At 43.3% G+C, this 115,343-nt stretch carries 93 protein-coding genes (2 of these 93 running past the window's edge); 6 read left to right on the top strand and 87 right to left on the bottom strand.

Annotated elements, in window-relative coordinates; translation table 11 throughout:
• Positions 1–1,687 carry the 3' portion of a glycogen/starch/alpha-glucan phosphorylase gene (locus BQ7344_RS04440; protein WP_083585483.1) on the top strand. Its footprint begins 581 nt before the window's first position, so 1,687 of the gene's 2,268 nt are visible here — the last part of the coding sequence; its start codon lies beyond the left edge, outside the window; its stop codon occupies positions 1,685–1,687.
• Between the two features lie 22 nt (positions 1,688–1,709).
• Here BQ7344_RS04440 and BQ7344_RS04445 read toward each other — a convergent pair whose 3' ends face one another.
• From BQ7344_RS04445 to BQ7344_RS15835, 28 genes are all read right to left on the bottom strand, one after another.
• Positions 1,710–3,386 (bottom strand): extracellular solute-binding protein, encoded by a 1,677-nt coding sequence (locus BQ7344_RS04445; RefSeq protein WP_072521585.1) that lies wholly within the window; start codon positions 3,384–3,386, stop codon positions 1,710–1,712.
• Positions 3,376–5,148 (bottom strand): sensor histidine kinase, encoded by a 1,773-nt coding sequence (locus BQ7344_RS04450; protein ID WP_235816038.1) that lies wholly within the window; start codon positions 5,146–5,148, stop codon positions 3,376–3,378. The genes BQ7344_RS04445 and BQ7344_RS04450 overlap by 11 nt, the downstream gene beginning before the upstream one ends.
• Positions 5,081–6,616, bottom strand: coding sequence for a response regulator transcription factor (locus BQ7344_RS04455; RefSeq protein ID WP_235816039.1), 1,536 nt, complete (start codon positions 6,614–6,616; stop codon positions 5,081–5,083). Before BQ7344_RS04455 ends, BQ7344_RS04450 begins: the two co-directional genes overlap by 68 nt.
• Before the next feature lie 97 nt (positions 6,617–6,713).
• On the bottom strand, positions 6,714–7,550 hold the full coding sequence (locus tag BQ7344_RS04460) for a carbohydrate ABC transporter permease (protein ID WP_072521588.1): 837 nt from the start codon (positions 7,548–7,550) through the stop codon (positions 6,714–6,716).
• The gene (locus tag BQ7344_RS04465; protein WP_015542389.1) at positions 7,550–8,404 is read right to left on the bottom strand and encodes a carbohydrate ABC transporter permease; all 855 of its coding nucleotides are present in this window, start codon (positions 8,402–8,404) and stop codon (positions 7,550–7,552) included. The genes BQ7344_RS04460 and BQ7344_RS04465 overlap by 1 nt, the downstream gene beginning before the upstream one ends.
• 115 nt (positions 8,405–8,519) lie before the next feature.
• The gene (locus BQ7344_RS04470; RefSeq protein ID WP_015542388.1) at positions 8,520–9,794 is read right to left on the bottom strand and encodes an ABC transporter substrate-binding protein; all 1,275 of its coding nucleotides are present in this window, start codon (positions 9,792–9,794) and stop codon (positions 8,520–8,522) included.
• A 399-nt stretch (positions 9,795–10,193) separates the two neighbouring features.
• The gene (locus BQ7344_RS04475; RefSeq protein ID WP_072521589.1) at positions 10,194–11,207 is read right to left on the bottom strand and encodes an HdeD family acid-resistance protein; all 1,014 of its coding nucleotides are present in this window, start codon (positions 11,205–11,207) and stop codon (positions 10,194–10,196) included.
• Between the two features lie 122 nt (positions 11,208–11,329).
• Positions 11,330–12,658 carry a threonine/serine exporter family protein gene (locus BQ7344_RS04480; RefSeq protein WP_072521590.1) on the bottom strand — a complete coding sequence of 443 codons (1,329 nt, stop codon included), beginning with the start codon at positions 12,656–12,658 and terminating at the stop codon, positions 11,330–11,332.
• 37 nt (positions 12,659–12,695) lie between these two features.
• Positions 12,696–13,499 (bottom strand): DUF4866 family protein, encoded by an 804-nt coding sequence (locus BQ7344_RS04485; RefSeq protein WP_072521591.1) that lies wholly within the window; start codon positions 13,497–13,499, stop codon positions 12,696–12,698.
• Between the two features lie 179 nt (positions 13,500–13,678).
• The gene (locus BQ7344_RS04490; RefSeq protein WP_072521592.1) at positions 13,679–18,367 is read right to left on the bottom strand and encodes a carboxypeptidase regulatory-like domain-containing protein; all 4,689 of its coding nucleotides are present in this window, start codon (positions 18,365–18,367) and stop codon (positions 13,679–13,681) included.
• Positions 18,368–18,623: 256 nt separating this feature from the next.
• Positions 18,624–21,896, bottom strand: a complete 3,273-nt coding sequence (locus BQ7344_RS04495; protein WP_072521593.1) for an Ig-like domain-containing protein — start codon at positions 21,894–21,896, stop codon at positions 18,624–18,626.
• A gap of 270 nt (positions 21,897–22,166) precedes the next feature.
• Positions 22,167–23,033 (bottom strand): ECF transporter S component, encoded by an 867-nt coding sequence (locus BQ7344_RS04500; RefSeq protein ID WP_072521594.1) that lies wholly within the window; start codon positions 23,031–23,033, stop codon positions 22,167–22,169.
• On the bottom strand, positions 23,012–24,739 hold the full coding sequence (locus tag BQ7344_RS04505) for an ABC transporter ATP-binding protein (RefSeq protein ID WP_072521595.1): 1,728 nt from the start codon (positions 24,737–24,739) through the stop codon (positions 23,012–23,014). Before BQ7344_RS04505 ends, BQ7344_RS04500 begins: the two co-directional genes overlap by 22 nt.
• On the bottom strand, positions 24,736–25,734 hold the full coding sequence (locus BQ7344_RS04510) for an energy-coupling factor transporter transmembrane component T (RefSeq protein ID WP_072521596.1): 999 nt from the start codon (positions 25,732–25,734) through the stop codon (positions 24,736–24,738). The genes BQ7344_RS04505 and BQ7344_RS04510 overlap by 4 nt, the downstream gene beginning before the upstream one ends.
• Positions 25,731–30,839: a cadherin-like beta sandwich domain-containing protein gene (locus tag BQ7344_RS04515; protein WP_072521597.1), complete on the bottom strand. Its 5,109-nt coding sequence runs from the start codon at positions 30,837–30,839 to the stop codon at positions 25,731–25,733. Before BQ7344_RS04515 ends, BQ7344_RS04510 begins: the two co-directional genes overlap by 4 nt.
• Entirely contained in the window at positions 30,840–32,195 is a 1,356-nt protein-coding gene (locus BQ7344_RS04520; protein WP_072521598.1) for a DUF4430 domain-containing protein, read from the bottom strand. It lies immediately after the preceding gene.
• 36 nt (positions 32,196–32,231) lie between these two features.
• Positions 32,232–34,547 carry a transglutaminase TgpA family protein gene (locus tag BQ7344_RS04525; protein ID WP_072521599.1) on the bottom strand — a complete coding sequence of 772 codons (2,316 nt, stop codon included), beginning with the start codon at positions 34,545–34,547 and terminating at the stop codon, positions 32,232–32,234.
• Positions 34,507–35,649 carry a DUF58 domain-containing protein gene (locus BQ7344_RS04530; RefSeq protein WP_159431353.1) on the bottom strand — a complete coding sequence of 381 codons (1,143 nt, stop codon included), beginning with the start codon at positions 35,647–35,649 and terminating at the stop codon, positions 34,507–34,509. Before BQ7344_RS04530 ends, BQ7344_RS04525 begins: the two co-directional genes overlap by 41 nt.
• Positions 35,650–35,688: 39 nt before the next feature.
• Positions 35,689–36,624: an AAA family ATPase gene (locus tag BQ7344_RS04535; protein ID WP_072521601.1), complete on the bottom strand. Its 936-nt coding sequence runs from the start codon at positions 36,622–36,624 to the stop codon at positions 35,689–35,691.
• Between the two features lie 35 nt (positions 36,625–36,659).
• Complete coding sequence (locus BQ7344_RS04540) at positions 36,660–37,616, bottom strand: prenyltransferase/squalene oxidase repeat-containing protein (RefSeq protein ID WP_159431354.1); 957 nt, start codon at positions 37,614–37,616, stop codon at positions 36,660–36,662.
• A 32-nt stretch (positions 37,617–37,648) separates the two neighbouring features.
• Positions 37,649–38,188, bottom strand: coding sequence for a DUF4430 domain-containing protein (locus BQ7344_RS04545; protein ID WP_072521603.1), 540 nt, complete (start codon positions 38,186–38,188; stop codon positions 37,649–37,651).
• Entirely contained in the window at positions 38,185–39,066 is an 882-nt protein-coding gene (locus BQ7344_RS04550; protein WP_072521604.1) for a leucine-rich repeat domain-containing protein, read from the bottom strand. The genes BQ7344_RS04545 and BQ7344_RS04550 overlap by 4 nt, the downstream gene beginning before the upstream one ends.
• A gap of 219 nt (positions 39,067–39,285) precedes the next feature.
• Positions 39,286–40,026, bottom strand: a complete 741-nt coding sequence (locus tag BQ7344_RS04555) for a sugar phosphate isomerase/epimerase family protein (RefSeq protein ID WP_072521605.1) — start codon at positions 40,024–40,026, stop codon at positions 39,286–39,288.
• Between the two features lie 28 nt (positions 40,027–40,054).
• On the bottom strand, positions 40,055–40,249 hold the full coding sequence (locus tag BQ7344_RS04560; RefSeq protein ID WP_015542371.1) for a DUF951 domain-containing protein: 195 nt from the start codon (positions 40,247–40,249) through the stop codon (positions 40,055–40,057).
• A gap of 15 nt (positions 40,250–40,264) precedes the next feature.
• Positions 40,265–40,996: an NAD-dependent protein deacylase gene (locus BQ7344_RS04565; RefSeq protein ID WP_072521606.1), complete on the bottom strand. Its 732-nt coding sequence runs from the start codon at positions 40,994–40,996 to the stop codon at positions 40,265–40,267.
• Positions 40,997–41,009: 13 nt separating this feature from the next.
• Complete coding sequence (gene srtB / locus BQ7344_RS04570) at positions 41,010–41,918, bottom strand: class B sortase (protein ID WP_072521607.1); 909 nt, start codon at positions 41,916–41,918, stop codon at positions 41,010–41,012.
• The gene (locus BQ7344_RS04575; protein WP_083585485.1) at positions 41,881–42,627 is read right to left on the bottom strand and encodes a DMT family transporter; all 747 of its coding nucleotides are present in this window, start codon (positions 42,625–42,627) and stop codon (positions 41,881–41,883) included. Before BQ7344_RS04575 ends, srtB begins: the two co-directional genes overlap by 38 nt.
• Before the next feature lie 6 nt (positions 42,628–42,633).
• Positions 42,634–42,837: a hypothetical protein gene (locus BQ7344_RS15835; protein WP_083585486.1), complete on the bottom strand. Its 204-nt coding sequence runs from the start codon at positions 42,835–42,837 to the stop codon at positions 42,634–42,636.
• Positions 42,838–43,024: 187 nt separating this feature from the next.
• Between BQ7344_RS15835 and BQ7344_RS04580 the strand changes: the two genes are divergently transcribed.
• The gene (locus BQ7344_RS04580) at positions 43,025–44,257 is read left to right on the top strand and encodes a 6-phosphofructokinase (RefSeq protein ID WP_072521608.1); all 1,233 of its coding nucleotides are present in this window, start codon (positions 43,025–43,027) and stop codon (positions 44,255–44,257) included.
• A gap of 101 nt (positions 44,258–44,358) precedes the next feature.
• Here the strand turns inward: BQ7344_RS04580 and BQ7344_RS04585 are convergent, their stop codons facing one another.
• The 10 genes from BQ7344_RS04585 to BQ7344_RS16455 all read right to left on the bottom strand — a co-directional run bounded on the left by BQ7344_RS04585 (position 44,359) and on the right by BQ7344_RS16455 (position 57,862).
• Positions 44,359–45,756 (bottom strand): uracil-xanthine permease family protein, encoded by a 1,398-nt coding sequence (locus BQ7344_RS04585; RefSeq protein WP_072521609.1) that lies wholly within the window; start codon positions 45,754–45,756, stop codon positions 44,359–44,361.
• 202 nt (positions 45,757–45,958) lie between these two features.
• Positions 45,959–46,351 (bottom strand): ABC transporter permease, encoded by a 393-nt coding sequence (locus BQ7344_RS04590; RefSeq protein ID WP_072521610.1) that lies wholly within the window; start codon positions 46,349–46,351, stop codon positions 45,959–45,961.
• Between the two features lie 233 nt (positions 46,352–46,584).
• Positions 46,585–47,673: a class II aldolase/adducin family protein gene (locus BQ7344_RS04595; protein ID WP_072521611.1), complete on the bottom strand. Its 1,089-nt coding sequence runs from the start codon at positions 47,671–47,673 to the stop codon at positions 46,585–46,587.
• 133 nt (positions 47,674–47,806) lie between these two features.
• Positions 47,807–49,495 (bottom strand): S8 family peptidase, encoded by a 1,689-nt coding sequence (locus BQ7344_RS04600; RefSeq protein WP_072521612.1) that lies wholly within the window; start codon positions 49,493–49,495, stop codon positions 47,807–47,809.
• Positions 49,496–49,570: 75 nt separating this feature from the next.
• The gene (locus tag BQ7344_RS04605; RefSeq protein ID WP_072521613.1) at positions 49,571–50,329 is read right to left on the bottom strand and encodes a prolipoprotein diacylglyceryl transferase; all 759 of its coding nucleotides are present in this window, start codon (positions 50,327–50,329) and stop codon (positions 49,571–49,573) included.
• Positions 50,326–51,159: an arginase family protein gene (locus BQ7344_RS04610; RefSeq protein ID WP_235816040.1), complete on the bottom strand. Its 834-nt coding sequence runs from the start codon at positions 51,157–51,159 to the stop codon at positions 50,326–50,328. Before BQ7344_RS04610 ends, BQ7344_RS04605 begins: the two co-directional genes overlap by 4 nt.
• A gap of 130 nt (positions 51,160–51,289) precedes the next feature.
• Positions 51,290–52,153 carry a class II fructose-1,6-bisphosphate aldolase gene (fba, locus tag BQ7344_RS04615; RefSeq protein WP_072521614.1) on the bottom strand — a complete coding sequence of 288 codons (864 nt, stop codon included), beginning with the start codon at positions 52,151–52,153 and terminating at the stop codon, positions 51,290–51,292.
• A 125-nt stretch (positions 52,154–52,278) separates the two neighbouring features.
• The gene (locus BQ7344_RS04620) at positions 52,279–53,061 is read right to left on the bottom strand and encodes a tetratricopeptide repeat protein (protein ID WP_072521615.1); all 783 of its coding nucleotides are present in this window, start codon (positions 53,059–53,061) and stop codon (positions 52,279–52,281) included.
• Positions 53,058–54,320 carry a DUF5716 family protein gene (locus BQ7344_RS04625; RefSeq protein WP_072521616.1) on the bottom strand — a complete coding sequence of 421 codons (1,263 nt, stop codon included), beginning with the start codon at positions 54,318–54,320 and terminating at the stop codon, positions 53,058–53,060. The genes BQ7344_RS04620 and BQ7344_RS04625 overlap by 4 nt, the downstream gene beginning before the upstream one ends.
• Entirely contained in the window at positions 54,317–57,862 is a 3,546-nt protein-coding gene (locus tag BQ7344_RS16455) for a DUF5717 family protein (protein ID WP_235816041.1), read from the bottom strand. The genes BQ7344_RS04625 and BQ7344_RS16455 overlap by 4 nt, the downstream gene beginning before the upstream one ends.
• A 179-nt stretch (positions 57,863–58,041) precedes the next feature.
• Here BQ7344_RS16455 and sigK point away from each other — a divergent pair, with 179 nt between their 5' ends.
• A complete protein-coding gene (gene sigK / locus BQ7344_RS04635; RefSeq protein ID WP_072521617.1) occupies positions 58,042–58,662 on the top strand; it encodes an RNA polymerase sporulation sigma factor SigK in 621 nt (206 codons plus the stop codon).
• Positions 58,663–58,728: 66 nt separating this feature from the next.
• Entirely contained in the window at positions 58,729–60,891 is a 2,163-nt protein-coding gene (locus tag BQ7344_RS04640) for a DUF5722 domain-containing protein (protein WP_072521618.1), read from the top strand.
• A gap of 83 nt (positions 60,892–60,974) precedes the next feature.
• On the opposite strand, the gene BQ7344_RS04645 is transcribed toward BQ7344_RS04640, so the two are convergent.
• From BQ7344_RS04645 to mtaB, 8 genes are all read right to left on the bottom strand, one after another.
• The gene (locus BQ7344_RS04645) at positions 60,975–62,210 is read right to left on the bottom strand and encodes a peptidase U32 family protein (RefSeq protein WP_072521619.1); all 1,236 of its coding nucleotides are present in this window, start codon (positions 62,208–62,210) and stop codon (positions 60,975–60,977) included.
• Positions 62,207–62,854: an O-methyltransferase gene (locus BQ7344_RS04650; RefSeq protein WP_072521620.1), complete on the bottom strand. Its 648-nt coding sequence runs from the start codon at positions 62,852–62,854 to the stop codon at positions 62,207–62,209. The genes BQ7344_RS04645 and BQ7344_RS04650 overlap by 4 nt, the downstream gene beginning before the upstream one ends.
• Positions 62,851–63,252 (bottom strand): MltG/YceG/YrrL family protein, encoded by a 402-nt coding sequence (locus tag BQ7344_RS04655; protein WP_072521621.1) that lies wholly within the window; start codon positions 63,250–63,252, stop codon positions 62,851–62,853. Before BQ7344_RS04655 ends, BQ7344_RS04650 begins: the two co-directional genes overlap by 4 nt.
• Positions 63,253–63,286: 34 nt before the next feature.
• Positions 63,287–65,185: a ribonuclease J gene (locus BQ7344_RS04660; protein ID WP_235816042.1), complete on the bottom strand. Its 1,899-nt coding sequence runs from the start codon at positions 65,183–65,185 to the stop codon at positions 63,287–63,289.
• Between the two features lie 48 nt (positions 65,186–65,233).
• On the bottom strand, positions 65,234–65,491 hold the full coding sequence (locus BQ7344_RS04665; protein WP_072521622.1) for a DUF1292 domain-containing protein: 258 nt from the start codon (positions 65,489–65,491) through the stop codon (positions 65,234–65,236).
• 13 nt (positions 65,492–65,504) lie between these two features.
• Complete coding sequence (gene ruvX, locus BQ7344_RS04670) at positions 65,505–65,927, bottom strand: Holliday junction resolvase RuvX (protein WP_072521623.1); 423 nt, start codon at positions 65,925–65,927, stop codon at positions 65,505–65,507.
• Between the two features lie 4 nt (positions 65,928–65,931).
• Positions 65,932–66,204 (bottom strand): IreB family regulatory phosphoprotein, encoded by a 273-nt coding sequence (locus BQ7344_RS04675; RefSeq protein WP_015542353.1) that lies wholly within the window; start codon positions 66,202–66,204, stop codon positions 65,932–65,934.
• 114 nt (positions 66,205–66,318) lie between these two features.
• Complete coding sequence (mtaB, locus tag BQ7344_RS04680; RefSeq protein WP_072521624.1) at positions 66,319–67,635, bottom strand: tRNA (N(6)-L-threonylcarbamoyladenosine(37)-C(2))-methylthiotransferase MtaB; 1,317 nt, start codon at positions 67,633–67,635, stop codon at positions 66,319–66,321.
• Between the two features lie 221 nt (positions 67,636–67,856).
• On the opposite strand from mtaB, the gene BQ7344_RS04685 reads away from it, so the two are divergent.
• A complete protein-coding gene (locus tag BQ7344_RS04685) occupies positions 67,857–68,093 on the top strand; it encodes an HPr family phosphocarrier protein (RefSeq protein WP_072521625.1) in 237 nt (78 codons plus the stop codon).
• Between the two features lie 92 nt (positions 68,094–68,185).
• Here the strand turns inward: BQ7344_RS04685 and thiI are convergent, their stop codons facing one another.
• The 15 genes from thiI to BQ7344_RS04760 form a co-directional block, all read right to left on the bottom strand.
• Positions 68,186–69,367 (bottom strand): tRNA uracil 4-sulfurtransferase ThiI, encoded by a 1,182-nt coding sequence (gene thiI / locus BQ7344_RS04690; protein ID WP_072521626.1) that lies wholly within the window; start codon positions 69,365–69,367, stop codon positions 68,186–68,188.
• Between the two features lie 51 nt (positions 69,368–69,418).
• Positions 69,419–70,573, bottom strand: coding sequence for a cysteine desulfurase family protein (locus BQ7344_RS04695; RefSeq protein ID WP_072521627.1), 1,155 nt, complete (start codon positions 70,571–70,573; stop codon positions 69,419–69,421).
• A gap of 16 nt (positions 70,574–70,589) precedes the next feature.
• A complete protein-coding gene (locus BQ7344_RS04700) occupies positions 70,590–71,333 on the bottom strand; it encodes a 16S rRNA (uracil(1498)-N(3))-methyltransferase (RefSeq protein ID WP_072521628.1) in 744 nt (247 codons plus the stop codon).
• A 4-nt stretch (positions 71,334–71,337) separates the two neighbouring features.
• Entirely contained in the window at positions 71,338–72,291 is a 954-nt protein-coding gene (gene prmA / locus BQ7344_RS04705) for a 50S ribosomal protein L11 methyltransferase (protein WP_072521629.1), read from the bottom strand.
• Between the two features lie 154 nt (positions 72,292–72,445).
• On the bottom strand, positions 72,446–73,627 hold the full coding sequence (dnaJ, locus tag BQ7344_RS04710) for a molecular chaperone DnaJ (RefSeq protein ID WP_072521630.1): 1,182 nt from the start codon (positions 73,625–73,627) through the stop codon (positions 72,446–72,448).
• Between the two features lie 148 nt (positions 73,628–73,775).
• Entirely contained in the window at positions 73,776–75,653 is a 1,878-nt protein-coding gene (dnaK, locus tag BQ7344_RS04715) for a molecular chaperone DnaK (RefSeq protein WP_072521631.1), read from the bottom strand.
• Positions 75,654–75,691: 38 nt separating this feature from the next.
• Positions 75,692–76,324: a nucleotide exchange factor GrpE gene (gene grpE, locus BQ7344_RS04720; RefSeq protein WP_083585488.1), complete on the bottom strand. Its 633-nt coding sequence runs from the start codon at positions 76,322–76,324 to the stop codon at positions 75,692–75,694.
• A 30-nt stretch (positions 76,325–76,354) separates the two neighbouring features.
• A complete protein-coding gene (gene hrcA, locus BQ7344_RS04725) occupies positions 76,355–77,407 on the bottom strand; it encodes a heat-inducible transcriptional repressor HrcA (protein ID WP_072521633.1) in 1,053 nt (350 codons plus the stop codon).
• A gap of 264 nt (positions 77,408–77,671) precedes the next feature.
• Positions 77,672–78,829 (bottom strand): pyridoxal phosphate-dependent aminotransferase, encoded by a 1,158-nt coding sequence (locus tag BQ7344_RS04730; RefSeq protein ID WP_072521634.1) that lies wholly within the window; start codon positions 78,827–78,829, stop codon positions 77,672–77,674.
• A gap of 123 nt (positions 78,830–78,952) precedes the next feature.
• Positions 78,953–80,941, bottom strand: coding sequence for an excinuclease ABC subunit UvrB (gene uvrB, locus BQ7344_RS04735; protein WP_072521635.1), 1,989 nt, complete (start codon positions 80,939–80,941; stop codon positions 78,953–78,955).
• 47 nt (positions 80,942–80,988) lie between these two features.
• The gene (locus tag BQ7344_RS04740; protein ID WP_072521636.1) at positions 80,989–82,500 is read right to left on the bottom strand and encodes a CoA-transferase; all 1,512 of its coding nucleotides are present in this window, start codon (positions 82,498–82,500) and stop codon (positions 80,989–80,991) included.
• Between the two features lie 196 nt (positions 82,501–82,696).
• Positions 82,697–84,301: an amidohydrolase gene (locus BQ7344_RS04745; protein WP_072521637.1), complete on the bottom strand. Its 1,605-nt coding sequence runs from the start codon at positions 84,299–84,301 to the stop codon at positions 82,697–82,699.
• Between the two features lie 3 nt (positions 84,302–84,304).
• Positions 84,305–85,756, bottom strand: coding sequence for an alanine/glycine:cation symporter family protein (locus BQ7344_RS04750; protein ID WP_072521638.1), 1,452 nt, complete (start codon positions 85,754–85,756; stop codon positions 84,305–84,307).
• Positions 85,757–85,992: 236 nt separating this feature from the next.
• Positions 85,993–87,801 (bottom strand): Na/Pi cotransporter family protein, encoded by a 1,809-nt coding sequence (locus BQ7344_RS04755; RefSeq protein WP_072521639.1) that lies wholly within the window; start codon positions 87,799–87,801, stop codon positions 85,993–85,995.
• Between the two features lie 169 nt (positions 87,802–87,970).
• Positions 87,971–89,065 carry an acyltransferase family protein gene (locus BQ7344_RS04760; RefSeq protein WP_072521640.1) on the bottom strand — a complete coding sequence of 365 codons (1,095 nt, stop codon included), beginning with the start codon at positions 89,063–89,065 and terminating at the stop codon, positions 87,971–87,973.
• A 137-nt stretch (positions 89,066–89,202) separates the two neighbouring features.
• Here BQ7344_RS04760 and BQ7344_RS04765 point away from each other — a divergent pair, with 137 nt between their 5' ends.
• Entirely contained in the window at positions 89,203–91,353 is a 2,151-nt protein-coding gene (locus tag BQ7344_RS04765) for a SulP family inorganic anion transporter (RefSeq protein WP_072521641.1), read from the top strand.
• Between the two features lie 18 nt (positions 91,354–91,371).
• Here BQ7344_RS04765 and BQ7344_RS04770 read toward each other — a convergent pair whose 3' ends face one another.
• The 26 genes from BQ7344_RS04770 to BQ7344_RS04895 all read right to left on the bottom strand — a co-directional run.
• Complete coding sequence (locus BQ7344_RS04770) at positions 91,372–92,340, bottom strand: hypothetical protein (protein WP_072521642.1); 969 nt, start codon at positions 92,338–92,340, stop codon at positions 91,372–91,374.
• Positions 92,341–92,394: 54 nt separating this feature from the next.
• The gene (locus BQ7344_RS04775; RefSeq protein ID WP_072521643.1) at positions 92,395–93,690 is read right to left on the bottom strand and encodes a fibronectin type III domain-containing protein; all 1,296 of its coding nucleotides are present in this window, start codon (positions 93,688–93,690) and stop codon (positions 92,395–92,397) included.
• 96 nt (positions 93,691–93,786) lie between these two features.
• Positions 93,787–94,962, bottom strand: a complete 1,176-nt coding sequence (locus tag BQ7344_RS04780) for a S41 family peptidase (RefSeq protein ID WP_072521644.1) — start codon at positions 94,960–94,962, stop codon at positions 93,787–93,789.
• 91 nt (positions 94,963–95,053) lie between these two features.
• Positions 95,054–95,959 (bottom strand): permease-like cell division protein FtsX, encoded by a 906-nt coding sequence (ftsX, locus tag BQ7344_RS04785; RefSeq protein ID WP_072521645.1) that lies wholly within the window; start codon positions 95,957–95,959, stop codon positions 95,054–95,056.
• On the bottom strand, positions 95,949–96,632 hold the full coding sequence (ftsE, locus tag BQ7344_RS04790) for a cell division ATP-binding protein FtsE (protein ID WP_072523355.1): 684 nt from the start codon (positions 96,630–96,632) through the stop codon (positions 95,949–95,951). Before ftsE ends, ftsX begins: the two co-directional genes overlap by 11 nt.
• Before the next feature lie 418 nt (positions 96,633–97,050).
• The gene (locus tag BQ7344_RS04795) at positions 97,051–98,694 is read right to left on the bottom strand and encodes a GH25 family lysozyme (RefSeq protein ID WP_072521646.1); all 1,644 of its coding nucleotides are present in this window, start codon (positions 98,692–98,694) and stop codon (positions 97,051–97,053) included.
• 37 nt (positions 98,695–98,731) lie between these two features.
• Positions 98,732–99,202 (bottom strand): phage holin family protein, encoded by a 471-nt coding sequence (locus tag BQ7344_RS04800; RefSeq protein ID WP_072523356.1) that lies wholly within the window; start codon positions 99,200–99,202, stop codon positions 98,732–98,734.
• A 90-nt stretch (positions 99,203–99,292) separates the two neighbouring features.
• On the bottom strand, positions 99,293–99,418 hold the full coding sequence (locus tag BQ7344_RS04805; RefSeq protein ID WP_072521647.1) for an XkdX family protein: 126 nt from the start codon (positions 99,416–99,418) through the stop codon (positions 99,293–99,295).
• Between the two features lie 2 nt (positions 99,419–99,420).
• A complete protein-coding gene (locus tag BQ7344_RS04810) occupies positions 99,421–99,720 on the bottom strand; it encodes a hypothetical protein (RefSeq protein ID WP_143143536.1) in 300 nt (99 codons plus the stop codon).
• Between the two features lie 15 nt (positions 99,721–99,735).
• Positions 99,736–101,217: a hypothetical protein gene (locus BQ7344_RS04815; RefSeq protein WP_072521649.1), complete on the bottom strand. Its 1,482-nt coding sequence runs from the start codon at positions 101,215–101,217 to the stop codon at positions 99,736–99,738.
• An 11-nt stretch (positions 101,218–101,228) separates the two neighbouring features.
• Positions 101,229–102,110, bottom strand: a complete 882-nt coding sequence (locus tag BQ7344_RS04820) for a hypothetical protein (RefSeq protein ID WP_072521650.1) — start codon at positions 102,108–102,110, stop codon at positions 101,229–101,231.
• Position 102,111: 1 nt separating this feature from the next.
• Positions 102,112–104,565: a hypothetical protein gene (locus tag BQ7344_RS04825; protein ID WP_072521651.1), complete on the bottom strand. Its 2,454-nt coding sequence runs from the start codon at positions 104,563–104,565 to the stop codon at positions 102,112–102,114.
• Positions 104,562–104,942 carry a hypothetical protein gene (locus BQ7344_RS04830; protein WP_072521652.1) on the bottom strand — a complete coding sequence of 127 codons (381 nt, stop codon included), beginning with the start codon at positions 104,940–104,942 and terminating at the stop codon, positions 104,562–104,564. Before BQ7344_RS04830 ends, BQ7344_RS04825 begins: the two co-directional genes overlap by 4 nt.
• 10 nt (positions 104,943–104,952) lie before the next feature.
• Complete coding sequence (locus BQ7344_RS04835; RefSeq protein ID WP_072521653.1) at positions 104,953–109,032, bottom strand: hypothetical protein; 4,080 nt, start codon at positions 109,030–109,032, stop codon at positions 104,953–104,955.
• Positions 109,033–109,036: 4 nt separating this feature from the next.
• Positions 109,037–109,621 (bottom strand): Gp15 family bacteriophage protein, encoded by a 585-nt coding sequence (locus BQ7344_RS04840; protein ID WP_072521654.1) that lies wholly within the window; start codon positions 109,619–109,621, stop codon positions 109,037–109,039.
• Positions 109,611–110,072, bottom strand: coding sequence for a hypothetical protein (locus BQ7344_RS04845; protein ID WP_072521655.1), 462 nt, complete (start codon positions 110,070–110,072; stop codon positions 109,611–109,613). Before BQ7344_RS04845 ends, BQ7344_RS04840 begins: the two co-directional genes overlap by 11 nt.
• A 58-nt stretch (positions 110,073–110,130) precedes the next feature.
• Positions 110,131–110,637, bottom strand: coding sequence for a hypothetical protein (locus BQ7344_RS04850; protein ID WP_072521656.1), 507 nt, complete (start codon positions 110,635–110,637; stop codon positions 110,131–110,133).
• 2 nt (positions 110,638–110,639) lie between these two features.
• Positions 110,640–111,077, bottom strand: coding sequence for a hypothetical protein (locus tag BQ7344_RS04855; protein ID WP_072521657.1), 438 nt, complete (start codon positions 111,075–111,077; stop codon positions 110,640–110,642).
• Positions 111,078–111,080: 3 nt separating this feature from the next.
• Positions 111,081–111,512 carry a minor capsid protein gene (locus BQ7344_RS04860; protein WP_072521658.1) on the bottom strand — a complete coding sequence of 144 codons (432 nt, stop codon included), beginning with the start codon at positions 111,510–111,512 and terminating at the stop codon, positions 111,081–111,083.
• A 4-nt stretch (positions 111,513–111,516) separates the two neighbouring features.
• Positions 111,517–111,933, bottom strand: a complete 417-nt coding sequence (locus BQ7344_RS04865) for a DUF6751 family protein (protein WP_072521659.1) — start codon at positions 111,931–111,933, stop codon at positions 111,517–111,519.
• A gap of 2 nt (positions 111,934–111,935) precedes the next feature.
• Entirely contained in the window at positions 111,936–112,325 is a 390-nt protein-coding gene (locus BQ7344_RS04870) for a head-tail connector protein (RefSeq protein ID WP_072521660.1), read from the bottom strand.
• Between the two features lie 15 nt (positions 112,326–112,340).
• Positions 112,341–113,537: a phage major capsid protein gene (locus tag BQ7344_RS04875; protein ID WP_072521661.1), complete on the bottom strand. Its 1,197-nt coding sequence runs from the start codon at positions 113,535–113,537 to the stop codon at positions 112,341–112,343.
• A 3-nt stretch (positions 113,538–113,540) separates the two neighbouring features.
• Positions 113,541–114,077 carry a phage scaffolding protein gene (locus BQ7344_RS04880; RefSeq protein WP_072521662.1) on the bottom strand — a complete coding sequence of 179 codons (537 nt, stop codon included), beginning with the start codon at positions 114,075–114,077 and terminating at the stop codon, positions 113,541–113,543.
• 320 nt (positions 114,078–114,397) lie between these two features.
• Positions 114,398–114,526: a hypothetical protein gene (locus tag BQ7344_RS16645; protein WP_255367438.1), complete on the bottom strand. Its 129-nt coding sequence runs from the start codon at positions 114,524–114,526 to the stop codon at positions 114,398–114,400.
• 31 nt (positions 114,527–114,557) lie between these two features.
• Positions 114,558–114,944, bottom strand: a complete 387-nt coding sequence (locus BQ7344_RS04890) for a beta-sandwich lipoprotein (protein WP_072521663.1) — start codon at positions 114,942–114,944, stop codon at positions 114,558–114,560.
• 4 nt (positions 114,945–114,948) lie between these two features.
• Positions 114,949–115,343, bottom strand: partial view of a DUF2829 domain-containing protein gene (locus tag BQ7344_RS04895; protein WP_072521664.1) — the 3' portion only. 121 nt of this gene lie beyond the right edge of the window; the window shows 395 of its 516 coding nt (coding positions 122–516); the start codon falls outside the window, past its right edge — the gene reads right to left on this strand; it ends in the stop codon at positions 114,949–114,951.

Here is a 115,343-nt window from a genome sequence, read left to right on the forward strand (position 1 = left end):
TGATCTCGATACTGTCGATGAGTCTGTGATCGGTGACGGTATCTCTTTTGACAAAAAAGATATTGCCAAAAACCTGACTCTGTTTCTTTATCCGGATGATTCCGATGAAGATGGTCGTCTGCTCCGCATCTATCAGCAGTACTTTATGGTTTCTGCTGGTGCACAGCTGATTCTTGATGAATGCATGACCCGAGGCTGTAATCTGCACGATCTCGCAGATTATGCGGCAATCCAGATCAACGATACTCATCCGAGCATGGTAATTCCGGAACTCATCCGTCTTCTCGGACTGCATGGAATCGAATTTGAAGAAGCTGTTCAGATTGTTACTGACACCTGCGCGTATACAAACCACACAATTTTAGCAGAAGCACTTGAAAAATGGCCGCGTCATTATCTTGACACCGTTGTACCGCAGCTTATGCCTATTATCGAAAAGCTGGATGCAATTGCAAAAACACGTACTGATAATGCCACACTTGCTATCATTGACCAGAATCAGGTTGTACACATGGCACATATGGATATTCATTTTTCCCATTCCACAAATGGTGTTGCCACACTGCACACTCAGATTCTGAAAGAAAGTGAACTCGCCGGATTTTATCAGATGTATCCTGAAAAATTCAACAACAAAACAAACGGTATCACTTTCCGACGCTGGCTTTTGAAATGCAACCCTACATTAACCAGTGAAATTGAAAACCTGATCGGAGACGGATTCAAAAAAGATGCCTCTGAACTCAAAAAACTCCTTGCTTATACCAATGATACCGAGGTACTGTCCAAAATCCGCACAATCAAAAAAGATAATAAAAAACAGCTTGCAGCATGGCTCGCTGACAAACAGGGCATCCAGCTGAACACAGATGCAATGTTTTCTATCCAGTCAAAACGACTTCACGAATACAAACGCCAGCAGCTGAATCTTTTATTCCTGATTCACGAATATCTGGAGATCAAAGCCGGTCATGTGCCTGCCACCCCACTTGTCAGCATTTTCGGTGCCAAAGCAGCACCTGCTTATATCATTGCAAAAGATATCATCCACGGTCTTCTGACTCTGTCTCAGGTAATCAGCGAAGATCCGCAGGTCTCCAGATGGCTTCAGCTTGCATTTGTTGAGAACTATAATGTATCTGCCGCAGAAAAAATGATTCCGGCATGCGACCTTTCCGAGCAGATCAGTCTTGCTTCCAAGGAGGCATCCGGAACCGGAAATATGAAATTTATGCTGAATGGCGCACTGACACTCGGAACTATGGATGGCGCCAATGTCGAAATCGCAGAAGCAGTCGGAAATGACAACATCTACATCTTCGGTCAGAGCAGTAAACAGGTCATCCACCACTATGCTGCTGCCGATTACTGTGCCCGTGACTGGTATGAAGCTGATCCGAATCTGCGCCGTGCTATCGACTTCCTCACAAGTGAGGAAATGTTGAAATATGGCGACGAAGAACATCTGAAACGACTTCAGCATGAATTGACCAATAAAGACTGGTTCCAGACTCTTCCGGATTTCAACGCTTATGTGGTTCGCAAAGAACAGGCGATGAAAGACTATGCAGTCAACCCGGAAGACTGGAGCCGCAGAACACTGATCAATATTGCAGAAGCAGGATTCTTCTCATCAGACAGAACGATTGCCGAATACGATCAGGATATCTGGCATCTGGGAAAATAAGTGACCCGATACATTCAGAAAATCACTCACCGGGGTTGGAGCGACGGATCTGTTCCGTCAGCTCCTCACCACCCTGCTCATACCATTCTTTTACAAACGTATCAAAATAAGAAACCGGCTTCACACCCATAATGATCTGGATGAACGAATCTTTTTCAAGCTGCTGCAGAGATTTCGGCAACTCACCATCTGCATCGTCCAGATACTTCTGCGCCTGTGACTGATAGCCGCCATCTATAAGGAGTCCCACTGCGGAAATTCTTGATTTGTAGGCAGCCCAGTCTTCCGGAGTCGATGATTTGCCGTGAAGATAATTCTCACATGCGACATAGTAAGATTTTTCTAAGCCCCATAAACTTTCTTTTTTGTCTGTACCATTCTGAACCGCACGTATATCCTTTGTAATCTGAAATGTTGCTTCATTATAATCGACATTGATGACCAGTGGTCTTGCTGTCGGCTCTACATTCAACGCAGAATATTCATTGACGTCATCTGCATCTTCTGCTTCATATCTTGTATAATCAAACAATACACTGATGATTTTCATCACAATTTCCGGATGCTTATATCCCTTACGCACAACCACATATTTATTATCACGAAAAGAAGCATACGCATTATCATGTTCCGGCTGCTGCAGATAGTATGGTTCCCAGTCTGCATTTTTATCTTTTTCATATACATCCATCAACGGATTATTCGGTGTCCACCATAGTCCGAAAAAGGCTCCACATTTTCCACTTACCACAAGATCACGCAGATTGTTCTGGGCACGCAGTGCAAAATTTTGATCAATGACACCTCTTTCATATAACTCATGAAGATAGCTCAATGCATTTTGGGTCTGCTGTGTCACGGAACCATATACAATCTCACCATTTTGATTTACCCAGCGTTGCGGACTCGCATGATACCTGTCAAACACCGGCTCTACCGAATAACTGGAGCTGGTACTTCCGACAAGATCTGTGTCGCATACCAGCCCCACCGGATCTTCACCCTCTTCTGTTCCCATCCCGTTTTCCACAAATGCTTCGATAATTTCAAAGGCATCGTCCAGTGTCTTCGGTTCGTCAAGCCCAAGTTCATCCATCCAGTCTTTTCGAAGCCATAGAAGTCTCGGACCATGATCGATCACAGTTTCCGGGATTGCCATCAGCTTTCCGTTGAACTTCCCCGCATCCAGAAGGTCACTGCCATAACTCTCGAACATCTCCTTGATTCTTGTCGTTGTACAGCTTTCATAGACATCCGACAGGTCCTCTACAAGATCATTTTCTACCAGTTCTTTAAGTGTCTCTCTGTCAGAAACAACAAGTACATCTGGCAGTGTCTGGTCTTTTACCAGAATATTGATAAACTCATCATAACGGTCTTCCCGTTCCATATATACGTTGTCGTTCTGGATATTCAACATCTTCCGAAGATATCTCGTATAGACATTATCTTCGTAGGTGTTTCCATCCGGGAGGTTTGAATTGTTTACCCCACTCATCTGACCAAGTGTATAGGTCACCAGTTCAGGATATGCTGCATATGGACTCTCTTCTGCTTTTTGCCATGCTTCTGTGTCCTCGGCAGCATCTGCACTCTGCGTTTCCTGCGTCTGCCTTTTGTCCTGCCGACCTGCACCACCACATCCACTCAATGCAAAAGCGCAGGAAAGTATCAGTGCTGTTATTTTTTTATACTTCATCTTTCCTGCCCTCCTTCGGAAATCTCATCATAACTGTCGTCCCCTCATCCGGTGCACTGAAAATCCTTATTCCATAATTTTCTCCATATAAAATCCGGATGCGGTCATTGACGTTTTTAAGTCCATAGCCTTTTGCCTGATAAGTTACAAGCGTCTCTGCTTTTTCCTGCGGCATTCCCATTCCATTATCCCGGACTGTGATTACTACATCATCACCATTCCCCCGGAAAGACAGGAAGATTTTTTTGTCTCCGTCTTCTTTTTCATCAATGCCATGCTCAATCGCATTTTCAACAACCGGCTGCAGGAGCAGTTTCGGCATTTTTTCATTTTTGATTGTCGGATCAATATCCCAGTCCACTGTAAAATTGTTATCGTGCATAGTAAGCTGGATTTCAAGATATGCCTGCATATTCTGAATACAATTCTCAACCGTAACTACGTCCTCACCTTTGCTGAGTGCTGTACGGTAAAATGTCGACAAGGCAAGTGTCACCTTGCTGATTTCCATCTGATTGCTGCGGATTGCCATCCAGTTCATCATTGAAAGTGTATTATACAGGAAATGTGGATTAATCTGCGCCTGCAGTGCTTTCAACTCATATTCTTTGAGTGCAATCTTATTTACATACACTTCATCAATCAAACGGTTGATCTCATCCATCATATTGTGGAAACTATTAATCAGGATACCAACTTCATCTTCAGAATCGCTGCTTACCGTAACTTCACGGCTTCCATGATTGACCTGATCCATATTTTTTGTAAGTTCTTCAATCTTTCGTGTAAAAATTCTTGAAAAAGAAAGTCCCAGAAACAAAATAATAAAACCACAGGCAATAATCAGCGGAATCTCCTCAAGAAGAATTCTCCTTACAGACCCCGAGATCGCATCCTGACTTTTGTAAAAGTAAAATACCCAGTCATTTTCCTCACTTTCGGTTTGCGTCCAGGTACATGTCTGACTGATTTTACTAAGCAGTTTGTCCGCAGTCTGCGAAGTATCCTTTTTGTTATCGTCGGACAACTTAAGTTCTTTCAAGCCGGTTTTGTTATACAGCACATTGCCATCTTGATCCGCTATAATTCCACCATTTTCATCGGTCAGAATATTCGTCAGCGGCTGAAATATCTTATCATAATCCAACGAAATACAGAGAACCGCATTCAACTTCTGCTGGGCATAGATCATACGTACAGCTACAACTTCTCCCCTCGTCCGATCTACTTTCCACTGAATCCGTACATCATCTTTCAGCCCTTCACTCCACCACTCTTCCTGCATTTTGTCAAGTGGAACAAGTGTATATTCATGTTCGACCTGAATACTGTCGGCAAAAAGCTGAATCCGGTTGATCGCATCGTGATAAGATTTCGGTACGGACAAAAGCGGATCTGCAATCTCCGTATACTTCTCGTAAGCAGTATAATTATCGATATTTTTTTCTTTAATGATCTCTTCAATATCCGGCGAGTACGTCAGATAGTTCAGAAGACTCGCATATACTGCGGTCTGGCTGTCGATACTCTCTTTGGTCTGCTCCATAATTGACTGCATATCTTCCAGTTCACTACTTCGTACCATCGTACTCTGACGGCTGTGACTGTACAGTGCAAGCACCGTCATCGGCACCAGGCTCGTCACGACAAGAAGAATCGTCAGCTTGTGGCGGTATTTCATATTTTTGAATATCTTACGAAGTCTGTTCATCCTCTCCGGTTCCTTTCCTGTATGACTCCGGACTGCTTCCGTAATATTCACGAAAACTCCTGCAGAAATAAGAAACATTTGCAAATCCTACGCGTTCGCTGATCTGAGCCACCTTCATATTGGTACTGCATAGAAGCTCTTTTGCTTTTTCCATGCGGAACACACGAATGTATCGGTTCAGATTCATGCCTGTCTCTTTCTTAAAAATAAAGCTCAGGTATCCGGACGACAGATAAACTTTCTCAGCCAGCATTTCCAGATTCAGATCTTCTTCATAATGCTGATAGATATAGTTCTTGACTGTTGCCACTTCATTCCTTGATGTGCTCATAGAACGTTCCAGAAAAGCCTCGTACTCTTTGATGTTATCTTCGGTCACTGCAAGGATTTCCATAATATTTTTGCACTTGTACAGTCTTTCTACTTCCTGTTCCAGGCGGCGCTCCCCTGAAAACTGGTTTTCCTGAAAAAGTTCCTGAATGACATTGGAAAATACAAATTTGATATACATTGCAGAATACTGCGTGTTGTCGTGATATTTTTCTTTGAGGCATTCGAAATGTCTGCGCAACTGCTCTGTATCTTTACGTGTGATATCCTCTGAGATCATCTGCATGATCTGCGAATCCTGCACCTCGCCCACAGATAATTTCAATACATCATCCTCATTTGAAAAAACATGTTTTTCCGGATGATAGAATTTTTCTTCCATCTGCTGTTCCAGCTGTTCCAAAATCTCCGGCAGACATTCACAGCCCTCAAACTTCCTGCTGACTGCCAGATAAAAACTGTCCCTGTACTTTCGCTTCATATAGTTATAAAGATGATTTGCAACAAGCTGATAATCACAGTAAACATCCTGAAACAGAAGCAGTGACTGTCTCGCATTCAGATTCAGATAAAAGTAGACCCTCCGCAGTTCTTTCTGAATTTCATTCTCGAGGTTTTCTTCTGCCGTATCAAAAAAAGCCACATCAGACTCGATCAGGATTCCGCAATGCCAGCCGTTCCATTTGTCAAGGTCGATCATATCCTTTGCTTTTTCCAGTGTTTCTGTCTTTCCGGAATAAAGATAGTTCTGGAGAAAATACTGCTGCAGGAAATTTTTCCCCTTAATCTCCTGGCTTTCTTTTTTCTTCCGGCGGTCAATCTCTTTCTCGGCCTTCTGGATCACTTTGTGGAAATCTTCCGGATTAACCGGCTTCAGAATATATTCTGTCACTCCGTAACGGATTGCTTCCTGTGCAAAGCTGAAATCACTGTAACCGCTGAAGATCACGATCTGTAATGCCGGATTTTCTTCTTTGGCACGTCTCGATAACTCCAGTCCATCCATATGCGGCATCTTGATATCAGTCAGAATAAGTTGAATATCCTCTGTACGGATAATCTGCAGTGCCTGTTTGCCATTCGAAGCTTCAAATACTTTTCGTTCCCCTTCTTCTCTGGACAAAAGGTATTTGAGACCTTCTCTTTCAATTTTTTCATCGTCTACGATCAGAACATTTGTCATTTTCATACTCCTGTTTTGTTAGTTTAGATTCAGTATAGCATGAAGTCCCCGGAAAGAATATCTTCCCGGAGACTTTTTTTGTAAATGTATTTTGTAGCTCGCATCAGCCTTTTACGGCACCGGCTACAACACCTTCAATAATATATTTCTGGCATACAAGGTATACGATGATGATCGGAATGATATCGATCATGATACTTGCCATCATTGGTCCCATCTGTACATGTCCATAGCTTCCGCGGAAATACTGGACTGCCATCGGAATCGTACGATATTTCTTAATATCCAGAACCAGTGTCGGCAGAAGATAATCGTTCCATACCCACATCAGTTCAAGGATTGCCGTAGAAATAATCGTTGGTTTCAGAATTGGGACAAGCACTTTGAAATAAACCTGCAGCGGACTGCATCCATCGATCAGAGCTGCCTCTTCGATTTCAAGCGGAATACCTTTTACAAATCCGGTAAACATAAATACTGCCAGCCCTGCACCAAATCCAAGATAGATGATGCAGATGTTGTACGGATTGTTAAGATGTAAGGTATCTGCTGTTTTTGCCAGTGTAAACATAACCATCTGGAACGGTACTACCATACTGAATACACAGAGGTAATAGAAAACCTTGGATAATGCTCCGTTTACACGAACAATATACCAGGCCGCCATAGAGCAGCACAGCATGATCAGAACAACGGACATGACTGAGATCACAAGACTGTACCAGAAAGATTTGAGAAAATCCATCTGTGTAACACTTGCCACAAAGTTTGCAATGCCGTTCCAGGTTTCACTTGTTGGAAGACCGAATACACCTGCGGTTGTAATTGCCGTCTCTTTTTTCAGTGAGTTGATCAGAATCAGTACGATCGGATACATCCAGAGGATGCAGATAATTGTCAGTATAATTGTCGCAACAGGACTTTTCTTCTTATTTTCCATTACTGCTGAACCTCCTTAGATGATGTAGCCCGAAGCTGGATCAGCGCGATCACTACAACTAGAATAAAGAATACAACGGCTTTTGCCTGGCCGATACCCTTCCACTGTGGTCCGCTTCTTGCATAGAATGTATCGTAAATATTGAGTGCCAGTAACTGGGACTGTTTTCCCGGATCACCACCGGTCAGTGAGAGGTTCTGGTCGAACATCTTGAATCCATTTGTCAGTGTCAGGAATGTACAGATTGTAACAGACGGCATGATCATCGGAAGTTTGATCTTAAATAAGATCTGTCTGCTTGTCGCGCCGTCGATCTGAGCAGCTTCGACCAAATCCGGAGATACGTTGTTCAGACCGGCAATGTAAATGATCATCATATATCCGATCTGCTGCCACATCAGAAGAATCAGCATACCGATAAATCCATTTCTCGCGGAAAGTGAAAGCAGCGGCTGTCCCCATTTGGACAGAAGACCATTTAACAGAGTCTGCCAGATGTATCCAAGTACGATACCACCAATCAGGTTCGGCATAAAGAATACTGTACGGAAAGCATTTGTTCCTTTGTATCCTTTTGTCAGTGCCAGTGCAATAAAGAATGCCAGTACGTTGATCAGAATACTGGATACGAATGCAAATACAACCGTCAGCCAGAAGGAATGGCTGAAAGTATTATCCAGTAAAATCTTGGAATAGTTCGAAAATCCTACAAATGTCACATCCTGTACAGTGGTAAACTTACAGAATGAAAGATAAATGCCCCAGATGAAAGGCCAAAGAAAACCAATTACGAATGCCGCAAAGGTTGGCAGTACAAAAATCGGCCACCACTTTTTGATTGTTCTTCCTACCATGATGAATCTCCTCTTCCCTGTTCCGCAAAAATAATTATTACGGTTTTATGACTGACAGAAGGAGGCAAGAAATTCTGCCTCCTCCTGCTAATTACATGTTATTTTCAAAATCAAATTATTCAGAAAGAGCTTTTTCTGTAGCCCATCCATCAACGAATGCACTTACAACATCATCCCAGGAACCAGTGCCTGCTGCATATGCGGTAAGAGCTGTTCCAAGACCGTTTTTCCACTCTTCAGACGGCATTGTTGTGAAGTTCCATGATACAGGTGTAAGACCTGCTTCTGTGTACTCAGCATCCTCTTTTACAAATACGTTTGTAGACTCCTGTGCTGTTTTGAAAGGAAGTGTGAATCCCATATCATCTGCCATGGATTTTGTTCCTGTTTCAGAGGTTACACACCAGTTCATGAAATCCAGAGTTGCCTGAATGTCTTCTTCAGATGCATTCTTGTTTACGCACCAGTAGTTCTCTGTACCTGTTGCAAGTCCCTCGTTCTCATCATCTACACCAAAGTAGATCGGGATCATTGCCATTTCATCATCACCGTATGTTTTGGACAGTTCTGCATATTCCCATGTACCATTCTGATAGAATACTGCTTCGCCGTTTACAAATTCGTTTCTGGAGTCATCTGCTGTCTTTGCAGAAAGTTCAGCTCCGTCACAGGTAGAATCTGTGATGTACAGGTCAAACAGGTTCTTGTAGTTGTCAAGATATGTTCCTTTGATTGCCTCTGTATCATCGATTCCGTCTTCTTTGTATTCATAGTAAATCGGAAGGTTTGCAAGATGTGTTTTGAATCTCCAGTCAGAGGAGCCGTCCATACCTGCTGATGTGAAAGCACCTTTTACTCCGAGTTCGTCTTTTCTTGCCTGAATGTCATCAGCTACTTTCTTCAGATCATCATAGCTCTTGATGTCGTCCAGTGAATAGCCTGCTTTTTCAAGTAAAGTCTTGTTTGTAATAAGACCATAGGATTCGATTACGTATGCGATACCATCTACTGCATCTCCGTCTTTCAGTTCGTATGTATCAGATGTAAGACCTTTTGTGATTTCTGCATCTTTCAGATCATAGCAGTAATCTTTCCAGCTCTTAAGTCCAACCGGTCCGTTTACCTGGAACAGTGTCGGTGCATCGCTTTTAGCCATTTCAGACTGAAGTGTTGTCTCATACTGTCCTGATGCTGCAGTTACAACAGTTACTTCTGTTCCTGTTTCTTCTGTGTAAGCTTTTGCCAGGTTCTGCCATGCTTCATCTGCTTCCGGTTTGAAGTTCAGATAATAAACCTTTCCGCCACCGTCTGCCATAACCGGTACTGACGGAATCATTGTTGCTGCCATTAAAGCTGCCATACCCATTGCTGTAACTTTTTTCATTTTCATAGTGATTGTCCTCTCCTTTTCTTGTAAGGTTTGTTCTTTCTTAAGCTGGTTTTATTATAGTTTTTGTTGATTTTTTATACCATGATAAAAAATCAAGATTTATGTTCATTTTTCAATTTTGATATATAAAATTTTTCAATCAAGTCACCATTCTCGGGGTGTCGGTTGATGGAATTAGGATTTACTTTTCTCCAGGTCATCCATTTTCGACAAAATTGGTTTGCTCTTATTTCAGATAGTTCCTACTGAGTCATCCGATTGCAAAATTTTGGTTGTTCTATTTACAACATATAAAAAACCAAGTCACTCTTCAGGCAATTTTCTGATGACCTTAGTACGAGTACCGTAACACTAAGTCACCATGCTCCATCGGAATGACTTGATTCTATTTATTTTCTACTATTCATTTTCTTTCCTACTGTCTTTGCGTTTGCGGGAAATCACATCCAGAAGGCTCTCGTCTTTCATATCGGAAAGATCTTCGTCGGTGATCGTCGGCTGAGATACAGTATAAGCGCCTCTGCCGGCTGGCGGAATGTCACCTTCTGTCTCAGAGAAAGAATGCTCCGTTTCACCTGACGATACCTCTTCTTCACTTATCTGCACATCATCAAGTGATTCCTCCATTCGGGAAATGTCCACTTCTTCGACATGCTTTTCTTCTGCTGCTGCGTTCTCTGCAGTATCTGCGAAGTCATGCACTTCCTCCGGTGCGTCTTTCTTCTTACGGGAGCTCCACGGTGCGTACTCCGGTTCAGGCTGAATGTCTTTCTCTTCCTGTACAAAATCCTCCGCATTCATGCCATCCACATCACTGTCTGTTCCGTCAGACAGGATTTTTCCATCTGCGTCTACTGCTTCTACATCCTGTTTCAGCTCTTTGAGACCTTTTTTCAGAAGAACCAGATAGATCAGATCAATGATTCCGTTGCACAGGAAAATCCATCCTGCAAAAATTACTGTGTATTTTACCATCGTAAACGGATTGACCACAAGTGAAATACCAAGCGCAATAAAAATCAGGCTTCCAAACAAAAGGAATCTCCATGTATCGACTCCACGTTTCTTGAGTTTGAAGCTGCCCTTGAGTGTCCAGATGCTGTCAACCAGAATAAATGTACCGAGTAAAATCGGGAGAAGTTTAACCACGATCTGTGGATTCATAAAAAGGAAAATTCCGAGTACCATCAGGATACCGCCGGAAAACAGATCGAAGATCGTTGAATTTAATTTCTCGGCAACATAGATCAGGATGTGATACAATCCGACCAGAATCAAAAGGATTCCAAACACAAATTTACAGATGACATTGATCATATTAACCGGCATAAATACGAGACATATGCCAAGAACAATATAGATCAGAGAAGTCACGATCTGACCTTTTAAAAAGTTATTGATTTTTTCCCACATTGGTTTCCGCTCCTTTCGCCCAGTGGATATCTAAGGAACAGTATACCGTCTTTTGGGCTGTTCGTCTATAGGACATTCTGTGCCGGATGTCACTAATTCTACCCATACGGCTTCGACTTTTATCAGGTACAGTAACGGAAGGTTTTGTCGGTCAGTATCCTTGCAAAAATCAGTCCGAGCGGCAGTGCTGCGATGATCAGGATTGCTGCTGCAAACCACGATGCCGCAACAGAAAGTGACATCATACCCAGATTATAAATTCCACGGTACAGATAAAGTCCCGGAACCATAATTACAATAGAAGGAACCGTCAGGGAGATTCTCGGGTAACCTGCTTTGTTTTTTATCAGAGAAGCAAAAATCCCCGCAGTCAGTGCGCCGATAAACGCAGCCACTGCCGGTGGCATTCCTGCCAGATCCACAAGTTCGAGACGAAGTGTATTTGCAACTGCACCGATCAGGGCTGCCATCGTTGCAAGGCGCGCCGGACTGTTAAACATGATGGAGAATCCAAACACGCCACAAAAGCTTGCCATAAGGCGGAACAGAATCCACATTTCCACCGGCATGGACATCTTGATAAAGTCAACCGGTTTCAGGTGCAGGATCAGAGCCATGATCCACGCTGACATAGTTGCAACCAGAATGATGATCAGCGCGTACATCAGACGTTCCATCCCAGAGCGCATATCAAGCTTTGCAAGGTCAATTCCGCTGGTAATAAACGGAAAGCCCGGAATGATAAATAACATCGCGCAGATATACCCCGCCTCATGCTGAATGGAAATACCCCACAGCATTTCTCCGATTTTCAGAAATCCTGCATATACCAGACATGCCAGTGAAACGGATGACACAATGCAAAGGAAAAGTGTGAAGTGATGCTTTGTCAGTTTGCAGCGAAGAAAGTTTCCAAAGCCTGCACCGACAAAAGCACAGAACATTTCCACCGGTCCTCCGCCGAGGAGAAATGTAAATCCGCAGCATGCAAGCGCAGCGGCAAATCCAAGGGCAATCGGAGAGTACAGCCCATGAATCCTTTCGATATCATCCAGAAGAGAATGCAACTCTTCTCCTGACATGTCTTTTCCATCAATTTCAAATTCACGGATAAAATTTTCCAGACGATTCAGCTTTGAAGTGTTGACTCCTGTATTTGTCAGGCACAGAGACTGTGTAAATCCGTCCTGTCCGTCAAAGCAGGTATACTCAATGGACATCAGCCCAATATCTGCCGTACAGGTAATTCTCATCACTTCCGCAAGTGTATTCATAGAGCTTCTGACACGCCACGCTCCTGTACCACAGGACAAAAGCATGATTCCGACTCGCCCGATGATGGATGCCTTTTCTGTCAGGCTTGCCTGCGTAACAGGTATATTCCCTCCATTTTCGTCCGTATATTCATGCCACGCAATATCCATGTGGTTTTTTCTGATCATCTGCCGCATATTTTCCACATCCCTGCTGATTTTTCAGCTGTTAAAATCATTTATCCTGCGCCTTCATTTCCGCCAGAATTGCTTCACGGCATCCCAGTCCGATACCGTTTGCAAGCTCAATATTTTTTTCCATTTCACGTTCAAAATGACAGAAGGGAAGAAAGATTCCGAGTGTACTGGTGTGTTTTTCAACGCCATGTTCGTCTCTTTTTCCGTAGTACATAAGCGAACGAGGAAGTTCTTCCTGCAATTTCATCAATGCGTCCCATACTATGCTATATATTTTTTCTTCATTGATCTCAAACTCTACAGATTCCGGGAAATTAAACATCAGAAGGATTCCTCTGTGTTCGGAAATCTTTCTTGTCTCAATTTCTCCCTCCTCACTGTAGAAATGATTTTCTCTGAAACCGTCTGCCATATACATCTGGTAATCCGGAATTTCATCCTGCTGTTCAAATAATTTGCGGAACATTTTGTATTTTTTCTCCCAGAGGTGAAGTTCGGATTCATCGAAAAATTCCCCGTTTTCATCCGTCAATAAGATTGGATTTTCCACACCTTTGTCATTGAAACGGATCGGAATCAAAAAGGAATTCCGAAGCAGATCAAAGACGCTGTTATTGCATACTGCCATCATAAATGCTGATAAATCTTTGTTTTCGTATGCATTAAATAAAGCTGCTGCAAAAACTGTTCCCGGAATGTCGGTTCCGGCACCTTCGCTTTCTTCCGCAGATGGAATTGCAGCAAAAAAAGTATTTTTCAGGCGGTCGCATGCGCGGGGATTTTTGAGTATCTCATCGAAAATCTGCTCCGCCTTTTCTTCTCTTGGGAATATTGTGCCCATAATAAAGCCTCCTTTTGAGGCTTATTATAGGAGGATGGGTGGGGAATGTAAAATTCATATCTTCTATATTTAATATAATAGATTGATATATAAAAACAGGCCGGGAGTTGTGTCCCGACCTGCCGCGCATATAAGCTTCTGTGCTGACGGGCACAGAAGCTTATATGCATATTATATGATTATTTTACAGTTACTTTAATTACGAAAGTTTCTCTTCCTGATCTTACGGTAATCTTCGCAGTTCCTTTGTTGCGTGCTGTGATGACACCATTACGATTTACAACTGCTACATCTCTGTTGGAGAAAGTATAGGTGATTCCATCCTGGGAGGTGACAGGTCCAAGTACCGGTTTCAGTGCCAGTTTCTGACCAACCTTCAGGGTTTCGCTGGATCTCAGGCCGAAAATCTTTGTTGTTATAACTTTGGTAGGCTGTACTTTTACAACCAGGCTTGCCTTCTTGCCGCTCTTGAGTGTTACAGTAACCTTAGCTGTTCCACTTATTGTACCGGCTGTGATCACGCCTTTATTGTTAACGGTTACGATTCGTTTATTGCTGGAAGTCCAGGACTTCACGGAATCGCCGTTTGCCATTTTGACTTTGATCTTGTTGGTGCTGTGCTTATACTGCAGTCTGATACCGGTTGCATTCAGCTTAACTGTTGCTGCAAGCTTCTTTCCATAGTTTCTTGTAACTTTCTTACCACATACAGAGCATGTTCCCTGCTGTTTTGCCGGTGCAAATACAGTTGCTTTCGCAATTGTCTTCCATGTATATTTGTGGTCATTTGTCTTGGTAATGGACTCTGTCTTTGTTGTCTTGCAGACTGTACAGGTGTAAGTCTTTTCTCCTGCTTCTTTACAGGTTGCTTTTTTGGTTACTTTTCCTTCGTCGAAGGTGTGCTCTTTTGCTGTAAATTCAGCAAGTGGTTTAAAATAATACTTATGTGATGTCTTTGTAACTGTAAGCTGGTATTTTCCGGCTTTGTCAGCTTTTACATCAGCAATTCCTTCATCATTTGTTACAAATTCTGCTGTTTCATCAGTGTCAAGATTTTTCAGTTCAACGGTGCACTCCTTTTCATTCTCTACTGGTGTCATCATTGAAAGACCTTTTACTGTTACTTCAAATTCTTTGCCGGCACAGATTTCTTCCGGAACATTTTCAAAGTAAATATACTCGTCTGTGTATCCGGTTGTATCTGCAAGCACACAAAGGCTCAGTGTATCACCGCTCTTTAATACAGTTGTATTTGCAACAGTCCCCTTGCCATTTTCATCTGCTGGATATGTATTATTTACATAATATCCAAAATTTCCGGTAGTATTTTCAAACATAGTATTGATCCATCCATTTAATCCTACGTTAAGATATTTAGACGGATTTTCATCAAATGCATCTCCATACATCGATTTGTGCAGAACATAAAGTGCATCGGCTACTGTTACCTGATTCCTCATATTATCCGGTTTTACATATCCGTAAGCTGCTGCATCTTTAGATGTAACATTAAATGTTCTCAGCCTTGCCTCTTCACCTGCCATATTCACTCTGACTGTTACAGTTGCAACAGCTGCATTCTGTGCATCTTTGGCTGCATCAATAGCTGCCTGAAGTGCCAGTGCTGCATCACTTACTTCTTTTTCTGTAAGATTTTCTTTGTTCAGGACATCTTTTGCTGTATTAATTGCCGCCTGAAGTGTTGACTTTGTTCCTTCCGGATACTGTCCCGCCTCTGTTCCTTCTGTCATTCCATCCAGAAGTGTCTGTGCTTCATCGATCAGTTTCTGAAGTCCCTCTGTTACCGGTCTGGTTCCCTTGATGGTAACAGTTACGGAAACAGGCTGTTTGTAAAGTTTCTGAAGAACTGTATTTTCCGGATGCTTTGCAGCAGCATCTTTGTAAAGTTCACTGCTGAGTACAGAAGAGATTGTAATCTGAGTGTCTGTTTCTCTTCTGGTAACAACAAGGTTCTCATGGGCTACTACTGCATTATTGGAAGATTTGAATTTGTTGTATCCTGCACCTTCCATTTCCCATGAATCTGTAAACTGCTCATCTGGGATAATACCTGTACCAGTCTTATCTGCATTGTTGTAGATCCATTTTTTCTCTGCTGTCAGTTCCTGGAATGCATGCAGATTTCCGGTGATAGAATCTTTATCTGCATACAGGTTATCGTTGATTCCGTCAAAGTAATGTTCTTTTGCATAAGTCATCAGGTCAAGCTGATCCTGAACTTCTGCTTCTGTGATTGCTTTGACTGTAACCGGAATTTTCTTGCTTACGATTACATTATCACGGGTAAAGGTAACAATAAGATTTACAGCAAGATCTTCATTGCTTGCAAAACGGTCTACGGCTGCTCTGTAACCATTCACCTTAATCGCATCATTGTCTGTTGTTACTGTGATTTCTTTGTTAGCGAATACGTATTTGTTATTGTCATCCTTTATTCTGGTGTATCTTGGAAGCTGAAGATCATAGGTGCAGTTCTTAAGATCTGCTATCTGACTCTGATCATTGAAATTTTTAATCTGATCTGCTGTATAATATGTATCAAGAATTGCCTGAAGTTCTTCTTCTGTAGGTCCTGTCTGCCCGGTACCTTTAACAGTTACTTTGAATTCTTTTTTCAGAGTAGCAAAATCAGATATTTTCTCTACATAAGAATTCAACACAATATCATTTGCATTAAAGGTAGCTGTCAGAGTTACTTCTGTATCTTCCGGCTGTGGTTTGATCACGCCCTCTTTGGCATCGATCAGGGATCCCCATCCTGTATCTTTGAGACTGATTACGTCCTTATTTGAAGATGTCCATGTGATCTTTGACCATGCTGTCATGGCGCTGGCGCTCAGGCACTGTGGAAGTGTCAGATTTGAAGTTACTTCTGCTGCATCTGTATTGGAACCTTTGATCTTGTCCCAGGTAAGGTTATCCTTGTCTGCTTCTATTTTTGTATTGAAGTAATCACAGTCCCAGCAGATGGTTGCTGTGCTGGCTTCTGTCTCTGCCTTTGCGCCATTTTTTTCAAATACATAAACAACGCTTACATTTTTAAAATTAATTTTATTCTGATCCGGGGTCTGAGCCTTGTTGTAATGGATCGTTCCGTCTGTATCAACCCAGTCTGTATCTTCGCTGGATTTTACAGAAATGGTTACATCTGTTGTGTCAATGTCATAAGTACTGATCTTTGCTTTTACGACATCAATGATATTTTTGTCTTTTGCAAAATTCGGACGAAGTGATCCCAGCTCTGCATCAAATTTCGCTTTGATAGCATTTACGGTTGCTACATCTGCCGGATCAATGCTTGATACCATCTTGACATTGAAGGAAATATTCTCATCATCGCCTGACGGTGCGTAGGTATCTGTTACCTCTCTGTAATCCGGTGCTGTCACAGTGTAAGTGTAAGTAACACCTTTCTGCATGGTGTAGGTTCCATCTTCATTTGCCTTGAGTACTACAGTATCAGGTTCATCCTCATCCCATGGATCTTCCTCTTCGTAAGTCACCTTGATGGTCGCATTCTCAATTGCTTTGCTATCATTATCCACCGGCTTGATAGTTACGGTGTAATTGGTGATATTCTTCTCAAGCTGAATATCGATCGTACCATCTTTGTCCGGTGTGAACTCCTGATTTGAAACGGATTTATAATTTGGAGCTTCTACGCTATATTTATAAGTAGTTCCATCAATCAGATTATAACTTCCGTCTGCTTCTGGTTTTATGGTATCGTACCAGCCTTTTTTGACGGTTACTGTGGCACCGTTGACCGGGTTGCCGGATTTGTCTGTTACGTTGAATCTGACGTTTCTTGTAACAATCTTCTTCAGTGTAACAGTTTTTACGGTGTTGACTTCTGTCGGATTGAAGGTGAAATAGCTTTCTTTGTAATCGTTATATCCATCTTTCTTGACAGTCAGAGTGTAAGTTGCACCCTTTTCCATGTCATAAGAACCGTCTGCCTTCGAAGAAACAGTATTCCAGTCTTTCTCCAATGTTACGTTTGCATCCTTGATTGGAGTACCATTTTCATCCTGTACCTTAACAGTCATAGTATAAGCTGGTTCTGCTGCTTCGATTGTGATAGTAAATTCCTGCTCTGCAAGAGCTGCTGTAGCTGCCTGTGCCTCATCGTTGATTACAGAATCATCTGTATCTGCAGAAAACAGTCTCAGAGTTGCCTTAATACTCTTTGGACCTTCTTCTGCCGTCGGACGCTTAAGAATCGGAGTACTTCCTCGCTTCGCTGCTGTCTTGGTCGTAAGATTTAACCATTCGCCAGCTTCCTCGCTGTCAATATACCAGCCGTTCTTGTATGGACTGCTGAAGGTTCTGAAAAACACAGTAGTAAGATTACTTCCGGTTCCATTCGTTCTGAGACCTATGGTATAAGTTAATCCATCTGCACTCTTGGCAACACCGGTTCCACCATTGGTGATTAACTTATTATTCTTGTTAGTAAGATAGGTATCATTAAGCCATTGGGCTGCAGCTGCTTTTGCTTCATCTGTACCAGTTGATTCATCCGCAAATGCTGCGATATCTCCACTATCTGCTGAAAATGAGTCTGCCTCTCCTCCTGCTTCAAATACATCTGTATCAACGGATGCATCCTCAGAATCTTCTACAGTTAAATTCTCTCCCATCAGGTCTTCCGCATTGTCCGTATCCTCGTCCTGAATGGAAATCTCCGCATTGTCTTCCTCATCTGCCTGTACTTCTATTGCTTCCTGTCCGCCATCAGAAAACTCGATATCCGCTGCAAATGCATTGGAAGGAATCATCGTTACGGTCATCATTGCTGACATAGCAAGTGCTGACAAACGTTTCATCAATTCTTTTTTCTTCACTTTGCTCCTCCTTTTGTGAATTTCTTTCATGAATCGTTGTTTCAACAACAAAAAACAGAGCCTCATAATTCGATGAGTCTCTGTCCTTTATAACGTGTTGGCTTGCCGACTAAAAATGACTTCCGCGCTTGACATTAAATACAGCAAATAACAGTTCCGGATTCACACCGGATTTCCTCAAACTGACTACAAAATCAGACCACGTCTGGTTATCTTGTTGTCCGGTTATTATAGCATTTTTACATAACAACGTCAATTATTTTACGGTTACTCTGATTGTATAGTATTTCCTTCCGGATCTTACTGTGATCCTTGTGGCTCCTTTTGCCCGTGCTGTAATGACACCTTTGCGGTTTACAACTGCTACATTCCTGTTGGAAGAGGCATAGGTAATTCCTTCCTGGGAAGTGATCGGATTGATTACTGGTTTCAGGGTCAGTTTCTGTCCTCGCTTCAGAGTTTCTCTGGATCTCAGTCCACTGATGCTTGTTGTTATAACTTTTGTGGACTGAACTTTGACATTCAGACTTGCCTTTTTACCACTCTTAAGTGTTACTGTAATCTTTGCTGTTCCGTTCTGTCTTCCGGCCGTGATCACGCCTTTGTTGTTGACAGTTGCAATTCTTCTGTTGTTGGATGTCCAGGACTTCACAGAATCACCGTTTGCCATTGTGACTTTGATCTTGTTGGTACTGCGTCTCTGCTGAAGTCTGATGGAAGTTGCATTCAGTCTGATTGTTGCCGTAAGCTTCTTTCCATAGTTTTTTGTGACTGTCTTACCGCATACAGAGCATTTTCCCTGCTGTTTCGCCGGTGCAAATACAGTTGCTTTCGCAGTTGTCTTCCATGTATATTTATGGTCATTTGTCTTTGCAATGGTTTCTGTCTTTGTTTCTTTACAGACTGTACAGGTGTAAGTCTTCTCTCCTGTATTCTTGCAGGTTGCTTTTTTTGTTACTACACCTTCATCCCACATATGCTGCACATGATTTCTCTTTGTCAGTTTATCCGCATCTGCTCCCAGAGGATCATCTGTACGGTTATGATTTTTCTTCCAGGTGCACCATTGAACCTTCGGCAATCCGTCTGTTCCATTTGCTGTATTAAAGTAAGCTGCTCCACTCTCATTCTCGTGTGTCTCACAGCCTGTATCGACAAATTCAACACCACCGATACCTTTTGCAGTACCGCAATCATCGTTAAATGTATTGCCTGTAATATCATCAAACTTATTCAAACTCCTGTAATAGCCGATGATTCCACCAACGTTCGTTCCATTTGTCGCACTTACCTTACCGGTAAATGTATTGTTCTTAAAGGTATACGCATTCCATGCCTGTGCCACAGCAACATCTCCGCCAAAAATACCTCCGACATTGTCTGCTCCGATAATTGTACCGGATGATGTACAGTTATCTACACACATTCGGATTCCATTTGGTGCACCGCTGCCCATATATCCACCGCCGACAATACCACCGGCATTTTTTCCACTTGCCTCAACAACACCGTCAAATGTTGAATCAGAAACGCTCTTGTCTCCCATAGAATTATCATTAGTCGCAGCAATACCGCCTACATAATCAACTCCGTAAACCGTTGCATGGCTTACACAATTTCTGACGCTTCCCTGCAGACGTCCAACAATCGATCCTATGCCTGACTGATCTCTGTTATAACCTATTACAACTCCTTCTTCAATCGTACAGTTCTGTACCGTTGCAAGGAAACCTGCAGAGCATCCTCCATACGGGTTTGTTGTTATATTAGCACCGAGAAGACCTGATTTCAGAGTACTTGATCCGCTCTTTAATGTAATATTGTCAAGCAAAACTGCTTTACCGGAGAGTCCGACACCTTCCAGATTATTGATCAGTCCATATCCGGCAATCTTTGTACCATAGATATTCAGATTGCGAACTTCTGCACCCTTTACATAGCCCAGAAGCGGAAGTCCGCCTTCCGGAACAGTGATCGTATGATTCTGACCATCAAGGATTCCGCTGAATGCACGAAGATTTTTCCCTGATTTAATGTTATTTGTGCCGTCGATTGTTTCACCGATCGGAGTCCATCCTTCCGGCAGAGTAATGTCGTCTGTAAGAACAAAATATGTGTTTTCAGGAATTTTTCCTGCTTTTACAAGCTTTTTGAGTCTTATAAGATTTTTCGCTGTTGAAAGCTGATACGGACTTGCTTCTGTTCCCTGACCTTCAAAAGCAGAACCTGTTACGTTAAGATAGATACCACCTGGTGAAGAACATATTACATCCGTATGCTCGACTCCCGGCTGCCCCGGAATCCCTACAAAGTATTCTCCATTTGGAATATTGTCAAGATCAACCTTCAGTTCTCCATTTTCCGTTTCTCCGAGAAGTGTCCATGATGCCACATCACCATCCCACATATCATCAACCGGAATATAATAGAGCTGATACTTTCCAGTCATCTTATTCTGCGCTGTTTCTCCACCATTCATGCCCGCTTGCGCGCGCCAGGTCTGAAACGTAATACTGTCTTTTTCGCCACGATCTGCAACAACCCTAGTACGGCTTTCATTCTCATCCGTCAGATAATTAAATCCTGCTCCGGAATCTGAATAGAAATTCCAATCAGAATAATGTGCTAACGTTACAACATCACCATCATGTAATAAGATCTGATCAGCAGTACTTCCCCATCCAGTCGATGCAAGAGGATATTCATAATTTAAATAATAATTAAGGTTTTGATCCAAGCCCCAGAGATGCTCCATGTACAGAGATCCTGGACTTCCTGTAACATTAAGTGTTTTTCCATCATCCAAACACCCTTCATCTTTCAGAAATCCCTGTCCGGCTTCGTCATCTCCAAGTCCGAAATACAGAACTTCTGTCGCATAAATTATAAGATGTAATAATGTGACATGATTACGTGCTGTCTCGGCCGTTCCCACCATTCCAGTTGTTCCTTTATCGCTTGAAGAATACTTTTCTGATTTAAAATAAAATTTCTCTAATCCATACTTGGCAAGGTCAAAATACGGAACTGTCAACTGTTTCAACGCAACCGGTCTATCAATTGCTCCATCTTCAAATTCGTTATCCGCAAATCTGTCATCCTGTGAAAACGAAAAATTGACTGTTACTGTTGCTGTTTCCCCGTCTGATTCGGAATCACCATCACTGAATGCTTCAACGGCATTCTGATCGTCTGCATCACTGAAAACCTCTACCTCATCTGCATCTGTTTCCTCGGTATCTGTATCGTCCTGTACCTGTGCGTCCTCAATTGTGATGTCATCCTCATCTGTATCCTCAGTATCCCAAGGACCTTCAAATGAAATTTCTGGGTCTGCTTCGTCCTGCTGAATTTCTTCTGCGTTTTCCTCATCTGTAACCTGTTCTTCCTGCTGTTCCAGCGCATATCCCTCATCAAAGGATATTTCCTGTGCATACGCAGTCACATTGAGACCTGTACACATCATGATTGCCGCCATCATCCACGCAAGAAGTCTCATACGAATTGATGGTCTTTTGTTGTTTTTCATCTTCTTCCTCCTTTTATAAATTTGGCAACAAAAAACAGAGCCCCAATACTATGAGTCTCTGCCCTATACAACGCGTTGGATACACTGACTTAAAACATTCTACGCATTTAATATTTCATACAGTAAAATAAGTTCCGGATTCGCACCGGATTTCCTCAAACAGATCATACAAATGATCCGACCACGCCTGGTTATTTTGTTGTTAAAATTGTAACATTTTCCCACATTACTGTCAATTTTTATTTTTACAATTTGAAACCCCGGGTTTTGTCAATCCTGGATCAGTCCATATTTACGTTTGATCCTTTCCAGCTTTTCGAGAAGCGGTCTGCTTAAAACCCATAAAAAAATCACAGTAGATACTGCATGGACCAGATCTACCGGCGCGCCTGAAATATAATTTGCGATCAGGCTTTCTTTCGTTATATATCCATAGGACATCAGTACACCTGCCGGGTTCATGATTCCTCCATAGATCAAAAATACGCTCAAAAATCCAAATACACAGAGATCTGCTTTCCGTGCTTTCAGAATACCCACACGGTATAATATTCCTGCAAGAAAACCAATCAGACCAAAAGCGAACATCTGCCACGGGGTCCATGGTCCCTGTCCCATAAACATATTCGACAAAAGCATGATCATACACCCCACCAGAAATCCGGCCTCACCACCAAAGGAAACCCCTGTAAGGATTACAATTGCCGCAACCGGTTTGAAGCTCGGAAGCATAAAGAATGCTGCACGCCCTGCAACGCCGATCGCCGCAAGCACCGATATGACCATGATTTCTCTTGCTTTTGGCTTTCTGCCTTCAAACATCATAAAAAACGGCAACATTGCGGCAACTACAAGAATCAGGCTGCACAGAAGGTATTTTCTTCCATGAAAGATCCTGACAGATATATACAGCAATACCGGTATGACCAGAAGCAGAAGCACAATTGCCAACCAGGTCCGACGGCTGACTTTTCCATCTTTTTTCATCTGTCGGATAATCAGACCATCCGACGGAAGGGTATATTCTTCCAGATCATGACCGTCTTTCTCTTCCCGCACAACCGGAGCACTTCCGGCATCCAGAAACTCATCCAGAAACTCATCCAGAAACTGATCTAATTCCTGCCCTTTAAGCACTTTACCACATCCCTTCCTGTAACCGCCCCCGGAAAGAACTGTCTTGCCATACGGTTCGCTGCTGTCGTATAGAAGCTGTTTCCTGCAAAAAACTCACGTGTTTCTTTATTTGTGACAATATTTCCCTCGAAAAAAAGTCCAACACGATCTGCATACTCCGCCACAAACTCCACATCATGTGAGATCATGAAAATCGTAATTCCATGCTGCTGCAATTTCTTCAGAATCTCGCCCAGTTCTTCTTTGTATTCTGCATCCATTCCTTTTGTCGGTTCATCCATCAAAAGAATCTTCGGTCGCAGTAAAAGTACCTTTGCCAGTGCCAGCCTCTGCTGCTCTCCTCCGCTCAGATCATACGGATGTCTCTCAAGAAGTCCTTCCAGATGTGTCAGACTGACGATTCCCTCGATTGCCTTTTCTTTCTTCATATTTATCGGATATTCCGGAGATGTTTTTTCTTTTTTGCCACCTATCACTGAATACAGGTCTTCCAGCACCGTCTTTTTGAGAAAAAGACTCTGCGGATTCTGTGGAAGCACCCCCAGATATCCATTGTACAGTTCCCTATCACTGAATTTGCGGATATCCTGCCCATCCAGTATTATTTTTCCACGATAAGGTGCCCGGATACGACAAAGCAGGGACAATGTTGTACTTTTTCCGGTTCCGTTTCCACCGACAACTGCATAAAATTCGCCTTTTTTTACCTGAAAGGACAGATCCCTGATAACATCCGCACTTTCCTTTTCATAACGGAACCATACTTCTTTTACTTCTATGGCAGGCTTTTCTTTTTTATTTTTTCCCTGTTTCCTGTTTTGTGTCTCTTCTGCCTGTGCTTCCCGAATTTCCCTTCCCCGAACAACTTCCGGATGAAGGTTCAGATATTCCTGCATCCACATTCTTCCGTCACTTACTGTAAGCGGACAGGCAAGCTCACTGTCTACCGACGCAAAAATCTGCATAGGTACCGGCATAGATAAAAACATGCCATGTTCACGTCTTTTCAGCTCCAGACCGATTTTCCCCGGTGTTCCTTCTGTGATCAGTTTTCCCTGATCCATCACAAATACTTTATCTGCAAACGGAATGATATCCTGCAGTCTATGTTCGGTAATGATGACAGTTGTTCCGATATCCCGGTTTATTTTTTTGACCGTTTCCAGAAAATCAGACGCAGCAATCGGATCAAGCTGAGAAGTTGGTTCATCAAGGATCAGAAGCGACGGATGCATTGCCATGATAGCCGCCAGATTCAATAACTGTTTCTGACCGCCGGACAGCTCCTTTACCTCACGGTAAAACCAGCTGTGGATTCCAAAATAGCTTGCCATTTCTGCTACACGTAACCGGATCGTGGCATTGTCATACCCCAGACTCTCGAGTCCAAACGCAAGTTCATGCCACACTTTATCCGTAACGATCTGGTTGTCCGGATTCTGCATGACAAACCCGATGTCTTTACTCTGTGTTCTGTGATCCAGCTCAGCCAGCGGCTTTCCTTTGTAAAAAATCATTCCCTTTCTCTCACCATGCGGTGCCAATACGCTTTTCATTTGCCGGAGAAGTGTACTTTTTCCGCATCCGCTTCTTCCACAAATGACATTCAGCGTGCCTTCTTTTATATCTAAACTGATTTCTGTAAGTGCCCGCTTCTCCTGATCCGGATAGCTGAAACTGAAATTTCTGATTTCCAATATGTTCATGAATACTGTTTCTCCTGTTCCAGTTCTTCATATATTTTTCTGTACGTAAGTCCGATTTCTGTTCCGACTGATTTCTGGCTTCTGGAAAGTGCAGTCCGCTCTGCCAGATTCAAAAATACCGGAAGGAAACAAAATACAGCAAAGGCAAGATACGTTATCACTGCCAGCACTGGTCCACAGCCGGAGGAAACATGATTTATACCCGTCAGTTGAATCTTCGGATCATAGACAGCAAAGGCAGCCCCCTTCGCGCATCCAAAAGCAAATACTGCTGTCAATATGGCAAACGCGCCGGTAAGCCACCCGTCTCTTTTTGTATATCTGTATATTGAAAAGGCTGTGCGTCCATGCAGCCCATATCCTCTGCTTCTCATGGAATCTGAAGTTTCTATTGCATTTTCCAGTGCCCATGTAACCAGAATAGAAAGTATATTCATTCCATGCTTCGCCTTCGCAAGTATACTTCCATTTGTCACATCGCGCCCCATTGCTTTCTGTCCGTTACGGATTACCCTGAGCTGTGTGGTAAATCTCGGCACAAATCTGAGTGCCATAGACAGAACCAGTGACAATGCCGGTATGATCCTGCCAAAAAGATATACAAATTTGTCTGTTGTCATTACACAATTGTAACAACTGAACCACTGAATCACAATGAACATCACAGCACCGAGCACCAGACCATACACCAGTGCTTCCAGTGTGATCCAGTTTCCACTGGCTTCTACGTAATACAGCATTGTCACACCATAGTGGTTAAACAGCGGATTTAATAATGCTACAATTAAAAGACCGGGCAGCGTTATGAGAAAATTCTGTTTTAATGTTTTTTTCCATCCATTCAGAAGAAAGGCATACATCACTGCTGCGATATATGAAATCAGCAGAAATACCGGATGCTGATTGAACATTGTAAACAAAAATACCACAGCGAAGTAAAAAAAGTTCAGAAAAGGATGGCAGCCTGAAAAGGCATCGTTTACTTTGTCATTCATTTTGCCATCCTCCTTCTGTAATAATGCTGTGCTCTGATCCAGAAGATCATGTATGCAGTTCCCAGTCCTGCAACCAGTATCAGAATCCAGACATGAAGCGGTATCGTCTTCGCCTCTGTAAGCACAGTTTCTGCCAGATTTTCATCTGTATTCGCGGAAACCGTTTCAACTGCTTCTCCATCGGCAGTTTCTGTCTTTTCATTTTTATCTGTTTCTTCGCTGTCCTCTGTATCTTTTTTGCCGGATTTTGATTCTTTGTCTTTTGTTTTTTCAGATTTTTCTGTTTTGGATGTCTTTTTGGAAGTGTCTTTTGTTTTTCCTGACTGTTTTTGACCGTCAGACTCTCCTGATGAATTGCCGTTTTTATCCTTTGTGCTGTCGCTGCCTGAACCATTTCCATTTACCAGCTTCAGGTTTTCTTTTGAGCCGTTTCCGTCTGAACCCTTTCCCGGTGTTGTTGCTTCTGATTTGTGACCTCCGCTTCCCGGACGTGCCGCTATATTATTCTTGTTGTTGTCTTCCCCATTACCCGGAATCTGACCTTTTTTCTTCACATCCGGGATGCGGATAACAAGCTGGTCACTCACATTTCCGGTGCTGTCTTTGACAACGATCACCAGATCTTTTTCGCCATCAGTCAGTCCCTTCAGCATAATGGTATCTGTTCCTGCCTGAATCTCGGTTCCTTTCCCTTTTATATTCAGTTTCGGAATTTTCTTTCCTGCATCTACGACCTGATAGTAGCGATACCCTTTTTCACTGGATTTGTATACTACAGATGCTTTGTCCACGGAAAGTCTGCTGGCACTGACTTTTTTCAGTACCGGTGCCGTGATGTCGGTAAGCTTCAGTGTCACATAATAGTTTTTCTTCGTGCCGTCTTCCGCAGTTACCTGTATTCTGACTTTTGCCTCTTTTTCTCCGCCTGCAAAAACTATCTTCCAGAAAGCATGTCCGCCTGCCGCGGTACTCTGACTGATGGTTTCATCTTTCTGTACTGTTGAACCCCGGATACCCGCCAGTGCGTATACCTGTATGGATGCTTTTTTATTAGTTGTCTGTGCCCATATATTCAGACTCTTTCTCTCTGCTCCATAGACCGCGGTGTACTTTGTTTCCTGCTTCTTAAAAGACGGAGCCAGCTTCTGTATCCCCTTACCATACGTATCTGAACTGGATACATACAGATTTTTCAATGATGTATCAGAATTCATTGTTGATTTCAGAGAATAACTGTATTCTGTCTTTGTTTTTTCTGCCACAACTGTTTCATTCAGTGTTTCATGACCGTCCCGGGATATGGTAATCTGATATGTATTTCCGACAATAAACGGATATTTTTTGTTCTTCGGAATAACCTCCTGTCCATCCTGATTGACCACCTTTATCTCAGCATCAGAAGGAGTCACCTTTATTGCCACATTTATTCCTGCATAGACATGTATCGAAATGGCATATGGTGCTTCCATAATGTTTCCGGTTTCATCCTTTGCCAGAATATACAGGACTTTTTCTTCTTTGTCCGGGACTGTCAGATCCAGCGTATTCTCTCCCTGTGCCATTGTCTCCGTAAAATCTCCGGTAAAGGATGGCGTTTCCCCGGCCTTTCCAGACACATAAGCATAACTGCCCTTTTCGTTGGAGGTGAAAGTCACTCTGATCTTGTTGTTTTCATAACGCACTGCTTTTTTGCCTGAAAGGACAGGCGGATAAACATCTGCTCTTCTGAGTAATACCTGATAAACTTCGGTCTTTCCGGTTCTGGTCTGAACGGTTACTTTTACCAGTGCCTCTGACTCATTATCTCCAAAATACACTGCAATTCTGTGTGCTTTGCCGCTTCCGGAGGTTTTGCCGAAATTTGTGATTTTTTTGATTCCCCGGATACCTTCTGCAGTCACCGATGCACTGTCTTCTTCCGGTAATGCAAAAATATTCATTCGAGTACTGTTTCCGGTATATGTTTCTGTCATATATTCTTTCTGTTCCGAAGTAAATTCCGGTTTCAGCCCGATCCTGCTTCCACCATCCGTATAAGCATTGCTCGTACTCACTGTCAGATTAGCCAGCAAAGCACTGCTGTGATCTCCCGTAACAGTAAAAACATATTTCGTGCTTTTGCCGTTTTTAGACACTACTGCAGTAACAGGCACATCCTCTCCCTGAAAGCTGGCACTGAATGTTCCGTCACAGACTTTGCCGTTTACTGTCAGCGCTGCGCCCTGTGGTATTCCGAATTTGAGCGTTACCTTTTTTGTTCCGTCCTCACAGGATAATTCATATGTAGATCGATCCTTACGGTAACTTCTGTCCCAGGTTACTTTTCCATGGTCTGATGTAGCTTCCACACTTCGCAGACATGCGACATTTGTTTCAATCGCCATCATATAGTTGGAATCATTCTTATAATATATGGTTCCGTCTTTGTCTGCACAGAGTGTGCTGATGCTGTACTGTTGCTGGTCAGTATCCGGTGTAAAGATTTCTTCTGCTGCACCTTTTGTCTGTCCCGGCTCATCTTTCAGAAGATAAATTCCACCCGGAAAGGCATTGGCAGTAAAATAAACATAAACCCTGCCATCCGGCTTTCCGTCCCCGTTAAAATCTTCTTTTTCATATGCCGTTGACAGAAGCGGGGCCGCCTGTGGATATCCCGGTACTGAAACAGAATATGCCAGTTTCAGTTCATTGTCTGATTCGGCAATGACATCAAAATGATGTCCGCCGTCAGCATTAAACTGTCCCCCCTGTCCACAGACACCGATATATATCCTGCCTTTATAAACAAGCGGTGTCGCTGTTGCCATACCTCCGAGGTTGTAGCTTAATACCTGTCCGAAGGTTCCGTCATCATTCATTTTTACCTTGTAAAGATATCCGCCCTTTGTGGCAAAATATACATAACCATTGTCAAAAGAAACTGTCGTACGAATGTCTCCATTTACACCGGTCAGTTTATCAAGTAACTGTCCTGTTTTTGTAGAAACAGAGTAAAGAATCGATGTGTTTGTATAATTTCCCATATCCGATCCATCATCCGAACCAAATACAAGATAATCGCCAGATGCATAGGCCCCTGCCCAATAAAATCCGCCTTTATGGCTGTACTTCCATGTACAGTGCTTTATTTCATCTCCCCTGGACGGATCTTCATCTGTAACAGACAGTGCAAAATAGATTCCTGCTGTCGTTTCAGAATTCCAGGTACCTGTATAAATATAACCGTCTCTGTACGTGATAGGGCTAAGAGTCTGGCCGCCTACCGTTTCACTGATCCACAGAGATTTCAGCGTCGTTGCACTGACTGCCTGTATCTGGCCTCCTCCAACCTGTGCAAACAGCATGCCCTCTGCATAGGTAAGCGGATTCAGGGCAAATACCATACTGCCTGCCAGTTCTTCACTTACTGCGACGATCTCACCGGTGTTTCTGTCCATTTTATAGATAAATTTGCCGGAAGCTGCATAAAGATATCCGCCTAATACCAGTGGTGGTGTTACAGCTGCGTTCCAGTCACCGCCCATTTTTACAGCCCACTTCTGAACAGTTTCATCCACGTTCGACGGGGTTTCCGAAGAAATAACTCCATTGTTGGTGTCACTGTTTCTGTAATTGATCCAGTCATTGTCCTCTATATCCGGCTGTCTGGAATCACTCTCTTCAAGATCTGCTGTTATCTCGCTCTGTTCGCCTGCCACAAAACTTCCCTGGCACGCTTTATATCCATAACATGACACAGTCCACTGATATGTTTTACCGAGCATCAGTCCATCATACAGAAGGCTGTTATCTGCCGATGCAGAAATACGCAGTCCCTTTTCATCGTACACACATACAACCGCATTTGCGGGACTGACTTTGAATTCTGTACTTGCTCCTGCCAGTTTGGACACAATCAGATGATACTCACTCTCAGTAGTATAGGTCTTTCCCTGATACTCCGGGTCATTATAGCCACCTTCTGCTGACATATGGAAGGTAATATCCGTATCACCCTCTTCATTCAGTGGAACCTGTATAGTATTTCGATTCTGCAGTGGAACTCCATTTACGGTCAGCCCATAATACGCATCAATTGAATACGGTTTTACATTTATCTGCACAGAATCTACATCTGCAGCTACAGATGCAGTATAAATTCTGTTTGCACTGTTAAATTTTTCTCTGATAATGTTTGTTGCAAGGTCACTGTCCGTCGGAAGATAACATCCGATGGACGACAGATCCAGCCTTCGAAGAACAATTATCTTATATGTCTGCTGGTGTTCTGCATTCCCTGCAGTAATCGTATAAACACCTCTGGATCCTCCGTTCGCGCCCTTCGCAAAAACACGCCCGCTCAGACGGTATCTCTTTCCTTCTGAAAATGCCTTCCGATCCATGTTCAGAGTTTTCTGTGCACCCTCGACTGTCCAGCCGGACATTGTTACTTTTGCATCATCCGGAAGTGTATCCATCAGATCCGCAGATACGTAAAACGCTGTTGCCAGTGCATAGGAGCTGTATTCTACCGTATATACTTTGCCGCCAAATTCAGCATCCAGATCTTCACGTCTTTCCGGATTAATTGTAACTGCATCCGGTGAGCCGCTGTAACTCGTATATACCGTCAGATTTTCAAGAAAATCGGCTGAATCATCTACTTCAGCTGCACTTTTGGAATCCTCCTCTGTTGTTTTGATATCCGCTGTCGCTTCCTGAGAAGGATTTTCTTTATTTTCGTCTGAAGATGTTTTTTCGTCATTCGTATCTTCCGGAGTTTCCGGTCCTTCATTTTGGCTGTTGTCTCCATCCGGAGTTTCGTCCGGCTCTTCCTCTGTATCTCCACTGATATCAATATCTTCTCCGGAATCCGTATTATCATCCGGAACTTCCGGCTCTTCATCAGGACTTTCCGGTTCTTCGCCCGGAATTTCTGATTCTCCACCCGGAGTTTCCGGCTCCTGTTCAGCTTCGCCGGAATTTTCTGCTGTTTCCGAAAGTTCAGACTGTTCCGTGATATTCTCAGTATTCGATTGTGAAAGTATGGCATCCTCTGCTCCGTAAACCGGAACACTTCCCAGTAAGAGAGCCAGAGACAAAAGTGCTGTCAGAATTTTTTTCATTTACCATTCTCCCCAGGTTTCTCCGTTTTGCCCGGCTCCCACATCAGCTCCTGCATAGAGTGAGAATCTGAGTCTTACCACATCTCCGTCTGCCGGGAAATATGCGGACATTCCGTTGTTCATATATTCACCGTTTACAAAATAAAGCCACCCTGAATCCATTGTGAAATCAAATTCGCCCAGCCAGTCATTATCATGCTCTGTCAGCTGACTGTTTACTTCAGTAAGATGTGCCAGCAGTTCCTCCGGGATCGCCGCCCCGGCTGTCAGTCCGCTTCTTCCGATTGACCTAAGATAAAATCCGGAATTGGCTTCACCAATATTTCTCCAGTCAAAACCATTTTCATCCAATACTCTCAATAATACCGATGCCATGGATTCTCCCTGATAATATTCGACAGCTTCCGGTCCCAGAAGATTCCCAAGACCAACTGTTCCCGCTTCTATACTGAGCGAAATCGTTCCTTCCGGTTCCTGCTGCCCATCCTCGCCTTTGTAGATTGTGTATTCCGGAATTGTGGTGCTCCAGCCTTCACTGTCTGTAACCTTTATGCTGACTGTGTTTGCACCATCTTCCAGTTCGATACGATAAGAAACTATTCCCTGTGCATCTGTTCCGATGGAATACAGTTTCTCCCCGTTTCCATATACTTCAAGTGCTGACGAGGAAAGTACATTTCCATGATAATCAAAAGCCTGTACAAAAAATGTCCTGTACGATGCATTGACGGTTTCTCCGTTTTCAAGATCGGTCGCCACAGATGGATATTTATTTTCTTCCGGCGCAGGTTCCGGATCATCATCCTCTGATGGAACTTCAGTGTTTTCCTGATTTCGGTCATCATTCTGCTCCGGCTGTGTTTCATCGCCATTTTCACCGTCATCGTTATTTCCATCATCATAGTGAACTTCATTCGGAAGGACTTCTTCTTCATCAGTTTCCTGATTATCTTCTGCCTGAGCAGAAGTTTCCTCTGGTTCACCTGCTGTATTGTCTACAGTCTGCCCGGAATTATCTGAATTTTCGGAGATCTGCTGTTCCGGCTCCTGCTCCTGTTCCTCTTCTGTTTCCGGCTCCTCCGGGTCTTCCAGTGTCTGCGCCTGTACTTCTGTACTCTCTGCTCCATTCTGATTATCTGTGTCCGCCCCTGCATATGTAAAGCCTTTTCCCAAATATCCTTTAAAAGAACTGTCTGCGCTGATTCCCTGCACCGGATTGTCTGCTATTTCCGGCTGTTGTCTGCCAAGTCCCCAGACAATCGAGGCCCCAAATAAAAGCAAACCTGCTATCAGGAGTACAGCTGCCAGCAAATCTTTCTTTCTGTTTTTTTTATTTTGTTTATTACGATTTTTCATCTGACATCTGCCTCCTCTCTGAATAATTTTTTTCTTTTACAGCAATCTTTCTATATATTTTATGATCCACAGATCATACCATCTGGTTTTTATCTTTAATTCTGTCTTTATTTTTTTCACACATTGTTCTGCGGTTTTTCTTTCTTCATCTGAGATGTTATGCGGACTGAATGCAGCTTTCTCACCAATCTGCCATGTATTCTCATAAGCTTCTGTCAGTTCATCCGTGTATGTTCCATGTGCATAAAGCTTTGCCGCATATCCGGTCATGGCTCTGACCGCAGCTCGGTTATCAGCAGCTGCAAATGCTTTTTTTCGTTTTGCCTCTGCAATGATCCGCTGACCACTGATTGCCAGGAAAAACATCATGCAGAAAATATCAAACACAAACAGTAAAAGAAGTAAAAATCTCGCCAGACCCATGATTGCAAGTTTCAGATTCCAATGTGTCTGAATCTCCTGCGAATTATCTGTCTTTGTTTCTGTTTCCGGCAGAGATGCCGCCTTGCTTCCCTCTGCCTCAAGTCCGACGGTAAGATCCGGTTCTTCCATAACTCCATAATATTCCGGAGTCATTTCCACCGGCACCCATCCGAGACCATCTATGTAGATTTCCGTCCATGCGTGACCGTTTTTACCCGAAATCTGAATGCCGGCACCTTTGTTTTTGTCTTTTATATCATCTGGTGTTACCAGATACCCTTCTACATAACGTGATGGTATTCCATAATAGCGGAACATCAGTGCTGCCGCTGTAGCATAATGAACACTGTGCCCGATTTTGGATTTTGTCAGGAAATTTTTCGTAAAATCTCCGGCTCCGTTATACACATCTGTCGCTGTACTGTATGTCATATTTTTTTCGAGATATGCGCGGATTCTTGAGATAGCAGTGTAATAATCTGTATGTCCCTGCTCTCTGTTTCCGGCATTTCCCAGCTCCTGTGTAAACAGGGCTTCCAAAACCGCCGGAAGTGCCGTATCTTCTTCATAGACAAATGCATTGTAATAGCTTTCGTCTTCTCTCAGATTGCGTGCATCACCTTTTGATAAAACCTGATATCCCTCTGCTCCCAATGTGGTGAAATCTTTCACGAGATTCCCCATAGACTTCAGCGTATAATCACGTTTTCCAAACAATCCGCCTGACCTTAGGGTACTGTCTGTCAGAGATGTTTCTCCGGTATATCCTTCCGGAAGTTCTGACATCTCGTAAGGTGTATAAAGATATCGGCTGTCCGCATTCTGATTCTGTATCCGGATACTGCCACTTTCCTTTGAAAGCGAGTCGTCTTCTACCACATTTCTTATTCCTGCAATCTGCATCTGTCCATAGAATCCATCCTGATGCAGCCAGTAAAACAGATCCCGGACTTTCCATGCGTCTGCAGTCGAAATTGATTTCCATTCATCCCCGTCATACACACTGCCTACAAATCCTCTGAGATAAAGCGAATCCGGCTGATCCATCTGTACTGTCAGCGCTGTATCATCAGATGCTGTCCAGGCACCGGCTGATTTCAGTCTGCCGTTCGGAAGACTGTTCACTTTTCCTGTCTTGAAGCGGAAGCGGTCTGTCTGATCCAGAAATTCCGTTCTGGCATTGGCAACAAGTTCGGAGCTCTGATACTGCTCCTGTGGCACGATCATCCGAAAAACGCCGCCACTCACTGCCACTGTCAGGCATACCAGAATTGCTCCTGCCAGAAATACCGCAGTATTTTCGACAAAATTCTGTCCTGTATTTCTTTCAGAATGCATCCTGTTTACAAGCAGAAATGAAGCCAGATAGAAGACAGCCAGTTTTACCCGACCTGGTTGAATATTCAGCATAAAAATCAACACCGGAAAGCCCATACTCCACAGAATCGTAATAAAACGCAGCCTCAGTCTGAGTACTGCAAAAGCCACCAGTCCGGTCACCAGCGCCAGCAGCATCCAGAATATAAACTGGTCATTTGCCATATTTTCTTCTGACACGGTATACTGAGTCAGGTAAATTCCTGCTTTGCTTCCCAGTACTTCTACCGTCTGATTCCACAATCCGGTCATTCCATTCTGAACATGAGTATGTAAAACCATAAACAATGCTGCTGCACATACAAAACACGCCACACCGACCGGTACTCCGAAGCGCTGCCATCTTTCAAGCAGAAGCCAGAGCAGAATGCTTCCTCCTGTCAAAGCGACAAACATGACAGGCGCATGGCCTTTCGTCAGTATATGAATCATTTCTTCTGTACCCACTCCAAATACCAGAGTCAACAGAACTGCTTCCAGAAGGATTCCCGGAAACAGTTTTTTATTAAATTTATTTATTTTTTGCTGTTCCTGTGAAATCCATAACTCCATTCATATTCCTCATTCCCAGTTCCTGATGATAATTTTCTTTTGTATAAATGATCTCATCTGTATTCCGGTCCGGATTCTGTCCACAGCGCAGTACCGTGACCAGTCCTTTCTGTTTCAGATATTGGACTTCATGGTCTTCCGCTTCCCCCGTAATGTAGATATAATTCGCAAAATTTTTTATTCCGGGATTCTTCATATATTCCCTGACTGTCTGCGCTTCTTTATTTCCGCCGCCATATCTCAGAAATAAGTACATAATATTTTCATATGCCTGCGCAGAATGAACCTTCTCTATATGCAGGCATCCATTTCTTCCGTCATATACCGCTGCCTGACATGGGATTTTTCTCTCCATGAAGCTCAGAAGCAGTGCTGAAAAAATTTCCATAACGGCTTCTGCTTTCTGCGGATTGCTTTCCTTCTGAAACGGTTCCGCAAGAATCAGCACTGCATCATCTACCGGAAAACTTTTTTCGCGGATCACTGTGCTGTCTAATTTGCCACTCAGTTTCCAGTGTATCTGTCTGACGCTGTCGCCCGGTCGGTATTCACGAATATCAAAAGTCTCACCCGGATCATCACCCGGGCGAAATGTCGAATAGCGGAAGCTTTCCATATCAAAGCCTTCCCGGGTCAGAACTGACAGATCCAGTGTCTGTCTTTCCGGCATTACTACAATATCTGCATGTGCATTTCCTTTTCGTTTCTTATGAAAAATCTGAAGGAAATCTCCACTTTCCCATTTTTCGAAAGAAAATCTCAGACATCCGCACCACTGACTGCTTCCTTCAAAAGTACATTTGATTTCATTTCTGCCCATCAGCGAAAACGGCAGCAGTATGTTTTTTTCTTCTCCGGTAAAGGTATTGTTACATGTTACTTCACCTTTCCCGTAAAAAACCGGCCACAGGGACTGGTTTTCCAGCTCCAGTTTTCCCTGAAAAATGCTGTCCTTTTCTGTCACACGAGGAAGTTTCAGTGTACTCTTTATATGTCTGCCCGACAGCTGACAATAAACTCCTGACATGACAAGCACCACACCGGATACCGCCAGTATGCATACATACAGATATTCTCCCGTATAAAGAGCAGCCAGTGCCATACATATAAACCAAATTACAATAAGAATCCTTTTTTTCATTTATCCCTCTACTTTTGGTGACGGTACTGTCTCAAGGATCTCACCCAAAATCTGTCTTGCTGTTTTTTCTTCATATCTTGCACGTGATTCAAGAACCATTCTGTGTCCTGCCACATCTTCAAAAACATTTACCACATCTTCCGGCACCATGTAATCACGTCCTGCCAGATATGCGGCAGCCTTTGCCATACGGCACAGCGCAAGCGTTCCACGCGGACTTAAACCCAGCATAATCAGTTCATGTTTTCTTGTTGCTTCTGCAAGATCCGCTATATAGGATAAAACTTCATCAGATACATATACTTTTCTGACCTGTGCCTGCAATTCAAGAATTTCCTCACTGTTCAGCACTGCTTTTGCATTCTGAAGTGGATTGACCTCCTGACGGTCACGAAGAATGTCTACCAAACTGCCATGGTCCGGATATCCCATTGTCGTACTGATCATAAAACGGTCAAGCTGTGATTCCGGAAGCATCTGTGTACCGGAAGACCCAACCGGGTTCTCTGTCGCAATTACAACAAACGGCTTCGGTACCGGATGACTCTCTCCGTCTACAGTTACCATTCCCTCTTCCATGACCTCAAGAAGCGCAGACTGCGTTTTGCTTGAAGTACGGTTGATCTCATCTGCCAGAAGCAGATTGCACATCACAGAACCCGGACGATAAATAAAACTATTGCTTTCTTTATCATACATCGTAAATCCTGTTACATCTGACGGTACAACATCCGGTGTAAACTGTATTCTCTGAAATTCCATTCCCATCAGTCGGCTGAGCGCCAGTGCTGTCGTTGTCTTTCCCACTCCCGGGACATCCTCCAGAAGTACATGCCCTTCTGCCAGAACCGCCATAATGATCTTGTCTGTGATCTCACTTTTTCCTTTTATGATCTTTGCCAGTTCTGTTCTGAGTTCTCTGATCTTATCTGCCACAGTTTTTCCTCCTGATTTCTGCGCTTATTTGCTTTTTATCTGTGATCTGTCATATCGTAAAAAGTATTTTTTTCATCCTGAAGTCTCTCATAGGAAACCAATGCACACAATGCCTGATCTGTTGCCATCGGATCACTTTCACCATCCTGTGTGTGCGAAAAACTGCCATCCTTCTGATAATACTTCATCAGAATGTCATACAGTCCTTTTCCATCCTTCTGAAAACGTTCATCTTTATTACAGTCGATTCCCACCGTACTTAAAGCAATCATCGTCTGCGATACCGATTCGGAACTTTTTTCTCCATATACGGTATAACCACCATCTGCATCCTGCGCATCTGCCAGAAATTCAATTCCACGATCAATTGTCTGCTGTACATTTTCCTCACTGCTATATGCTTCCAGACACTGTAAAGTCATCGCTGTTATATCGATATCCGCTTCATCTGCATTATCATCCATGGAAAAACCTCCGTCTGTTTTTTCCTGTTTCAAAATGTAGTTCAGATATTTCTGCTGAAGTTCTCCGTCTGTTTCTTCGCTGTCCGCATTCAGCGCCAGTAATGCAAATACCGCACCGTTCAGTCCCTGCGCAGTCACTGTATCAAAATCATCCAGTTTTTCTTTCAGATCATATCCGCCAATATTCGAAGCATCTTCCCCGATTGCCGTCAGAGCAAGAATCACTCTGGAATACTCCGTGTATTTATTTTCACTTAAGATTCCATCCTGTTCTTTCAGATATTTTTCTACATTTGCTCTGTATTTTTCAAAGTAATTACTGTCTACATTTTCTTCCGAGCGTGCCAGGGCAATTACTGTCCACTCCCCGCCAAGAGAATCCACTGCCGGATCTGTCACCGTTTCTTGTTCATAAGCGGCCGTTTTGTGAATTGCGTCTTTTAACTCAGGCGTCTTCGCACTGGTGCATCCCGTCATTGTAAGCACCAGTATCAATGCAAGTGCTGCCGGAATACCGTTTCGTTTCACTTTTTTATAAAGATACTTTTTCTTTGTACAAATCATTTTTCTGAATCTTTTCCTTTACTTTTTTCATATTTATTTCCGACATCTGCTCCAAGATTGCAGGTGTAACGCCATTCAATCTTATCACCGTCTTTCAGTTTGTACTCTGAGCATCCGTAGTTTGGATACTTTCCGTTTACACTGTACATCCAGCCGGAGTTTTTGCCACAGTCCATTTCATACAGCTGATTGATTCCTTCTATATAATAGCTTTTGTACAACGGAGTATACTTGGATGACATATGTATTCCATTTTCACCGCAGACTTTCTTCAATACATCAAAAACTGTTTCTCCGCCCTGAAAGGCAACCTCAGTCTCTTTAAGTATCCATCCATCTTCCGGAATAAATTCTTCTTTTGTCTTTTTCAGGTTATCCATATTATCCAGAATATTACTGCATTCAATAGAAATCGTACAGTTTCCATTCGGTAATTTTTCTCCGCCAAATGCACAACTGCTGAACCAGCAGCAAATAAGCATAATACAGCAGATAACAGCCAATGCTCTGGTTCTTTTTTCTGATTTTATTTTCAACCTTCTTTTCTCTCCATCATTTCTTCCACATATTCACATTTAAAGCCATATTCCTTTGCATAATGATCTACCTTACTGCCTTTTCGACAGACAAGTGTACAACTCTTGTTGATGATCCACGGTCCAATCTCATCCGGATCATGCAGAATCTCCAGACGTTCCAGTCTGCTGCATCCGTGAAATGCCCAGCGACCGATTGTCTTCACACTTTCAGGTATGTAGACTTCTCTTAAATGTTTACAGCGAAAAAAGGCACTTTCACCAATCACTTTCAAATTTGGCGGAAGCTCCAGTTTCTCCATCGCGCAGAAATAAAAGGCTTCCTCCCCAATTTCTCTCACCGTAACCGGTAAATTGATTTCCCTGAGCTCTTTACATCTGTAAAATGCCCTGCGCCCAATTACCTGCGTACGGAGTGGCAATCTGACGGTTGTAAGATTTACACAGGAATCAAACACTGCCTCTGAAATAACCGTACAACGTGAATTATTCGGAAACTTCACGATTCGAAGTGTATTACACTCCTGATATGCCTGTGCTCCCAGTCTCTCCAGTGACTCCGGAAAAACAACTTTTCGAAGTCTGTGATTTTCCGCAAATGCTCTTTTCTTTACTTCCAGCAAACCCTCTGGAAAAACTACTGCTTTCTGAAACTGGCATCCTTCAAATGCCTGTTTACCGATGATTCGGCATTCCTGTGGCAATACTACCTCATGTACTTTGCCATTATTTAGAAAACATTTATCGCCAATATATCTATATCCGGCAGGAATCCTGCCAGCCTCGCCGCCCCTTCTGTTTCGCTCATTCTGCGCAGTATATGTACGGACATCATATCTTAACTGATTCCACCCGATTTCAGTATTCAGTTTTTCCATGTCTCAATTTTCCCCCTAAAAACAATAAAAACAGAGTCCCATTCATAATGGGCCTCTGTCCTCTATACAACGTGTTAAATCTGACTTATTATGCAAGAAGCATATTCACAGCAGCTATTTGAACTGTTCCGGATTCTCACCGGATTACGTTAAACTGCCTTTTACGACAGACCACGCCTGGTTATCCAATTTTTTCTAAAGTATATCATTTTGATAAATTTATGTCAATAAAGACTGTACACATATCTGTACATCTTCTTTATTCATACATTCGATCGTCCATGTGCGTGTCTCCGTCCGCGGTAAATACGAAAGAACTTCTCTCCACGGCAGATTTCCTCTGCCAAGTCCAAGATGAGAATCTCTTTCTCCGGCATTGTCATGGATGTGAACATGGCGGACATAAGGTGCCAGTTCCTCTGCCCACTCAATAACCGAAATATCAGAGTAACAATGTGCATGCCCGATATCAAAGCAGAGTCCGAAGTCCGGATGCTCCACCTGCTCATATACATCACGCAGAAGCCGCCAGTCCTCATCGAGAACATTTTCCATATCAATTTCGAGTCCCTCTTTATCTTGCAGGAAATCGTTAAAGAACCGACTCACCTGATTCGCCCAGCCCTGACGGTAATATACTGCAGGGATCATTCCTGAATGGTATACGATTTTTTTTGCGCCAAGTAACTTACCGACCTGATAACACTGCTCAAACCGCTCCATCGTCACACGGCGGATCATGCTGTCAAATGTTGCCGGGATGAGATCCAGAAACGGGCCATGCAGTGTCAGTGGCGGATTTCCCATCTTTACAAGACGTTCTTTGTATGTTTCTATCGTTTTGTCCAGATGGTCAAGATTTTCCGAAATGGAAAATTCGATACTTTCCACTCCAAGTTCACTGCTTTTTAAAAGTTCCTGCATTTCTTCATCCGGCAGCAGATGACTGATATAGATCACGTTATTTGTTCGCTCCTTTGACAACAGATTATTCCTGCGTTTTTTTCTTTAAGTTTCTGGTGTTTTTTTCTACCATCTTACGTGGAACCATGATCATATGTCCGCATCCCATACATTTCAGACGGAAATCAGCTCCCACACGCAGGATCTCCCACTCTTTACTTCCACATGGATGTCCCTTTTTTAGGGTCACAATATCTCCAACATCATAGATAAGTCCCATGCTCTGTCATTCTCCTTATTTCTGATTTACTTTTATCTGTGAAAAGACCTGTCCGATCGGCTCCTTGATCAGAAGATCGGCATTTCTGTCTCTCGGTGTGGAGGATTTATTGATCACTACAAGCGCTTCGCCGCGGAAATAGTCAATAAGGCCAGCTGCCGGATATACTGCCAGCGACGTTCCTCCGATGATCAGAATCTGCGCATCCGAAATTGCTCTCACAGATTCTTCGATCGTATTTGTATCCAATCCCTCTTCATAAAGCACCACATCCGGCTTAATCATACCTCCGCATTCGCAGCGCGGCACACCGGTACTGTGTTTCATATGTGCGAAGTCAAAAGATTTTCCACAGCGCATGCAGTGATTACGGTAAACACTTCCATGAAGCTCCAGTACCTTCTGACTGCCTGCCATCTGATGAAGGTTATCAATATTCTGTGTGATCACCGCTTTGAGTTTACCTGCCTTTTCAAGTTCGGCAAGTTTCAGATGTGCAGCATTCGGTTTCGCTGTATCACATAGCATCTTATCACGATAAAATTTGTAAAATTCATCCGGATGGCTTAAGAAAAAGCTGTGGCTTAAAATTGTCTCCGGCGGAAAGTCATATTTCTGATGATAAAGTCCATCCTGAGAACGGAAATCCGGTATTCCACTCTCTGTCGAAACACCGGCACCTCCAAAAAATACGATGTTGTCATGCCCATCGATCAGTTCCTGTAATTTCATAATCTTTTCATCCATGGAAAACCCTCCCTTATCCTGCGATATCAAGAGATATCTCATCCGTATTTTCCTCATCTGCTGTACTGTCCGTATTCGTCGCAGCACCATCTGCACCATCTGCATCCTCCGCATCAACTCTCTTACCCTGCACAACAAAACGGGTAGATTCATTGCCGGTACAGGTAGACAATGTCACGATCTTATCTTTGATCGTAAGATCTGTATCATCTGTCTGGATTTCGGAATAACCTTTTATCGTCTCCAGGTATTTCTCGAACTCTTCGCCCGGACCTTTAAACAATGTATAGGTATCGCTGTTTACACCGGTTGTATAAGCAGAAATGATCTCGTAACGGTAATTGCGCTCCGGTGTCAGGATCCAAAAATATTTATCCTGCTTATAAAGCTTGTCATCCTCTCTGAACTTCTTCAGATGTCCGAACATCGAACCATTCTTCATATTATGGCCATATACAAGTGTATTACAATCGCTGAAATCACCACTGTTTTCATAATCTACAAAGATTGTTCCGGCAAAGTTGTAATTTTTCTCATAGGTTTGATGCAGGTATGTCTGGTTATCTTTACCTTTGACGATCGGATAGCTGATATCCGGAAGTGCATCTACATAAATCCATCCCACAACATCCTCATTGACACTCTTGAGTTTGTCAAAATCCACCTCGATCGGCGGTTTTAATTGTGCATTTGGTCCGGCAACTTCGGCACTGTCAGCATCACGCTCGGTAACTGCCATTTCCTCGATCTGATTGTATTCATCTGTACCTTTTTTGTATTCTGTGTAAATATGGTAGAGATTAAATGCCGCGTAGCAGAAAACCACGATTGCCGCGATCAGTGCGATCGTCAGCAGCACATCACTCTTCTTTTTTTTCTTTTGTTCAGGCTGTTTCTGAGTGTTGTTTTTGTTTTCTTCCATAATCATACTCCTTAGGCTTAGTTTTATTGCTGCGTACCTTTTCGGGCATTCCAAGAAGGACAATTGCGATCACAGTCAGGAACAGTCCGATAAATTCGATTGCGGCCGGCATCTCCCCGAAACAGAAAATACCGAATACCATCGCTGCCACCGGCTCACCGGCTGCAAGAATGGAGACTTTCCCCGCATCCATATACTGAAAACCAATCGTATAAAATGTATACGGAAGAACTGCACCACAGATTGCATGAAGTACCATAAATATAGCACCATGCACAGGAGCTTCTGTAAAATACGCTCCAAGGATCTTCCAGTCGGTAAACGGAATCAACGTCACTGCAATCACAACCATACAGTAAAACGTGATCGTCAGTCCGGAATAGCCTCTTTTCATGGCAATTTTGGTAAACAGGCTGTACATGGCATAAAAAACACCGCTTGCCACTCCGAGAAGAATCCCGTAACCGCTGATTTTCATACCTCCAAGGTTTTCCAGCAATCCGCTTGCAAGACTGCATCCGAAGACTGCAAGTGCTGCACAGCCGGCCTTACGTATAGTGATCTTTTCTTTAAAAAACACTCTCTCAAGAATCAGGACATACACCGGTGACAGGCTCAGAAGTACTGTTGCCAGTGACAGGTGTACATAATTTACTGCTTCATTATAAGTAAGATTTACCCCAAACATGCCCAGCCAGCTTGCCAGCACAAAGATTCACAGATCCTTCAGACGTATTTTCAGCTGGCTCTTATCAATTACAGCAATCCCTATCAGCATCAGAATCACAGAAATCATCGTTCGTGATCCGACGATCGTCGCAGTGTCCATTCCATAGCCGCTTAAAGACCGTATAAAAATCCCGACAGAACCCCACAGGATTCCTGCTGATACCGGGAAAAACCAGGCAACTTTTTTCATTTGTACTCTCCTCGTCTATATCTCATCTGTTTGTTACTGTTCACTCCGTTCACAGTAACTCTGTTTCTCCCATGATATCACTTTTTCACAAAAATGGCTATGAGATTTTCCCATGATATGTTAAAATGAATTTATTATGGTTACTGTTCGCAGCAATCTAATATTATCCTAATCGGAGGTAGATACAATGGCAAAAAAAAATCTTATTGTCGGTCAGTCCGGCGGACCTACTGCCGTTATCAACAGCAGTCTCTATGGAGTTGTCTCTGAAGGTCTTTCCCATCCGGACACGATTGAGCATGTATATGGTATGGTAAACGGTATCGAAGGATTCCTTAATGACCGTGTACTTGATTTTGAAGAAGCTCTTCCCGGCGAAAAGCTTGAATATTTAACTCATACCCCGGGTGCTTATCTCGGTTCCTGCCGCTACAAACTGCCGGAATCTCTCGAAGATCCGGTTTATCCGGCACTTTTCCGCAAATTTGAGGAGCTCAATATCGGTTGGTTCTTCTATATTGGTGGCAATGATTCCATGGATACCGTCAGTAAACTTTCCCGCTACGCGGCAAGCATTGGCAGTTCTATCCGCGTGATCGGTGAACCGAAGACGATTGATAATGATCTGGTAAATACCGACCATACCCCGGGCTTCGGAAGTGCCGCCAAATACGTTGCTTCCACAGTCCGTGAAATCACGACAGATGCCAACGTCTACGAAAAAAAATCCGTCACGATCATCGAGATCATGGGACGTCATGCCGGATGGCTCACTGCTGCCAGTGCCCTTGCGCGTAAATACGAAGGAGACAATCCTCTGTTCATTTACCTTCCGGAAGTTGCCTTTGACCAGGATGCTTTCCTGCGTGATCTTGAAAAAGCTTTTGAGAAAAACTGTAATCTTATCGTCTGTGTTTCCGAAGGTATTCACGATGCTGACGGCACCTTCATCTGCGAATACGATAGTTCTGTAGGTACAGATACTTTTGGTCATAAGATGCTTGCCGGATGCGGCAAATATCTGGAAAATCTCGTGCGCAGCCGCCTTGGTGTCAAAGCACGCTCCGTTGAGCTTAATGTCAGCCAGCGCTGCTCTGCTACATTAATTTCCGCAACAGATCAGCAGGAGGCCATTGCCGCCGGAAAATTCGGTGTACAGGCTGCCCTTGACGGAGAAACAGGAAAGATGGTTTCTTTTATCCGCCAGACAGACACAGCAGGATCCTATCAGATGGTTTGCGGACTTGAAGATGTCAACGCCATCTGCAATGAAGAAAAAACAGTTCCTGTTGAATGGATCACTCCGGACGGACACGATGTTACCGAAGATTTTATCTATTATGCCCGTCCGCTGATTCAGGGAAATATTAACGTTCCACTCGGAGAAGATGGTCTGCCGGAATTTGTATATCGTAAATAATTTTGATTCAGAACATTTAATTCTGATTGATGCAGCATAAACAAAAAGACAGCGGCGAATAATTCGTCACTGTCTTTTTTATTGTATATGATATATACTTCTTAATGCTGTTCAAATTCTTCATGGTCTTTGCGGATACGTTCTTTGACTCTCTTTCTGAGTCTTGCTTCATATTTCCTTTCATCACAGCTCTTCGGCAGTATGATGTTCAATATAACTGCGATTAATGTTGCAAGTACGACCGGAGATTTACCAAAAATCGTTGTTACCCACCCCGGAAAACTTGCAAGTGCCGCGGATGCCTGTGAAACACCCACACCAATTGCTGCCGCAAGACCAACGATTGAGGAATTTCGGTAATCCATCTCTTCGGACGCTACCAGCTTCATTCCGGTCATGGCGATCGAAGCAAATACAGAAACCGTCGCGCCACCAAGAACACACTGTGGAATCGTAGTCAGCAGCGCTGAAAACTTCGGTACGATTCCTGCGACACCAAGGATCACAGCTGCCAGTCCAAGCACCCAGCGATTAATAACCTTTGTCGTTGTCACGATACCAACATTCTGACTGTACGTTGCTGTCGGAAGTCCGCCAAGCAGAGCTCCGATTATATTTGTTACTCCATATGCGGTGATACCATTCTGTAATTCTCTGTCTTCCGGTTCACGATCCATAGCACCGATCGTTGTCGCAGAATAATCTCCGATTGCCTGAACAGAGTTGATTGCAAACAGCAGCCCGATTGCCACACAGGCAGAAATCTCAAAATGAATTCCAAAATGCATGAACTGCGGAAGCTGAAACATTTTTGCCTGTCCAACACTTGACAGACTGACCATTCCAAACGGAATTGAAACCACGTATCCTACAATGATACCAATTAAAATAGAGGCCAGTTTCAGAATTCCCCTGCCAAAATGATTCAGTCCTGTCACAACCGCCAGTGTCAGAAATGCCACAAGCCAGTTCTGCCAGGAACCATAATCCGAATTACTTGTTCCGCCGGCCATATAATTAATTGCTGTCGGATAAAGGGAAAGTCCGATTGTAAATACAACGGTTCCCGTAATCAGCGGCGGGAAAAATACGCGGATTTTTTTAACCAGAAGTCCCATGATAATTGCCACAATGCCGCCAATGATCTGTGCTCCCAGAATCGTACTGATTCCGTACCCTTCTGCGATTGCCTGCATACTCGGTACATAGGCAAAACTTACTCCCATGATCATAGGAAGACCGGATCCTAAATTAAATCCCTTCTTCTTTCCAATTGGAAATAACTGGAGCAATGTGGACAATGCCGATACCACCAGCGATGCCTGAATCAGAATCACTCTGTCTTTTGCCCTTAATCCATCACCACCTACTGCTCCGGCTACAATGATTGCCGGTGTAACGCAACCCACAATCATTGCAACTACATGCTGCAATGCCAGCGGAAGTGCCTCCTGAAATTTCGGAATGCCGTTCAGTTCAAAAATGCTTCCTCTTTTCATGTTTCCTCCTGACTGGTTTTCAATACGATCTCCTCGTTTGTATATTGAAAATCCAATTTGACTGTTATTTATTGAACAGTCCTATTTTTCTTGTAATTATAACAAATTTCAGGCTCAAAAACAATTCGTGAGGTTTAAAAGTTTTGCCGTCATTGCTACCAAATTTTCACATGCATTTTTGTATACTTTTCTGTGATTTTCTTTATTTTACCAATTCAAAGAAATCTGTCAGATCATCCGTCTCACACTCACCTTTTTCCATCCAGAAATCTGCCATTTGCCGGCACCCAACGTTTTTGCCGCATTTATCATGTTTCGGTCTACACCGGATACCGTATCGCATACCTACCGGAAGTGCTACGATCACAGACCAGATCCAGCCTACTAAAACTCTGGCTGTGGATTCCCAGCAGTTTGCCCACAGCGAACCGTCTTTCGCCATCTCTATGATTTTCTTTACTACTTCTGTAGGACTTGGCAAAAACAAATCGCTGATCAGTCCCCCGTAAGTTGCTATGCACCAGAATCCAATGATCAGTGCAAAACATATTCCTGATAAAATCTTTCCGTTATCTCTTACTGTCTTTTTCTTCATGTCTGCATTCTTTTCTTTTTCGTTCTACCACGCTACCGTGTTGTAGCAGTGATATGTCAACCTATATTTTCTCAAAAAGCAAGGATTTTTTTCAACGTAAAACATTTTTCCAGAAAAAAAGAACCATCCATGAGTACGGTTTCTTTAAATAATCCGTACTCTGAATGATTCTTTATTTTTTCTGCTTATATTATATATCCGTCTGAAACACTCTTATGAGATTTTTCAGATCATTATTTCTTACTGCGGTATGCTTCTGCTTCCCAGTGTGTAATAAAATATGTAATCTCATCTGTCATCTGCAGTGGACCACCAAAACTTTCCGCATATACGGCAAGCTTAATGGCATCTTTTACCAGAAGCTGTGCCTTCGCTGCTTTCTCCTTATCGTCTTCCATGATAAATGCACCTATACCCTGTACAAGGATCAGACGTGGCTCTTTGTCATTCTCTTTCATAAATGCGTCCAGCACTTCTTTTGCCTGATCAATATTTTCTACAAATAACGGATATGGTCCGCAATATACAATGTGATCCGGTGTAAATGGTTTCAGAAGCGGTGCTGCTGATGTTTTATCTTTTACAAAATTATCAGCTTCTGCAGCCGGTACAACTTCTACTACATGTCCGAGTAACTGAGAAAGCTTCTGTGCCGCCTGCTCTTTTTCCGGTGTAACAGCATCACTTACATCGGCTGTTCTCTTAACCTGTTTTTCTAATTTACTGATCACACTATCAAATAACACACCAATTTCTTCTACTGTATTTGCTGCAACAAAAATTCCGTGATTCTGAAGCAGAAGTATCTGAACATCTTTTCCGTATTTCTCTTTATATGCATTCATTTTTTCGAAGCAAAGACGTGCAAGTGTATAGCCTGGTTTGCAAATATCGATCCAGAGCACTTCCCTACCAAGAAGTTCTTCGCAAAGCGCCTGCGCACCTTTTCCACAGGTCAGTCCATTAATAAGGGTCGGATGAACATGCAGTACGTAAGTATATGCAAATAAATTGTGAAGCAGTGCTTCTACGCTTGGACGCTTTGTTTTGTCATCGTCCGTTACAGCTGCCATTACATCTGCAAGATATGCAGCTTCACGTTCAACATCGTTTTTCGGATATTCCGTCTTCATGATTTCGTTCAGGCGTGCTCTGTCCATTTTGACAAATCCTTCTGCCTTAATTGTGGCAAGCTGTGTGCCGGAACCTTTTACATAAAGTGCAGTATCGTTTTTGACGGAGGTGTTACCACCGCCTGCCAGCACATAAGCCGGGTTACTTCCGTATGTGTTTGACATTTTTACTAAAGTTGAAAGATCCATAAGTCTAATTCCTCCTCATTTGTCGTTATGTAGTTTTCCACTTCTCATTGTACACGATATCAAACGATTTAGCTATGTAAATTTCATTATTTGATATCTGTAATCTAAAATAGATTCTTTGTCTCTCATTTTCTCACGTCAGCAGCTCGAACGTATGATACAGATCCAGTCTTCCATAACCCCATTCCGGATTAGGGTAGATCAGATTCAGATCGCGGACTGCGCCTCTGCTCAGATAATTTTTTACGCTGTTTCCGGTAAAGTAGGGCTCGTTTTCCCGAATCAGTGACCATTCAAATAAAAGCGCCGCCATTCCTGCTGTCTGAGCTGCCGCAAGGCTGGTTCCTGTTGCGGGGGCAAATTCTGCACCAGCTCCGATCGAAGCCGTCAGGATATCCACTCCGGGCGCTGCAAAATCCGGTTTTACCACATTTTCTGTATTATATCCGCGGCTTGCCTGCACATACAGGCTGTTGTCCCGGTACTGATATGCCGTAACGGTCATCGCATCCGCCGCATCCCCCGGTGATGTAACCGTATACTCTGGCGAGGGTTCCAGAAAATATGTATCATCCGAAATCATTCCACGTACTGGAAGCCACATGTGAAATCGGCTTTCCCCGGGTATTCTCTCTCCCACCAGAAACTTCCATATACCGACAGCCGGATGCAGAAACCGAATAAAAATCAGTGTATTTCCCGTACGCCGCTCAATCGGCACATAATTCACCAACACTTTTGTCTCGACAAATACAAAATACAGTTCCTGTGTGCTGTTTTTTAAAGAAGTGCTGATCGATAACTGTTCTCCTGTCGGCGACTGGATCGTCATAGAATAAAAATTAGGAGAGTCTCCCCAGAATTCCAACATAAATCCTCGAGTACTCTCCTTTTCGCCCACACGCAGTTCTATTGTATCTTTAATATTCGCTGCGCTCAGTGTCTTCATATAATGGTGTCTTGCTGTGCCTTCGTTTCCGGCAGGCACTGAAACAGCATTCTGACTGAATGCCGCAATACTGTTGATATATTCATTCAGTGGTCCCTCTCCCTGATGCGCGCCCATACTGCTGCCGAGTCCAATACAGATTGACAGCGGTTTCTGATTTTCTGCCGCCACACGCAGGACATACGCAATCGCAAGCATGATATCATCTTCCTGATAAATATCCGCCTCCTGCGGAAGAAGATATAAATCACGCAGATACCGCTTTGCCTGTTTTAGTTTGACAACTACAAGTTCCGCCTCCGGGGCAGCGCCGGAAAAGCCTTCTTTTTCGATACTGTAACCTGCCGCCGTGGCAGCTACTTCCGTTCCGTGCCCGCTTTTATCCATTGATGGAACCACTTCCCACGGATTTTCTGCCGAAAGAGCCTGCTCAATCTCCCCTCGGTTAAACTCTCTTCCAAACGGAATCCTCTCCGTCAGGCCACTTTCCAGTTCCTGATCCCAGATACTCAGAATTTTACTGGTCATTCCCCTGTGAAATGCCGGATGCAGATAATCAATTCCGGAATCAATTATTGCCACCAGTGTTCCGCTGCCCTTAAGCTTCAGATATGGATGCCCATGAAGTCTTGTTACCCCTGACGCGCTCAGCGCACCAGTATCCATATATGTATAGCATCTTGGAATAGACGAATAAGAATAACTGTTTAATGCCAGTTCCGGGATTTCCTGTATCGGTACATATAATACCCCAAACAGGTCATTGATGATCTGAAATCTCTCATCCGGCTGATATTCCGGTACTCCCTCTATATTCTGCTTATAACGGATAATAAAATTTTCGTATTGCTGATTCTGTGCCGGTATGCTCATCTTCTCTGCCCCGGTTCTTCTGCTCTTTCCTTACAGCCTATGCAAAAATTTCCTCTTTATGAATCCGTTAAAACCTTATGCATTTTTCTTTTTTGTACGTGTAATCAGAATCGCAATTCCTGCCGCCAGAATAAACAGGCTGATAAACTGTGAAGTCGATAGGCTTCCCACACTTCCACGGATCAAATCTCCACGGAAAAATTCCAGCACAAATCTTCCGATACTGTAAAAAATCAGGTAAAAAGCCGCAACCTGTCCGTCTGCCTTTTTACGTCTTGCAATATACAAAAGAATACCAAAATGCAGGAAATCAAGAATACTTGAATAAAGCTGTGTCGGAATCAGAGCCACATGATTCGGTGCAAAGTCAGAATTCTGGAAAGTGACGGATATAATACTGTCTGTTTCTCTTCCGTAACAGCATCCTGCCAGAAAACATCCAATTCTTCCAAAGCCCTGTGCCAGTGCTACGGACGGCATCACAAGGTCAAAATATTTCCAGAAATATGCTTTTTTGATCCGGCAATACATCCAGCCTGCCAGAATACCACCGATAATTCCGCCATATACCACAAATCCATCTGCCAGCGTGTCAAAGAAAAATCCCGGATCTTCTGCAATGCTTTTCCATTCTGTGATCCAGAACAGAAGCTTTGCAAAGAGAAGACCACCCATCAGGCACCAGAGAACAAGTGAAAACACATGCTCACTGTCCAGATTTTGTTTCTTAGCTCTGTATTCTGTAACGATCCATGCTGCCAGCACACCTGTCGCGATCATAAAGCCATAACCATAAACAGTCAGCGGTCCGATCGTAAAAAGTTCATTTTTCATTCCGAGCCCATCCTTTCAGATGATTTTTGCATTTTCTCCCACAGTCTCAAAATTGCCTCATTCGCGTGATCATTCAAAAAATCCTCGCTGCAGGAATCCATATCACACTCACCGCAGACATCCATTCCAAGTATATTCTGTCGCTCCAGTACAAGCTCAAGAAAGCTCATAAGTTCCGAAAGGTGCATATCCCCCTGGCTCCATGTAGTCGAAGCATCTCCTTTACAAAGAACATCCTTGTCCACCGAAACATACAGTGGCAGATCTTCAGATAGATTATTAAAGAAACCCTCTTTCTCCTCTGTCGTCATCGTACTTAGTTTCTCTCGGGATAAAAAAAGGACTTTTTGCTGCAAATCCGGCTCAACCTGTGTATAAGCTTCTTCATCCGGACCAACAAGAATCACTTCCTGCAGAAGTGGAAGTTCCTCCAGTGATGCCGCAATCCATCCGCCACAGGACAAAAGCCCGCCAAATGCCGGTGGCTGCATATCTGTATGATTGTCAAAAACAAGCAGGCGAAATGGTATCTGCAGTTTTTCCAGCCATAAACGTGTCATATAGTGATAGTTTCCAGAATCAATGAAATGAAGCCCCTTTCCTGTAAAAGCCTGAATTTCCTTTCGTATCCGGTCAGACGCCTCAGCGTCACAATAGCAGTTACAGCCGGACAGATCACTTAATTCTGTCCAGGATATTTCTTCTTCTGCATAATTCTTATAAAAGTTCTGATTTTTATAAATCCCGGAGAAATTCGTTATGACTGTTTCTTTAAAATCAATTGTCTGCGTTATTCTGTTATTTTTGTTTTTCTCTGTATTTTTCATCATGACGCTATCTTAACATGAAAAGTTACTGCGAACAAGTCTGTCAGTACACATATATCCTGTATGTCAAAAAAAGGAACCGGTGCCGGGCACCGATTCCTTATGATTCTCCCTAACGGGTATTATGCAATTCTCAGGCTTTTCCAACAGAACCGAAAAGTTCCATTTTTTCTTTAACAGTAGCTTTGATTGCTTCTGTTCCAGGAGCAAGAAGTTTACGTGGGTCAAATCCTTTACCCTGCTGATCTTTGCCTTCTTCGATGTATTTACGTGTAGCTGCTGCGAAGGAAAGCTGGCACTCAGTATTAACGTTAATTTTAGATACACCAAGATCGATTGCTTTCTTAATCATATCTGCCGGGATACCTGTACCACCATGAAGTACAAGTGGCATATCTCCTGTAAGCTGCTGGATAGCATCCAGAGTTTCGAAACTTAAGCCTTTCCAGTTTGCAGGATATTTACCATGGATGTTACCGATACCTGCTGCAAGGAAATCAATACCAAGATCTGCAACCATCTTGCATTCCTGAGGATCTGCGCATTCACCCATGCCTACAACACCGTCTTCTTCACCACCAATGGAACCAACTTCTGCTTCCAGAGACATTCCATGCTCAGCAACGATCTTAACCAGTTCTTTTGTTTTTGCTACGTTCTCTTCGATCGGATAATGGGAACCATCAAACATGATAGATGTGAAACCTGCTTCTACGCATTTCAGGCATCCTTCATAGCTGCCGTGATCAAGGTGAAGTGCAACCGGAACAGTGATGTTCAGTTCTTCCAGCATACCTTTAACCATACCAACAACTGTTTTGTAACCTGTCATGTATTTTCCTGCACCTTCGGATACACCAAGGATAACCGGGGAGTTGAGTTCCTGTGCGGTAAGCAGGATTGCTTTTGTCCACTCAAGGTTGTTAATGTTGAACTGACCAACTGCATAATGACCAGCTTTTGCTTTTTTCAACATTTCTGAAGCGTTTACTAACATGATAAATTCCTCCTAATCTTTTTGGGCAATATTACCAGACCCAAATTATATGTTTAGTTTAACAGATTAAGTCTGTTTCGTCTACCTTATTTATATAAAAAAAACTGTATACATTGTGATTTATTTCACGAACCCGTACTTCTGTGATATTCTGATGTAAGATGATTGAGAATATCGTCCATATTTTGAGAATTCACTTTTGCCCTCTGAATCTGGGAAAATTCTTTTTTTCTATTCTGCACGGCAGTCAGTATTTCTTCTTCCACTCCCAGCGTCTTTGCCATATTTTTGTATTCTTCCTCACTGTATGACATGGAAAAAGCCGTCAGATACGTTTCCAGTGCTTCTGTACTCCGGCCTCCCTCATATGCCCGGCGGAAACACTCTATTGCTTTATCCATCTGGAAAAGATAACTGTATGCACAGCCAAGGTTATGATAAATACATTCTGTCAGACCTTCCCGTATCTCTTCGAGATCTTTTCTGTCAAGTAACTTCTGGTAAACCTGAATCGCATGAACATACATTTTATTTTCCATCAGAGCATCACCTTTGCATTTTTCACGCATCGCCGGTGTTTCTTTATCAAATTTCTGCAAACGAGTATTCAATACTTTCAGTTCTTCATAGGTCAGATAATTGATTTCCTTAAATACCGGATAGACAAGATCCTCGGCACTTGCAAATTTTCCCATTTTCGGACGCAGCTTTGCTGCAAGTGCAGGAAGTTTCAATTCCTCTTGAATCCAGTTGCACAGTCCTTCATTAAGGATTGTCTGATCGATCAGATAAAGATTGTGGTCAAGATAATAACACAATTCTTCCAGCGAATAAATATTCATGCTGATATTTTCTATAAAGTAAGGTGCCTCTGCCCTTTCGGTCTGACACAGTATATATCCGCTCACGCAATCCCCTCCTGCCATCTGGTCGTTTCTTTCCATTCTTTCCCTGAAGCCGGAAACATCTCTCCAAATCCAAGGTCTTTCACTGTGATACAGCATTCTTCTGCTGATATATATCGAAGTGATATGCTGAGACGTGTCGTTCTGTTGGGGCGCTGCGGCAGTCCCGGAAGTTTCATCACAATATGCCTTCTTTCGGATTCACGCATATGTTCCACTACAAATACCAGTTCATCGGTATCATCCAGAATCAGTTCGATATCCGCACTGCTTTCATACCAGTTTCTTCCAGCTTCAATCAATGGATAATAAGTCGGCGCACCCATAACACGCATCTCCATTCCCACACTCGTAAGAACAAGCGAACGGCTCATATATCGATAATCCCGAAGCCTGTGTGTAATAAAACGTTCTGCCCCGGCTGCACATGCCCCTCTGGCAAACAGATTGTTTCCATAAAATACCTTACGTTTCTGATAGCAGAGAAGTTTGACTGACTTCTTTGCCCATTCCTGATCAAATCCATCTCCGTTTATCTGAATACTGGAGTAAAGCTCTTTACTCAGTGTATTCTGCACAAAAGCATAAAAATCTGCATCTCTCTGCGTCATATCTTCACTGAGATCTGTCTCCACCGGTGTTTCCAGCATAACAGGAACCGGTTTGTTTCCGCCATTCATAACCATTCTGCGGAATGTCACATGTCGGTCATGGAAACTGTACCAGCCAACGCTCCTGTTCCATGTTTCCATTTTCTGTGTCATCACGTAATAATAGAAGCTTTCCTCGTAATCCTGAAGAATACAGTGTTCTTTCGGGATCCCCAGAAATCCGCATGCTTTCTGCAGATTATCCACTTGTACAGCATCCAGCGTTTCCATAGAAATTACCAGTGCACGGATGTTTTTTTCCACATCGGCAACGCCGAGAAGTTTCATCATCCCGCGAATATAGTATGCCAGCAGCTCCCACGGTTCCTTTTGTTCTTCCGCTACAATGATTCTCTCTCTGCTCTTTGAAACCGCATAGAGATCACTGACCAGAAATCCGCCTTTTTCTCTGGCAAAGTACTCTGCTTCCAGACCAACGCAATAATCCTTCTGCTCCAGTCGCCTGCAGAGACTGGTTGGCATCTCAAACTGACTGCTGCCCACCTTTACCGGAAGTGAGCGCGGTTCATCTGCCTTACGGTCATAGTAACAGATCTGGGAATATTCTTTTCCAAAATCAATTCCGATTATCAAATCTTTTGTCTCGTTCATTTCTCATTTTCCTTTTTGATGGTGAACATGTTCTGTACGTATTGTTCCTGCCTCATAAACCGTTTCAGTTCTTTTTCCGCCTCATTTTTTTTGCCGAGCTTTCTTGCAGAAAGTATCTGATTCAGGATCTGATATCTGCTTCCCGGTGTTCCTTCGATCTTTTTCATTGTAAGAACCCGTTCCACGGTTTTCTGCACTTTCTTTCCATCATCAATTTTGAAATAATACCGCAGTGACTCCCCATAAAACAAGGTAAAGGCACGTACAAAAATACCCTGGTACATTTCTTTCAGCGGCTCACATTTGTATTCCCTGTCATTTCCGATTCCGGTATCCAGACTGTAAAACAACGTTACTTTCGCGCCCGGCGCCGCATGACATTCTACAAAAGTCTTATCATCCAGCTGATACGGACTCAAAAGCTCCGGTGACATTCTTCGGAAAAAGCCGAACATCAGATGTTCCTTCGCACATTCTTTCAGTATTCCCTGCTGAATACCGACATATTCCGGTTTTGGATCCTGCTCCCTGGAAATCTCTTTCAGAAGTGCCAGTCTGCAGATCCGGTTCACCGGCCATTTGTTAAAATAAGCATATTCCAGACGTCCACGCACAAACGCGCTCATCGTGTATTCTTTTACAAATACCCCATATGCGACCTGTGTCAGATAAGCTCCGATAATCCGTTCTTTTCCCGACTGACTGACATAAGATTCCAACACTGCTTCGCCTTCTTTACGGTAATCCGAAGTAAAGATCAGAAGGCTTAAAATACGTTCTTCCAGATCATATGTTTCCATCTCAAACCCTCTGGCACTCTTCCAGATAGACAAAAGCTCGTCCATCGGCCCGAAGCGATATTTCATCAGGTAATATAAAATAACTTCATCGTATTTTCCATTTCGATATACTTCAGATGCAAGTGCCAGAAGTTCTTCATCCTCTGCCATGTTACTCTTCAGTATCATACGGCTTGTAAGCTTCAGAAGGCTTGTAAGCTCCAGCCCTTCATATCCGAATTCTTCTACAAGTCCCATTGCCTGGCGGAACAGTCTGCGGGAGATCAGAACCTCCAGAAGTGTTGTGCGGTCAACCAGTGCATACTGACGATAATCCATTCTTTCAAGATATTTGTCAAGATCCTGTCCATGTACATTCTGTGCATAAAATTCCAGAATTTTTTTCCGTATGGATCTGCGGTATGTTTCCGTGCAGGAAGAAAGTTCTGCAAGGCGCTGAAAATATGCAAGATTTTCTCTGCTCATTTTGGCTGTCTCACAATAATGAAGCAAAAGCCCCGGCTCTTCGACACCCAGTTTCAGTAATTCCGGGATTACTTTCTCCTCATCCGTCAGTTTTTTCAGATTATATGGTATCGTTGCCGCATAGCGACGCTGTTTACCATCCTGAAAAAGAATTGCAGCATCCTCTGTATAGAGCCGAATATATGCCACCCCCTGAGTGCACGGATATACTTCTTCCTCCTGAAGCTGTTTATGGCGAACGATTATCTGCCGCACCTTGTCATCGTCGCAATACAGTCTGTGCATAAACAGCTTCGGTGCAAGACGCTCGCCCTCTTCCCTGCTGAACGGTTCAAACAGGAATTCCTGATAAAGTGTCGCATAATTTTCATCCAGCTGCCCGTCACAGAGTTTTCGATATGCGAAACGCTCCATACTTTCTTTATAATTTTCATATGTATGAGGATCTGTGTCTTTCGCAGCGATCACACTTGCATAAACATATGCTTTCCGTGCATCTCCGAGAGAATTATCATTGTAGGCAAAATACATCAGAAGTGCCTTCGGAAGCTGTCTTCGATAAGAAATCTCCATCGTCTCCACATAATATTCATAGAGTCTGGTAATTCGAAGCCCCTGCTCAACCGCCAGTGAAAACCACTGGAAATACTTTTGTTTCCGTGGTTCACCCTTCATTATATATTTGCAGATTGCCTCCAGAACATCGTCCGAAGGAAACTTCTCATAACCAGCCGCCAGTGTCTGATACAGACTGCCATAAAATTTCTTTTCGTAGCCGGAAAGATATGCAAGGCGCATCACAAGTTCTTCCGTGAGCAGTCCATGCTTTCCTGCAAAACAGAACACCTGCATCCAAAATGGGCTCAGACGGTGCAGCAGGGAAACATCCTCACTTATGAGTTTCCATGCTTCCACATAAAGCAGCGGACTAAAGCAGCCCTTTTCGTAAAGTTCTTCCAGCATAAACAACACTTTCGATGGTGTCGTTCTATATGTACTGTCCAGCTGAAGAAGCAGCCACAAAAGTATAAAGCTGTCTTCTTTCTGACGAAAGAAATTTTGCAGCCGCCAAACAGCCTGTCCTTTATCCCGATATAAACCGCATACTGTGCAAAGATACAGATAAATGCCTGCCTGCTCCAGTTCCTCTCTTGTAAACTCCTTGAGCTGATATTGTTTCAGCAGGGATGCTGCGGTCTGATCATCGCCTTTTATATGTGCAATATATGCCTGATAAAAATGATATTCCGGATATTCACATCCCGAAACCTTCAGCCGGTCCAGTATCCGTTCCGTATGTGAAATCCATGTCTCACAGTCTGTATGTCCGATACGATACTCTATATAATCATGTATAAGCTCTGCTTTGTGCTTCTTTTCTTCTCTGCGAATGTCAATACGGATCTGCGGACTCTTTGACGCAGTCACCTGATATCTCAGTTCCTGATACGGGCTTCTTACAATGATCTCACCAATCTGGTTACCGGATTTTAACTGATCTGCATGAATGACATAGTTCAGTTTCAGACAGCTTCCGATGAATTCTTCATCCGTAACGACCTTACGTTCCGGCTCAAGGAATCCCCCCTTGCTTTCTATATCCAGGCGAAGATGTCCCCAGCCGCTCCTCTGGATCTCAAAGGATTCCTGTATGGTTTCTTTGACATTATAAAACTCTGTTTCTGTAGTTTTAAGTGAAATCGAAACAGCCGCTTTTTGTTTCGTGGCAACCAGAAATTCTTCCAGATTCTGCCATGTTACAGGCTGCTTTGAAAGGCCTGCGTAAAGCGCCTTCTGTTTCGGATCTGCCTCTGCAATCACAGTGGCAAAATTTTTATCTGTAAAAATCCTGTAAGCCTCTCTGAAATCCTTATGTGCAATCTCCGTAAGAGCTTCCAAATCCCTGACTTCACTTCCAAAGCTTCGCATTTCTTCTTTTACGGCCTGAATTCGAAACGGAACCTTGTACTCACCTGTACTTGAAGTCACGCACAGCCAGCCGGTACATACCTCTCCCGGTTGCATACCTGAACCGTCTATTCCATAAGGCATCCGCACTGTCGTGCCGGAGAAACGACTGCTGCCCGGTACAAATCTGCGGTTCGAAGACGTCACATATCCCTGAATCCGGTCATTGTTTTCTGTTCCAAAGTAGAGTTCGCCCTGCGCTGTGCTTCCGGCTTCCAGCGTAATCTCCAGCCGGTCCTTCGAGAAAAGGAGTTCCGGCTGCTCATATTCAAATTTTCCGTTCAGTATCTGTTCTATCTTTTTTTTCAATCTGGTTCACCTGATCATCCTTGAAATCGTATTTTTCGTATTGAAATTATTATACACTACATCGAGGTGAGAAGCAAGGAAACGCCTAATGCCAGTATTTTTTTCATTATTTTCTGGGAAAAGCACAGGAAACTTGTCTTGAACATAAACTATATAGAAATCCCGCTTGAGGTGGACACTTGAAAACATTCTTAAAACCTTTGACTTCCGCAGAGGAAAAACTCTGCCTCAAACGCTGCCGAAAAGGGGATTCTGAAGCAAAACGTATTCTTATTGAGCATAACCTGCGTCTGGTTGCCCACGTTGCAAAAAAATATCAAAATACCGGTGAAGACCTTGAGGATCTGATTTCCATCGGGACGATCGGACTGATCAAGGCTATTTCTACTTTTGATGTTGACCGGTCTGCCAGACTTTCCACTTATGCTGCGCGATGTATTGACAATGAGCTTCTGATGATGCTCCGTTCACGCAAAAAATGTTCCAGAGAAGTCTCTCTGTATGAACCGATTGGAACAGACAAAGAAGGAAATGAGATCAGTCTGCTTGATATCATCGAAAGCCCTCCGGTGGATATCGTTGAGAATTACTCCACACAACAGGACATTCTTCATCTCCTTTCGTCTATAAAGAGCATTCTTTCTCCAAAGGAATATCAGGTCATCTGCTACCGCTACGGCATCTTTAATGAACCTGAGCTGACCCAGCGCGAGATTGCCTCCCGCCTTGATATCAGCCGCTCCTATGTCTCCCGCATCGAAAAAAATGCTCTAAAAAAATTACGTACTTTATTCCATTGATTTTCTCTGAGAAATCTTCTAAAATCATAAATGGATCAGTCTATGATCGGAAGGAGAATACCACTTATGAGAAATACCAATCGCAACCCATTTCTTTCATGCATACGTAAATTTTCCGGTTTTATTTTCATTCTGTTGTTGTGCGTGACTTTATGCAGTTCACTGACAGAACCTGTTCAGGTGGAGGCAGCGACAAATCCTGTTTCTATCACTTCATGCAGACTGAACGGAACAAAAAAAATACGTATCACAGCCACTGTTTCAAACATACGAAGGATAGGCGGTTCCAGATGCTATCTTTTTGCACTGACTCCGGGAAGCAGCCGGATTTCTTCATCCGCCAGACCTGTTGCATCTGCACGCAAAGCAAACAAGATGACATTTTCCTGTCCTTCTACTTTAAACAATACCAGTCTTCTTTATCATGGTTTTGCAATCGCTTCGAGAAACAGCAGAGGCAAATACACCCAAATCAGTACAAAACGATATATTTCAAATCCCGGTGCACTTGCCAGATACCGCTACCGCTTCCCGAAAGCAGTTTCCAAAAAGGGGCTGCAGATCAACGCCGATATGCTTGAAGACGCCGAGGAGCTGAATGTACATAACTCTGTCATCAATATTGATTTCAGTCAGCTCCTTGCACCACCAGTCCTTAGAAATTCCAGATATTCTTATGCCTGGAAGTATAATGGTAAAACTTATTGGTTCGTAAAAGACTCTGTTTCTTATTATGACCGACAGCTGCAATCATTAAAGTCCACCTCTTCCGTCAACAGCGCTGTCCTTCTTTTAAGCTGGCGCGATGATCTTAGGGGACTGATTTATCCGCAGGGGCGTTATAAAGGGCACAGTTTTTATGCCTGGAACACTGCCAACCCTGCTGCAAGAAATTATCTGCAGGCAACGCTTAATTTTCTTGCCAACCGTTACAGTACTACCAATGGAAAATACGGACGAATCGTAAACTGGATCGTCGGAAACGAAGTCAACAATTACTGGACATATAATTATGCGGGTTCCAAGAACTTAAATCAGTATGCAAAAGTCTATGCCGACCAGTTCCGTCTGGCATATAATGTGCTGACAAGCGTCTATTCAAATGCAAGAGTTTACATTTCACTGGATCATCTGTGGAATACTAACAATGTGAGTGGTACTTTTGCTTCGCGCAAAATGCTGGACGCATTTGCTACAAGACTTCGTGCTGATGGAAACATCGCATGGAACCTTGCTTACCACCCTTACAGTTCGCCACTGACAGAGCCACGCTTCTGGGCCAACACAAACGGGCAGATCAGAAATTCGCTTTCTTCTCCTGTAATCAATATGGGAAATATCCAGATTCTGACTCGTTACATCCGCCAGAAATACGGTTCCCGAACAAGGATCATTCTTTCTGAACAGGGGTATACTTCTATCCAGAACGGAAAAAATGTTGAAAAACTTCAGGCCGCCGCGATTGCATATTCGTACCTGATTTCTGAATCAGACAACATGATCGACTCTCTCATCATTCACCGTCAGGTCGATCACACAGCTGAGATCAGTCAGGGATTAAACCTCGGATTATGGACAACTTCCGCAAGTTCTTCCTCACCCGAGAATGCCAGATCAAAAAAATTATCCTGGAATATCTATAAATACATGGACACCAGCCTTTCCAATTTCGCAACAAGTTCACTGGTATCTTCAATTGGTGGTGCCAGAAGCTGGAGACAGCTTATTCCTTCTTACAGCAACAGACTTTACAACAAAGTTTCCTGTACAATTGGAAGACTAACCCCGGTAAGTGGTTATAAAAAGACAGGTTCTGTTTCCAAAAGCTGGACAGCCTACGGTGCTTCCAGAAGTTTCAATAAAAAAGGCGATAATTTTACTATATACCGGAACACCTCCCGCAATCAGAATATTTCATGGGGATATACGCAAAGTTTTAAGAAAAACCTTAATGTTTCTTCTTCTCCACGTTTCTGCACTACTCTCCGTGTAACAGGGGCAACCAAAACTTCTGTCCAGATTAAAATACGCTTCTTTTGCGGAAAACAATATTTTGAATGTGCACGAAATATCCCTACCCGCAGGACTGTTCATTTGTCTACTACTCTTGCCAACTGGAAATATCGCAAGAATATCACCAAAATCCAGATCCTTGCCCAACCGGTAAGCGGTGCTTCCTGGAAATCCGGAGCAAGATTTGAACTGACTGCGCCGGTATTGTGCCGTTAATCCTCTCTATGATAGTCACTTCTTATGCCAAAAAGATCAGGTACCTGAAATGGGTATCTGATCTTTTTTATTATAGCTGTAATTTAATTTTCTGATGCTTCTGCTCTTCTTAAGAGATCGTATTTCTCTATCCCTGTTCCAAGGTCTACAGCAAGTTTCTGCTGCGGATGCGGCGCACTCTCAACAGATTCACCATTTTCATTGTAGATTGCCTTAACCGTCACAGACAAGTTTCTTCCGTCCGGCTTCATGATTTCGATAGTCTCACCGACACAGAATTTATTTCTCTGGGTAATATGTGCAAATCCTTTCTCATCAATTTCTTCCGCATATCCCAGATAAGTATATTCTTTTACGTAAGTATTGTTGTCATAGATCTGTGTATTCTGATCTGGTTTTCCATAGAAGAATCCCGTCGTAAACTGTCTGTATGTGCAGTTTGAAATCTGTTCCTGATACCATGGCATGTTCGCTTTATATTTCTCAGGAGATTCCAGATAGTCATCGATTGCCTTACGGTATGTTCTCGCGACTGTTGCTACATAAAGTGCAGTTTTCATACGTCCCTCGATCTTCAGGCTGTCGATCCCACTGTTCAGGACATCATCCATATGCTCAATCATACAGAGATCCTTGGAGTTAAAAATATAAGTGCCCCTCTCATTTTCATAAACCGGCATGTATTCGCCCGGACGCTTTTCCTCAACTACAGAATATTTCCAACGGCATGGATGTGTACATGCGCCCTGATTGGCATCTCTTCCTACAAGATAATTGCTCAGCAGGCATCTTCCTGAATAGGAAATGCACATTGCTCCATGTATAAATGTCTCAATTTCCATATCATCCGAAATATTTGCACGGATCTCACGAATCTCTTTCAGAGACAGTTCACGTGCAGTTACAACACGTTTGGCTCCGAGACGGTACCAGAATCGATAAGTCTCATAATTGGTATTATTTGCCTGTGTACTGATGTGGCATTCGATCTCAGGGCAGATTTCACGGGCATAAGTAAAGATTCCCGGGTCTGCAATGATCAGTGCATCTGGTTTTAATTCCTTGAGTTCCTGCAGATATTCACGTACTCCCGGAAGGTCATCGTTATGCGCAAGAATGTTTACTGTCACATAGACTTTTACACCATGTTCATGTGCAAAAGCGATTCCTTCTGCCATATCTTCTTTTGAAAAGTTCTTCGCCTTCGCACGAAGCCCAAATGCTTCACCACCGATATAAACGGCATCTGCGCCAAATACAACGGCGATCTTAAGAACTTCCAGACTGCTTGCCGGAACCAGCAATTCAATTTTTCTCATAATTCCTCCTTAACACTCACAGAAACACCGTCGCCCAATGGAATGATACTCGTCGTAAGCTGTGGGTGATGCTTCAGTTCAAAAAGATAATCTCTCATTCGTTTATAAATCGTACGGTTTCTGCGTTCCACAAGGTAGTGAGACTCGATCAGTTCCCCCTCCTGCAGAACATTATCCGACATCAGGATTCCGCCCGGTGCAAGAAGTCTTACAACATCTGGAAGCCAGTGAATATACTGACCTTTGGCTGCATCCATAAAGATCAGATCATAAGAGTCTTTAAGTTCTTTCAGGATTTCTCCTGCATCTCCTTCCAGAAATGTAATCTGTTTTTCTCTTCCTGCTTTTTTGAAATTCTCTTTTGCGAGCGGAATTCGTTTTTCGTAATTTTCAATCGTTGTTATATGCAGATCCGGTCTGCCGTATTCACACATAAGAAGTGTGGAGAAGCCAACGGCTGTCCCCACTTCCAGAATTTTCTGCGGTTTTGCAAGCGCCAGCAGAGTTTTGATGAAACTCTGCATCTCCTTACGGATGATCGGAACTCCCTCAGAAAGAGCAGAACACTCCAGTTCATCAAGAAATGGAGTGTTGCCTGTATCAAGAGAATTTATAAATGTTCGCATTCTTTCTTCTACGATCACGAAGTTACTCCCTCCTGCTCCGCATCTCCCGCAAGAATACCCATGATTCTGGTCGGTGTATATGCAGTGCTGAGAAGATAAGTTCCCGGTCTCATTTTGCCGCTGTAATTGGAAAGCTTTTCCTGTATAACAAATACCAGTGTATCTTCGATCAGGCCTTTGCTTTTCAGTGTTTTGGCAATATCATAAGCCGTTGCGTCTTCTTTGATCACAACCGTTACTTCCTGTCCCTCTCCCGGACTCATTGCCTGCTGGTTAAATATGTTGTATCCAAACTGGTATGTGACTTTTCCGATCCAGATAACAAGAACAGCCACACATACATACAGAGCTATTTTGAAAAAACCTCCCGCAACGATGACTCCTGCTGCGCCTACCCGGTCTTTTGTATCTCCCATATCGGCTCCTTTCTGTCTGTAAAAGCTTCGTGTCTTATGCTTCCATGATGATCGGCAGGATCATCGGACTTCTCTTTGTTCTCTTCCATAGGAAATCACTGAGTGCATCTTTCACTACATTTTTGATCTTGCCCCAGTCTGTGATGTTGCGGTCCAGGCAGGAATCAAGTGCATTCTCAACAACTTCTTTTGCATGTTCCATCAGATCCTCAGATTCTCTTACATATACGAAACCTCTGGATACGATATCCGGTCCTGCAAGAACAACGTTGCTGTGTCGCTCCAGTGTCATGACAACGATCATAATGCCGTCTTCTGCAAGGTGCTGACGGTCACGAAGGACAATGTTTCCGACATCACCGACACCAAGACCGTCTACAAGAATTGCTCCTGTCTGAACGGATCCTGTTACCTGAGCACTGTTTTCATCCATTTCAAGAACGTTGCCGGATGCAAGGATAAAGATATTTTCTTTCGGGATACCGAGATCCTCAACCACATGTTTCTGTGCGGTCAGATGGCGGTATTCACCATGAACCGGAATTGCATATTTCGGTCTTACCAGTGAATAGATCAGCTTGATTTCTTCCTGGCATGCATGTCCTGATACATGAACATCCTGGAAAATAACTTTTGCCCCTTTCATAGACAGTTCGTTGATAACCTTTGACACGGCTTTTTCGTTTCCTGGAATCGGGTTGGAACTGAAAATGATCGTATCGTTTGGTTTAATTGTAATTTTCTTGTGGATGTCTGCTGCCATTCTGGAAAGTGCTGCCATAGACTCTCCCTGGCTTCCTGTCGTGATCAGAACTACTTTTTCATCCGGATAGTTCTTAACCTGATCGATCTCAATCAGAGTATTTTCCGGAATTCGGAGATAACCAAGCTCTGATGCAACAGAAATGATATTGACCATACTACGGCCTTCGACTGCAACCTTACGTCCGAAACGGTATGCAGTATCAATGATCTGCTGCACACGGTCAACGTTTGAAGCAAAAGTCGCAATAATGATTCGTGCGTTTTTGTGTTCGTTAAATAAATTGTCAAAGACACGTCCCACGGTACGTTCGGACATGGTGAATCCCGGACGTTCTGCATTGGTACTGTCACACATCAGTGCAAGTACACCTTTCTTACCAATCTCGGCAAAACGCTGAAGATCAATTGCGTCACCAAATACCGGTGTGTAATCCACCTTAAAGTCGCCGGTATGAACTACGATACCTGCCGGTGAATAGATTGCAAGGGCAGACGCATCCTGAATACTGTGGTTTGTCTTGATAAATTCGATGGAAAAATCACCCAGATTGATAACCTGTCCGTGTTTTACTTCTTTTAACTTTGTAGAACGAACAAGATTATGCTCTTTCAGTTTGTTGGTGATCAGTCCAAGTGTCAGTTTCGTAGAATAAATCGGTACATTTACTTCCTTTAAAATGTACGGAAGTGCACCAATATGGTCTTCATGACCATGTGTGATCACGAAACCTTTGACTTTGGAAATATTTTCCTTCAGATAGGTCACATCCGGAATGACAAGGTCGATACCAAGCATATCGTCTTCCGGGAAGGAAAGCCCGCAGTCAACGACTACAATACTGTCTTCGTATTCAAATGCTGTGATGTTCATTCCGATCTGCTCAAGTCCGCCAAGCGGAATGACTTTCAGCTTGGATGTGCCGCGGCGGCCCTTACGTAATCCTGTGCGAAGCTGCTGTTTCTGAACATTCTTAACTGCAGGCTTGCTGCCAGTTTTCTGCTGTGGTTTCTGCTGCTGTTTATATTTGAAATTTTTCTGTTTCGGGTTCTGTTTTTTTGCGTTATTATCAGCAGATTTCCTGTCATGGTTATTGTATCTTCTCGGTTTGAATCTGCTGTCTCTTGGCATACTTTCTCTCTGTGGTGTATGCGCTTTATTTTCGTTCATATTATTTTCTATACTCAATCAAGCACCTCCATAATGCTTCGTGTGCAATCACATTTCAAGGTCTACGTCCTCAAGCATCTGCTCAAAAACTTTATATACTGCCTGCAGTTCGTTCTCATCTTCAACCATTTCATAGCAGGCTTCGGAATCTGTATCTTCTGATACGTCTTTTAAAATATAGGCATTTGCTTCGTCATCCATTGAATCAGAAACAAGGAGGTACGCCACCCCTCCGATTCTTGTCTGCTCCTCAATGTAGAAATCTTCTACTGTTCCATCAGGAGACTGAAATCTGATTTTTTCCATGTTGTCACCTTTGTCATACTGACAGGGAATCCAAATATCCCTGCAAAATAAATACTGCCGCAATGCCGTCCAGATACTGTTTGCGGTTTTCTCTGCGCACACCGGCCTCTATCAGTGTCCGATCTGCCTCTACTGTTGTCAGTCGCTCATCCCACATAATAATTTCAAGCCCTGTCCGCTTTTTCAGCATTTCACCAAATTCAAGAGCTTTTTCCGCGCGCTCACCAACCGTATTGTTCATATTCTTCGGAAAGCCCAACACGATTTTCTCTACTTCATATTCTGCGATGAGTTCTTCAATTCTTGCAAGAGTACGCCGCAGCTTGTTTTCCTGTTTGCGCCATATTGTCTCTATCTTCTGCGCAGTCAGACCAAGTGGATCACTGACGGCTACTCCTACTGTTTTTGATCCATAATCTAATCCGAGAATCCGCATATTCCTAGCGTTCCCAGGATTTGTTCTTAATATATTCATTAAGTAATTCTTCTACCAGCTCATCTCTCTCGACTTTCATGATCATGCTTCTCGCGCCTTTGTGGCTGGTAATATAAGTCGGATCTCCGGACATAATATAACCGACTATCTGGTTTACCGGATTATATCCTTTCTCATCCATTGCATTGTAGACCAGATCAAGTACTTCTTTAACTTCAAGATCCTGATCTGGTTTTGTTCTGAAATATTGTGTGTTTCCTAAACTGTTTTCTGCCATTTTTCTCACGTCCTTAATAAGATTTCCTTTTTATTTTAATATAATTCTTATCAAAATACAAGAACCCTTTTTTTGTTGAAATTTATATCGAAAATCTGTGCGGCATCCTGCAGATTATTCTGCACGTAAAAGATGGTCTGTCAGAAATCCGGTCACTTTCGCCTCAACAAGATCATTTACCTGATGCACATCCGTCTTTTTGATAACAGCACGTACATATTCACGGCTGTGGCCTACATACCAGTTCTTTCCATCTTCTTCGATTTCCTCTTCAAGAAGAAGTTCGATTGTCTTTCCGATCATCGCCTCTTCGTATTCCTTTGCACGGATATCATGCAATGCCAGGAATTTTTCACTTCGCTGTGCTTTTACCGCCTCTGTGAGCTGGCCGTCCATGGCTGCCGCTTTTGTCCCATGTCTTCTGGAATATTTGAAAATGTGTGTCTCATAAAAATGAATGTTTTTTACGAATTCATAAGATTCTTCAAAATCTTCCTCTGTTTCCATCGGAAATCCTACAATTACATCCGTCGTAAGGGCTGGTGCCGGATAATATCTGCGGATCAGATCACACTTTTCCGCATATTCCTGTGCGCTGTAACGGCGGTTCATATTTTTCAGTGTTTTATTGCATCCACTCTGAAGAGACAGATGGAAATGCGGGCAGACCTTTCCTGTCGCAACGATTCCTTCCAGAAATTCTTCGGTAATAATCCTCGGTTCAAGAGAACCAAGACGGATTCTCTGAATTCCCGCTACTTTACTTACCGCCTGAATCAGAGAAAGAAGGCTCTCTCTTTCTTCTTTCGGAAAATCTACGCCGTAGGAACTTAAGTGGATGCCGGTAAGTACGACTTCTTTATAACCTTTGGACGCAAGTGTCTCAACTTCTCTTAATACATCCGCAATTTTTCTGCTTCGCACACGTCCCCTCGCAAACGGAATAATGCAGTAAGTACAGAACTGGTTGCATCCGTCCTGTACTTTGATGTACGCGCGAACATGTTCCGCTGTCTGTTCGATAGAAAGCTCCTCGTACTCTTTTGTGTGGTTGATCTCGATCACCTGTACCTGTTTGGAATGTTCTTTTTCATATTCTTCCAGCACTTCTACAATCTGTGTCTTCTGATTATTTCCGAGAATCAGGTCAACCGCATTATCTTCTTTTAATTTTTCTGTGTCTGCCTGTGCATAACATCCGGCAGCTACCACGATCGCATCCGGGTTCATTTTTTTTGCCTTATGCAGCATCTGTCGGGATTTACGGTCTGCAATATTCGTAACCGTACAGGTATTGATCAGATATATGTCCGCTCCTTCCGTAAAAGGTACGATCTCATATCCTGCTTTTTCCAGAAGCTGCTGCATTGCTTCTACTTCGTATGCATTTACTTTACAGCCCAGATTATGAAGGGCAACCTTTTTTTTCATATTTTTAACCTCATATATATTTTCTGATATTTTCACTTTGTATTCCGATTTTATTGTTTTTATAACTGTTCAGTACCTTCACAGTTACCTGCTGAATAGTTGCATTTTTTGTATATACAGACGAATATTTTACCATAATTTCATCTGATTTTCCCTTGACTTTTCAGAGGCGTACGGGTAAGATTAATCACATAACAACACTAAATAGGGAGGTTCTCAAAATGAAAACATTAAAAATCTCGCTGAATTCTATCGATAAAGTGAAAGCATTTGTTAACGAGATCAGTAAATTTGACTGTGACTTTGACTTAGTATCCGGAAGATATGTGATCGATGCAAAATCCATCATGGGCATCTTCAGTTTAGACTTATCCAAACCGATCAATCTGAATATCCATGCTGAAGGCAGCACTCTTGATACTATTCTGACAATCGTACAGCCGTATGTAATTGAGTGATCTGTATAATCTCCTTAAGGAGATCATGAATGTAAGACAGTTTTAAAACAGCTTCTGTGCATATGCATGAGAAGCTGTTTTTTTCTTACTGTTTACTGAATTTCGATTACTTCTGTAGACGCCAGCGCTTCTTCTACAAGCTGGTCGATCTTCTCGTTTAATTTCTCTTCTGATCTGTGAATCACCTTGAGATTCGGTTTTGTTACCGGATGTTTTGCCACGAAAATCGTACAGCAGTCTTCAAATGGCTGGATTGAAGTCTCAAATGTATTGATCTTTCTGGAAATCTGAACGATTTCTTCTTTGTCAAATCCAATGACTGGACGATATACCGGGAGTTCACACACTTCATCTGTTGCTGCAAGACTCTGTAATGTCTGGCTTGCAACCTGTCCGATACTCTCTCCTGTAATCAGTCCGAGACACTTATCTTTACGTGCAAAATGCTCTGCAATACGCATCATATAACGACGCATGATGATTGTAAGCTCTTCATGCGGGCACTGATCATAGATATAAAGCTGAATATCCGTAAAGTTTACAACGTGCAGACGGATCGGACCACTGTAGCGTGCAACCAGTTTTGCAAGGTCTACAACTTTCTGTTTTGCACGTTCGCTTGTGTACGGCGGGGCATGGAAATACACTGCCTCGATCTTGACTCCACGTTTTGCGATCATATAACCTGCTACTGGACTGTCAATACCACCAGAAAGGAGAAGCATGGCTTTTCCGTTTGTTCCGATCGGCATCCCTCCCGGTCCCGGAATAGTCTCGGAATATACATAAATCTTGTCACGGATCTCTACGGAAAGTGTCATTTCCGGATTGTGTACATCAACAGATGCCTCTGGGAACGCATCGAGGATTTTTTCACCTATTGCTGCACTGACTTCCATAGAGGTAATCGGGTAAGATTTTTTTGCTCTTCTTGTGTATACCTTGAAGGAACCTTTGTATTCCGGATATCTTGCTTTCATGTAGGCAACGACATCCTCTGCCATCTGATCAAAGCCCTGATCTTCATAAATGACAACCGGGCTGATACCAACGATACCAAACACTCGCTGTAATGCTTCTACAGCCTCGTCAAAATCATATTTTTCCGGACAGAACACATATACACGGCCCTGTTCTTTCGTTACGGTAAATTCGCCTTCTACCGGCTCGAGAGCCAGTTTCATCTGTTTTACAAGTGCATCCTCAAACAGATATCTGTTTTTGCCCTTGATGGCGATCTCTGCATATTTTATCAAAAATGCATGAAATATCATATCTGGTATTTCCTCCTGAATTTTCTGTCAGTGTTTTCCGACACTGGTTGTTTATTTTCTTGAGTATCTGCGGAGCATCGGAACAAGCTCTTTCATAGTCTGTAAGAAATAATCAGCTTCTTCCATCGTGTTTTCTTCACAGAAACTTAAACGTACTGTACTTTCTATCTGGTCTTTCGACATTCCCATTGCAGAAAGCGTCGCGCTCGGTTTTCTCTTGTGACTGGAGCATGCACTTCCGGCAGAAATGTAGATTCCTTTATCTTCAAGTGCATGAAGCAGGACTTCGCTGCGCACACCCATAACGCTGATGCTCAAAATCTGTGGCGCACCTTCGCGAAGCGGCATACCATTGATACGGATATCCTCAATCTCAGATAAGCCCTCTGCAATATGCTCTTTCAGCTGGTACATATGCTCTACATTTTCGTCGAGATTTTCATAAATCTGCGCAGCTGCCACACCGAGTCCTGCGATTCCAGGCACATTGTCTGTACCGGAGCGCATTCCGCTCTGCTGTCCGCCACCAAGGATCTGCGGAATGATCTTTACTTTTTCATTGATATACAAAAATCCGATACCCTTTGGTCCGTGGATCTTGTGTCCGCTGACTGCAAGAAGATCGATGCCCATCTTTTTCGGGTAAATGCGGTATTTACCAAATCCCTGGATGGCATCTACATGATAAAGAGCCTTCGGGCTTTTTTCGTGAACCATCTTCGCAATTTCTTCTACCGGCATCACGGCACCGACTTCGTTATTTACAAGCATGGTAGAAACCATAATCGTATCCGGGCGCAGAACTGCTTCCAGCGCACTCATCTTTATTTTGCCTTCGTGATCTACCGGAAGATAGGTGATTTCAAATCCCTGTTCCTGCAAAAAAGATGCCGGCTGGCTGACTGCTGCATGTTCTACCGATGTAATAATAATGTGATTTCCGTTTCTCTTGTTTGCCAGTGCACCACCGATCAGTGCAAGGTTATCAGATTCTGTACCACCTGATGTGAACAGAATCTCTTTTTCCTGCACTTTCAGAATACCTGCAATCGTCTTTGCTGATTCTTTTACGTATTTTTCTGCATCTACACCTTTTAAATGCATGGCAGACGGATTTCCGAAATCCTCTGTCATCGTCTTCACTACGATATCTTTTACAGAATCATAGCATCTGGTCGTTGCAGAATTATCAAAATAAACTTCCATAACACTCCTCTTTTATCTATTGCTCAAGCTGAAACATCAGGACTGACAAAATGGCAAGTCCGGCTGTCTCTGTACGAAGGATACGTTTACCCAGAGTAATCGGTTTCGCACCTTCGCTGATTGCTGTTTCTACTTCTTTTTCTTCAAATCCGCCTTCCGGTCCGATAAAAATTCCGATAGACTGTCCCGGCTGGATATCGGCAAGAATCTCCTTTGTCTCCTGCATTCCTTTTGCAAGTTCATACGGAATCAGGCGGACATCCATGGATTCTGCATATTTTAACGCTTCTTTAAATGTCAGTACTTCATGTACATTCGGGATCAGCATACGTTTTGACTGCTTTGCAGCACTTTCTGCGATTTGTTTCCAGCGCTCAACCTTTTTTGCTGCTTTTTTGCCGTCCAGTTTCACGACACAACGCTTTGTCTCTACCGGAATCACTTCGTATGCACCGAGCTCAACTGCCTTCTGTATGATCAGTTCCATTTTATCTGCCTTCGGAAGTCCCTGAAACAGATAGATACGGCTCTGAAGCTCATAATCCGGTTGCTGTGCATAAATAATGTGAAGAAGGACTTCGTCCGGGCTGAATTCCTCGATGGTACATCGGTATTCCTTTTTACCTCCGTCGCTGATCCAGAGTTCCTCGCCCTGTTTCATGCGCAGGACATTTGAAATATGATTGACATCACTTCCGAGGATGTGAATCTGATGTGCTCCCTCATCAATCTGATGTGGCTCTACAAAAAACCTCTGCATCGTCTCAGTCCTTTCTTGCAGTCACGCAGACCCATTCACCCTGTCTGGTCACTTCCACAAGTGTCAGACCTGCTTTTGCAACAGCTTCTCTGACTACTTCTTCTTTGACATCAAGAATACCGGAGGTGATGTAATAAGCGCCTTTTTTCATCTGATGAACAATCACTGGTGTCAGCGGTACTAGCACATCCGCAAGAATATTTGCAGCTACGATGTCATATTTCTCATAGTCCACCTGATCCTGCACTTCTTTGTCATCGATGATGTTTCCGATCATCATATCGAATGTTTCATCTACGATTTCATTGGCTTCTTTATTATCCTGTACTGCCGGAACAGCACATGGATCCAGGTCAGTTCCTACCACATGACCGGCGCCTAGTTTGAGTGCTGTAATTCCTAAGATTCCGCTTCCGGTTCCGACATCGAGAAGTTCGATGCCCGGTTTTACGTATTTCTTTAACTGACGGATAACAAGCTGTGTTGTCTCATGCATACCGGTTCCGAATGCAGTCCCCGGATCGATATGAAGAATCATCTTGTCCTTGTCTTCTTCTTTTACCTCTTCCCAGGATGGAACGATCAGAATATCGTCCACATAGAACTGATGGAAAAACTCTTTCCAGTTGTTGATCCAGTCTTTGTCCTCAGTCTGGGATTCTTCAATCGTCGCCTCACCGATATCCATAAAGGTACGAAGTTCTTCCAGTGCATTTCTGACATCACGAAGAATGTTTTCTTTATCTGCATCTTCTTCAAGATAAAAATTCAGATAAGCAATGCCGTCATCCGCCGGTCCTTCCGGCATGATGTCAACAAACATCTGTGCTTTATCTTCCTCGGTCAGTGGCTGGTGATCCTGAATCTCCACACCTTCCACACCGATTTCTGCAAGTGTGCAAATGATCATGTCTTCTGCTTCTGTTTTTGTCTTAATGGTAAAACGGTTCCATTTCATATATTGTAATCTCCTGTCTTGTTCTGTGCGACCACTTTACGATATCTGCAAACTGTGTCTGCAATTTTGCCTTATTTTTTATAATACATGATAGTGCAAAAAAAGAAAAGAGGTTTCCCTCTTTTCCTGAAAAGTTTCTTTTGTTTTAGCGAATTTAGTCCTCAAAAGTCTCTTTGAGTTTATCCATAAAACTCTTTTTCTTCTTTTCTGATTTCTCAGATCCGCCTTTTGCCTCAGAACCAGGCTTGTTACCACAGGCCTCATCAAACTTACGAAGAGCTTCTTTCGCTTCTTCATTCAGTTTAGTCGGAACCTGAACGACTAGTGTTACATAATGGTCACCACGGATGTTTTTGTTTCTGAGAGAAGGAACGCCCTTGCCTTTCAGACGGATACGGGTATCTGTCTGGGTTCCCGGCTTCACTTCGTATACAACATCTCCGTCCACAGTGTTGATGTGAATCTCACCACCCAATGCAGCCTGTGCATAGGTCAGCGGTGCTGTTGAAAAGATGTTCATGTCCTGTCTCTGGAAGATCGGATGATTCGCAACATTTACTTCTACAAGCAGGTCACCTCTTGGGCCACCGTTCGTTCCCGGCTCACCTTTGTCACGGATACGGATGCTCTGTCCATTGTCAATACCTGCCGGAATGGAAACCTGTATCTTCTTTCTTGAAGATGTGTAACCTGTTCCACGACAGGAAGTACATTTTTCTTTAATGATCTTACCGCTTCCGTTACAATCCGGACAGGTCTGTACATTTCGAACCATACCAAACATAGACTGCTGTGTATAGACAATCTGACCTTCTCCATGACATTTCGGACAGGTAGTTGGCTGTGTTCCCGGTTTTGCACCGGTTCCGTGACAGGTCGTACATTCATCTTTCAGAACGATTTCGAGTTCTTTGTCACATCCAAACACAGCTTCTTCAAAGGTAATATTTACACGGGCACGTAAGTTGGCACCCTTCATCGGTCCGTTGTTGGCACGGCGTCTTCCGCCGCCTCCAAACAGATCTCCAAAAATGTCACCGAAAATATCACCCATGTCTGCACCGTTGAAGTCAAAGCCGCCGAATCCGCCGGCTCCGCCACCGCCCTGTTCAAAGGCAGCATGCCCAAACTGGTCATACTGTCTTCTCTTTTCTGCATCACTCAGTACGCTGTATGCTTCTGTTGCTTCTTTGAACTTCGCTTCCGCTTCTTTGTCTCCCGGATTTACGTCCGGATGATATTTCTTGGCTAATTTTCGATATGCACTTTTTAATTCTGAATCACTGGCTGTCTTGCTGACACCCAGGACCTCGTAGTAATCTCTTTTATCAGCCATCTTTTCTCTTTCCTATATTTTATATTTGCATTGTTGCTCTTATGCAGCTATCCGCCACACCAAAACATTATTATAATCCCCCAATGCCATCCATGCAAGCATGAATGGCATCTGAGGTTTTAGATTTTATTTATATGATTTATATATATTATACTTCTTTATAATCAGCGTCTACAACATCATCGCCATAGCCAGCTTCATTTCCGCCCTGAGCTGCACCTGCGCCTGCTCCCGGGTTCGGACCTGCCTGACCGCCGGCCTGCTGTGTCTGCTCATACATTTTTGCGAAAAGTTTCTGAGCACTTTCCATCATTTTTTCCTGAGCTGCTTTGATATCTGCAATCTGAGCATCTGTCATTTCTGTATTTGCTGTCTGAGCAAGAAGATCTTTCAGTGCATTCAGGTCTGTCTCAACTGCTGCTTTGTCGTTGGCATCGATCTTGTCTCCGGCTTCTTTCAGTGCATTCTCAACCTGGAATACCATGGAATCTGCATTGTTTCTTGTATCGATTCCCTCTTTACGTTTCTTATCCTGAGCTTCGAATTCAGCAGCTTCTTTGACTGCTTTGTCAATTTCAGAATCAGACATGTTGGAACCGGCTGTGATTGTGATGTGCTGTTCTTTTCCTGTACCAAGATCCTTAGCAGATACGTTTACAATACCGTTGGCATCAATATCAAATGTAACTTCGATCTGCGGAACGCCACGACGTGCCGGCGGAATTCCGTCCAGACGGAACTGACCAAGGGATTTGTTGTCTTTCGCGAACTGACGCTCACCCTGTACTACATTGATATCTACAGCTGTCTGGTTATCTGCTGCTGTGGAGAAGATCTGGCTCTTCTTGGTCGGGATTGTTGTATTTCTCTCGATCAGACGAGTTGCGATACCACCCATTGTCTCGATAGACAGTGACAGCGGAGTAACATCCAGAAGAAGGATATCACCGGCACCTGCATCACCTGCAAGTTTACCACCCTGTACAGAAGCACCAAGTGCTACACACTCATCCGGGTTCAGGGATTTGCTTGGCTCTTTACCTGTAAGCTGTTTTACTTTGTCCTGTACAGCCGGGATACGTGTAGATCCACCGACCAGAAGTACCTGACCAAGTTCGGAAGCTGTGATTCCTGCGTCAGACAGTGCACGGCGAACCGGCTCTGCTGTCTTTTCTACGAGGTCATGTGTCAGCTCATCAAATTTAGCTCTTGTAAGGTTCATATCGAAATGCTTCGGTCCTTCTGCTGTTGCAGTGATGAACGGAAGGTTGATGTTTGTTGTTGTTGCGGAAGAAAGTTCTTTTTTAGCTTTCTCTGCTGCTTCTTTCAGTCTCTGAAGAGCCATCTTATCATTGCTTAAGTCTACGCCTTCTGCTTTCTTGAATTCTTCGATCATCCAGTCTGTAACTTTCTGGTCAAAGTCATCACCACCAAGACGGTTGTTACCTGCTGTGGAAAGAACTTCGATAACACCATCACCGATTTCGATAATAGATACATCGAATGTACCACCACCTAAGTCGTAAACCATGATCTTCTGTTCTTTCTCATTGTCAAGTCCGTATGCAAGAGCTGCTGCTGTAGGCTCGTTGATGATACGTTTTACATCAAGACCAGCGATCTTACCTGCATCTTTGGTTGCCTGACGCTGAGCATCGTTGAAGTATGCCGGAACTGTAATAACTGCTTCTGAAACAGTTTCTCCAAGATATCCTTCTGCATCTTTTTTCAGTTTCTGAAGGATCATAGCGGAGATTTCCTGAGGAGAATATTTCTTCTCATCGATTGTTACACGATAATCTGTACCCATCTCTCTTTTGATGGAAGAGATTGTTCTGTCTGCATTTGTTACGGCCTGACGTTTTGCAGGTTCACCTACAAGACGCTCACCTGTCTTTGTGAAAGCGACTACAGATGGTGTAGTTCTAGCTCCTTCTGTATTTGCGATAACGGTTGGCTGTCCACCTTCCATTACAGCTACACAACTGTTTGTTGTACCTAAGTCAATACCAATAATTTTTCCCATGATAATATTCCTCCTGTTTAATATCTGAAATTTAAAAATTAGTTTGCAACCTTAACCATGCTGTGGCGGACTACAAATCCTTTATAGGTGTATCCTTTCTGAAGTTCTTCCACAACAATGTTGTCTCCAACGGATTCGTCTTCTACATGCATTACTGCATTGTGAAGATCCGGATTGAATTCTTTATCAACAGCTTCGATCGGCTCTACTCCCAGACTCTCCAGTGTGGTGGTGAGCTGTTTGTAGATTTTTTCCATGCCCTCAGCAAACGGATCACCTTCCGTTGCCTGTGCAAGACCTCTTTCAAAGTTATCTACCACCGGAAGGATTTTCTCAATGATATCCTTCGCTCCGATGATATACATGCTGGATTTTTCTTTTTCCGTGCGTTTACGGAAGTTATCAAACTCAGCCATATTTCGTTTTAAACGGTCTGTCAGATCTTCGATCTGCTGTTCCAATTTATTATCTTTTTTCTTTTTGCCAAAGAAAGATGTCTTTCCTTTTGCTTCTTTCTCGTCTGTGGCTTCCGCTTCTTTTTCTCCTTTCGGATTCTCTCCTGCGGTTGCCTCCGGCGATTCTTCGACTGGTTCTGTTACAGGTTCTTCAGTCTCCGGAACTTCTTTCTCTGCTTCGTCCTGCACACCAGTTGTTTTTGTTGTTTCTGACACGTTTCTTCTACCGCCTTTCCATTTTGACAGTTAACTGTCTTGGTTACTTTTATTTTTTTTGAATACCTCATCGAGTTCGACCTTGAGGGTCTTCAGACTATTTACTACATTTTCATAATCCATTCGCTTCGGTCCTACGATACCGATTGTTCCATGCATGCCTTCGCCCAGTTCATAAGTAGCAGTAACAACACTGCAGTCTTTCATGGTCGAAATCGGAAGTTCATCTCCGATGTACACCTGAACTCCGGTATTATCATCCGCCATCCGTTCTTTGACCAGATCAACCAGCTGCTGCTTTTCTTCGAAAGTAGAAATCAGTTCGGTTGCCTTAGTCTTGTCAGACAGTTCCGGATATTTAAAGAAGTTCGTCGCACCTGACGTATAGATTTCCAGATCATCTTCATCAACATGAATCGTAGCTGCAACTGCGTCCAGCACTCTTGCAACCAGTCCGCTGTGGATGCCTGCCTGTTCTTTCAGTCTGGCAATCATGCCAAGATTGATATCCTGAATCGGCAGTCCATTCAGATTGGTATTAAGAAGCAGATTCAGCTTCAGGAGTGTCTCATCATCCATCTCTTCATCCAGATCAATGATCTGGTTGCGGATGACGTTTCCCTCGCATACAACCACTGCTACAAGCTGCATTTCATTAACACGGGATAACTGAATGAATTTCAGTTTATTTCCGCTGTACTGGGGAACCGAAACCATCGTCGCGTAATTTGTATTAGAAGCAAGAACTCGTGCTACATTCTTAAGCACCTTTTCCATCTTGTCTGTCTTCTCAATCATCAGATTACGGATCTCTTCGATCTCGTCTTCCTTTTCCTTCATCAGCTCATCCACATAAAGACGATAGCCCTTGTCAGAAGGAATTCTTCCTGCCGACGTATGTGGCTGTACGATGTAGCCCATATCTGTCAAATCAGACATCTCATTTCGGATCGTTGCTGAGCTGACATTCAGATCTGCATCCTTCGAGATCGTCCTCGAACCAACCGGCTCGCCTGTCGCCATGTATGTCTTGATAATCGCTTTCAGGATCCGTTTCTTACGATCCGTCAATTGTTCATCCATGCTCTCAGTTCCTTTCCGTTTCATTTGTTAGCACTCAATAATGAGGAGTGCTAACATCTATACTGTTAAGATAGCACTGTCATTATTGTTTGTCAACAGATAATTATTAATTTTTTTAAAAATCAAAAAAAATCACAGTACAGACACAAATCGGGAAAATCTGCTTTTCCACTTTGTTACTTTGTGTCAGATGTACTGCGATTATGTAAGATTCTGTTCTTAATTTATTGTAAATAAATCTTTCTGCAGATATGTGCTGCTTTCTCAGATTCCGCTTCTGCGGATTGCCTCTACCACCTCGCGGATCTTATCCGGCGGCAGTACAAGCGCAAAACGCACATATCCTTCTCCATGTGGTCCGAAACTTGCACCAGGAGTTACGATAACACCAGCTTTTTCCATCAGTTCCATACAGAATGCCATACTATCAGTACGTCCACCAGGGATTCTCGCCCAGACAAACATGGTTCCCTTTCCATTCGGAAGATCCCAGCCGATTTCACGAAGACCATTGCAAAGTGCATCACGTCTTTCCTGATACATATCGCACTGCTCCTGTACACTTTCCAGCGGACCGTTCAGTGCCGCAATCGCTGCTTTCTGAATCGGAAGAAACATACCAAAATCAATCTGACTTCTTAATTTACGAAGTGCTGCAATCACATCCGGACGACCTACCAGAAAACTGATTCTCGCGCCGGTTACATTAAAGGATTTTGAAAGGCTGAAGAATTCTACACCAACTTCCCGCGCTCCTTCTGTAGAAAGGAAGCTTCCGCCATGCGCTCCGTCAAAGATAATATCACTGTATGCGTTATCATGAATGATAAGAATATCATACTTACGCGCAAACTCTACAATTTCTTCGTACAGCCCCGGTGTTGCAATGCTTCCAACCGGATTGGACGGCAGGGAAACAACCATGTATCTGGCTTTCTTTGCCACCTCTTCCGGGATATCCTTTACATATGGAAGAAAATCATGCTCAGCCACCAATGGATAATAGTACGGCTTCGCGCCTGCCATCAGGCTTCCTGCGGCAAATACCGGATAACATGGATCCGGAAGCAGTACCACATCGCCTTCATCACAAAGCGCCATCCCCAGATGTCCCATACCTTCCTGACTTCCGTAAACAGTCATTACCATATCCGGTGTCAGCTCCACATCAAATCGTTTCTTATAATAAGTACAGACTGCCTCGAGCAGTTCCGGAAGATCACGAAGACTGTATTTCCAGTTATTGTCATCCATTGCTGCTTCTGCAAGTGCTTTTTTGATGTGCTCCGGTGTCTTAAAATCCGGTGTTCCCACACTCATATTATAAATTTTCATTCCCTGCTGTTCCAGCTCCATACGTCGATTATTCAGGGCTGCAAAAATTTCCTCTCCAAATCTGTCTAATCTTTTGGAAAACTGCATATTTCTATCCTTCTTTCGTGTCGTGCTCGTTCCATTTTAGCACGCTCACCATCACTGTACAAGCGTAAAGTGAAAATTAATCACAAGCTACTCTTATGCACTTTGACATTTTCTCTCCATATCTCAGGAATCCATCTCGTCCAGATTTTTCTTAAGCTCGATCATCTTGTCACGCAGCTCTGCCGCCTGTTCGAAGTTCAGATCTGCGGCCGCCGCGCGCATCTGCTTTTCCACCTGTCCAATCAGTTTTGTCAGTTCTTTCCTTGTCATGGATTCCGGATCTTTCTTCAGTTTATCTTCTGTCTCAGCAACAGCCCTGGAAACAGTAATCAGATCGCGCACCGCTTTTTTGATCGTGGTCGGTGTAATTCCATGTTCTTTATTGTATGCCTCCTGAATACTTCTTCTTCGCTCAGTCTCCTGAATTGCCTTTCGCATGGAATCCGTCATCACATCAGCATACATAATGACATGACCTTCGCTGTTACGTGCTGCACGTCCGATCGTCTGAATAAGTGAAACCTCTGAACGCAGAAATCCTTCTTTATCCGCATCCAGGATGGCTACCAGCGTGATTTCCGGAATGTCCAGACCTTCTCGCAAAAGGTTGATTCCAACCAGTACATCAAAAACGTCCAGGCGCATATCCCTGATGATCTCCGCTCGCTCAAGGGTATCAATATCTGAGTGGAGATAACGTACACGAATGCCGACATCTTTCATATAATCCGTCAGATCTTCCGCCATACGTTTTGTCAGTGTCGTGATCAGAATCTTATTGCCCTTTTCTACTTCTTTATTGACTTCTCCGATCAGGTCATCGATCTGCCCTTCCACCGGACGCACCTCAACCTTCGGATCCAGAAGTCCGGTCGGACGGATAATCTGCTCTGCACGAAGAAGCTCATGATCCGCCTCATACTGTCCCGGTGTCGCAGAAACAAACATAACCTGATCCAGTTTGTTTTCGAATTCCTCAAAACTCAACGGACGGTTGTCCTTCGCAGACGGCAGACGGAAACCATAATCCACCAGTGTCTGTTTACGGCTCTGGTCACCGGCATACATGCCGCCAACCTGTGAGACGGTTTTGTGAGACTCATCTATAATAAGAAGAAAGTCATCTTTAAAATAGTCCATCAATGTATATGGCGGCTGCCCCGGTGCCAGTCCTGTAAGATGTCGTGAGTAATTCTCTATACCGGAACAGAAGCCTGTTTCTTTCATCATTTCTACATCGAAATTCGTTCTCTCGGCAATACGCTGTGCCTCAATCAGCTTATCCTCACCTTTAAAATAGGCAACCTGTTCTTTCATTTCTTCGAGGATGGCATCTGCTGCTCTCTGGATCTGGCTCTGTGGCACAACATAATGGGATGCCGGGAAAATCGCGGCATGTTTCAGTTCACTGCGGATCTCGCCTGTCAGGACATCCACTTCTGTAATACGATCGATCTCGTCCCCAAAAAACTCTACACGAATCACACGGTCAGAATAGTTGGCAGGAAAAATTTCCAATACATCACCACGCACCCGGAACGTACCTCGGTGAAAATCCATTTCATTACGGTTGTACTGAATGTCGATCAGTTCTTTGATCACATCATCTCTGTCTTTCTCCATTCCCGGACGAAGTGAGATCATCATATCAAAAAATTCTTCCGGTGCACCCAGACCATAAATACATGAAACAGAGGATACAACAATTACATCCCTGCGCTCACAGAGAGCCGCCGTTGCAGATAATCGTAACTTATCGATTTCATCATTTGTGGAGGCATCTTTTGCAATATAAGTGTCCGTAGACGGCACATACGCCTCCGGCTGGTAATAATCATAGTAGGAGACAAAATATTCGACTGCGTTCTCAGGAAAAAATTCCTTCATCTCACCGTAAAGCTGTGCTGCCAGTGTTTTATTATGCGCAAGTACCAAAGTTGGCTTATTTAACCGGGCGATAACATTCGCCATTGTGAAGGTCTTACCTGATCCGGTAACACCCAGTAAGGTCTCGAACTGATTGCCTTCCTTGAATCCTTTGACCAGCTTTTCAATGGCCTGGGGCTGGTCGCCAGTGGGCTGGTATTCAGAGTGTAATTCAAAATGATCCATAGTATTCTCCTGTTTTAAACAAATTTCATTTATTAAAAACTTACCTGTCAGACTTCCACTTCAAATGGCAGCCTGTCCAATATATCTTTCTGCATATCCACTCCCGGATATACTTCAATCAGTTTTAACCCTTTCGGGGTCAGGCGGAAAACACAGCGTTCTGTTACATAAAGGACTTTCTGTCCATTCTCGATCGCACGTTTTGCCGAAAAGCTGACACTTGATACCTTCTCTACGAATTTGGAAATTTCTCCTTCTTTGCGGATCGTCACAACGCCTTTTTCCTGGGTAACTTCCAGCCCTTTTGCATTAAATGTCATGCAGAAAACCACAGTCGGCGTTTTGGCGGTAATATTTGCAAAACCGCCGATACCAGCAAATGCTCCCGTGCCACGGTGTGCATTGATATTTCCATGGCAGTCAACTTCCAGAGCTCCCATAAAACAAACATCCAGACCACCGTTATCATACAGATCAAACTGGTTTGCCATATCATAAACAGAAGCGGCTCCGATCATCGCTCCGAATGCCTCTCCCGAAACAGGAAAACCGCCGATTCCACCGGATTCTACGGTCAGCGTGATCATATCCAGCATTCCACTCTTTCGTGCATATCTGGAAACCGTCTCCGGAATCCCGATTCCAATGTTTACAATATCATCCACACGCAGTTCCCTGGCTGCCCTTTTTCCGATAATGTTCGCAGGAATGTTATTTTTGCGTTGTTTCTGAGAAAGCTCATGAATTTTTTCATTCCATGTATGCCATTCTTTATACGGGATCTCAAAACTTCCGGTCAGGGCCGTGTATGCTTCATTTCGCTCTTCCGGCTCTGCCACAACGATTGCATCGACCAGGCATCCCGGAATGATAGCATTACGCGGACGGGACGGTGCATCTACCAGCCGGTCCACCTGTACAATCACTTTTCCACGATTCGCCTTGACTGCCTGACAGATAGATAATGCATCTCCGGACATGTACATATCATCAAAGGTAATATTTCCCTTCCGATCAGCCGCTGTACCTTTTATGAGTGCAATCGTAATCTTCGGAAGTTTATAATAAAGAAACTCCTCTCCATCCACTACCACATATTTGACCAGAGAATCATCAATCGAAATACGGTTGATTCCCGGTCCTTCTCTTCGCGGGTCAACAAAAATATCCAGTCCAACCTTTGACAGTGCTCCCGGAAGGCCTCCCGCCTGTGCACGTATCGCGTGAGAGATACATCCCAGCGGCAGATTATAAGCTTCAAACCGGTCTTCAAGCACCAGTTTCTTCGTGCTCATCATAGCCCCGAAATGACCGCAGATCAGCTTGTCTACCGCGCCCTCGCGAATATATCCTTCTGCATTATGTTCCTCATCCCAGACTCCGAAGCCGGCACTCGATACGATCGTCAGATGCGTCGGTGACTGCATTTTCTGGTATCTCCGATACAATGCCTCATGAAGTTCCATCGGGTTTTCGATTCCTACAAATGAATTGACACAGATACAGTCTCCATCCCGGATCAGACGGATTGCCTCATCTGCATTCATGATCTCATACATATATTGTTCTCACTTTCAAATTTTGCTTTCGCATACAGTCTTTTCATATCTGTCTGTTATAAGAGAGCTTTTGTCTCAGTATACCATATTTTGACATTCATATCTATCTCAGCACACTACTTTAAATCAAAATAAAAAAGGAGACTGCGCCCGAAAGAGCTGACAATCTCCTTATTATCTGCTTATTTTATTTATATCACATTTTTCTCTCATACACGGTCCTGCCACCAAGTATGGTCATGTCCACTTTTGTAGTCTTGATCTCATTTGGATCAATCTTGTAGATATCTTTTTCAAGAATCACAAAGTCTGCATTTTTGCCAATTTCGATCGTTCCGTTTTCGTCTTCAGTATAAGACGCATATGCAGCATCTTTTGTAAAAAGTTTCACCGCTTCATCTACGCTTAAGCGTTCCGAAGGAATCCAGCCTTCTTCAGGCTCACCATAAATATTCTTTCTGGTTACGGCAAAATAGATATTTTCCATTGCATCAAAACTGTCGACCGGTGCATCGGAACCGCCGGATGCATGAATGCCCAGATCCAGCATACTTTTCCACGCATAGATTCCTTCCATACGATGTGCGCCGATCGCCGATTCTACTGTATTCATATCAAGGTCTACAAATACCGGCTGAATATATGCCAGAATGTCATGTTCTTTCATTTCCTTCAGAATCCGTGGATTTGTGATCTGACAGTGAACGATTCCGTGTCTGTTCTTTGCATTGTCCTTACGATATGGAGATTTCGCAATCGCTTCAATTACCATATCCATCGCACGGTCACCGATACAGTGTACCGCTGCCTGCATCTGATGCCGGTCAAAAAATGCAAACAGATCATCCAGTTCTTCCTGTGTGAATGTAATGATTCCGGTATTTCCCGGAGAATCCTCATATGGTTCATTCATCGCTGCTGTCCTTGCACCCAGAGATCCATCCTGAATCAGTTTCATCGGGCCGATCGTAAAGTGGTCTCCACGCTGACCGGTACGGTATCCTTCTTCAATAAATGCTTTCGCATCCTCTGCACGCTCAAACAGACACTGCTCATAATGTCGGACATTCAGCTCACCTCTCGCATCCAGCGCTTTATATGCATTCATGATGCGCTTCCAGTTCTTTCCCGGAAGAGATGCCAGATCATCCGACTGCACTCCGGTGAATCCGCATTCATTCAGTTTCTTCGCACTATATACAATGTAACTTTCCACCTCTTCCTGGGACGGAGCTTCCAACACAGAAGAATAAAACTGTACAGCATTTTCTTTCAGAAGTCCGGTCTCAAAATCTACATCTTTTGCTATCTCCGCAAATTGTGGGATTTTTTTCAGGCGTTCAAGCCCCGGTGTATTGCAGACTGCCACATGTCCGCATACACGGACCATGATGATTGGAATTTCTTTTGACAGCGCATCCAGTTCCTCTTTCAGAGGATAACGCGGTTCGTCAAAATGTTCTTCATTCCAGCCGCGACAGTACAGCCAGGTCAGTGGCTTTCCGGCATGTTCTTCCAGTCTTTTATGTGCTGCCTTCAGCGCTTCTTCGACGCTTTTGCAGTCAAACAGCTTGACCGAGCGTTCGACAAATGCATAATGCAGCATGTGAAGATGTGTATCCACAAAACCCGGAAGAAGCAGGCGTCCCTGCAGGTCTGTTTTTTCCTCACAGGGGATTTTCTGTGCTTCTTCATTTGTTCCGATAAAGGCAATTTTTCCATTTTCGATACCGACTGCTTCAGCAACACTGCCTGCATCATCTAATGTACGGATACATCCGTTAAAAAAAATCTTTTCCAATGCTTATTTTTCCTCTTTTGCTTTCTTGTCTTCATAGAAAAGAGCCATATCTTCGTCTACTTTTCCAATACCAAGGTAACGTGCCTTGTAGTCTTTTAACAGTTTGATAAAGGTTCCGCTTAAGATAAATAATGTTGCTACGTTTACAAATGTCGGGAATACCGTCGTAAAGTCGGCAATAACCCAGAGCTGTGCCGGAGTTCCGTTTCCGTAAAGTGTCAGTACGGTAACCAGAAGTCCCCATAATGGTGTTCCGAGAATAAATACTTTTTCTGCGATTTTGAACACTTTCTGATTGTTTTTCATCCAATGTTTCAGGATAACACTGTAGTATGTAAACCAGCCTGTTGAAGTAGTCAGTCCAAACAGGAAGATACTGAGCGCAATCAGTGCACGTGCAACTGATCCCATACCGGATTCAAACGCGGTCAGTGTCAGTTCGGAACCCTGAAGTCCGGAATTCCAGTAACCGGTAACAATAACAACCAGACCTGTCATAGAGCAGACCACAATGGTATCTGCAAATACTTCGAACGCACCCATCAGTCCCTGTTTTACCGGATGATCTGTCTTTGCAGAAGCATGGATCATCGGAGAAGTACCCCATCCGGCTTCATTACTGTATACAGAACGCGCAAAACCAAGACGCATGGCAGTTGCCACTCCTGCTCCCAGGAATCCGCCGACAGCAGCCTGTGTAGTGAAAGCGCCCTTAAAGATCAGTACAAATGCTTCCGGAAGTCTCTCATAATTTGTGATCAGGATAAACAGAGAACCTACAATATAGAGCAGACACATAACCGGAGTCATATAGGAAGAAATGACACCGACTTTTTTTACACCGCCGATGATGATAACATAAATTGCAAGTACATATAAAAGTGACGGTACGATATATGGAAGTTTGAAGGTACTTCCTACTGCCTCAGATACTGTATAATTCTGAAGTGTGATGAACCATGTCATAAAAATACATCCGCCGAATAATACGGCAAAAATTTTCCAGAACGGAAGTTTCTTTTCGTCTCCCAGACCTTTCTGCATATAATAGGTCGGTCCGCCGAGGTATTCCCCGTTTGGCTGTTTTTCTCTGTAATATACAGCAAGTGTTACCTCAGTCATTTTGATGACCATGGCAAGCAATGCAGCTACCCACAGCCAGAACAATGCTCCCGGTCCTCCTGTAGCGATTGCGGTTGCAACACCGGACATATTGGATACACCAACAGTTCCACCGATCGCAATGGAAATCGCCTGAAACGGTGTCAGACTCTTGCCATCGTCTCCGCCTTCCTCACGACGTTCTTTACTGAACATATTTTTTACGATATGTCCAAAATGACGAAACTGAAAAAAACCTGAACGGATCGTCAGATAAATTCCGGTCACAAGAATTGTGATCAGCAACGGCAACCCCCACAACCAGTTTGTTAAATTTTCGAATAATGCAAACATTCCCTCTCTCCTTTTCTTTTGTTTTGCATAAAAATGCACGCACCCTCTTTTTTATTCACTTTAGCATCATACCATATGTCCACTCCTATAGCCAGAAAAAAATCTTATTATCTAAATTTTTTCAGTTTTATTTTTATGTAATAGGAACATTACGGAGTAATTTCCTATTACATAAAAAAATACAGGGCAGACGTTTCATCTGCTCTGTATTTGATGACTTTCTCTTTATTTTAGTTTTATTCTACTTCTTCCGGCTCCATGCTCAGTACATGATCTTCATTGTTTATGACATCATATTTCTGTCTGTATTCATTGAAGTATGTGTAATACTCCCAGCTGTCTGTCGGATAGATCTTGGAGTCATGAATATGCGGATCCGCATCTGTCTCGCCGCTCTTGAGAAGTGCTGTCATCGCACTTGCACTGTGCGCTGCGATACGTCCGAAACTGTTGAGGATATCATTAAATACCGTTCCCTCTTCCAGGCCGCAGTCACCCTTACTCAGACGCTCTACATGATGCATCTTGAGCTCATCACAGAGATTTGTAATAACAGCTCCCAGCGGAGCAACTCTCTGTGCAGCTTCCTTATCATCTTTCATAAAGGCATTGCAGGTTACATTGATTTCCTCACGGACAGCTTCCATGACAATATTTAACTCATCCCATGCTGCCTGCGAAAACTCTGTATGGTTGTCATGCATTTCATTTGCCATATGCGCAATATAAGAAGCATGATCTCCGATGCGCTCAAAGTCATTGATCGTATGCAGATACAGAGAAACCTGTGTGGTCTGTGCCGTATTCATCTCGCGCTTTGTAAGCTGGATCAGGTACTCACCCAGACGGCTCTCATATTTGTCGATCAGATCTTCCTTACGCTGAACCTTATCGTACTTATCCTGCTGATAATCATTTAGAAGATTCATCGCACGGTTAACGTTTTTACGGAGTTTCTTGGACATTCCGTTCATTGCACGGTGACACTGTGCGATCGCAAGTGCCGGATAATTGATCAGACGTTCCTCAAGAAGATCAAAATCCGCTTCATCTTCAAGCTCTTCTGCACTGTCCTTAACCAGATAGCAAACAAGCTTCTCGAGTTTCGGAATAAACGGGAACAGTACTACAACCGTCGCCACACGGAATACGGTATTCAGTGCTGCGATCGTTACCGGTGTCATGATCATATCCATAAATCCGAAATGTACAAATGCATTTACAGTATAGAAGATCACTGACCACATGATCAGACCGAATAAGTCATTCATCAGATAGATCAGCGCTGTTCTCTTACCATTCTTATTGGCACCGATTGCAGAAATCAGAACCGGACAGGCTGCACCAACACCGATACCAAGAACGATCGGGAATGCACTGGCAAAGGTCAGGATTCCGGTTACAGAAAGTGCCTGCAGTACACCGACCGTTGCTGATGCACTCTGAAGGACTGCAGTAAATGCAATACCTACCAGAATACCGGCGATCGGATTGGAAAACATAGTAAGCATATCGATAAATACTTCACTCTCACGAAGCGGTGCCACTGCACCACTCATGGTCTGCATACCTGTCATCAGAATTGCAAAACCAAGCATGATGTTTCCGATATTTTTGTGAACGGAACGCTTACTGAACATTCGTAAGATAATACCGATCACCGCAACTACTGCTGAAATAGTCGCCGTAGATAAAATACTGGCGATACCTCCGGATCCCTGAATATAGGAAAGACAGAGTATCCAGCCGGTAATACTCGTTCCGATGTTTGCTCCCATGATGATACCGATTGCCTGTTTCAGTTTCATCATACCGGAGTTTACGAAACCAATAACCATAACGGTTGTTGCTGAAGAGGACTGAATTACACTCGTTACACCGGTTCCCAGTGCAACGCCCTTCAGCGGAGTGTTTGTCATTCGATACAGAAACGCTTCAAGTTTGTTGCCTGCGACCAGTTTCAGGCCGTCTCCCATGAGTGACATTCCGAATAAAAATAATGCCACACCTGACAGCAACGATAAAACCATTGAAAAAATTGCCATAAAATTCTCCTCTGTTGTCTCTCTGTCCTTCTGTTACGGACCGACACCTTCTGTAAAATCTCGTATTTTTACATTCTTTTAACTTAGGTTTATCCTTTTTTTAACATTCCTTATCTATTATGCCATATCAAACGTATGATTACAATATTTGATTTTTTGAAATAAAAAATTATCTGTCTGCTTTTCGGAACGGTTTGCCTTCAAGCCACGGAAAACATTTCTTTACGACTGAGATCACACCACATTCCAGCAGGATAAGTTCTGCAAGAATACCTGTACATTCCACATAATATCGCGGGCCGGCAACCTCTGCCAGACCATATGTTGCTTTCCAGCCATTGATAAGCAATGCCTTAAATCCCAGCGTACCATGCGTTGCCATAATAATCAGAGAATTCCTTCCACAAAAGCTTAAGAACTCCATCTTCCACCATTGTTCTAAATATTCAAACAGCAGGATCGTGCCGGCTGATCCCAGAACGCCATTAAACCAGAACATGATCTGGCTTTTTCCCAGTCCCATCAGATTCAGATCTACACCGCCATTTCTCTGAGCAAGAAAATACGTAGCAATAAATGCCGCGATTCCGACAATCCCTTTTACATGTGGCTGTTTTACATGAAGCATTACAAAATAAAACATATATCCCAGTCCGACAAAACCGAATCCCACGATTCCCTTGCTGATTGCAAAGAGCGGAAACGCTACTAAAGTATAAGTATTCCCCTCCAACGTCTGTTTTAACATCGGGAACAGATATGCAGAAGCATACCATGCAAATACCACTGTACCAATTGCAGCCAGAATTTTGACTTCTTTTCTGCTTTTAATTACTAAAATAAATATTACCTGTGCCAGAAACAAAGTTGGCAAAAACCATAAGGCACTGATTCCACGCAGACATACCGTTGTATATGCCTGAAGTACAACCATCTTAATGACGTCAACTGCCGCTTTGCCTCGCATCATTCGTACAATCACATTATAAAGAATTACAAAGGCACTATACCCAAAATAAGGTATCAGAAGACTTTTGGCATGTTTCTTGATGTATTCTCCGGTCGACATCTTGCGAAAACTCTGCCGCATCGCCAGAAGATAACCCGAAACAAAATAAAATACTGCGAGTTTATATGCACCAAACCAGATATCAATTGGATTCCCGAGACTTGTAATATGTCCAAATACGACCATCAGGATTCCCCAGCCTTTTGCTGCATCCAGATACTTTTTTCTTTCTGTTATTCCAGTGGAACTACTCATATGTTTCTCCTTCTCTACTACAATTTACAAATACAGTATATCCAATCTGCTACAGCTTGGCAAGAAAATCCTCTGCACCCTCATGGTACAAAATCCTGTCCGTTTATGGTACAATAGCACCAGAAAGGAGGACTCACATGAATTTACAATTATTTCCCACTCTGAAAAATTATAACCTCCGCAATCTGCCGGGAGATATTTTCTCCGGAATCATCATTGCCGCCGTATCTATTCCTATTTCTATGGGATATGCACAGATTTCCGGCATTCCGGCGATCTACGGACTATACGGATCTGTTTTCCCGATCCTGTTTTTTGCTTTATTTTCCACCTCAAAACAATTCATTTTCGGTGTAGATGCCGCACCTGCCGCCATCGTCGGAAGCGCACTTGCCTCTCTTGGTATTGCTGCTGAATCCCCCGATGCACTTGCCTGTGTACCTGTGATCGCATTTTTCGCCGGACTGTGGCTTTTGCTTTTTTACTGTCTCCACGCAGACCGGATTGTTGATTTCATTTCCACTCCGGTTATGGGCGGTTTCATCAGTGGAATTTCCCTGACGATTATTTTCATGCAGATTCCAAAACTTATGGGAAGTGGTGCCGGCTCCGGAGAATTACCGGAACTTCTCCATCACATTTTTCTTGCCGCACACTCGATCAGTTTTCTTTCCCTTGCTATGGGAATCAGTGCCCTGTTTCTGATCCGTATTGGCAAAAAAATATTTCCGAAGCTTCCGATGTCCATTGTGATCATGATACTCGGAGTTCTTTCCACCACCTGTTTTCATGTGCAGGATCATGGCGTAGTGCTTCTGCAGGCAGTTAAACCCGGACTTCCATCTTTCATCATCCCGAAATTCGGAGATGTTGCACTTACCCAGACAGTTGGCCGCGGACTGATGGTTGCTGTCGTTATCATGGCAGAAACACTTCTTGCAGAAAATAATTTTGCTTTCAAAAATGGCTATAAATTGAATGACCGTCAGGAAATCCTTGCCTGTGCCGCAGGTAATATTTCAGCCTCTTTCGTCGGATGCTGCCCGGTAAACGGAAGCATTTCCCGAACCTCTATGAATGAACAGTACGGCGGAACTTCTCAGCTTGTTTCCCTGATTGCAGGAATCTCCATGGCAGTGCTTCTCTTTGGTTTTACCGGATTTATCGGTTATCTGCCAGTCCCGGTTCTGACTGCCATCGTCATCTCTGCGTTGATGGATGTCGTAGAAGTGCATCTTGCGATTCGCCTTTATAAAGTCAGCCGAAATGAATTTTATATTTTCATGGCAGCCTGCATCAGTGTACTCTTCCTCGGAACGATCTATGGTGTATTGATCGGTATCCTGCTGTCGTTTGTGGCGGTAATCCTGAAGGCCACTGCCCCATCGCGTTCTTTCCGCGGTATCATTCCCGGCAAAGATGCCTATTATGACCTCGTTCGAAACCGGCATGCTTATCCGATACAGCATGTTGTCATCTACCGGTTTAATGAAAATCTATTCTTTGCAAATGCAAAGATTTTTCAGGAAGATCTCGAAAGCAGCCTGAAAGAGGATACAAAAGTTGTGATTGTCGATGCCTCTTCTATCAACTCCATCGACATCACCGCAGCTGACCGGCTTGAGGCGATTGCCGCCAATATGAAAAAACGTGATATCCAATTTTATATTACTGAACATTCTTCTTCACTCAATGATCAGATGCGAACTCTCGGTATCGGTCATCTAATTAGAGAAGGCTGTGTGCGAAGAACCATTCTCGCAGCACTCAACGATGCCGGTATATATAAGCCATATAACCTTGAGATACCGGAATCAGAAAAAAAACTGGCAGAGCTTCGAAGCCATTCCTATCTTCCTGCCGAGGAAGAAGATACTCTTGAAGAGTTTGCGTGGGCTTTCGGTGAAGAAACTGTTCAGGAACTGGAACAGGCAACTCATGCAATCATCGAGCACCTGCATCAGATGCCGGATATCGAACGGCTTTCTGACGAAGGTATCAAAGAACATTTCGAAAGCTGGCATACTCTTGGTGCACTGGATGAAGATGAAATTCTCCACCGTATCGAATTACATATCGATGAACTTCCTAAAGAAATGCACAAAGAGCACCGCCATATTGTAGAACTTATCGAGAAACGTCGATTCCGTATTCGCGAAAAAGTACTGGAAGAGCATCCGGAGCTTGCTGCCCGACTGGAACAGAACCGCATTCGCCTGGAAAAGCGTCTCGAAAAACAAAATCCGGAAGCTATGCGCAAATGGAAAGAATGGAAAAAGAGGGATTAATTTCCCTCTTTTTTATAATCATCTGATATAAATCCCATCCGAACCCATATACGCACCTTCCGGATATTTTTCTTTATCTGCTTTTTTTCTCATTTCAGCAACTGCTTTGTAATCTGAATCCATCAGTTTCTGTAAAAGTTCTCTTGACATTCCGATCTGAATTTTTCGTTCCTCGAACTGTTCCTGATTCTCTGAAAAATAAGGAACCGTAAATGTCACCTCTGCAAAAGAATCATACATCCTCAGACTGCTTTCTCTGTCAAAAAACAATTCACAGAGCGGACGGTAATATGCCTCAAAATAATCTTCAATATGAAACTGAACCGGCTCACCGTCCGCCTTACCGAAAGGTTCTCTTAAAATTCCACATAAATAGCTGTGATCGTAATATGTCATACACACGACTGCCGGGTCTGGACGCACACTATTGAGCGTACCGATAGCTTCAAGCTGCTGCGCCCCCTTTTTCAGTGCCTGCTCACGACGGTTACTGCCGCCTTTTGCTTCCCAGACACTCCAGCAGTCTTCTGCCGGATTATATCCAACCATCTCCGGCCGCCATTCACTTGCAAAAAAGTCATTATACTCACTGTGATCTATCTTACGAACCAGATTCAGATGGGTAAGGTACTCATCTCCGTACAGTCTGTGGCTGATCAGCTTCGTAAAAAACATACCCATATAATAAGAAATCACACTCTTTTCCGAAGAATCCAAATAAGCTGTTTTTTTTGACTTTTTCAATCGATCTCCCTCAGTATCCAGTGCTGTTTCCACCAGAAACATCTTATATAACATTTCCAGCCGCTTTTTTTCCGGATATGCTGCAGTCAGTCTCTGTACCGGCATCCCACAAGTAATAATTTCGTGAAGTAATTCTTTATTCGAAAACTCCAGTTCAATTGTGTTTCCAGTCAGTCCGTTTTCGCTGTCGTTTTCCTCTTTTTCAAGTGATATGGTATATGTTTTTTCTTCTGTTAAAATCATCGCTGTACTCCCCGCACTCTACAGAAGGGCAGTCTCCTGCCCCCCTTCTGAGTTTTATTTCATATAAGTATTTAACCACCGATATACCTTTGCCTGTCTTGTCTTGTAGGTACCTACCTGGTTTCCGGTATCAGAAGCAAGTGCATTGTAGATATTTTTCAGATTATATGGTTTTCTTGTCTTTCTGAGCACTCGTGTAACAGCACCGTAACCACCCTGATGTTCAATATTGATTAACATTCCGACTGCCTGCACATCTGTAACACCTAATGCCCGAATTTCTTTTTCCATTTCTGCAATCTGCCGATACATCAATACATCCTGACACTTCTTGCCGATATCAGATTTGATAATATTTACAATACGATTTTTATATGTGGTACTTTTGTATGTAGACCAGTTTGCCTTCTGCACATCTGTCCAAAGTTTGTTATCTCTGTCATATCTTTTCCACTGGGCATCACCCATCGTCGTATGAATCAGTTTCAAAAGCCGCTGCGCTTCTGTCGCATACCACTGACCTGCACCGATGGTGATTGCATGTTCAGCACTGCTGTTTGTATATGCACGTGTAAAGTCTGCATAATCCTGGTTGCCATATACCTGTCCACCGGTTTCTACGGCATAAAGAATATTCTTCATGACAACCTTCTGAGAAGAGGTAAACCAGGTTTGACTGATGTTTGTCACCTTAGGTGTTATTACACTCCTGCTCGGTCTGACCGCTGCCGCATATTTCTCCCTGCCGCCCCTTTTATAGGCTCTGACAGTATATATATATTTTGTACCAGCACTTACTTTTTTATCAATATAGACTGTGGTTTTTTTATTTACATCTGCAACCAGTGTCCACTTTCCCCCGGATGCTCTGCGATATATCCGATATCCGTCCAGTCTTGCAACTGGTTTCCATGTAAGCTTTACCTGTGAACTGGATAAAACTGTCGGGCTAACAGTTGTCGCATATGGACGTGTTGCCCCCGTCGCTGCAGTATACTTACTATACACATATTTGCTGTTCTGTCTGCTGTATGCCTTTACCGCATACTGGTACGGTTTTCCGGCTACGAGTTTACTGTCTGTATATGTTGTCGCAGAACTGCCCACTGTGGCAATTCTCTTATAAGCAACTCTCACAGACTCGCGACGGTAAATCACATACCCATCTGCCCCCGAACACTTATTCCACTGAATCTTCAATGCACTATTACTGGATCCTGCAATCGTTGCCTTAACATTAGTTCTTCTTACTCCGGAAGCCGCACTGACTGAAATCGCTGATATAAAAACAGCCATTGTCAAAGCCAACATCAGCATCAGTCCTGTAATTGCTTTTTTGCTCTTATTCATAATATCGTTCCCTTCTCAAATATAGAATATCCCTTTGTATATTTTAAAAAAGAACTGCATAAAAAGCAAGCACTTTTTACATTTCTTTTAATTTTATTAATTCTCTATTACATTCAATGCTTCCTGAAGCTGATTGTCTTCCTCATGTGTAATCTCGTCTTTATTCAAAAGTACGGATGCCAGCTTAACTTCCACATCCGGCTTGATTCCCACTTTATTGATGGAATTTCCATTTGGTGTATAGTAATTGGAAACTGTCAGTTTCACTGCACTTCCATCACTTAACTGGCGAAGTTCCTGTACCACACCCTTGCCATAAGTCGTTGTTCCGACAATAGTACCGACTCCATGATCCTGCACGGCTCCTGCAAAAATCTCAGATGCACTTGCACTGTTTTCATTCACCAGTACAGCAAGTGGCATATTCAGCTTGTTTTTACCATCACAGGTCTCTTCTTCCCGGTTACCGTCTTTATCTTCCGTATACACAATCAGTCCCTCGGGAAGGATTTCTCGAAGAATATCGCAGACTGAGGTCAGGAGTCCGCCAGGGTTGTCTCGAAGATCAATGACAAGACGCTCCATTCCTTTATCTTTTAATTCAACAAACATGTCTTTGTACTGCTGCGGAGTAACTCCTGTAAACTGTGTGATCTGAATATAGCCGGTCTTTTTATCCAGCATTTCTCCAAATACAGATGGCAGTTCCACGTCCGTCACATCCACACTGATTTCACGGGATTTTTCCTCATTTTCACGAAACACTGTAAGAACAATTGTCTTATCTTTGTTCTCTCTGATCAGGGAAACCACATCTGAAAGCTCCATATCCGTTACATCCGTATCATTGATTGCCGTGATCACGTCACCTGTCTGCAGCCCGGCATCCGCCCCGGGACCGCCTTCATAGCACTCTGCGATCTGCACTCCACCATTTTTATTTTTCTGGATGGAAACACCGATACCTGCATAGGCGCCATCCGTCGAAGCTGTCTCCTGAGCATATTCATCAGCAGTATAATATCTGGAATAGACATCTCCAAGACCGTAGACCAGACCAGCATAAACGCCCTCTGCCATCTCATCATTATCCACCTCGCCCAGATATTCCTGGTCAATCAGTTTCTCCAGATATTCTATTTTCTGTACATGTGAAGAATCCGAGAGGACTCCGTTGTATTGCCGCTGCTGCACGAATTTCACTCCGCCCACTGCAAGTGTTACGACCAAAATACCGGTCAGAACTCCCGATGCATATTCTTTATGTTTCATTTTCCTGTCCTTCCTTAAGCCTGTCTGCTTATTAATATACCACAAACGGCATGGAACCAAAAGTCCCATGCCGCGTGATATTGATATTTTATTATACTCTTAAATGCTTTCTTGTAGTCCAGATACTTCCAATAAAGCCAATTCCGATTCCCAGAAGAAGTCCGATTGGAAGAAGCACCTGATAAATCTGCCATACCGGGATAAAATCAACCACTCCGGTCAATACATTAAACTTCGTCAGAATAAATTCAACTGCTGTATTGTACAGGAAATACAGTGCCACCAGCGGAATTGCCGCACCGATCACACCAAGGACCATACCTTCGAGAACAAACGGCGCACGTACAAATGCATCAGTCGCACCAATGTATTTCATGATTCCGATTTCTTCCTTACGTACAGAAATACCTACAGAAACGGTATTACTGATCAGGAAAACAGAAATCAGCAGAAGAATTGCAATGATGATAATGGATGCATAGGAAACCAGTTTGTTAAAGCTTCCAAGTGTATTGGCCGCCTGTTCAGACTGGTTAACTTCACGAACATGATCCAGACCCTGAATATAATTTACCAGTTCTGTCTGCTTTTCAATCTGATTCAGATAAACCTGATAGTTAGATGAGTTCACAAGCGGATTATCGTCTTTGAATCCATCTGCTGCGTCGGATCCCTGAAAATATTTATCCTTGAAATTCTGCCATGCCTGATCTCCTGATTCAAATTCGACACGTTCTACTTCCTGACGTGCCTGAATCAGATTTCCGACTTCCTGCATCTGCTCATCCGTCGTTCCTTCATCAAAGAAAACCGTAATAGGTACTTCCTGCTCTACTTTGTGTGCAATATTATCCACATTGGTCACAAGTGAATAAAAAACTCCGACCAGAAAAATACAGGCTGCCATTGTGATAATGGATGCAAGTGAAAACATCCAGTTTCTTTTTATATTTTTAATTCCCTGTTTGAGGGTATACCAGATCGTACTAGGCCTCATGATATTCTCCTTCCTTCTCGTCGCTGACGATCACACCGTCATGCATGGTAACCACTCGTTTTTTCATTGCATTAACGATTTCTTTATTATGGGTTACTACAAGAACTGTCGTACCACGCTCATTGATCTGCTCGAGAAGTTTCATGATTTCTTCTGAAGTCTTCGGATCAAGGTTACCGGTCGGCTCATCTGCCAGAAGGATATCCGGACGATTCACCAGTGCTCTCGCAAGTGCAACTCTCTGCTGCTCACCACCGGAAAGTTCATCTGGGAATGATTTGTATTTTTCTGCAAGTCCGACTTCCTGAAGCACTTCCGGAACACGTCTTCTGATCACACGTGTCGGTCTTCCGATGACACGCTGCGCAAATGCAACGTTTTCGTACACATTACGGTCTTTCAGCAGACGGAAATCCTGAAATACAACGCCAAGTTTACGGCGGTATTTTGCCACACGGCGGTGTTTCATTTTTTCCAGACGTTCTCCGCTGACGATCATCTGGCCGCTTGTGCTGTCAAGTTCTTTCATAAGAAGTTTGATCAGAGTTGTCTTACCAGATCCACTGCTTCCGACAACAAAGACGAATTCTCCTTTATCTACATGTAAGTTGGCATGGTTTACTGCCGGAAGGCCTTTTCCATACGATTTACTTACATCAATGATATCAATCATCGTTTCCATAATCTCCTCCTGTATATATACATAAAAAATGCCGCCAGCGTACCGGCAGCATCTTATTGCTTTCTGCGGTATAGTTTATTAACATTTCGTAACAATGTTGTAACATATTTCTATGCAGAATGCAACCCTTTTTATTGATTTCATGGAATGTTCATATTTGGCATTAGTACTCTAAGGTTTCCATATACTTCATAAAACAATTTTGAGTTTTTGGGTGTATTCCACAGTTGTCTATTCTATCCTAGAATCCTTGTAATTGCAACGTTTATCTGTGTTTTAACTTTATTTTTGCGTTCTATTATTTCCTATTATACTATACCGTTTTCTACAAACGGTAGGCAAATCGTAGGCAAAATGATGATACAATATTTCTCCGGCAGATGGGTACCTGTCGGAGTTTCTTCTTATATTACTGTTTCTTGATGTCTTTTGCAGCCGCAAAGCCGTAGTACTTGTTTGCAATGCGGACATAATACCATGATGTACCATTCTTGGCCTTCTGCGTGAAATTCATTATGTCAATGAGATTTCCTTTTGCAAGTTTCGGCCATTTCTTAATAGTAGGATAATTCGTTCCAGCCCACGTGCGAACATCCGTAGATGTTGCCGTTACTTTTCCAACAAAGAGTCGCTGTGTCTTATCCTGTTTGTTGGTGATTGTGGTTGACTTGTTTGATGTTCCATCAACCTGCAGATATTTAGTAGCAGCCCATCCGATGCCAATACCTGCAACCTTGACTTTTGTCCACATACCGGATTTCTCGCCGTTGATTTCTACACGATTTCCCTTGTTGATCTGTCCGAGGACATAACCATTCGGTTCCTCGCGGATGTACAGGGCATCAACTGTAGATGTGACCGTGCCGGTTGCTTTCCATGTCTCTGTAGAAGTTTTCTCATCTCCCCATGTAATCCAGATATAGCCGTCGATTACCGGATCACTGCGAAGATAGCGTTTATTTCGGCAGGATCCGCCGTTTGTAATGACTCCTGCTGCACTTGAAGTGTTTCCTTCGTTGGTGTAGATGTACGTATTGCTATAAGAGCGGACAGATCCGATGTGAGAGCCATCACGGAAGATAACAAGTGATCCATCTTTTGGCGTGCTGTGCCATGTACCATTTTTCTTCGCCCAGTTGGTGATTGACACACAGTTGTAAAATCCACCGCCCATGATCTGTAATGCTTTTGTAATACCTAAGACTTTCGCCAACTTCCAGAACTGATATTCTGCACACCATGGCTGCGCCTGACATCCCGGCTGTCCCCAGCTGTTGACATCACGGGCAAATTTGGTGTAGTTATTGTATCCGGCATTTTTCTGGAAATCGTCAAGATAAGCGTTTGTCCGTTTTTCCAGATACGGTTTATTGCCGCCATTGTTTGCATAATAATCACCGAGATCGGTGAACTCCTGTAATTTTGTTTTCGCCACTGCTGTTTCCTCCTTCTTTGGTTCTGCATAGTCCTTGTAAAATACATCTCTGTCTACGTTACCGGAAATTCCCGGAATCTTCGCTTTTGAGCTGTACTGCCATCCAACACCAATATCCGGCCGGAGTCTCTCCTGCAGGGTACCGTTGTCATTGGCTGGATAGCGGGCAATCCAGAACTCATATTTTCTGAGATGGCTGCAGATCACGTTCATGTACCAGTCAAGGTTGCAGTAGATTGCAAACTTGTATCCTGCTGCCTCGATGATCTTCCGGAAGGCATCCGCCATCTTGTGGATACTCTCTGCTCCGAGCGTTCGCTGGTTGTGATATTCCAGATCAAGGAATACCGGGAACTGAATCTTCCGGCTGTTAAGTGTTGATACTACCTTACGGGCTTCTGACTGGATCTCCGCGATGGTCATTGCGTACGAATACTTATATACTCCGACCGGGATCTTGTGTTTATTGCATCCGGCAAAGTTGGTTTCAAAATACGAATCCACTACATTTCCAAGTTCAGTTATTCGGAGAAGCACGAAGTCCATGCCGTAAGCAGCGACCGTGTCCCAGTTGATCTTGCCCTGATGCGCAGATACATCAATTCCTTTTATTTCCATCTATCATCCCTCCTGCTATATAGTAAACAGGGGACGATCACTCGTCCCCTGAATCCTCTTTATTATCCATATTCACTTTTTCTTCTACCTGTGACTTCACGTGCTCCACGATTGGAAGAAGAAATGCCGGGATTGCTACTCCCATGTCTTTGATATTTTCCAGAATACTGATGATCTCATTACAGATGATCCAGATGGCTACGATGCATGCCACAAGGAACGTAAATGGTAATGTAATACCTGCGGTCTGGGATGCATATAAGAGCAGCTGATCAATCACTGCCCCTACCACTACCAGAAGCCACATGCATACCTTTTTCATAATTCCTCGGATACTCTTATAAGAGTTAATGTCCTGTGATCTATATGTAGATGCCATGAGTCCTGTGGCATAGTCAAGGACATTGCATGCTACCATCAGAAGAACCGGCACTGCAAGTACTCCCAGAACTGAGCTGATCAGTGCAAACACCGCTGTAAAAAATGCTTTAATATAATTTTCTTTCATATTTTTATCCTTTCTCCGGTTGCGCCGGCGCAAATTGACATTAAAATAAGAGCCTTGCGGCTCTGCTCTGATTTTCATATGCTTTCCCTCTTAGTACTCTTCTCCGGTAATCTGCTTATACTGCTCCGGGGTGATTACACCCTTGCCACAAAACTGTCTGATCTGTTTCTTCGTGTACAGATGCAGGTTGAAAAATCTCTTAATTTTCTCAAACATTTCTATTCCTCACTTTCTAATAATGTGTCTGTCATCAGTGCCGTGTACATAACCTGTGCCTCGATACGATCTGCCTGAGTTGGTTGTTCTTCTGGGAGTTCCGTCTGAATCTTCTCCAACTCGGCAATCTCTTCGGGTGTCATATCTCTGTAGACCATTCCCATTACTGGTACTTCACGGGTACGGGTTTCTTCGTGTTCTTCGGAGATGAGATTGCCCTCTTCATCGTATTCTGCTGGAACGGTTACTGTGTAGGATTCTGTTCTTGTATTGATTTGTTTGTATTCTGCTATTTTGCTCACTATCATTACCCCGCTCTATATACGTTTTCCATATATTGTGAACACAGTATTCTTCGAAAAATATCCTGCTGAGTAGTTATCTTTCGCTGTAATGTTTATTTTGGTTATTCCTTTTGAATAATTACGATCACTGTATGGTGCTATTCCTAATCCATTTCCAACAAGGTTTGTACCTGACTGAAAATCATTATTTATAGGTATAGGATTGGATAAAATAACAAGCCCGCTTTTTTTACATATCGGTATCTGCATTAACATATATCGTAATTCTGTACTATTTTTTTGTAGAGATTGATACATCCATGTAGTGTAATCATTAATCGTCAATTGAAGTCGTGGAATGTTCACATAATTTAGTGATTTGTCTGTGATTCCTATGTTACAAACAATATAAAAATTTGCTTTTATAGGTTCGGCTAAATCTATTAACATAGAACTGACAATTTCTTCTTTGGATGGGTTCACAGTTGCTATTAATTCAAAATCATCTTCTGAAATAATCCCCATCCTCTCCCTAGCCGTCGCCTGTTCCTCGGCTGTCCATGCAGCACCTTTTCCGTCACACATGGCGGCTTTGACGGCGTAATCAAAGTTGGAACAATCAATTTCTTTTCTAAGACGTCTCTTATTTACATCGTCAATGCTTGCGGTATTTACTTTTAATCTTCCTTGTTGATTCATTAGCCCAGTAGTATAGCCTCCGGCCGAGTTGTCGGTGTATACCAATCCAAGAGTATCATGCGAAGATATCGGTATCTCCGCCACACCGTCTTGCACAATACTCTCACCATTAATCCGCACATCCAAGTTACTTCCACCATCAGCCCACTCGCAAGTGAATGTGCCATCTTCGTTGACGGACTTGATTTTAAGGATTTTACCAGCTTCGGGAGTTGGGGGGGCGGTTAGTTTGGTGCCGAGATCTTGTTTGATGGTTTTCAGTTCCTCAGATACGTTTCCGGATTCTCCGAAGCCGTCAAGGATTTCTTTGCCTTTTTCGGTGAGCTCGTTTTTAAGCCTTTCAGTATGGTCATTAAGGTCTGCCTTGATCTGGGTTTCCAGCTTGCTTAGTAATGTCTGCTGTTGCTCCGGAGTGACCTGTTTTTCTGCTTCGAATCCTGTGTATACCCGACCAGTAGCAGACCGGGTGTTGAATTTGTGGAGTATGTTGTCTCCCTCTGTCTGGTACAGGGTGAGGGAGAATCTTACATGTCCGGTGTATGCCGTAATATCCGGGGTGATTGGCCAGATGAAGTAACAGTTGGATTCATCGGATTTCATTACTGTCTCATAATAGTTTGTGTCACCGTTGGCATTGACATAATTAATGCGTGGGGTTAATTTTTTCAATTCCAGTTCCCTATATGTAAGTGGGAGCTGGAATTGTACTGCATTAACTTCCACATCTCCGTTAATACCCAGAACCAGTTTTTCTGATGGTAAGATCAGTTCTCTCAGTTCTGGATCAACTGTAATTGTTGGTATGTTAGTGTTCATGTTTCTTTCCTCTAAAATTCAGCAAATTGTAAAACAAGAAATGTTGCATCGGTGCTATGTGTGTTTGCAGTGGGGTTGACAAAGCCTACCTTCAGGCTGCCGGCAATAGCCGAACAGCTTGAAGGTGTAAGCCATCCGCTCGCCAGATACACCGGAACAAATACGGTTGCCCCATCAACAACTTTAAATGCTGTGGTTATATTTCCTGTATACGCTCCACTCGCAATAGACGGAACTTTGAATTTAACCGTTGTGGCTGCCAATAATTTCAATCCAGAAGATACACCGAAAAGTTCTTTTGCCTGCGCAACGGTTGTTTTCTTTACCACATTTCCCGTAGCCCCCAAAAAGCAATCTGTATCTGCCGGTGCTGTATTCTCCGGAAGATCTGTTACTGTCTTACCGGTCACAGTACCAGCTACAGCATCTACCATGAGTGACTGTTGCACTGCTTTTTCAATTTCTGCCACATGTTTCTCATCAATCAGGTTCTTGCAATCCTCTGCTGCCTTGGACGCGGTCTCGGCCGCCTTATTTGCAGTATTAGCTGCAGTGCTTGCGCTCGATGCCGCAGTATTCGCACTGGAAACTGCCTTGTCTGCATTCGTCTTTGCGTCCTGTGCCGCTTTTGTGGCATTCTCACAGGCTTTCAGGGCTACTCCAACTTTTTCCTCGATATGATTGTCGATGGCTTCCCCTCCGGCCTCGTCGATCTGATCTACCATATCTTCATAGGTTGCCATACGTTTAACATCGCCCGGGGAAAAGCACTGGTAGATTGCTTTTCCGTCCGATGCGTGAGGATCCCCTTCTGTCACTACTGCAAGCTCACCGGTGCGGAGTTTCTGAGAATCAAATTTGTTGTACGGGCCGTGTCTCATTGTTATTGCCATGTTAGTTACCTCTCATTTCTTTGACTGCCTGTTTCAGGGATTCAATTTCTTCTTTCTGCTGTTTGATCATTGCAAACATTGCCGGGATCATAATACGCTCGTTCCAGTTCTCAGGCTTTCCGTCTACGTGGTCAACCGCCAAAGGGAAATATTGGTTAACATCATCGGCATTGAACATCGGAAAATCTATTCCTACGCGTTCATCATGCTCGTCAAGATAGCCGTCTTTGTATCGTGCCATTATTGGTTTGATATTGTACAGGTTGTCGATAAATTCTTTAGATAGCTCTGTTCCAAGAATTTTATAGCGTTCGGAAGAAGAACTAAATTTGGATAATTGGAAAGTATTCATGTTGATGTAACAGTTGTATCCAGTTGTGACTGTTGGATATTTGTGCAATGTAATGCCGCCGCGGAAATCCACATCTTTATAATATGTTGCATAAGTACCATATTGGTCTGGAGTATTCGCTATATTCACTACATTTTTTATTTCAATGCTATCAAGATGCACATCCCCCCCGTTACTGCAAGAAAAGTTTTCAGTTTCAAGAGTCTCAAAGGTTCCGTCAAAATAATTATCGTTTTCATTATTTATGGAAATTCCAAATCCTTCAAATTCTATTCCTGTGATGCTTCCATCTTCTTCATCCAGTTCCAAACCGCCAGAAACTGGAGTTATAGAACCATCGAGAATCCTAATTGCCGAATATTCTATTGTGTTCCCTGCCGATATGTCAGCGTAGTCTATGGGATCCTTGTAGATAATGATTTTCCCATCTTGTATTAATGTAGTTGTCAATCCCTTATCATTGTAAAACTGTAAACCATTGTTAGATAATGTTGATACGAGCTTACCTTTTGCGTCATAAGCTTTTAATACCCCATTCCCGTTACCTACACCGCCCAGGCTCAACGTTCCACCATATGCCCAATCCCAGTGGATACCGATCACGGAAAGGATGTTGAGGGCTGCATTGCCGTTACTGTCGAATCCTGCTTTCCAGACTGTGGTGGAGTCTTTGCCAGTGTAGTTTTTCGTTACAAAGAAACCATCAATACCGGATTTGTAGACAATTTTGGATTCGGATAATTTCGGTTTGTCGTGCCGGTACACGATTACAGATCCGTCGTCCTGGATGATTTTTGTCTCGTGGAAACCTAATGTGTTGGCAGCGAGTTGGCTCATCTGCTGAACGACAAGGTCGTAGGCAGACATTTCCTGATTAGTGTAATTCCGGGCGGCAATCACTGCTCTGATATAATCTGAATTATAAGTTTTTTTACTGCTATTTCTCAGTGGACTGTCTGCACTGCATTTCAGGGACGTTTTTCCGTTGAATCGGTATGTAATGTCTGTCAATATTGACTGATATGTGTTCCCATTCTGATCAATGACATAACAGATATCCCCAAACTCTGCAATCGGATAACCTATATATTCTCCCGAAAAAGCTCGGAATTTGAAACCGTTAATCAGTTTTCCAATTGCATTTACCGCGCTCTGCTCATTTCCTTTTGCAAGCTGGTTCTCTATGCTCAGGATATATCCCTCTTCGCCGCAGAGGTGTATTTTTCCTGCCATATCGGTAATCTGTATTCCGGTTATGACCACGTCATCTGCATCCGTCTGTGGCGGTGAAAGAAAATCATAGAACATGTGAAAATCATCCATCGACAAAAATGTCCCAGAATCGAACACATCGCCCGAAGAATAATCGTCAAAATTTCCACCATTAATATTGTCGCCATCCGCATAAAATTCTAAGCTCTCACTATTGTCGAAACTTCCTCCATTGCCTGCACCTTCCCACTCAAATACTGACAGATCATATGAACAGATCTGTAGGTAACCATTTCTATCAACCTTGGCATATCCACCAGCAATCATTGCTGCCTGTGCCAACACCTCACGACAACTTATATTTTCTGGTTTTGCTTTGATGGAAAAATTACTGTTCTTGAAAGTTGCCGAACCCAGTGGGAGACCGCATTGCGCACAACATTCTCTTACCATCTCACCCAATGTTGTCGGAAACACCAGCTGCGTGGAATAGCTCGTATTGGCTTTGTACATGTCATCCACAGCCTGCACCGTGATAGTCGTACCGTAAGTTTCTGGGCTTGTTACTGTGAATTTTCCCAGATAGATAGTCTCATTGATTCCAGAACCCAATTCGAAGTGTAACTGCAATTGGATAGTAGCCATATAAAAGCTGTAATCTTCAAATCGTTGATCCTGATTCCTGATTTCCATTGAAAAAGCCCGACCAATTGCTACCCCCAGTGGAAAGCTATTGCTCCCAGCTCCATCTGTCAATTCATTTCCATTTATTGAAAGATCATGCTCCGTAAGATTTACCATCCGCCCATCCGCAAACAATATGCTTGCTGATGGTTTGAAGTTCGTCCTCTGGCGCATTGTTTTTCGAAATTCTACACTTGTATTTATCATAAAGGGTTCACCCCTATAAGGTTAAAAGTTAATTTGTCATATACCTCTTCATCAGTTTTCCATGATCCCACGTTCAAGCTGCCTCTCCCTACGTAGAATTCATCCGTCCGCCACTTACCGTGATAAGCAGAAAGATACCTGCATTTGAATTTATTGCCCTTTGCCACAATCTGAAGAATCTGAGACATCTCCTGCAAAGTAAGATCCGTTGCTTTATAGGAGTAAGCTTCTACTGTAAAGAGCGGAGTAACAAGTGCAACTCCGCTCATAGGCCGTCCCGAATCGTCTGTGTACGTTGTATCGAAAGAGACTCCCAAATTTCCCGAATCCGGCTGTTTTATTTCAATTTCGTTGAATAATAATTTTTCCTGTTTCATATTCCACCTCTTACGTCAGTAAAAACGGATTTCTTCCCGTACGGTCCTGACTGAGCTTTGCTTCTTCAATTATTTCATCAAATATCGTCCTACGGTTCATCTGAGCAACAAAGCGGTAGTTTCCGCCGCCGTTACTCTGTCCTCCGGATTCTTCTCTGAAAATTTTTCTAATCAATGCTTCTGGTGCCTCAATATTATTTCCATTCTTCTGATCACCCAGCACGGCCAAAAACTCCGATCTCGGAGGAATAACCGCACCACTTGCAAGATACGGGACACTGTTCACTCGCGGAAGGCTAAGCCATGAACTGTATCTTCCAGTCGATTTCGTGATTGGATTTGTATAATTGTAATTGAACGTAAATGAACGTTCGATTCCTCCTACTGCACCATTAATGTTACTGATCGTGTTATTCACCCTGCGGATGATTTCATTGAATGTGTTGGAGATTCCTGCTGCAGCTCCGGAGATTCCGCTTGCCAGCCTATTTCCCATTCTGGTTCCGGCTGATTGCATCAGGCTTTCAAGTTTGCTTAGCTGTCTGCTTGTCGATGTCTCCATGTTTGAAATAATCTGTGAAATGCGTTCTCCCGCTTTTTCCCATTTCTTTGTCATGACATTGTACTGTGACGTAAAATGGGAATCCACTGTTTTCTGCATCTCACCAAGTTTCAGGTTTGCCGTCTGTTTCATCTGGTCAAGGTTTTTATCGACCTCTGCTGCAGAATTTCCCCAGTTCTTCACTGTGGAAGTATTCACACCACCTGCTGCATCTTCTGCCGCTTTCTGAACCCCTGCCAGATTTGTTTCTGCATCCGTTTTCATTTTCGAAGTTGTTGACGTTACAGTCTGCTGTGCTCCTGTCATAGATGCATCTATGCTGGTCTTTGTTGCCTGCACTGCATTCGGGAAATCTTCACGCAGTTTTTTATCAAGTTCGTCAAGCGGCACTCCGGCATCTTTTAGGCATGTGTAAACAGCATCTAACGCATCAGTTGTGTTGCTGTAAGGTACTTCACTGATTTTATCCCATGCAGTCTTATAAACTCCTCCAAATTCATCAGATTTAAGTGTCAACTGATATAAGGTATCTTTCAGATCAGACACGCTAATTTTGCTGGTATCAAATTTGCCAGCAGTCTCAGAGACACCGTCCCCAAGAGCAGATATTTTGTCAGTCATTCCTTCAACAAACTCTGCTGATATACCTGCTTGCGCTCCGTATTGCTCAAGAGCTGTTCTAGCTTGCTCTGCTGAAACACCATACTCAGAAAGTTTGCTAACCATATCAGCGTACATTTCATCATGCGATTTTCCAAGTTCTTCATCGGTTTCAATTAATTTCCATAATTCTTCCGATTGATTGTTTGTGAGTTTTGCTACGCCAGCAAGTTGTGTTGCGTAATCATGTAAATAACCACCGTATTGAGTGGTCATTCCATTACCACCCTGCATACTTTCCACCATTCCCGCAATTTTTGATGTCGCATATACCGCTGCGGCTGCAACTCCAACAATCAGACCAGCTTCCCCAACTAATGGTGCAAGTTCTTTTGCAAGCATCCCGAATTTACTGCCGGATCCTGCTGCTGCTTCACCAAGATCACCCAAAAGCTCACCTGCTTCTTTTGAACCACCACTGAATAAGTTTTTCAGCGAACTTGCTATACTGGCAATGTTCTCAGAAGTAAATAATTTCTTTCCAATTGCCCCTATCAGTAGTTTTATAAGACTGTCCAAACCTGTGATCTGTGCTATCTTCACAGCGAGAAATGCTTTACCCAGAAAAGCAGCAATCTTTCCGGCCGTACCACCTTTCTCTAAACCGTCAAACAGATTTCCTATTGCATCTTTGATTGCAATGATCATATCCCACAGGTATTTTCCCCAGTCAATTTCACTCAGCATAGTGCCAAGACCTTCGCCAAATTCTTCCCAGTTTGTATTCTTAAGGATACCGACCAGGAATCCAACCAGATTACCAATGAAATCATTCAGAGATTTTCCTGCATCTTCCCATTTCATGTTGGAAAATGCAGTATTCAGTCCATCGGTCACATTCTTTTCCAGATCATCCCATTTGACTGTCTTTGTAAAATTTCCCAGTAATTCAAAAGTTCCATTCAGTCCGGTTGTGAGTGTGATCGCAATTTCTGAAAAATCCACTTTATCAAAAAGTCCATTTACAGCCTTACCAAGGGCTTTTCCGAGTTCAGCCCAGCCCGTTAATCCGGCATCGTTCTTCTTCGACATGTCGGTAACGAAACCATTCAGCAAATGCCAAGAGATCATAAAGTAATTGCCGAGGAGATTACCGAGTTCTACCCAGCTTATTTCCCTGATGGCTCCTTTTAATCCCTGTGCAATCTTACTTCCCAGCTGTTTAAAATCAATGCCGCCATTTCCGATCAGCAAATTCGCTGTCCGTATCGCGGTATTGACGCCGGCGCCGATCATCCTTCCCAGTAAATCAAAATCCAGATATTTTACCAGGCTGTTAAACGTTCTGGTAAAGGCTCTTACAAATTTCGTAATTTTAGGTCCGGCTTTCTTCCAACTGATAGCGTCATAAACATGCCGCATCCCCTTATTGATCTCGTCAGCAAGGAATTTTCCCAGACCTTCCCAATCCTCTGATTTTATAAACTTCTTGATCTTATCGGCTATTTTTTTGATTTTGTTCTCAATTGGAACTTTCTCAAACATCTGCCCCGGTGTAGGTGCGGTGTACCCGCCATCTCCAGAGTTTGCACCAGAATCACTGTCTGATTCAGTTTCATACCTTGACATTTCATCCAGTGGACTCAGATATCTCTTAAGGGCTTTCGCCGCCTTATCTGCATTGGTCGCTATTTTCCCCAGCCCTGCAGCATAATTTTCCTGAACCTTAACCGCCTTTGTGAATGTCTTCTGTCCTGTAAGTGATGCAAAAAACATTCCTACATACGTAGCTGTCCGTGAGAGCATGTCAATGAAACTGCTCAGGATCGGTGCTATCACTGTCAGAATCGGCGCAAACGCAGTTGCCAGTGAGTTTTTTAGCTGCGTCAACGAAGACATCAAAAGGGATATGTCTGCATTTGTCCTCTGTGAATACTGTGCCAGATTCTGGAATCCGGTCGTTACTCCACTCATAGCGCCGGAAATGCCCCTGAATACGGCTGCCATCAGCAATGATGTTGCAAGCATCCGTTTCAATGAAAAGGTGCTCTTGTTAGTAGTCTTATGTATTGCAAATACACCGGAGGAAATCCTCTTTAACCCACTGATCACAGCGTTGGAAGATATCTGCAGTAATTTCTTTACCAGATTATCTACTGCACGCATTGTTTCGTGTATCTTTTTCTTAACCCCGTTCAGTCCAGAATTAAGCATCTTACCCGAAAACTTCTGCATTGCATTTGCAAGTGATTCTGCCTTTGGGCTTGCTTCCAGCGCAGCGTCCCCACAATCTTCGATTTCTTCACTTGCTTCCAGCGTAGCTTCACTACATTCTTTCATTTTTTGTTCAATCGATGCATAGGATGTCAATAATCGGTTGTTCATATCCTGCAGGCGCTGTTCTTCTACAGTCAGTTTTCCGGCCGTATTCTGGTATTCTTCTGTACCCTTCGGGTTTATGTAGGCAGTACCTGTATCCTGCATGTTTTTCTGCTGTCGTTCTACTTCTTCCATTTTGAGTATTACGGAATCCAGTTCTTTTTCTACTTCCCTGAAGCTGATCGCGTTTTCCGGTACTCCCAGCTCTGCCCAATCCCTTAGCTGACGTTCAAGCTCTACTGACTTTTCGAGAAGACTGTCCGCTTCCTTCTGTAAATCTTTGTAGCCTTCTGTCTCTACTTTCTGATCGGACAGTTCTTTGATTTTCTGCTTAAGATTGTCAACTTTCTGTGCCTGCTGAACATACTGGTTATTCAGCTTTGACAGTGCATCAATCTGTCTCTGGATTGCAATCTTTGTTTTCTCTCCAATATTCTTCTCCAGTGAGGAAGTTGCACGCTTTGCAGATTCTTCGATTTCTCTGATTCCCACTTTCAGTCCTTTTTCATCTACTGATGTATCAACTGTTATGGTTCCGTGTGTAGTCATGCAATCACCTCGTTTTCTTCTTGTAGCCGAATAACTCTCTCAGCGCATCTTTTTCTTCCTGTGAGCGTTCCTGACCACTGTTTTTCAGATCAATCAATTTCCTGTTGTTGCGGTAAAATTCCGCTTCCCATTTTTCCAGCTTTTTATTTTTTGCTTTTTTCTGCCTGATCATAAGAACCTGATGGAATAATCCTTCGTAGATTTCCAAATATGCGCCCATAAAAGTCCACCAGTGCATATATTTCAATGATCTGATATCTTTTCCGATATTCTTGTTGATCGCTGGCGCTATGATCGGTGAATCCTGTTCCCAATCCATCAGTTTTATTCTTGATGCGCGTTCTTCTTCCGAAATGCCACAGTCAATAAATTCTTTACCCTTCAACAAGGCATCTTCCAGACAGTCTTCCGGAATATCATCCGGATCACAATACAAAATCTGAAGCATCACCACATTCTTTTCCTGTTCCGTTAATTCAGGATCTGACATTGCCTGAAGAATATCCAGTATTGCCCGGAAGTCTGTCCGGATGTCATACGGTTCTCCGTTTAATTCAATTGAATGTGGTAATCTCCATTTATCGTCCATGATATGATTTTTTTCTCCGTTTCGGCTTGTAATATTTCTTTGTGTATTTGCCAGTACGTTTCTGCATCTTTTCCAGTCGAACGTCCAGTTCCTGATTGATCACATTACATACTGCATCCAGGCACGTTTCGTAGAATAATGTTCCATCCGGCATTGGTGAAAATGGTCCCATGATACCAAAGAATGCACTTCCAGCATCTGCGTTTACCAGATAGTTCATCTGTTCAATCACCTGTTTTTCATATTTCTGTATATCCGGATCTTCTTCTGTGACGACAAAATTCTGGAAGAATTTCGATACTTCCTTGTAGCGGCTGATAATGTTGGTATCTGCCGGACGAAAGCAAAATTCCGCAAGGCTTTTCCCCTGTTTGTTTTCGATCGTATAAGTCTTACTACCATCATCGATAACCATTGTATTCATTTTGTTTGGTGTAATAGTTTGTTCCATGGCCTTCTCCTTTTCTACCAAAATTCAGGGGTGTCCGATTCGGACACCCCTCTTTCTTTTACGCTGTAATCTCTCCTTCTGTAAATACCGGTTTTTTAGATTTGAGAGATTCATTGGTTACATAGCCTTTGATGCGGTCGCCATCCTCATGGATGTTGAATGGGAAGTTGACCCCTTCTGAATCACCACCATAGGATTGTGGTTTCACAAGTACTTCCTGTGCATATGCAAGATGTTTTGTTGCTTCTGTGTCTTCCACGATAACCTCAAGCATAACCGTTTTGCATGCATCGCCTTTTAATCTATCCATTGCAATTTCACGGATATGTGGATAAATTTTCATAGATGGATCTGCGTAATACGGATCCGCGCTGATTGACGGCTCGTATCCTTTATCACTTATCTTGTTTTTTCCAAGAATATTTTTTTTCGAAGACACATCCGGATTCAGGTCGACAGACATGTCTTCTATATCTTCTCCGACAATTTCCCACTCTGCTTTCGTCGGATCTTTTTTCCATGACGAATCCAGGAAATGAGCTAATGCTTCTCTTGTCAATTTCATAATCATTTCTTCCTTTCTTTGTAAATCACTCTTGCCTGTATCATGTAACGTGCCATTGTCCCGTCCTGGTTAACCCCTGACAGGTTTGGCATATTCTGAAGGCATTCCATCTTTTCAACTGTGCAGTTTCCCCCGAAATCCGGATAATTCCGTTTTTCATCCTGCTCATCCATCCAGTCCATGAATGCCTGTGCAAAATTCATTGCTTCCAGATTCAGATCGTCGCATCCTGTAGAATAGGACTTCACAATAATGATCGTGAATCCGTATTCTTTCTGTACATCACCGGTAACATACCTCTTTCTGACCTTATCTGAATAATTCGTGATCAGCGAAATGCTGTCTTCCGATTCTGGAGAAAAGTTGAAACTTAATATATTTCCGGCCAGTTCTTCCACTTTAGGTTCAAAATATATTTTTATTGCCTCGTGCTTTGCCATTCTTTACCTCCGTTTCAGGTATTCTTCATAAGATTTTGCCAGATCTTCTTTTCTCGCGGTCATCATAGCTTTGTCCCAGTGGTCTGTTGCCAGCGGATGCCGGAACGTACTGTATTCCAGTTTTTTACCTGTCGGTGTCTTATGAGGAGGCGAGAAAAATCCCACAACTTCTCCGCCGTCTGAAATAGGATAGTTTGGACCGTACAGCTCGCCTTCATACTGATAGTGAGCATATGGGCTGTTGTAAGTCACATGTCCAACATCTTCCTCTGCGCTGATCGTAATATCCTGCGCAAGCACGAGGTTGTCTGCCGGCACATACGGATCCATCAGTCTCGCCGCCGTAGTTGCCAAAAAAAGCATTCCCTGCCGCCCGCCAGTCATTTCTTTTGTAATCTGATTGCCAGGCTTATTCCAGTTAAATTTCACTTTCACAGCATCAGCCTCCCAAACGGTAATGTTTTGCAATTGGAAATTTTGTATTGTCCGAGAAAGCGGTTACTTTGAACGCTTCCGGTTTGTACCGGTTTAGCACCTGTGAGAACGTCTGCCCGGATTCTCCAGTGATCTCTTCCGGGCATTCTCCGTAGATCACGATGTCTCCCTGAGACGCTGTAAAATGTCCCTCTGGATCGGCTTTATATTCCGCATATGGCAGATACCGGTCATCCTCTGGGATTCGCACTACATAGGAGTTCTGTACACTTGCCTGCGTTCCGCTAAATCCGGTATTAATGACAGACTTCCAAAAACAATTATGGAGCACTGTTTTTTTCCAGTGCTCCTTTTTATCTTTACTGTCTGCTGCCTGGATCCGGTTGTATAAAGTAATGGTATGAACATAATTTTGATTCATGCTCACACCCCCTGATACAAAAGTCCGGTATCTCCCAGGTATCTGTGTATGATCTCTTTTGTTTTTCTTGCTTTTCCTTCTTCCGTGAAGATTGACTGCAACAAGTCAAAAGTCCCGGATTCTCCGTCATTGGAATAGGACTGTAAAACACCACCCTGTTCTGCTGCCTGTTGTGTGCTCTTATTTGCCTGATACAGGAGTTCCAAAAGCTCACAGGTACAATCTTTCACATCATCTGTGATAAGCCCGAAATCGGAAGTCAGACGGCTGAATGTGTACTGGTTTAGTACACGCTCAGCCTGTTTCTCCCAGAATTGAAAATCCTCTTCCTGGATTTTAGGTTTTCGTCCCATCAGGTAAGTAGTTTCGTAATAACCGTATGATGCGTACATTCGACCACCCCCTTATCAGGCGCGTTCTACAAGCGTAATATCTTTTGTTACCGCTGCTTTTGCTACAGTGAACGTTTCTGTCACAGGGATATATCCTTTCTTGGTAATCTTCGCTGTGTATGTACCTTCACGCAGATTAAATTCTGCTTTTCCGTTGTCACCGGTCACAAGGATAGCTCCATCTACATTGATACGTACTCCCTCATAAACCGTCGGACTGGATTCCTTGCCATCTGTTACTGTAAATGTAACTTTCTGGGTAACAAGAGGGGTGCCTGGTTCAAGATATGCAAATGCACATCCGGTACGGTCTTCGTTCATTCTGGTCGCCGGATTTGGAAGAGCCCAGCCCATGCGGAATACAATGCGAAGTGCTGTCATATCCTGCTGTGCCAGGTTATAGACGATTTCCTTTGTAGTCGGATCCTGAATAACACCCTGATCCAGGATCTTGACAGTTACATCCTGACGAATGGAATACACTGCCTGACTAAAATCACCAACCACAAGCTGTGCAATTTCAGGATAGAATCCGCCATTTTCCGGGAATGTAATCGGCGCGCCATCCAGGGTATATCTTGCTACATCCTGCATATTGCTTTTGAAAATCGGCTGGCCTGTGGTGTCTCGAAGTCCACGGAGTTTTGCCTTGAAATTCATCGGTGCGATAGCTCCGGAAACTCCATAACCATCTTCTTCTACTTTCGCAAACACACCATTCTCGCCAAGAATCAGATCGTAATAATCTTTTCCTGCTGTCGGAGAAACATTATTTCCTGCCTGTCTTGCCAGAGTAACAAGATCTGCCTGCCATTCTCTCGGGCGGTTATCTCCAAAAATAACTGCTGCATCTACTTTCTGACCAATTGCCTCCATAACACGTGGAGTGATCTCTCCAAAGATATCGAACTCTGCATCAGAAAGTACTGCATCTGGGATCGGTACGATAACCGCCAGCTCTCCAGCATTCAGATATACATTGTCCCACGCCTGTCTGGTGGTCTGTTTCATACCGGTATCACCATCTACCCAGTAGGCAGTCGGTAAGAAATCCAGTACACGGATTCTTGTCTGATTGGATGTCATGTTGGGAAGTTTTCTTGCCATTCCCATAAATACAGAATTTTTCGGTGCATCCTGAAAGATACTGGATACGACCTGTTCACGGATAATTGCCTCTGCATCCGCTCTGTTTGTAATATTTACTGGCATTCTTTACTCTCCTTTTCCGAGTAGGCTTCTGAGTGCTTCATTTGCCTGCTCTTTTTTAGTCTGTGCTTCATTGTTGATTCCTGTGGTCGAAGAAACTACACGAGGAATCGTAGTTGCCTGTTGAAACAGATAATCATTATCCTTCTTTAAGGCTGTGATTGCTGCTTCAATGTCCTGTGTCTGATTCTTAGATGTTTTTAAAGTATCCACATCCAAAAGAGCCATGATTGCTTTTTCATTCCGTCCAGAAGCTTTCCGGATAGCTTCTTTCACTGATGCATCAAAGGCATAATCGGACTTGATCTTCTCGATCTCTGCGTCCTTGCCCTGAAGCTGCTTTGTCAGATCGGATACCTTTGTCTGCAGCCCGGCTGCATCAATCCCCTCCATAGCTTTTAATGAAGCCTGCGCCGTATCCAGCTGAGTCTTATAGGAATCCCTTTCTGCTTTCAAAGGATTCACTTCTTTCCCATACTCTGACATAACAAACTCAACCTGTTCTGCTGTCAATCCCTGTGCTGTTAAATCTTCTCTTTTCATTTTTTCTTTTCCTTTCTTTTACTCTTGATTTACGTGTGTGAGCCACGGATTACCGACTGTTTTACGTCTGATCAGCTGACGAAAACACAAAAATAACACCCAGATTTCTCTGCGTGCTGGTCTGCTGTTTCACGGACAGCTCCGAGATATTTAGGATTGTCTCCTTCCTAGACTTTTTTCATAAGTCTTCAGAAAGATATCCGGCTTGCAGGGATACAGCTCCCCGTTTACACCCTGGATGATGTAATCCCCCAGCTTGGCATGCATCCTGCCTTCCGGTGTCTGGATTGTACAGCCGTATACAGGTATATGTCCGTCATTTAGGCTCCGGTCAATCCAGACCTTTCATCTGCCACAGCCTGGGTGAACCATGGTGGGGCTTCATATTCCGGATCGTCCGTCAGCTGGAAAACTTCCACAACTAAGGGTTTCTTTCGGTACCTCATCATTCTCACCTCCCTCCATTGCGCCGGCGCAAAATCAGTCATCGTGGGTTGCTTTAAATCCAAATTCCGGAAGGAAATTGATTTCGTAATGATATTTGTCCACAGATGCTCCGGAAATGTCTTCAACTACATACATCGTATAATCATTCAAGTACACATAATCTTTCTGATACTTGTTCTCTGCTGTCTCAATGATCACTTCCAGTTCATTTGCATCATTGTTTTTCAGTGCGAATGTTCCTGTCAGTTCCAGAAGAATAGTATCTGTCCTTGCGTTCAGGACCGTAAGCTTTCTGGTTACATTGAAGTTATCTGCTTCTTTGGAAATGTTGTAACTTACCTGATTTGCTTCTGTGCATCCGGTCACTGTGATACAGATCAGAAGTACCAGTACAATTACTGCTACAATTTTCTTTTTCATGCTCTTATTCCTCCGCAAATTTCCAATCTTCCGCAAGCATGTCTGCCTGGGATGCAAACCATCCCATCTGTACACCAGATGTTCCAACAAAAGCAATGGCCATATTGCCAATGGCTTCATGTTCGCAATTTACAAGTTTTCCGTCTGCTGCCCTGTAAGAAATCCCAGTTGCAAGCTGGATATACCGTTTCTTACCGTTCCAGCCTTCACGAGCTACTTTCATGCCACGTTTCAGATACTTGATAGCCTCTCCAAAACTAAATGTTGCCTTTCCTCCCAGAACCGGACAATTTTTCTCATCTGCTACAACCCATTCGTCAGAGAGCAGATTCATAGTTGTGTATTCCACACTCTGTGTCTCACGAATGTCGAGCAATTCTCCTTTTTCGCCATTATCCT

This window comes from Blautia sp. Marseille-P3087 (assembly GCF_900120195.1).
GTDB lineage: Bacteria > Bacillota > Clostridia > Lachnospirales > Lachnospiraceae > Blautia_A.

Coding starts and splice junctions, on each gene's coding strand:
- BQ7344_RS04445 (WP_072521585.1), bottom strand. CDS start 3,386: ATGAAGTATAAAAAAATAACAGCACTGATACTTTCCTGCGCTTTTGCA.
- BQ7344_RS04455 (WP_235816039.1), bottom strand. CDS start 6,616: ATGAAAATGACAAATGTTCTGATCGTAGACGATGAAAAAATTGAAAGA.
- BQ7344_RS04460 (WP_072521588.1), bottom strand. CDS start 7,550: ATGGAAAATAAGAAGAAAAGTCCTGTTGCGACAATTATACTGACAATT.
- BQ7344_RS04465 (WP_015542389.1), bottom strand. CDS start 8,404: ATGGTAGGAAGAACAATCAAAAAGTGGTGGCCGATTTTTGTACTGCCA.
- BQ7344_RS04470 (WP_015542388.1), bottom strand. CDS start 9,794: ATGAAAATGAAAAAAGTTACAGCAATGGGTATGGCAGCTTTAATGGCA.
- BQ7344_RS04475 (WP_072521589.1), bottom strand. CDS start 11,207: ATGTGGGAAAAAATCAATAACTTTTTAAAAGGTCAGATCGTGACTTCT.
- BQ7344_RS04480 (WP_072521590.1), bottom strand. CDS start 12,658: ATGCGGCAGATGATCAGAAAAAACCACATGGATATTGCGTGGCATGAA.
- BQ7344_RS04485 (WP_072521591.1), bottom strand. CDS start 13,499: ATGGGCACAATATTCCCAAGAGAAGAAAAGGCGGAGCAGATTTTCGAT.
- BQ7344_RS04495 (WP_072521593.1), bottom strand. CDS start 21,896: ATGAAAAACAACAAAAGACCATCAATTCGTATGAGACTTCTTGCGTGG.
- BQ7344_RS04505 (WP_072521595.1), bottom strand. CDS start 24,739: ATGAACATATTGGAAATCAGAAATTTCAGTTTCAGCTATCCGGATCAG.
- BQ7344_RS04510 (WP_072521596.1), bottom strand. CDS start 25,734: ATGAATGACAAAGTAAACGATGCCTTTTCAGGCTGCCATCCTTTTCTG.
- BQ7344_RS04515 (WP_072521597.1), bottom strand. CDS start 30,839: ATGAAAAAAATTCTGACAGCACTTTTGTCTCTGGCTCTCTTACTGGGA.
- BQ7344_RS04520 (WP_072521598.1), bottom strand. CDS start 32,195: ATGAAAAATCGTAATAAACAAAATAAAAAAAACAGAAAGAAAGATTTG.
- BQ7344_RS04525 (WP_072521599.1), bottom strand. CDS start 34,547: ATGGAGTTATGGATTTCACAGGAACAGCAAAAAATAAATAAATTTAAT.
- BQ7344_RS04530 (WP_159431353.1), bottom strand. CDS start 35,649: ATGGCACTGGCTGCTCTTTATACGGGAGAATATCTGTATGTATGCATA.
- BQ7344_RS04550 (WP_072521604.1), bottom strand. CDS start 39,066: ATGGAAAAACTGAATACTGAAATCGGGTGGAATCAGTTAAGATATGAT.
- BQ7344_RS04560 (WP_015542371.1), bottom strand. CDS start 40,249: ATGGGACTTATCTATGATGTTGGAGATATTGTGACCCTAAAAAAGGGA.
- BQ7344_RS04565 (WP_072521606.1), bottom strand. CDS start 40,996: ATGGATGAAAAGATTATGAAATTACAGGAACTGATCGATGGGCATGAC.
- srtB (WP_072521607.1), bottom strand. CDS start 41,918: ATGGAAGAAAACAAAAACAACACTCAGAAACAGCCTGAACAAAAGAAA.
- BQ7344_RS15835 (WP_083585486.1), bottom strand. CDS start 42,837: ATGAAAAAAGTTGCCTGGTTTTTCCCGGTATCAGCAGGAATCCTGTGG.
- BQ7344_RS04580 (WP_072521608.1), top strand. CDS start 43,025: ATGGCAAAAAAAAATCTTATTGTCGGTCAGTCCGGCGGACCTACTGCC.
- BQ7344_RS04585 (WP_072521609.1), bottom strand. CDS start 45,756: ATGAAAAGAGGAAGCATTTTTGAACTGAACGGCATTCCGAAATTTCAG.
- BQ7344_RS04590 (WP_072521610.1), bottom strand. CDS start 46,351: ATGAAGAAAAAGACAGTAAGAGATAACGGAAAGATTTTATCAGGAATA.
- BQ7344_RS04595 (WP_072521611.1), bottom strand. CDS start 47,673: ATGGATCTTTCAACTTTAGTAAAAATGTCAAACACATACGGAAGTAAC.
- BQ7344_RS04600 (WP_072521612.1), bottom strand. CDS start 49,495: ATGAGCATACCGGCACAGAATCAGCAATACGAAAATTTTATTATCCGT.
- BQ7344_RS04605 (WP_072521613.1), bottom strand. CDS start 50,329: ATGAAAAATGAACTTTTTACGATCGGACCGCTGACTGTTTATGGTTAT.
- BQ7344_RS04610 (WP_235816040.1), bottom strand. CDS start 51,159: ATGATGAAAAATACAGAGAAAAACAAAAATAACAGAATAACGCAGACA.
- fba (WP_072521614.1), bottom strand. CDS start 52,153: ATGTTAGTAAACGCTTCAGAAATGTTGAAAAAAGCAAAAGCTGGTCAT.
- BQ7344_RS04625 (WP_072521616.1), bottom strand. CDS start 54,320: ATGAACGAGACAAAAGATTTGATAATCGGAATTGATTTTGGAAAAGAA.
- BQ7344_RS04640 (WP_072521618.1), top strand. CDS start 58,729: ATGAGAAATACCAATCGCAACCCATTTCTTTCATGCATACGTAAATTT.
- BQ7344_RS04645 (WP_072521619.1), bottom strand. CDS start 62,210: ATGAGAAAAATTGAATTGCTGGTTCCGGCAAGCAGTCTGGAAGTTCTT.
- BQ7344_RS04655 (WP_072521621.1), bottom strand. CDS start 63,252: ATGGGAGATACAAAAGACCGGGTAGGCGCAGCAGGAGTCATCGTTGCG.
- BQ7344_RS04660 (WP_235816042.1), bottom strand. CDS start 65,185: ATGAACGAAAATAAAGCGCATACACCACAGAGAGAAAGTATGCCAAGA.
- BQ7344_RS04665 (WP_072521622.1), bottom strand. CDS start 65,491: ATGGAAAAAATCAGATTTCAGTCTCCTGATGGAACAGTAGAAGATTTC.
- ruvX (WP_072521623.1), bottom strand. CDS start 65,927: ATGCGGATTCTCGGATTAGATTATGGATCAAAAACAGTAGGAGTAGCC.
- BQ7344_RS04675 (WP_015542353.1), bottom strand. CDS start 66,204: ATGGCAGAAAACAGTTTAGGAAACACACAATATTTCAGAACAAAACCA.
- mtaB (WP_072521624.1), bottom strand. CDS start 67,635: ATGAAAAAAAAGGTTGCCCTTCATAATCTGGGCTGTAAAGTAAATGCA.
- BQ7344_RS04685 (WP_072521625.1), top strand. CDS start 67,857: ATGAAAACATTAAAAATCTCGCTGAATTCTATCGATAAAGTGAAAGCA.
- thiI (WP_072521626.1), bottom strand. CDS start 69,367: ATGATATTTCATGCATTTTTGATAAAATATGCAGAGATCGCCATCAAG.
- BQ7344_RS04695 (WP_072521627.1), bottom strand. CDS start 70,573: ATGGAAGTTTATTTTGATAATTCTGCAACGACCAGATGCTATGATTCT.
- BQ7344_RS04700 (WP_072521628.1), bottom strand. CDS start 71,333: ATGCAGAGGTTTTTTGTAGAGCCACATCAGATTGATGAGGGAGCACAT.
- prmA (WP_072521629.1), bottom strand. CDS start 72,291: ATGAAATGGAACCGTTTTACCATTAAGACAAAAACAGAAGCAGAAGAC.
- dnaJ (WP_072521630.1), bottom strand. CDS start 73,627: ATGGCTGATAAAAGAGATTACTACGAGGTCCTGGGTGTCAGCAAGACA.
- dnaK (WP_072521631.1), bottom strand. CDS start 75,653: ATGGGAAAAATTATTGGTATTGACTTAGGTACAACAAACAGTTGTGTA.
- hrcA (WP_072521633.1), bottom strand. CDS start 77,407: ATGGATGAACAATTGACGGATCGTAAGAAACGGATCCTGAAAGCGATT.
- BQ7344_RS04730 (WP_072521634.1), bottom strand. CDS start 78,829: ATGCAGTTTTCCAAAAGATTAGACAGATTTGGAGAGGAAATTTTTGCA.
- uvrB (WP_072521635.1), bottom strand. CDS start 80,941: ATGGATCATTTTGAATTACACTCTGAATACCAGCCCACTGGCGACCAG.
- BQ7344_RS04740 (WP_072521636.1), bottom strand. CDS start 82,500: ATGTATGAGATCATGAATGCAGATGAGGCAATCCGTCTGATCCGGGAT.
- BQ7344_RS04750 (WP_072521638.1), bottom strand. CDS start 85,756: ATGTTTGCATTATTCGAAAATTTAACAAACTGGTTGTGGGGGTTGCCG.
- BQ7344_RS04755 (WP_072521639.1), bottom strand. CDS start 87,801: ATGGCAATTTTTTCAATGGTTTTATCGTTGCTGTCAGGTGTGGCATTA.
- BQ7344_RS04760 (WP_072521640.1), bottom strand. CDS start 89,065: ATGAGTAGTTCCACTGGAATAACAGAAAGAAAAAAGTATCTGGATGCA.
- BQ7344_RS04765 (WP_072521641.1), top strand. CDS start 89,203: ATGAATTTACAATTATTTCCCACTCTGAAAAATTATAACCTCCGCAAT.
- BQ7344_RS04770 (WP_072521642.1), bottom strand. CDS start 92,340: ATGATTTTAACAGAAGAAAAAACATATACCATATCACTTGAAAAAGAG.
- BQ7344_RS04775 (WP_072521643.1), bottom strand. CDS start 93,690: ATGAATAAGAGCAAAAAAGCAATTACAGGACTGATGCTGATGTTGGCT.
- BQ7344_RS04780 (WP_072521644.1), bottom strand. CDS start 94,962: ATGAAACATAAAGAATATGCATCGGGAGTTCTGACCGGTATTTTGGTC.
- ftsX (WP_072521645.1), bottom strand. CDS start 95,959: ATGAGGCCTAGTACGATCTGGTATACCCTCAAACAGGGAATTAAAAAT.
- ftsE (WP_072523355.1), bottom strand. CDS start 96,632: ATGATTGATATCATTGATGTAAGTAAATCGTATGGAAAAGGCCTTCCG.
- BQ7344_RS04795 (WP_072521646.1), bottom strand. CDS start 98,694: ATGGAAATAAAAGGAATTGATGTATCTGCGCATCAGGGCAAGATCAAC.
- BQ7344_RS04800 (WP_072523356.1), bottom strand. CDS start 99,202: ATGAAAGAAAATTATATTAAAGCATTTTTTACAGCGGTGTTTGCACTG.
- BQ7344_RS04805 (WP_072521647.1), bottom strand. CDS start 99,418: ATGTTTGAGAAAATTAAGAGATTTTTCAACCTGCATCTGTACACGAAG.
- BQ7344_RS04815 (WP_072521649.1), bottom strand. CDS start 101,217: ATGAACACTAACATACCAACAATTACAGTTGATCCAGAACTGAGAGAA.
- BQ7344_RS04820 (WP_072521650.1), bottom strand. CDS start 102,110: ATGGCAATAACAATGAGACACGGCCCGTACAACAAATTTGATTCTCAG.
- BQ7344_RS04825 (WP_072521651.1), bottom strand. CDS start 104,565: ATGATAAATACAAGTGTAGAATTTCGAAAAACAATGCGCCAGAGGACG.
- BQ7344_RS04830 (WP_072521652.1), bottom strand. CDS start 104,942: ATGAAACAGGAAAAATTATTATTCAACGAAATTGAAATAAAACAGCCG.
- BQ7344_RS04835 (WP_072521653.1), bottom strand. CDS start 109,032: ATGACTACACACGGAACCATAACAGTTGATACATCAGTAGATGAAAAA.
- BQ7344_RS04840 (WP_072521654.1), bottom strand. CDS start 109,621: ATGGACGATAAATGGAGATTACCACATTCAATTGAATTAAACGGAGAA.
- BQ7344_RS04845 (WP_072521655.1), bottom strand. CDS start 110,072: ATGGAACAAACTATTACACCAAACAAAATGAATACAATGGTTATCGAT.
- BQ7344_RS04850 (WP_072521656.1), bottom strand. CDS start 110,637: ATGAAATTGACAAGAGAAGCATTAGCTCATTTCCTGGATTCGTCATGG.
- BQ7344_RS04855 (WP_072521657.1), bottom strand. CDS start 111,077: ATGGCAAAGCACGAGGCAATAAAAATATATTTTGAACCTAAAGTGGAA.
- BQ7344_RS04865 (WP_072521659.1), bottom strand. CDS start 111,933: ATGAATCAAAATTATGTTCATACCATTACTTTATACAACCGGATCCAG.
- BQ7344_RS04870 (WP_072521660.1), bottom strand. CDS start 112,325: ATGTACGCATCATACGGTTATTACGAAACTACTTACCTGATGGGACGA.
- BQ7344_RS04875 (WP_072521661.1), bottom strand. CDS start 113,537: ATGCCAGTAAATATTACAAACAGAGCGGATGCAGAGGCAATTATCCGT.
- BQ7344_RS04880 (WP_072521662.1), bottom strand. CDS start 114,077: ATGAAAAGAGAAGATTTAACAGCACAGGGATTGACAGCAGAACAGGTT.
- BQ7344_RS16645 (WP_255367438.1), bottom strand. CDS start 114,526: ATGATGAGGTACCGAAAGAAACCCTTAGTTGTGGAAGTTTTCCAGCTG.
- BQ7344_RS04890 (WP_072521663.1), bottom strand. CDS start 114,944: ATGAAAAAGAAAATTGTAGCAGTAATTGTACTGGTACTTCTGATCTGT.